At 53.5% G+C, this 110,738-nt stretch carries 90 protein-coding genes (1 of these 90 running past the window's edge); 45 read left to right on the top strand and 45 right to left on the bottom strand.

The window, feature by feature from the left end:
* Positions 1–244: 244 nt before the first annotated feature.
* Entirely contained in the window at positions 245–694 is a 450-nt protein-coding gene (locus VHE34_RS31055; RefSeq protein ID WP_325595497.1) for a hypothetical protein, read from the bottom strand.
* A gap of 81 nt (positions 695–775) precedes the next feature.
* Here VHE34_RS31055 and VHE34_RS31050 point away from each other — a divergent pair, with 81 nt between their 5' ends.
* The 6 genes from VHE34_RS31050 (at position 776) to VHE34_RS31025 (ending at position 5,471) form a co-directional block, all read left to right on the top strand.
* On the top strand, positions 776–1,252 hold the full coding sequence (locus tag VHE34_RS31050; RefSeq protein ID WP_325595495.1) for a hypothetical protein: 477 nt from the start codon (positions 776–778) through the stop codon (positions 1,250–1,252).
* A gap of 61 nt (positions 1,253–1,313) precedes the next feature.
* Positions 1,314–2,081, top strand: coding sequence for a hypothetical protein (locus VHE34_RS31045; protein WP_325595493.1), 768 nt, complete (start codon positions 1,314–1,316; stop codon positions 2,079–2,081).
* Between the two features lie 68 nt (positions 2,082–2,149).
* Complete coding sequence (locus VHE34_RS31040; RefSeq protein WP_325595491.1) at positions 2,150–2,881, top strand: hypothetical protein; 732 nt, start codon at positions 2,150–2,152, stop codon at positions 2,879–2,881.
* Positions 2,882–2,995: 114 nt separating this feature from the next.
* Positions 2,996–4,384: an IS4 family transposase gene (locus tag VHE34_RS31035; RefSeq protein ID WP_325595507.1), complete on the top strand. Its 1,389-nt coding sequence runs from the start codon at positions 2,996–2,998 to the stop codon at positions 4,382–4,384.
* Positions 4,381–4,647: a hypothetical protein gene (locus tag VHE34_RS31030; RefSeq protein WP_325595489.1), complete on the top strand. Its 267-nt coding sequence runs from the start codon at positions 4,381–4,383 to the stop codon at positions 4,645–4,647. The genes VHE34_RS31035 and VHE34_RS31030 overlap by 4 nt, the downstream gene beginning before the upstream one ends.
* A 128-nt stretch (positions 4,648–4,775) precedes the next feature.
* Positions 4,776–5,471, top strand: coding sequence for a hypothetical protein (locus VHE34_RS31025; protein WP_325595487.1), 696 nt, complete (start codon positions 4,776–4,778; stop codon positions 5,469–5,471).
* A 27-nt stretch (positions 5,472–5,498) separates the two neighbouring features.
* Here VHE34_RS31025 and VHE34_RS31020 read toward each other — a convergent pair whose 3' ends face one another.
* Positions 5,499–5,705: a hypothetical protein gene (locus VHE34_RS31020; RefSeq protein WP_325595485.1), complete on the bottom strand. Its 207-nt coding sequence runs from the start codon at positions 5,703–5,705 to the stop codon at positions 5,499–5,501.
* A gap of 1,122 nt (positions 5,706–6,827) precedes the next feature.
* Between VHE34_RS31020 and VHE34_RS31015 the strand changes: the two genes are divergently transcribed.
* On the top strand, positions 6,828–7,295 hold the full coding sequence (locus VHE34_RS31015; RefSeq protein ID WP_325595483.1) for a hypothetical protein: 468 nt from the start codon (positions 6,828–6,830) through the stop codon (positions 7,293–7,295).
* A 1-nt stretch (position 7,296) separates the two neighbouring features.
* The gene (locus tag VHE34_RS31010; protein ID WP_325595481.1) at positions 7,297–7,830 is read left to right on the top strand and encodes a permease; all 534 of its coding nucleotides are present in this window, start codon (positions 7,297–7,299) and stop codon (positions 7,828–7,830) included.
* 123 nt (positions 7,831–7,953) lie between these two features.
* Here VHE34_RS31010 and VHE34_RS31005 read toward each other — a convergent pair whose 3' ends face one another.
* From VHE34_RS31005 to VHE34_RS30985, 5 genes are all read right to left on the bottom strand, one after another.
* The gene (locus VHE34_RS31005; protein WP_325595479.1) at positions 7,954–8,208 is read right to left on the bottom strand and encodes a hypothetical protein; all 255 of its coding nucleotides are present in this window, start codon (positions 8,206–8,208) and stop codon (positions 7,954–7,956) included.
* Between the two features lie 35 nt (positions 8,209–8,243).
* Positions 8,244–9,278 carry an alpha/beta hydrolase gene (locus VHE34_RS31000; protein WP_325595476.1) on the bottom strand — a complete coding sequence of 345 codons (1,035 nt, stop codon included), beginning with the start codon at positions 9,276–9,278 and terminating at the stop codon, positions 8,244–8,246.
* Between the two features lie 179 nt (positions 9,279–9,457).
* Positions 9,458–10,843 (bottom strand): sigma-54 dependent transcriptional regulator, encoded by a 1,386-nt coding sequence (locus VHE34_RS30995; protein WP_325595474.1) that lies wholly within the window; start codon positions 10,841–10,843, stop codon positions 9,458–9,460.
* Between the two features lie 97 nt (positions 10,844–10,940).
* Positions 10,941–13,706: a sigma-54 interaction domain-containing protein gene (locus tag VHE34_RS30990; protein WP_325595472.1), complete on the bottom strand. Its 2,766-nt coding sequence runs from the start codon at positions 13,704–13,706 to the stop codon at positions 10,941–10,943.
* 155 nt (positions 13,707–13,861) lie between these two features.
* Positions 13,862–14,821 carry an MBL fold metallo-hydrolase gene (locus tag VHE34_RS30985; RefSeq protein WP_325595470.1) on the bottom strand — a complete coding sequence of 320 codons (960 nt, stop codon included), beginning with the start codon at positions 14,819–14,821 and terminating at the stop codon, positions 13,862–13,864.
* Positions 14,822–15,170: 349 nt separating this feature from the next.
* Between VHE34_RS30985 and VHE34_RS30980 the strand changes: the two genes are divergently transcribed.
* A complete protein-coding gene (locus VHE34_RS30980; RefSeq protein WP_325595468.1) occupies positions 15,171–15,941 on the top strand; it encodes an SDR family oxidoreductase in 771 nt (256 codons plus the stop codon).
* The gene (locus VHE34_RS31285; RefSeq protein WP_414709932.1) at positions 15,922–16,251 is read left to right on the top strand and encodes a putative quinol monooxygenase; all 330 of its coding nucleotides are present in this window, start codon (positions 15,922–15,924) and stop codon (positions 16,249–16,251) included. The genes VHE34_RS30980 and VHE34_RS31285 overlap by 20 nt, the downstream gene beginning before the upstream one ends.
* Positions 16,252–16,270: 19 nt before the next feature.
* Here VHE34_RS31285 and VHE34_RS30975 read toward each other — a convergent pair whose 3' ends face one another.
* A complete protein-coding gene (locus tag VHE34_RS30975) occupies positions 16,271–17,059 on the bottom strand; it encodes an alpha/beta hydrolase (protein ID WP_325595466.1) in 789 nt (262 codons plus the stop codon).
* Positions 17,060–17,363: 304 nt separating this feature from the next.
* On the opposite strand from VHE34_RS30975, the gene VHE34_RS30970 reads away from it, so the two are divergent.
* The 3 genes from VHE34_RS30970 (at position 17,364) to VHE34_RS30960 (ending at position 21,690) form a co-directional block, all read left to right on the top strand.
* Positions 17,364–18,821 (top strand): hypothetical protein, encoded by a 1,458-nt coding sequence (locus tag VHE34_RS30970; protein ID WP_325595464.1) that lies wholly within the window; start codon positions 17,364–17,366, stop codon positions 18,819–18,821.
* Between the two features lie 42 nt (positions 18,822–18,863).
* The gene (locus VHE34_RS30965; protein ID WP_325595462.1) at positions 18,864–19,295 is read left to right on the top strand and encodes a cupin domain-containing protein; all 432 of its coding nucleotides are present in this window, start codon (positions 18,864–18,866) and stop codon (positions 19,293–19,295) included.
* A gap of 100 nt (positions 19,296–19,395) precedes the next feature.
* Positions 19,396–21,690, top strand: a complete 2,295-nt coding sequence (locus tag VHE34_RS30960) for a histidine kinase dimerization/phosphoacceptor domain -containing protein (protein ID WP_325595460.1) — start codon at positions 19,396–19,398, stop codon at positions 21,688–21,690.
* 610 nt (positions 21,691–22,300) lie between these two features.
* Here VHE34_RS30960 and VHE34_RS30955 read toward each other — a convergent pair.
* Positions 22,301–23,515, bottom strand: coding sequence for an ATP-binding protein (locus tag VHE34_RS30955; RefSeq protein ID WP_325595458.1), 1,215 nt, complete (start codon positions 23,513–23,515; stop codon positions 22,301–22,303).
* A gap of 980 nt (positions 23,516–24,495) precedes the next feature.
* Here VHE34_RS30955 and VHE34_RS30950 point away from each other — a divergent pair.
* Entirely contained in the window at positions 24,496–24,756 is a 261-nt protein-coding gene (locus VHE34_RS30950; RefSeq protein WP_325595456.1) for a hypothetical protein, read from the top strand.
* A 569-nt stretch (positions 24,757–25,325) separates the two neighbouring features.
* Here VHE34_RS30950 and VHE34_RS30945 read toward each other — a convergent pair.
* On the bottom strand, positions 25,326–25,895 hold the full coding sequence (locus VHE34_RS30945) for a hypothetical protein (protein WP_325595454.1): 570 nt from the start codon (positions 25,893–25,895) through the stop codon (positions 25,326–25,328).
* Between the two features lie 423 nt (positions 25,896–26,318).
* Here VHE34_RS30945 and VHE34_RS30940 point away from each other — a divergent pair, with 423 nt between their 5' ends.
* The gene (locus VHE34_RS30940; RefSeq protein WP_325595452.1) at positions 26,319–28,769 is read left to right on the top strand and encodes an ABC transporter permease; all 2,451 of its coding nucleotides are present in this window, start codon (positions 26,319–26,321) and stop codon (positions 28,767–28,769) included.
* A 228-nt stretch (positions 28,770–28,997) separates the two neighbouring features.
* Entirely contained in the window at positions 28,998–29,201 is a 204-nt protein-coding gene (locus VHE34_RS31280) for a DUF7003 family protein (RefSeq protein ID WP_414709934.1), read from the top strand.
* A 170-nt stretch (positions 29,202–29,371) separates the two neighbouring features.
* On the opposite strand, the gene VHE34_RS30935 is transcribed toward VHE34_RS31280, so the two are convergent.
* The 9 genes from VHE34_RS30935 to VHE34_RS30895 all read right to left on the bottom strand — a co-directional run bounded on the left by VHE34_RS30935 (position 29,372) and on the right by VHE34_RS30895 (position 46,231).
* Complete coding sequence (locus VHE34_RS30935) at positions 29,372–31,189, bottom strand: hypothetical protein (RefSeq protein WP_325595450.1); 1,818 nt, start codon at positions 31,187–31,189, stop codon at positions 29,372–29,374.
* A 374-nt stretch (positions 31,190–31,563) separates the two neighbouring features.
* Positions 31,564–33,315 carry a RagB/SusD family nutrient uptake outer membrane protein gene (locus VHE34_RS30930; protein ID WP_325595448.1) on the bottom strand — a complete coding sequence of 584 codons (1,752 nt, stop codon included), beginning with the start codon at positions 33,313–33,315 and terminating at the stop codon, positions 31,564–31,566.
* 12 nt (positions 33,316–33,327) lie between these two features.
* Positions 33,328–36,339, bottom strand: a complete 3,012-nt coding sequence (locus tag VHE34_RS30925) for a SusC/RagA family TonB-linked outer membrane protein (protein WP_325595446.1) — start codon at positions 36,337–36,339, stop codon at positions 33,328–33,330.
* 87 nt (positions 36,340–36,426) lie between these two features.
* Positions 36,427–38,001: a RagB/SusD family nutrient uptake outer membrane protein gene (locus VHE34_RS30920; RefSeq protein WP_325595444.1), complete on the bottom strand. Its 1,575-nt coding sequence runs from the start codon at positions 37,999–38,001 to the stop codon at positions 36,427–36,429.
* An 11-nt stretch (positions 38,002–38,012) separates the two neighbouring features.
* Positions 38,013–41,060: a SusC/RagA family TonB-linked outer membrane protein gene (locus VHE34_RS30915; protein ID WP_325595442.1), complete on the bottom strand. Its 3,048-nt coding sequence runs from the start codon at positions 41,058–41,060 to the stop codon at positions 38,013–38,015.
* Positions 41,057–42,046 carry a FecR family protein gene (locus tag VHE34_RS30910; protein ID WP_325595440.1) on the bottom strand — a complete coding sequence of 330 codons (990 nt, stop codon included), beginning with the start codon at positions 42,044–42,046 and terminating at the stop codon, positions 41,057–41,059. Before VHE34_RS30910 ends, VHE34_RS30915 begins: the two co-directional genes overlap by 4 nt.
* A 74-nt stretch (positions 42,047–42,120) precedes the next feature.
* Positions 42,121–42,690 carry an RNA polymerase sigma-70 factor gene (locus VHE34_RS30905; RefSeq protein WP_325595438.1) on the bottom strand — a complete coding sequence of 190 codons (570 nt, stop codon included), beginning with the start codon at positions 42,688–42,690 and terminating at the stop codon, positions 42,121–42,123.
* Positions 42,691–42,750: 60 nt separating this feature from the next.
* A complete protein-coding gene (locus tag VHE34_RS30900; RefSeq protein ID WP_325595436.1) occupies positions 42,751–45,222 on the bottom strand; it encodes an ABC transporter permease in 2,472 nt (823 codons plus the stop codon).
* Between the two features lie 91 nt (positions 45,223–45,313).
* Entirely contained in the window at positions 45,314–46,231 is a 918-nt protein-coding gene (locus VHE34_RS30895; protein WP_325595434.1) for an NAD(P)/FAD-dependent oxidoreductase, read from the bottom strand.
* 190 nt (positions 46,232–46,421) lie between these two features.
* Here VHE34_RS30895 and VHE34_RS30890 point away from each other — a divergent pair, with 190 nt between their 5' ends.
* The 6 genes from VHE34_RS30890 (at position 46,422) to VHE34_RS30865 (ending at position 50,370) form a co-directional block, all read left to right on the top strand.
* Positions 46,422–47,267, top strand: a complete 846-nt coding sequence (locus VHE34_RS30890) for an alpha/beta hydrolase (RefSeq protein WP_325595432.1) — start codon at positions 46,422–46,424, stop codon at positions 47,265–47,267.
* Between the two features lie 87 nt (positions 47,268–47,354).
* Positions 47,355–47,660: a metalloregulator ArsR/SmtB family transcription factor gene (locus tag VHE34_RS30885; protein WP_325595430.1), complete on the top strand. Its 306-nt coding sequence runs from the start codon at positions 47,355–47,357 to the stop codon at positions 47,658–47,660.
* A 12-nt stretch (positions 47,661–47,672) separates the two neighbouring features.
* Positions 47,673–48,185 (top strand): SRPBCC family protein, encoded by a 513-nt coding sequence (locus VHE34_RS30880; protein ID WP_325595428.1) that lies wholly within the window; start codon positions 47,673–47,675, stop codon positions 48,183–48,185.
* A gap of 63 nt (positions 48,186–48,248) precedes the next feature.
* Positions 48,249–49,661, top strand: coding sequence for an amidohydrolase family protein (locus VHE34_RS30875; protein WP_325595426.1), 1,413 nt, complete (start codon positions 48,249–48,251; stop codon positions 49,659–49,661).
* Between the two features lie 211 nt (positions 49,662–49,872).
* Entirely contained in the window at positions 49,873–50,118 is a 246-nt protein-coding gene (locus VHE34_RS30870; protein ID WP_325595424.1) for a short-chain dehydrogenase, read from the top strand.
* Between the two features lie 3 nt (positions 50,119–50,121).
* The gene (locus VHE34_RS30865; protein ID WP_325595423.1) at positions 50,122–50,370 is read left to right on the top strand and encodes an RNA-binding protein; all 249 of its coding nucleotides are present in this window, start codon (positions 50,122–50,124) and stop codon (positions 50,368–50,370) included.
* Positions 50,371–50,374: 4 nt separating this feature from the next.
* On the opposite strand, the gene VHE34_RS30860 is transcribed toward VHE34_RS30865, so the two are convergent.
* The 6 genes from VHE34_RS30860 to VHE34_RS30835 form a co-directional block, all read right to left on the bottom strand.
* Positions 50,375–51,451, bottom strand: coding sequence for a ketoacyl-ACP synthase III (locus tag VHE34_RS30860; protein WP_325595421.1), 1,077 nt, complete (start codon positions 51,449–51,451; stop codon positions 50,375–50,377).
* A 15-nt stretch (positions 51,452–51,466) separates the two neighbouring features.
* Positions 51,467–51,913 carry a cold shock domain-containing protein gene (locus tag VHE34_RS30855; protein WP_325595418.1) on the bottom strand — a complete coding sequence of 149 codons (447 nt, stop codon included), beginning with the start codon at positions 51,911–51,913 and terminating at the stop codon, positions 51,467–51,469.
* 29 nt (positions 51,914–51,942) lie between these two features.
* Entirely contained in the window at positions 51,943–52,239 is a 297-nt protein-coding gene (locus tag VHE34_RS30850) for an RNA-binding protein (protein WP_325595416.1), read from the bottom strand.
* Between the two features lie 113 nt (positions 52,240–52,352).
* Positions 52,353–54,506: a sensor histidine kinase gene (locus VHE34_RS30845; protein WP_325595414.1), complete on the bottom strand. Its 2,154-nt coding sequence runs from the start codon at positions 54,504–54,506 to the stop codon at positions 52,353–52,355.
* Positions 54,442–54,639 (bottom strand): hypothetical protein, encoded by a 198-nt coding sequence (locus VHE34_RS30840; RefSeq protein ID WP_325595412.1) that lies wholly within the window; start codon positions 54,637–54,639, stop codon positions 54,442–54,444. The genes VHE34_RS30845 and VHE34_RS30840 overlap by 65 nt, the downstream gene beginning before the upstream one ends.
* A gap of 30 nt (positions 54,640–54,669) precedes the next feature.
* Positions 54,670–56,046 (bottom strand): sigma-54 dependent transcriptional regulator, encoded by a 1,377-nt coding sequence (locus VHE34_RS30835; RefSeq protein ID WP_325595410.1) that lies wholly within the window; start codon positions 56,044–56,046, stop codon positions 54,670–54,672.
* Positions 56,047–56,282: 236 nt separating this feature from the next.
* Between VHE34_RS30835 and VHE34_RS30830 the strand changes: the two genes are divergently transcribed.
* The 7 genes from VHE34_RS30830 to VHE34_RS30800 all read left to right on the top strand — a co-directional run bounded on the left by VHE34_RS30830 (position 56,283) and on the right by VHE34_RS30800 (position 64,635).
* Positions 56,283–57,038, top strand: coding sequence for an SDR family oxidoreductase (locus VHE34_RS30830; RefSeq protein ID WP_325595408.1), 756 nt, complete (start codon positions 56,283–56,285; stop codon positions 57,036–57,038).
* Positions 57,039–57,273: 235 nt separating this feature from the next.
* On the top strand, positions 57,274–57,465 hold the full coding sequence (locus VHE34_RS30825) for a hypothetical protein (protein ID WP_325595406.1): 192 nt from the start codon (positions 57,274–57,276) through the stop codon (positions 57,463–57,465).
* 35 nt (positions 57,466–57,500) lie between these two features.
* Positions 57,501–58,268, top strand: coding sequence for an alpha/beta hydrolase (locus VHE34_RS30820; RefSeq protein WP_325595404.1), 768 nt, complete (start codon positions 57,501–57,503; stop codon positions 58,266–58,268).
* 202 nt (positions 58,269–58,470) lie between these two features.
* The gene (locus tag VHE34_RS30815; protein ID WP_325595402.1) at positions 58,471–59,037 is read left to right on the top strand and encodes a dihydrofolate reductase family protein; all 567 of its coding nucleotides are present in this window, start codon (positions 58,471–58,473) and stop codon (positions 59,035–59,037) included.
* Positions 59,038–59,181: 144 nt separating this feature from the next.
* Positions 59,182–59,511, top strand: a complete 330-nt coding sequence (locus tag VHE34_RS30810; RefSeq protein ID WP_325595511.1) for an ABC transporter permease — start codon at positions 59,182–59,184, stop codon at positions 59,509–59,511.
* On the top strand, positions 59,393–61,321 hold the full coding sequence (locus VHE34_RS30805; protein ID WP_325595399.1) for an FtsX-like permease family protein: 1,929 nt from the start codon (positions 59,393–59,395) through the stop codon (positions 61,319–61,321). The genes VHE34_RS30810 and VHE34_RS30805 overlap by 119 nt, the downstream gene beginning before the upstream one ends.
* 77 nt (positions 61,322–61,398) lie before the next feature.
* Positions 61,399–64,635: a S41 family peptidase gene (locus VHE34_RS30800; protein WP_325595397.1), complete on the top strand. Its 3,237-nt coding sequence runs from the start codon at positions 61,399–61,401 to the stop codon at positions 64,633–64,635.
* A gap of 45 nt (positions 64,636–64,680) precedes the next feature.
* On the opposite strand, the gene VHE34_RS30795 is transcribed toward VHE34_RS30800, so the two are convergent.
* The 3 genes from VHE34_RS30795 to VHE34_RS30785 all read right to left on the bottom strand — a co-directional run bounded on the left by VHE34_RS30795 (position 64,681) and on the right by VHE34_RS30785 (position 67,421).
* Positions 64,681–65,718: a fatty acid desaturase gene (locus VHE34_RS30795; protein ID WP_325595395.1), complete on the bottom strand. Its 1,038-nt coding sequence runs from the start codon at positions 65,716–65,718 to the stop codon at positions 64,681–64,683.
* 278 nt (positions 65,719–65,996) lie between these two features.
* A complete protein-coding gene (locus VHE34_RS30790; protein WP_325595393.1) occupies positions 65,997–66,653 on the bottom strand; it encodes an NAD(P)-dependent oxidoreductase in 657 nt (218 codons plus the stop codon).
* A 153-nt stretch (positions 66,654–66,806) separates the two neighbouring features.
* The gene (locus tag VHE34_RS30785) at positions 66,807–67,421 is read right to left on the bottom strand and encodes an IPT/TIG domain-containing protein (RefSeq protein ID WP_325595391.1); all 615 of its coding nucleotides are present in this window, start codon (positions 67,419–67,421) and stop codon (positions 66,807–66,809) included.
* 185 nt (positions 67,422–67,606) lie between these two features.
* Here VHE34_RS30785 and VHE34_RS30780 point away from each other — a divergent pair, with 185 nt between their 5' ends.
* From VHE34_RS30780 to VHE34_RS30765, 4 genes are all read left to right on the top strand, one after another.
* A complete protein-coding gene (locus VHE34_RS30780; protein WP_325595389.1) occupies positions 67,607–69,652 on the top strand; it encodes a sensor histidine kinase in 2,046 nt (681 codons plus the stop codon).
* Positions 69,653–69,843: 191 nt separating this feature from the next.
* Positions 69,844–71,133, top strand: a complete 1,290-nt coding sequence (locus tag VHE34_RS30775) for an epoxide hydrolase (protein WP_325595387.1) — start codon at positions 69,844–69,846, stop codon at positions 71,131–71,133.
* Between the two features lie 11 nt (positions 71,134–71,144).
* The gene (locus VHE34_RS30770) at positions 71,145–72,236 is read left to right on the top strand and encodes a thioredoxin family protein (protein ID WP_325595385.1); all 1,092 of its coding nucleotides are present in this window, start codon (positions 71,145–71,147) and stop codon (positions 72,234–72,236) included.
* Entirely contained in the window at positions 72,236–72,625 is a 390-nt protein-coding gene (locus VHE34_RS30765) for a cupin domain-containing protein (RefSeq protein ID WP_325595383.1), read from the top strand. Before VHE34_RS30770 ends, VHE34_RS30765 begins: the two co-directional genes overlap by 1 nt.
* A gap of 49 nt (positions 72,626–72,674) precedes the next feature.
* Here the strand turns inward: VHE34_RS30765 and VHE34_RS30760 are convergent, their stop codons facing one another.
* A complete protein-coding gene (locus tag VHE34_RS30760; RefSeq protein WP_325595381.1) occupies positions 72,675–73,490 on the bottom strand; it encodes a class I SAM-dependent methyltransferase in 816 nt (271 codons plus the stop codon).
* Positions 73,491–73,613: 123 nt separating this feature from the next.
* Here VHE34_RS30760 and VHE34_RS30755 point away from each other — a divergent pair, with 123 nt between their 5' ends.
* Positions 73,614–74,495 (top strand): AraC family transcriptional regulator, encoded by an 882-nt coding sequence (locus VHE34_RS30755; RefSeq protein WP_325595379.1) that lies wholly within the window; start codon positions 73,614–73,616, stop codon positions 74,493–74,495.
* A 17-nt stretch (positions 74,496–74,512) separates the two neighbouring features.
* Here VHE34_RS30755 and VHE34_RS30750 read toward each other — a convergent pair whose 3' ends face one another.
* Positions 74,513–78,637, bottom strand: a complete 4,125-nt coding sequence (locus VHE34_RS30750; protein ID WP_325595377.1) for a T9SS-dependent choice-of-anchor J family protein — start codon at positions 78,635–78,637, stop codon at positions 74,513–74,515.
* 225 nt (positions 78,638–78,862) lie between these two features.
* Here VHE34_RS30750 and VHE34_RS30745 point away from each other — a divergent pair, with 225 nt between their 5' ends.
* Together VHE34_RS30745 and VHE34_RS30740 are read left to right on the top strand one after the other, a co-directional pair.
* Positions 78,863–79,876, top strand: coding sequence for a quinone oxidoreductase family protein (locus VHE34_RS30745; protein ID WP_325595375.1), 1,014 nt, complete (start codon positions 78,863–78,865; stop codon positions 79,874–79,876).
* 45 nt (positions 79,877–79,921) lie between these two features.
* On the top strand, positions 79,922–80,836 hold the full coding sequence (locus tag VHE34_RS30740) for a cysteine synthase family protein (RefSeq protein WP_325595373.1): 915 nt from the start codon (positions 79,922–79,924) through the stop codon (positions 80,834–80,836).
* 37 nt (positions 80,837–80,873) lie between these two features.
* Here the strand turns inward: VHE34_RS30740 and VHE34_RS30735 are convergent, their stop codons facing one another.
* Positions 80,874–81,653, bottom strand: coding sequence for a haloacid dehalogenase type II (locus tag VHE34_RS30735; protein WP_325595371.1), 780 nt, complete (start codon positions 81,651–81,653; stop codon positions 80,874–80,876).
* A 77-nt stretch (positions 81,654–81,730) separates the two neighbouring features.
* On the opposite strand from VHE34_RS30735, the gene VHE34_RS30730 reads away from it, so the two are divergent.
* From VHE34_RS30730 to VHE34_RS30715, 4 genes are all read left to right on the top strand, one after another.
* Positions 81,731–82,597: a LysR substrate-binding domain-containing protein gene (locus VHE34_RS30730; RefSeq protein WP_325595369.1), complete on the top strand. Its 867-nt coding sequence runs from the start codon at positions 81,731–81,733 to the stop codon at positions 82,595–82,597.
* A 26-nt stretch (positions 82,598–82,623) separates the two neighbouring features.
* On the top strand, positions 82,624–83,052 hold the full coding sequence (locus VHE34_RS30725; RefSeq protein ID WP_325595367.1) for an AraC family transcriptional regulator: 429 nt from the start codon (positions 82,624–82,626) through the stop codon (positions 83,050–83,052).
* A gap of 62 nt (positions 83,053–83,114) precedes the next feature.
* A complete protein-coding gene (locus VHE34_RS30720) occupies positions 83,115–83,522 on the top strand; it encodes a VOC family protein (protein ID WP_325595365.1) in 408 nt (135 codons plus the stop codon).
* Positions 83,523–83,532: 10 nt separating this feature from the next.
* Entirely contained in the window at positions 83,533–83,862 is a 330-nt protein-coding gene (locus VHE34_RS30715; RefSeq protein ID WP_325595363.1) for a hypothetical protein, read from the top strand.
* On the opposite strand, the gene VHE34_RS30710 is transcribed toward VHE34_RS30715, so the two are convergent.
* Positions 83,859–84,719, bottom strand: a complete 861-nt coding sequence (locus VHE34_RS30710) for a hypothetical protein (protein ID WP_325595359.1) — start codon at positions 84,717–84,719, stop codon at positions 83,859–83,861. The two genes, VHE34_RS30715 and VHE34_RS30710, sit on opposite strands and share 4 nt — an antisense overlap.
* Positions 84,720–84,905: 186 nt before the next feature.
* On the bottom strand, positions 84,906–87,353 hold the full coding sequence (locus VHE34_RS30705) for an ABC transporter permease (protein WP_325595357.1): 2,448 nt from the start codon (positions 87,351–87,353) through the stop codon (positions 84,906–84,908).
* Between the two features lie 323 nt (positions 87,354–87,676).
* Here VHE34_RS30705 and VHE34_RS30700 point away from each other — a divergent pair, with 323 nt between their 5' ends.
* Entirely contained in the window at positions 87,677–88,348 is a 672-nt protein-coding gene (locus VHE34_RS30700) for a lytic transglycosylase domain-containing protein (RefSeq protein WP_325595355.1), read from the top strand.
* Positions 88,349–88,399: 51 nt separating this feature from the next.
* Here VHE34_RS30700 and VHE34_RS30695 read toward each other — a convergent pair whose 3' ends face one another.
* Together VHE34_RS30695 and VHE34_RS31275 are read right to left on the bottom strand one after the other, a co-directional pair.
* A complete protein-coding gene (locus tag VHE34_RS30695; protein WP_325595353.1) occupies positions 88,400–89,446 on the bottom strand; it encodes an NAD(P)-dependent alcohol dehydrogenase in 1,047 nt (348 codons plus the stop codon).
* 135 nt (positions 89,447–89,581) lie between these two features.
* Positions 89,582–89,884 (bottom strand): NAD(P)-binding domain-containing protein, encoded by a 303-nt coding sequence (locus VHE34_RS31275; RefSeq protein WP_414709931.1) that lies wholly within the window; start codon positions 89,882–89,884, stop codon positions 89,582–89,584.
* Here VHE34_RS31275 and VHE34_RS30690 point away from each other — a divergent pair.
* Entirely contained in the window at positions 89,839–90,717 is an 879-nt protein-coding gene (locus VHE34_RS30690; RefSeq protein WP_325595351.1) for a DMT family transporter, read from the top strand. The two genes, VHE34_RS31275 and VHE34_RS30690, sit on opposite strands and share 46 nt — an antisense overlap.
* A 35-nt stretch (positions 90,718–90,752) precedes the next feature.
* Here VHE34_RS30690 and VHE34_RS30685 read toward each other — a convergent pair whose 3' ends face one another.
* The 4 genes from VHE34_RS30685 to VHE34_RS30670 all read right to left on the bottom strand — a co-directional run bounded on the left by VHE34_RS30685 (position 90,753) and on the right by VHE34_RS30670 (position 97,696).
* On the bottom strand, positions 90,753–93,191 hold the full coding sequence (locus VHE34_RS30685) for an ABC transporter permease (RefSeq protein WP_325595349.1): 2,439 nt from the start codon (positions 93,189–93,191) through the stop codon (positions 90,753–90,755).
* Position 93,192: 1 nt separating this feature from the next.
* Complete coding sequence (locus tag VHE34_RS30680; RefSeq protein WP_325595347.1) at positions 93,193–95,334, bottom strand: M56 family metallopeptidase; 2,142 nt, start codon at positions 95,332–95,334, stop codon at positions 93,193–93,195.
* Positions 95,335–95,401: 67 nt separating this feature from the next.
* Positions 95,402–96,928 (bottom strand): DUF4832 domain-containing protein, encoded by a 1,527-nt coding sequence (locus VHE34_RS30675; RefSeq protein WP_325595345.1) that lies wholly within the window; start codon positions 96,926–96,928, stop codon positions 95,402–95,404.
* 51 nt (positions 96,929–96,979) lie between these two features.
* Positions 96,980–97,696, bottom strand: coding sequence for a DinB family protein (locus tag VHE34_RS30670; RefSeq protein ID WP_325595343.1), 717 nt, complete (start codon positions 97,694–97,696; stop codon positions 96,980–96,982).
* A gap of 80 nt (positions 97,697–97,776) precedes the next feature.
* Between VHE34_RS30670 and VHE34_RS30665 the strand changes: the two genes are divergently transcribed.
* Together VHE34_RS30665 and VHE34_RS30660 are read left to right on the top strand one after the other, a co-directional pair.
* Positions 97,777–98,199: a hypothetical protein gene (locus VHE34_RS30665; RefSeq protein WP_325595341.1), complete on the top strand. Its 423-nt coding sequence runs from the start codon at positions 97,777–97,779 to the stop codon at positions 98,197–98,199.
* An 87-nt stretch (positions 98,200–98,286) separates the two neighbouring features.
* Positions 98,287–98,520 carry a hypothetical protein gene (locus tag VHE34_RS30660; RefSeq protein ID WP_325595339.1) on the top strand — a complete coding sequence of 78 codons (234 nt, stop codon included), beginning with the start codon at positions 98,287–98,289 and terminating at the stop codon, positions 98,518–98,520.
* Between the two features lie 7 nt (positions 98,521–98,527).
* Here VHE34_RS30660 and VHE34_RS30655 read toward each other — a convergent pair whose 3' ends face one another.
* From VHE34_RS30655 to VHE34_RS30640, 4 genes are all read right to left on the bottom strand, one after another.
* Positions 98,528–99,517, bottom strand: coding sequence for an ankyrin repeat domain-containing protein (locus tag VHE34_RS30655; RefSeq protein WP_325595337.1), 990 nt, complete (start codon positions 99,515–99,517; stop codon positions 98,528–98,530).
* A 141-nt stretch (positions 99,518–99,658) separates the two neighbouring features.
* Complete coding sequence (locus tag VHE34_RS30650; protein WP_325595335.1) at positions 99,659–102,028, bottom strand: ABC transporter permease; 2,370 nt, start codon at positions 102,026–102,028, stop codon at positions 99,659–99,661.
* An 11-nt stretch (positions 102,029–102,039) separates the two neighbouring features.
* Complete coding sequence (locus tag VHE34_RS30645; RefSeq protein ID WP_325595333.1) at positions 102,040–104,436, bottom strand: ABC transporter permease; 2,397 nt, start codon at positions 104,434–104,436, stop codon at positions 102,040–102,042.
* Positions 104,437–104,510: 74 nt separating this feature from the next.
* Positions 104,511–106,919 carry an ABC transporter permease gene (locus VHE34_RS30640; protein WP_325595331.1) on the bottom strand — a complete coding sequence of 803 codons (2,409 nt, stop codon included), beginning with the start codon at positions 106,917–106,919 and terminating at the stop codon, positions 104,511–104,513.
* A 431-nt stretch (positions 106,920–107,350) separates the two neighbouring features.
* Between VHE34_RS30640 and VHE34_RS30635 the strand changes: the two genes are divergently transcribed.
* A complete protein-coding gene (locus VHE34_RS30635) occupies positions 107,351–108,202 on the top strand; it encodes a methylated-DNA--[protein]-cysteine S-methyltransferase (RefSeq protein ID WP_325595329.1) in 852 nt (283 codons plus the stop codon).
* 124 nt (positions 108,203–108,326) lie between these two features.
* On the opposite strand, the gene VHE34_RS30630 is transcribed toward VHE34_RS30635, so the two are convergent.
* The gene (locus VHE34_RS30630; protein ID WP_325595326.1) at positions 108,327–109,232 is read right to left on the bottom strand and encodes a hypothetical protein; all 906 of its coding nucleotides are present in this window, start codon (positions 109,230–109,232) and stop codon (positions 108,327–108,329) included.
* A 63-nt stretch (positions 109,233–109,295) separates the two neighbouring features.
* A protein-coding gene (locus tag VHE34_RS30625; RefSeq protein ID WP_325595323.1) for an ABC transporter permease crosses the window boundary here: on the bottom strand, positions 109,296–110,738 show its 3' portion. 924 nt of this gene lie beyond the right edge of the window; only the last 1,443 of its 2,367 coding nucleotides appear in the window; its start codon lies off the right edge, out of view; it ends in the stop codon at positions 109,296–109,298.

Raw genomic sequence — 110,738 nt, 5'->3', positions numbered from 1 at the left:
AAGGTAACAACAGCAACCTCTTCTCTTAACTCAGCCGCTAAGTTCGAGTGCTTCTCGATCTCTTCGTTCAAATCAGCAATTCGGATCAATTGCTGCTCGTACAGTTCCTTGTAATCGATATTTGACTGAGTGCCCTGCATTGCTCTCAAAGATAGACACCATAAGCCTTTCCGGGGAAGGCTATGGATAAATTGAGGATAACTCACCTGCAAAAACCGAAACCTTAAAATACCCTGTTGATAACTTAGGCAACGATCCATAGCCCATAGATGATGAGATTGGCAATATCATAGATTATCGGGGTTCCGGGTTTAACTGGTTCCACACGGGCGTAAGCTATCCAGTTGCTATTGCTACAGAACTTCGCAATAGTAGCAGCCAGCAGGACAATCAGAGCGCCTATCACCCACCTCCAGGCCAGGCTCGACCGCCAAAGTTTAATTGGTTCTGTTTCTTTCGCCAATGTCTGCCTGCATATGCTAACGATTTGTCGCACTTCCTGCAAGGATGTTTGTTCGTTGATTTTATCCAAAAGCGACTTGATTTCCATCGCAGCTTTTGCGTCCATTTTGTAAGTAATTAGATCAAAAGATAAAATTAATCGATGCCTTTTACTAGCGTGAAAACACCTATTTTTAGGGAAATAGCTGTTAGCTCCCCAATTAAACAACGGCGTTTTCATGATGTTGGGCATAAAAGGTGATTTCACGGTTGTGGGACAATGCCATTTGATGTATCTTCCCTAGCTAACGATATAAAAGTAGGGCAACATCCCATGTCCAAAGTATTCGAATGGATTCTAAACGGAATTCTCTTGGTTCTGTTTATTATAGGTATTGCTTTTACCGGCAGCGTAGTGCGTGCGCATCCTTTATTGCCAGTTGCGCTATTGTTGCTAATAGGCCTCTTAAGCTTTCTGTTTTCCCGGGTCCCCGATTACTTCGGTGATGGACATCTCCCCGCAGTATTGAAATACAGCTTCTACTTAAGCGTGGTGGCCGCCTTCATGTGTTTGATTTATTACAGTAAAGAAAAGGCTTCTGTTGAAAGGTTGCTTTACGGCGGCAAGATCAAACATGCTGATATTGAGATCGATACCGATCAAGGTCCGGGATCTGATACAATCTATTATCTTGACAATGTGCCCAAAGTTGTCGACAATGTGATTGGGTTTACTTTCTTTGCGATGATAGTTGGCGTCCCTTATCTTACCTATCGATTGTGGCAGCGGACAGCGCCAGGTTCAGGATAGCATGAAGGTCACTTTGTAAAATACACAATCTCTTTGTCACGTCTTCAAAGATCATTTTTATATGGACGACTATCTATCACAATTAGTTGCCGACCTAAAAAAGCAGTTGCAGGAGAAGCAGGAGAATCATCAAAAAGACGAAATAGATATACAGAGCTTTCAGGATCAACTGCGCTATCTTTCTGATTTTTCGTGGGATGCGGTGCAAGCTATCCGAGCTATATCCTTATATTCCACCAGGGCATCCTATATCTACGACCATTTCTTGACGATCCGGGCGTCCGATGACATAATTCAGTCAATAATTTCCCTTCGGCATCTGGTCATCAACGGTGTACACAATATGGCGAGAAGAGAAATCCGATATATCCTTGAAACTACTGTCAAATTCCTGGTCGTGGACCAGGAACAAAATGGAAAAATTCTGGCCGACAAGACGGCTTATCTCGGGACCGCCATACCCAATTCTTCTATCGAAGTTGTGGATCGGACGGTCACTCCTTTTCCGTCGGCGATAGACCAGGGATACAAAAATGAGATCAAAGACCTTTTTTACAAAGTTTGCGCCTACGTGCACCCTTCCCAACGCCAGATTGAAGAACAACTCAATAATTACGGTAAAGGTTATCACCTGGGTTTTGAGACGGTCAAGATGCTGGGAAGCATCACCACCCAATTGTTCCGGACCTACGATATCTCCTTGACTCTATTGTTCATTGGTTTTGGCCCTTCCACGTCAAAAGATCTGTTCCGGGAAATTTTCAACGACGATCCCAAATGGAAGTTTCACAAAGGCAAATATGTGAAGCAGTATGCTGTGCTTTACTAACACCTGTGATCTCATTCGGATATTTGCAGAACTCCACTTGAATCCAAAATATTTTAATTTTTACTAATATGGCCGAAATTGCCGCCGACGTTCCGCAAGAACAGAAATTCCCCGACTACCTGAACAAACTCATCGAAGGCTGCTCCACCCATACAAAAGTCAGTGTCCAAGCTTGGGTCTCTGCAGCAACATTGTCAGTGATCACTATCACCCACATAAAAGACCCTACTGGAACCATCTCACTACCCTTCAACCTGGGTACGGTTTCCGACAATGCCTTTTACCCGATTGCATTTGCGGTGATCTCGCTCCTGTTCATGTGCTTTGCCTCCGCAGTGTGTCAGGCCATCAGGAGCCGATCGCTGATCCAGCGTGCCATCCGTAATCTTGACAAAGCAATGTTTGGAAAATCCATCTATCCGCAGGATGTCGTTGACGCGGCCCTCTATCCAACCCTCAACAGGGTCGGCCCTTTGGCCCATATCCTGCATGGAAAAAAGCAATTCTTTCCCGAACTACTCGACGCGTCCCCGTTCTCCCGGATCGTTGCGGGGATATGGTATGTTCTGCTGCGTTTCGTTGCCTGCTTTTGTCTATACGGATTACCGCTCTATGCCCTTTGGACATCTTATTGTGCCATCTTCGCAGGTCCCACTCACCTGAATTTTCTTCTAAGTCTGGTTTTCTGGATTATTAGCGGTTGCGTCCTCATCATTTTCATCGAGCTAATAGTGATGGATATACTTTATACGATCCGTGGAGCTAAACGAATTAACGCCAATAATCCAAATAATTTTTGAACTTTAGCTTCACACCTATCACAGGTACGTTTCACCCATGGAACAAAAAAGACCGTTAAAACACCCATATCGTTTAGTTAAGCAAAAAAAGGTGATTTCACCCCCGTCAATTGAATCAGGTGCCGTAAATTTATTTCGGCATATAATAAGGGGGTAACCTCTCGCCGGAAAACAAATCAAGACTATCGGACAAGGATATCGAAAAAATTAATCTACCATATCAATGATGACACTGAATTCAAAGGCCGTCATACAAACGGCCGGGAAGGGGCCTTCACCAGAAATCGGCTGCTTCCATTCAGTTATCTGATAATCAGCATACTTAGAATGGGAAAGACGGGACTACAACGGGAGCTGGATAATTTCTTTCGGGAAACGGAGGACGAAGCGTTCAGCATACGACGAGTCACAAAAGGAGCCTTTAGTCAGTCGCGCAGAAAATTGGCACCTGAAGCATTCCTGGAACTCAATGAGATCATTTGGCGGGATTTTTATAAAGAAGTGGACTACCTAGGTTATCATGGCCACAAGTTGTTGGCAGTGGATGGTAGTTTCCTGAATCTGCCGGATCATCCGAGCATCCGGGAAGAATTTGGTACCAGGAGAATAGGTCGGGGAAGGCAAAGCGGAAAGGAGCAAAGCATGTGTCTGTTGTCGATGCTCTATGATCCGGTGAATTACCTGACCCTTGACGTGCAGACCGATCATATGGATGCCAGTGAACTACAGTTATTCTTACGGCATCTGGACAAGGTAGAAAAGGATGATATTGTTTTGCTGGACCGGGGTTACCTTGCGCGTTATATCTTCTCCGTCCTCCAATCGAAAGGAAGTCATTTTATCGTCCGGATGAAATCGAATTGGTTGCCGACAAAAGAATTCTTAAAGAACCGCAAGCAGGATATGACTATCATGATGGAGGTACCGGATGGCGATTTTGATCGCTACCGGCAGCAGTTCCCCCGGATGAGAAAGCAAGTGAAATGCAGGCTGGTAAAGATTAAGGATGAGCAAGGGAACATACAAGTGTTGTGTACTTCACTGCTGGATCCTGTCAAATACAAGCTGGAGGAATTAGGCGAACTATATCGGATTCGGTGGGCAATAGAAGAAGGATACAAAATGTACAAGGCGCGGGTACAGGTGGAAGCCTTCAGCGGCAAGACGGCAATCGCAGTGAAACAGGATATCTACGCCAAAGTTATGATGATGACCTTGTGCGCTGGGCTGGCCTTCCCAATAGAGGAACGGGTGATAAAAGAATATCAGGCTGACCAAAAGAAAGGATTGGTAAAGCATCCCCATAAGATCAACCGTACTTATGCCTATTGGTCTACCAAAGGTATTCTCATAGGGATGTTTATTAAAAGGCTTGTCCGATCGGCGCTGGCCGCCTTTGACAAGCAAGTGGAGGCAAATACTGAAATTGTCCGCACCGGTAAAAAGAACCCGAGACCTTGGAAACCGCCAAGACATTATTATATGAATTATAAGGACGTGTGATCGATAAAAAAGAAAAAACAATGACGCTTAATAGGGACAAGGAAATACAGGACGCCATTATAGAAGTGATGTCTAAATTATTAAAACCTGACTTGTCTGAACCGTACCAATCTATTTCTCCCGTTGGACTGCATCAAATGCTTGCAAGTATCCCCCGGAATGAATTTGTTGCCGCTCTAAAAAAAATGGATGGCGTACGGTTTTTACCTGGGGAGATACAAATCCCGTCAAAGCATTTTCAGCAAGAAGATAATCACTTGTGAGAGCAACCATTATATAGGGAGGCATCGGGTTAGGATCCATTATTCCCTCCGAAAAAAAATACCTTAACTAAACGATATGGGTTAAAACACCGTTGCCAATACGACAAAAATATTCGTAATTGCCGGCCATGGCAAATCTCTATTCCTATGTTCTTCGCTATGACAATGGCTCAGCCCCTAACCCATTCTGGGGTATTTGTACGCTTTCGATCTGCAAACCAGCCATCCGCCGAACCGCCTCGGTCGGTGATTGGGTAGTTGGTACTGGTTCAGCCAATGCTGAGTGCCATGATGGACAAATCAGAGACCTGTCGAGTCGGGTAGTTTATGCAATGAAGATCACCAAAATCATGTCTTTGGAAAAATATGACGAGTTCTGCCGGGAAAAGCTGTCGGCAAAAATCCCCGATATAAGAAATACAGATTGGCGCAGAAGAGTAGGAGACTGTATTTATGACTATAGTGGAGGCCCTATACCGTGCTTACGTCCCGGCGTTCACTTTGAAGAAAATATTGCCACGGACCTGGGCGGAAAGCGCTCCCTCTTATCCACCCATTTCTACTACTTTGGAGAACAAACCGTCGATTTACCAAACTATCTCCGCCCTATCGTTCTGGAACGTCAGAATCATCGCAAAATTAGAGATGCCAAATTAATTGCCTCCTTCGAACGCTGGATACAATCGTATTCCTTAAACTCCATTCTTGGTGAGCCTATGCTTAAACACCGCTTTGTCGGGCGGATTAGTGAGCGGGCATTTACCAATTGCGGCAGTTGTCACTTACAGGAAGATGAAAACGAGGGCGAGGAAACTATTTGTTAGTTTCCCCGCTCAGGTTGTTGAGTCAGATTATTTTCTTCGCCTGCGAAACAACATCCAGACGACTACGCCAACCATCAGGACTGCCACAACCGGTACGGAGCACCGGACTGGTATCGGATACATCAGGTAGGTCGAGACTGGCTCATGATCGACAAGGACCACCGCAAATAAGAGGAAAACATCTTTTCGCGTAATCCTCATGTCGGGCATGGGATCGTTCCTTTCTTTGCTCATCGCAAATAATTTTAATATTATTAATTCCAGCAGATTCCAAAGGAACTCTGGCACTAACGATTATTATGAAACGATTTTGGATTACGATTTTCGGGCAGGACGCCCGAATGCTACTTCTTTGGCTACGAAACAAATGTACTACAATTCCTGAAATCTGCCAAACACCCTCACTTCTTCAACCCTTCAGCCACCTTCAGCCGACCATCTGCTCCGCTTTAGCAAGCCTATATTCCATTACCTGTCGGGGAATTCGAACACTGTCGGCTTGTTCAATGTGACACGTTAATTAATCGAAGACATCATATTATTTTTTTCTCTATTGTAAACTTGTACGTTTATAACGACTTACGTACAATAAATTTTCCACAAATTTCGAAAGGTGTTCGAACCAGTTCCCCGACACGGTACCTAAGTTTATTAGCGAGCCCCAATTGTTGAAATTGGGGCTTTTTGTTGCTGTGTATCAAGAACTTCTGAGTTCGAGTCTAGAAATCATTATCAATGAGTTGCGAATTCATTTAGCAGTGAATAATTTCAAAATGGATTCCAATTAATTATCGATTAAGGTGTTGTGCGTTTTTGTAGAGTGTTCGAAGTCCTCGACGGGGGTGTCGCTCCAAATAAAGAACTATCGGTCAGGACTATACTTTTTTAGCAAAATTGAACGATTAAAGGTTGCGACGATCTTTAGAAGTTCTTCCTTTTTTCATTCACTGCCAAGTCGATTGAGTGCCAATGACTATTTCAGTAACAATCCCAGCGCGGCTATTGCTGCTGGGCAGCTAGCTGGTTCGATTTGCGATAAATCAACATGTTTTTGAAAATTTTCGAAATGTAAATGCTGAAGATTTCTGTGCTTTGCCTTAACCCATTCCCTCATAGCCATTTATGCAACGGCACACCCTTTGAATTGAGTCAGGCAAGTAAGCGCAGAAAACGCATTCTACCCCCAACTCGAAATACTTCCCTCCCCCATCGAAATTAAGGTGGTATTTCCACCCACTTTTCGAGTTAAACAGGGCCGGAAGTCCGGCAATGCAAGGCAACCGTTTCGTAGATGCAGAATATGACGCCAAGGGACTTATTATTTGAAAACAATGCCTATTTAAATTCCAAAGCCTCATGATAGTATTATTGGTCAGTTTGTCCGCGGTCTTCCTTTCTTACCTGTTTGATAAAAAGAAGACCGTTGCCGGTGTAAAAGCTGGTCTGCAAATGTTTTTACAAGTACTTCCCAGCGTCTTCTCTCTAATTTGGGTGACAGGTGCCCTGATCTATCTACTCCCGGCAGGAGTTATTGCTCATTACCTGGGAAGGGAGGCCGGATTCTCCGGCTATTTGCTCGCAGCGCTACTGGGTACCATTTCGTTAATACCAAGTTTTATTGTCTATCCTTTGGCCAATGTTCTGCTAAAGAACGGCGTTTCGATACAAGTTATCGCCGTGTTTCTGTCAACTTTGTTCATGGTCGGAGTGCCTTCCTTGCCGCTTGAAGCCCGGTATTATGGATGGAGAACCGCGATCACGAGAAACCTGGTGTATTTGGTGGGAGCGATAGTTACCGGGACTTTCATCTCCATACTCATCTAATATGCAAAAGTATTATAGCCGAAATAGAATCAGCCTGTTCTTAATCGCTGGATTCACCGTCTTTACAGCCCTATCCTATTTATATGATTTGAAGCCTGGAAAAGAGATTTTTGCAACGAGGCTTTTGCCTTTTGGCCGCGAAATGATATACTTCCTGCCAGCTACATTTATACTTATCGGGTTGGTGGATGTGTGGGTGAATAAAGAAAAGGTTGAGATGCTGATTGGCAAAGGTTCCGGCCTAAGAGGAAATCTTTTGGTCATTCTGCTTGCCATGTTCCAGGCAGGTCCTCTATATACGGCTTTTCCTACTACCTATTTGCTTTGGAAGAAAGGCGCATCAGTCAGAAATATATTTCTTTACCTTGGTGCTTTCAGCACAATTAAGTTGCCTTTATTGATTTTCGAAGTAACTTTTCTCGGTTGGAAGTTCTCGCTTATCAGGAATCTGGTAACGTTTCCCATGATCTTTGTTGTATCCTTTATCATGGAAAAAATAATCCGGAAGCAAAACTTCAAAGTACGGGACGCATAGTCCGGACCATATAGTTGCAAGCCGAAACCGAGGCGCGAAATTGAACTATAATAAACCACCGCCCTTCAATCCAGGAGAATTTCAGTGGCGGTGGCGTGGATGTTGAATGACTCGTGAATCCTACTATTCCGGATTTTCCTCTCCGTAGGTGACAATGATCCCGGTGTTCGCGGTTCCATCGCTTGCTCCAGAGATGTCACCCACAGCATTAGCTCGTACTGCGCCCGTCGCGCTTCTTCCCATGGAGGCTGCCACCAATGCGGAATACCCCCTTCCCCTTTTCACCTGCTTTGGTTCACCGGCTTTACCTTCCGTTGATTTTGCCGTTGAAGGTTCCGCGGGCAAAGCATTTTCTTTCGATTCGATTTTGTCTGACATGGTTGCACAATTTTATTTGTTAGGTAAATGGTACGTTACTTAAGGTATTTTCTCAATTCAGCCGCGGCTTGTTCAAAAAGCTCCTGGGTCTGCGGCAATTTGGCCAGGCCGGTCAGCAATCCCCAATCGTGAATCACTCCATTATACCTCACCGTGGTTACCGGTACACCCGCTTGTTCCAGCTTGCGTCCGTATGCTTCGCCGTCATCCCGCAAGATATCATTTTCCGCCACTTGAATAAGCGCCGGGGGCAATCCTTTCAGTTCCTCTGTTGTTGCACGCAAGGGCGAAGCATGAATATCGTTTCGTTTCGCTTCTTCGGGTATATACATATCATACATCCACTTCATCAATGGAGTGGTCAGGAATCGCTGATCCCCGAATTCCCGATAAGATTCCGTCTCAAAATTGTGATCGAGGATCGGCCACATCATGATTTGAACGCTGATGGCCGGCCCGTGGCTTTCTTTCGCCCGAATGGCAGTGACGGCCGTCATATTTCCGCCGACACTATTGCCTACAACCGCCAGTTTGCGCCCGTTGACTCCGATTTCTGCACCATGTGCCGCAACCCATTGGGTCGCCGCGAAAATCTGGTCGATCTGCGTAGGATAGGCCGCGTCCGGTGTAGGTGTATAGTTAACGAACACCCCCACGCACCCGGACAAAACGGCCAGGTTACGGACCATGTGCCGGTGAGTCGGAAAGTCGCCCAATACCCATCCACCACCGTGGATATAGATAAATACAGGCAAGTCTCCTTTGATCCCCTCCGGCCTTACGATATTTAGTAGAAGGTCGTGTCCATCTACCTTGATCGATTTTTCCGAAAACGTCACGCCCGACAGGTCTACCGGGTAAGCGTTTTGGACGTCCACCAGTACCTGCCTCGCCTTCACCGGTGGAAGCGTTTCCAGACCGGGACCGCCCGTGTTCAGCGTTGCAAGAAATGTCCTCACGGCAGGGCTGAGACGCTCATCTGTTGCATAATCCTTCACCTGGCCATTAACTTGCATGGAGCCTGCGACGATCAGCGGACTGAGGCAGGCGAAATACATTCCTGTTTTCATTGCTTTTGTTTAGTTTTTAATGATTGATTGATCCATTATTTTACCAACGAAATGCCATGGTGTAGACAAATGGATATCAATCCCTTAAGAACTTTCTGCACTATCGGGGGGAACGAGATTTCGTATTTTGCGACCTAATTATTGATATTTCAAAAAATGGAGCGGGTTAGGGCCGGTTGTTACTTATTCATATATCGCTTTTTGTCGATCCCTAATTTTTTCATCCGGGAATTCAAGGTAGAAACGTTAATATTCAACAGTTCGGCCGCACCGCCCTCTCCGTAGACTTTCCAATTACACTTTTTGAGAATCGAGAGGATATGGTCACGTTCATTTTCCTCCATCGTTTTGATCCTGTTTTCGTCAATCCCGGAAATGCCTCTCGTTTTGTCCTTTGGCAGGACCAGACTTGTGATCAGCGATCCTGAAGCCAGCAATACGCTTCTTTCCATCATATTTTCCAGTTCCCGCACATTCCCGGGCCAGCTATAGGCGCGGAGCATGCCGATCACTTCGTCTGAAAATCCGGTAATTTCCTTCCCCTGCTTATCGGCGTATTTCTTCAAAAAGTAACTCGCCAGAAGCAGGATGTCACTCTGCCTCTCACGCAACGGGGGAAGGGAGATAGGAAAAATATTCAAACGGTAGTAGAGATCCAGTCGAAAGCGACCCTTGCTGATCTCCTCTTCCAGGTTTTTGTTCGTGGCGGCGATGATGCGAACATCCACTTTTCGGGTGCTTCCCCCGATCCTTTCGATCTCTTTCTCCTGTAAGACGCGCAGAAACTTCACTTGCAGATCGAGCGGAAGCTCCCCTATTTCATCGAGGATAATAGTACCCCCATCGGCTTGTTCGAACTTCCCGATCCTTTTATTGAACGCACCAGTGAAGGATCCTTTTTCGTGGCCGAAGAGTTCCGATTCGATTAAATTCGCCGGAAGGGCGCCGCAATTCACCACGACAAGCGCCTTGTCTCTTCGGCTGGACAGATGATGGATAGCCTGCGCAACGAGCTCTTTGCCGGTGCCGCTTTCCCCTAATATCAAAACGGCAGTATCGGACCCGCTCACCACCTGAACATGATTAAGAATGTCAGCCATGGCGGGACTGCTTCCGACGATTTCCTTCAGGGGTCGATTGGCTGGAAGGCCTGTGCCTTTATCACCCGTGTCCATGCCTTTAGTCGATTCGCCGGCCTGTTTATGCAGGTACAAAGCTATATCGAGCATGACCAGAACATCTTTGGATCTGAAGGGTTTCACAAGAAATCCGTATGGCTTGGTCGCTTTGGCGGCGTCGAGTGTCGCTTTATTCGAATTGGCAGATAAATAAAGGAAAGCTATCTTCATCTCGCGAAGCTTCACGCCAAGATCGATTCCGGTCAGATTCCCCTGTAACTGAATATCCAGCATGACGATACCCGGACGCCGCTTTTCAATCATGTTGAGCGCCGTAGATACCGACCGGGCAATACCAGTCACTGTATATCCAGCATTTACCAGAATTTCTTCCAGGGTATTCGCTTCGATAAACTCATCTTCAACTATCAATACGCTGGTATTCACGAAGGTTGATTTTGCTGATAACTGATACCAAAAGATTGCTCCCGATAAGGTAACGAAATTTGGGGTATGTTCAAAGAAAAGACAGCTGCCCCGAAGGCTACTTCATATGTTCTTTCTTGATCCCCAGCCGCTTCATCTTCGATGTTAATGTGCTGACGGGTATTCCCAGTATCGCCGCGGCCCCATCTGATCCGGAAATTTTGCCCCGGCAGTATTTCAATATCTTTAAGATGTGATCAGCCTCGTTTTCATCTATCGTTTTTAATGAACGATCCGCAACGGCGTCACCAACACCCGTAATGACCTTATTGGGCGGCAAATGAATGTGTTTTAAGGTGGTTCCGGTTGTGAGCAGAATACTACGCTCGATCAAATGTTCAAGCTCGCGGATATTTCCCGGCCAGCTGTACTGCATCATCTCCTGAAGCGCCCTGGTTCCCAAGGTAGTGATCTGCCGTCCAGTTTTCTTGGAATAAAGATGGATGAAATGCGTGGCCAAAATCGGAATATCCTCTTTTCGATCCCGTAGGGCGGCCAGCTCGATCGGGAAGACATTCAATCGGTAATACAAGTCGCTTCGGAAACGGCCTTCATCCACCTCCTTCTCCAGGTCCCGGTTGGTTGCCGCGATGATGCGGACATCGATCCTGATCGTGCCTTTACCCCCCACCCGCTCGATCTCCTTCTCCTGCAATGCCCTTAGTAGCTTCACCTGGAGCTCCAGTGGCATCTCACCGATCTCGTCCAAAAACAGCGTTCCGTTGTTGGCCAGCTCAAACTTGCCGACCCTGCGTTCCGTCGCGCCGGTGAAACTTCCTCGCTCGTGGCCGAACAATTCACTCTCGATCAGATTGGCCGGCAGGGCCGCGCAATTGACCTTCACCATCAATTTACTTCTTCGGGGCGAATTGTTGTGAATGGCCCGTGCGATCAATTCTTTCCCCGTGCCGGTTTCACCGAGGATCAACACCGTACTTTCAGACGGAGCGACCTGTGCGACCAACCGGAACGTCTTGAGGATCGCCTGGCTCTCTCCGATGATCTCGGAATAATTCTGATTCACCTTAATCTCTTCTTTCAGATAGATGGTTTCCTCCTCGAGCTGCTGCTTGTACCGTCCAATTTCCACTAATTGTTGGATGACTTTTTCATTTGCCATAATATTTGAAACCGCGATGGATATTTGTGAACAAATGCTCTTCAGGAGGATTTCCAGCTGTTTGATCTGCCGGAAGTCGGCATGCGTAAAACTCAGAACAGCAAATCCGTCAACGCTGCGCGATATGACGATCCCCATGCGGGCGCCCCTAGACCTGGACTCGGCAATGGTGGGTAATAGTGCGATAGCACCGTCCCTGACTTCATAGAGGAACGGACCGTCGATGCTGGCAATCGTATCCATCGATCCGTCCGGTAACGTTATCAGGGAATTTTGATCTGCATCAAGCCCGGATCCAGCTCCATCTTCCCCGGAAAGGAACGGCAAATACCTATTGGCTTCCGAGCTGAAAACATCGACAACATAGTTTTCAATGCCAAACAACGCAAAGAGCTGCGTTTGCAGGATCTTGGAAAGTACCGTTTTATCCCGTACCGGAGCGATAGCATTGCTGAACTTGAGCAGGCGTCCTTTTTCATCTTCCCTGTTTTTAATCTCCTGGTTGGCGACGATGTTGGCTACCGAAATGCAAAGCTGGTGAGACAGGCTTTCGATCAGCCTTATCTTTTCTTTGGTAATGATCTTCCAATCCCTGAAATAGATGAACCAAAATCCAATCACCTCGTCACCCTTGGCGAGTCGGGTGATCAGCAGCACATTTTGTTGCAAGTCATCGTTGATTCTCACATATAGCGGCGGAGGGTCTTGCAAGGCAAGCTCCTTCAGATCGAATAATTGTGGGGTGACGGAGGTTCTCACCTGGTTCAATACGATATCATTTATCGTGTTGCAGCCGTCACGAAATGGCAGTACGGAAGAAGCCAGTTTGGCTTTGGCATCTTCGTCCAGCAGGAAGGCGTCAAGGGTAAGGCCATCTTCATTACAGACCGCGATCATGGTGTGGCTACACCCGAATAATTTTTTAAAGGTGTCTTTGATAAATTTGGCCAGTTCATCCGCACTTCTGACTGAAGCAAGACCCGTATTAATAGCTAACAACAATTCCATTTGATTTTTCCTGCGTAGGGTCTCCTCCATCCTGTTGATATTGGAAAGCCCTACCGACAATTGGGCACTAACTCCTTTCAGCAAGTTTGTTCGCAAAGAATTCGCGCCCTCTGTCAACATATGCAGCAAAAGATAACCAAGAATCTCTTCGCCAACCTTTAACGAGACGATGGCAAAATACTCCCAGCCCTTCCGGGCCCAGACACTGAAAAGATTCACCTCCGGAAACCGGTTGGCGTACAGAGCGGTGTCGAAACAAAGCGAGCCGGGACTGGTCGTCAATTCTTGCAGAATCGGCCCCAATCCGGAATGAGACAGGGCCGTTCTATGGGTCGCCAGGCGGATCTGATCCCCTGCACGGATCTTTTCAAAGGCATGAATATCGTAGGTGTCATCTTCGGCTTCGGCCAGGATAAGAGTCAGTCCTTCGAGCGTAAAGAAGGTCGCCAACTTCGAATGTACCGTCTCGAACAGATCTTCCTTGTTCCTGGCTGCGGCAATCTCGGTACTCAGATCCAGGAGAATGGCCTTCTCGTCATCGTCATGCTCCAGCGCTGCGGAAGCCAGCTGTTTGGTGATCGTTTCTTTGATTCGCTTTTCAAGGCTCTCCATGTATCCGACCCACTCCCCAAATAGCGTGGAAAGATCGCCGTTCTTGTCCGTCGTCAATCCGGCTTCATTATAAAGATCCGACATATCTCAGGAATTTGCGTTATACCCAACAAATGGAATGCCTGGCGATAGATAAATGGCTTTCAAATCATTATGGGTAGCAAAAGCCCGAGATTAGCGATATCTCAACAAAAATTCATCCTTCGTTAGTGAAATATCGCTAACTGGTATGTCCCAAATCAAACACCTCTGTATACGAGCTTTGTAAAGAAATCACCCTTTATTACATAGTTACCAAAGACTGGATCAAAGGGGGCAGTCGGCTTGGCCGCGATCACCTCGTGCAAGGACCGGCCCTGCTTTTTTAGCCGGGCAACGCTATCCCGGACGGTCGCAAGCATTTCATGGAAGCGGATCAGTTGGTCCCGGTTGCCAATTGCGCCATGTCCCGGGATCACAATGGTATGCTTCGTCGTCTGTTTGACGTTTAGATCGGCGGCGGCGATCATGCCATCGATGCTCCCCCCGGTGGCATAGTCGATGAAGGGATAATAGGCATTCCAAAAGGTATCTGCGACATGAAGGATATCTGCCTTGGGAAAGTAAATCGAAGAATCCCCATCGGTGTGTGCCGGCTTATAGGTCTTCACCTGGATTGTTTCTCCGTTAAAGTCTTTTGTGAATTCATTCTTATAGACAATGGAGGGTATCCCCCCTTTCGGCAAGGGATCGAAAGTGTAATCCCACTCCGGCTGATACACTTTCTGAGATAACCGGGCGCGGGTCACGTCTTGCGAGATAATGGTGGCGCCGGCTTCGTGCATCCACACATTCCCGCTGGTGTGATCGAAATGCCAATGGCTATTGATCAAAACTTTGATCGGCTTGTTACTGATAGAGTGCAATGCGGGTATCAGATGCGCTTTTGATACATCGATCCCTGCGTCTACCAGGAGTTTGCCGTCCGGACCGTTTAGAACGGCAATGTTCCCGCCCGATCCCTCCACCATCGAGATATTCCCTCTGAGCTTCGTGACATTGATCTTTGCCGTAGCGGCCGCCTTATTGATCTGTTGAACCGGCCCATCCCCTTTAACCTGTCCGAACAGGTTTTGTCGAAACGCGAGCGTCCCGGCCATAAGAACACCCGTGGTCATTAGAAACCGACGTCTGTTAAATTGGTTGTTGTTGGTATACATAGCTGTTTTTTTTAGCCTCTTTGCAAATCGCAGGCACTTGTGCTAAGGGCAATATTGTGCCAGGACATAACTTGTTGTTTACAGGGCTCCTATGTGTGAAATCCAGCTTTCTCCTACGCCGATATATCGGAAATTCTAACCGCAACATTGAAATAGCAATGACGACCCTATCGATGAATTGATCTTCATTCATCGGCAAAAGCCCGCTTATGCCATTGTCGGCATTTCGACAACCGGGCGGGCATTCGCGACATATCGGCGCTGCTAAACGCGAGAAGCTGGCTTACCGGACTGTCCATCAGTCAATTGATTTCTGGTATGATCCTTTGAACACAAAAAAATAAACATCATGACAACCGAAGTAAAACCAGCAGGCAGACTACAGGGTAAGATCGCATTGATAACCGGGGGAAACAGCGGGATTGGCCTGGCCAGTGCCAGGCGCTTTGTGGCAGAGGGTGCTTTTGTTTATATCACCGGCAGGCGGCAGGGGCAGTTGGACGAAGCCGTCGCTTCCATTGGACGCAATGTGACCGCCATCCGGGGTGACGTCAGTAACCTGGCAGACCTTGACCATATCTATTCGGTGATTTCCGCCCGACACAAGGGTCTGGACATCGTCTTCGCCAATGCCGGCCTGGGCACCCTCGAGGCGCTTGGCCATATCACCGAAGAGGGGTTCGATCTGGCGTTCAATGTCAATGTAAAGGGGACCCTCTTTACCGTTCAAAAGGCCCTGCCCCTGCTTTCACCCGGAGCATCGATCATCCTCACCGGATCTTCCACCGGCTCGAAGGGCACCGCCGCCTTCAGTGTGTACAGCGCCACAAAAGCGGCGATCAGAAATTTTGCCCGAAGCTGGGCATTGGACTTGCACGGGACGGCTATCCGGGTAAATGTGTTGTCTCCCGGCGCGACCACCACACCGGGTTTATTGAATTTGCTGGATGCCACCGGCGCCCAACAACAGGCCTTGCAGAGCTTCTGCGACCAGTCGCCCTTATCCCGCGTTGGCGATCCGGAAGAAATAGCATCGGTGGCGGTTTTCCTGGCGTCTGATGATAGTACCTATATGACGGGAAGCGAAATTTTTGTAGACGGTGGACAAGCGCAGGTGTAAACTGGCGTGCTTTGTTGCCTATGCAAGGTACACGGTTCATCCCGGCGACAAACAACGGTTCGCCGAGGCGATAAACTTATATCGTGTCCACGCAAAAGCCTCAGCCGGAAACCTCTACTTTTATTGTTCCTGGGGCGTGGCAGATGCAAACACCTGCATCATTTCGGAAGGGTGGATTGGCGAGGCCGCGATGGACCGGCACCTGGGAATCGAACCCGTTCAAAACGGCCTAAAAACGATCATCGAATGTCTTAGGATAACCGGCGGGCGAACTACGTTCTTTCTGGTGAGTAAAGGAGGGCCGAGTTGATCGGCCCTCTTTATTTCGATCACTTGCTTACTTTCGTCGCCGCTGCCATGATCACCGCGGCCACTTCTTTGGGGTGAGTCATGAAAACGACGTGACTTCCCTCCATCCGGGTAATGATACTCTTCGATCTTTTATAGCCGTTGAGTGTGATGACGGGATTGATACTCTTGTCCCCGTTTGATGATATGCCGAAGGTGGGCTTGCTTTTCCAGGCTGCCTCCGTCACAGGCGTTTCAAATGCTTCCACCGGGATATATCCGGATGATGCATACATAAAGTCGGCCATCTGGCGGCTGACATCGGCGCAAAAGCCTGCGTGGAATTTGGCTTTGTCATAAAAGATATTTCCCTTCTCATCCGGCGGGAGTAGTCCATTTTCAGGTTTAGGCGGTGCACTCGACGCGAGTTTGACCGTGTTCTCGCCAACTTCCGGTTGAAAGCCGTTCACATAAACCAACGCAGCAACTTTTGGATGAACGCCCGCCTGCGTGATAACGGTACCGCCCCAGGAGTGGCCAACCAGGATCGCCGGACCGTCCACTTTATCCAGCGCGATGTTGGTTGCGTCCACGTCAGCCTTCAGCGATTTACAGGGGTTTTGAACAAGAGTGACGACAAAGCCATGTTTAGTCAACTCCGCATATACTGCTTGCCAACCGGAGGCATCGGCAAAAGCCCCATGGACGATGACAATGTTCTTTACGATGGCTGCCTGCGCTGTCGTGATGATGGAACTGCACATATTCCATACAAAAACACCCAAAAGGATGAACTTCGATGACCACCTTGACAATTTTTTGTTTTTCATCTTACAATATTTTTACTGTGTTAGTCCAAAGCAATACCAATTGCTAAGCCATTTAGGCTCAGGCTACCGGGTGAACCCCAAGCGTTATCGGCCAGCGATATTCAGCGTTTTTTGGGGGAGATTAACGATATGTCATCTGCCACCACTCATTAATGATATTCCAATGGGGGGATCCAAAAATATCGGCATTTCGGTACGCCAACATCGCCAATGCGAGTCTAATTCTTTAACTGTTACTGAATTATAGGCTGGCACCCTTTTCTAATAGAAATCAGGCATCGCAAAACATCCAAACTCTACTTGTATGAGTCTTTCAAAAAATCAGCTCGGAACTTTCCTGGCGACTCTGATGTTCTTGTTCACCAGCACGACCTACGGTCAAGGTGGCTCACCCTCTTACCAGGATGGCATGACCGTGAAATTGGACAGCACCGGAAAAAAGTACATCCGTTTTTTGATCTGGAGTGATTTTATGGCCCGTTATACTCGCCTCAACCCCGGTACTGCGGTCAACGGTATCGCCAAGGACAATATGCTTGACTTCAGTATAAGACAGTTCCGCTTTGCCGTCTACACGCAGCTTAGTCCCCGCTATCTTATTTTGGCCACAGTCGGAATGGATAACCAAACCTTTTCGAGTGGCGGTACCGCTGGAGGGGGAAACACCGGGAACGGAGGCGCTACCTTCGCGGGAACATTGGGAAAGAAGCCGGATATTTATGTACACGAATTATGGAACGAATTTACGCTTGTCCCGGATAATGACTTCAAGACGAAAAAGCCGAACTTTGCTTCTTTGTATATAGGAACAGGATTACATTACTGGGTGGGCATCAGCCGACTGAGTTCGCTCAGTTCGTTTAACTTCCTGGCGGTGGATGCGCCACTCTACAACTGGCCACTGATAGACAATTCGGACCAATTGGGCCGCCAGGTGGGGGTGTACGTCAAAGGCAAGATTGGCCCGGTGCCGTATCGCTGGGCAATTAACAAGCCCTTCACTGTTATCAATCCGCCCGTGGCGTACGCTCCTAATGCGCCCGAGCTGAACTATGCGGTCGACAACAACGCCGAAGGGAAATTGTCGACTACCGGCTATGCTTCCTGGGATATCTTTGAGCAGGAGAACAGTCTGGTCCCCTATACTACCGGAACCTATGTGGGCACCAAGAAAGTACTGAATATCGGAGCCGGCTACTATTACTCCGCCGATGGGACATCGACGCAAGCAAACAACACCAGTACATCGCCGCTGATTAAACACGATATTGCCATATGGGCGGCCGATGTCTTCGCAGATCTTCCCTTCGGCGGCCCCCGGGAAAACTGGGCCGTTACTGCTTACAGTGTTTATTACCATGATGATTTCGGACCCAATTACTTAAGAAATGGATCGATTATCAACCAAAATGTCGGCCCCGCCAAAAACTATAGTGGCACGGTTTCCCAGGCAGGTTTTGGTAATCTCGCACCAATTATCGGCACCGGGTCGTCCTGGTTTACGCAGGCGGGTCTGTTGCTCCCCAAAACCCTGTTCCATAGTGATCTTATACGCGTGCAGCCTTTTGCCGAATATAGTCTTCAGCAGTTTGAGCGGTACGGAAGTTCCAAATTTACCTGGTGGAGCGCCGGGGGAAATGTTTACCTGGATGGTCATCATGCCAGAATTTCTTTTAAATATCAGACAAGGCCTATCGTGGTCGATAACCGGCAGAGTTCTTCCAAAGGAACATTCGTTCTGTCTACGCAGGTATTCCTGTGACGATCATTCGCCCTTTTTCACTGTCAAAAACTTCAACTAAATATGATCCGCAAATCTTCGTCCACTCCAACATGCCTCTTTTGCAAATTTGTAGCCGCTGCCCTTTCTTTTACTCCGTTGGCGGCCCCAGCTCAGGGAAACGCCAACCCGGTCGCCAAACAGCGTACTGACTTGCAACGACATGACATTAGTGTGGATGGAAGGGAAATGATTCAGGTTCGGGTAGATTTCCCATCCGGTGCGTTTGCCACAAACCACCGGCATCCCGGTGAGGAGATCATCTACGTCCTGGGGGGAACCCTAGAATATACGCTGGAAGGACAACCCCCGATCACGTTGACAAAGGGTGGTGTCCTGTTTGTCCCTACTGGCGTTATCCACTCGGCAATAAATGTTGGCAAATCGCCGGCGAGCGAATTGGCGACATACATCGTTGAAAAGGGAAAGCCATTGGTAGAAAATGTGGGTATGTAAGGAAGGCCAATCGGGAATCAAATCCTGGGAGCGCCTCTTAGGCCCGCTACGGCTTACAAAACCATGAAAAAGCCGTAACTTGACTGCTAAACACTGGCTGATGAGAAAGAAACAACCGTCCGATCCATGGCTGTCGGCAATGATCATGCTTCTTTTGATCACCACCACATTTGGGACAACACCCGTCTTTGCCCAGTATTATCCCGCACCGGAACTTGTATCGCCAAATAAGGAACCGTCACTCCTCCTGCAGCTTCGCACGGGCAATCGGGCGGCAGAAAAAATCGATGCCCTGCTGGGGCTTGCCAATATTCATTACAACAAACCGATCAAGACCTTACAGGATTTTCCGCTTGCCACCCAGTATACCCGGGAAGCACTTGGTTTGAGCCGTCAATTACAAGACGAAAAAAGAATAACCGAATCGATTTATGCCTTGGCCTCTATCTACCTACTGGAAGATAGCGTATCGGAAGTTGAGAACCTCTTGCCGGCAATAAATAACGATACGGTTAAGAATAACGTGCAGGTCGGCCTGGCATTCACCTATGTATTTTGTCCGCAACGACCACTTAGGGATGCCTTGGGTAAAGGAAAGTTTTATGCTGAGCAAGGACAGCAATCGAGCACGAAACTCCGATTAAAGAAGAATGAGCTGCTCACCAGGCAATATCTCGCATTCATCCACCAGCTGGAGGGAGACGAAAAAAAGGGCACCCAGGAGATAAATGATATCATTCAACAATACAAACAATTGAAGATAGAAGGCGTCCAATATCCATATCTGATCCTGGCGGAGATGCATTGGATGCAAGGTAAATTTACCGACGCTTTGAATGACTATTACATAACAACGAGTGCCTTCGAGCAAAGCCCGGACAAAACCGCACTTAGTCATCTCTATTACTTAGCTTCAACGTTGTATGGGCGAATGAGTGAGCATAAAAAGGAAGACGATGCTTTACGTATGGGTTTAGAACAGTGCAAGAGCGCCATTGGCCGATACAGCGCAAATGTTTTTATCGGTGAAATGGTGAGAAGGCTGATTAGGAGCGGTCAAAGTAAAAAAGCACTTTCGTTTGTCGATTCGCTAACCCGCATTTTTACGCCCGTTACGTTCGATCAGCAAATAACAACAGTTGACACCTACGCAAGAGCGTATTTGGCGACGGGTCAATATCAACAGGCGGAAAGATACTTTGTAAAGTCTTTTACAATGACAAAAGCCGCCGGATGGGCGACCGGAGCGGACTATGGCGCCCTCGGGTATTTTTATGTTGAACATAAGGAATATGTCAAAGCACGGCCCTACCTTTTAAAGGCGCTGGCCATGCAGGACAATATGACGTCGGTGTATGAAAAGCGGCAACTGACCTACATGCTCTTCCTGGTCGACTCCGCGACTCAACACTACACCTCTGCCATCCGATACTCACAACAAAATCATGCACTTGATGACAGCCTTGAATTAGCAAAGCGGCATGCCGATGTTCAAAAGTTGATGATTCAATATGAGACGGAGAAAAAAGATGCAGCGATAAAAGCGCTCGAACAGAAAGAGCAGCTTGTTCGGGCAAGGCAGGAGCGGGCTGATTTTGTGAGGAACGTGGTAATTGGGTTCGCCATCCTATTCCTGATTGCCGCCGGCATCTTTTATCGTCAATACCGTGGTAAAAAAGAGCTTAGCGAGATCATTACACAGAAGAACCAAAAACAACAACTGCTGCTACAGCAACTTAATCGTTCTTTGTCCGAAAAGGAATGGCTTCTGAAAGAAGTGCATCATCGCGTGAAGAATAACCTCCATACCGTCATGTGCTTGCTGGAATCTCAATCACTCAACCTGGAAAGTGAGGCGTTAAAAGCGATCGATGACAGCAAACATCGCATATACGCCATGTCGTTAATTCATCAACAACTCTATGAGACCGAGGATCTGACTACCGTCGATCTGGAAGCGTATATCAGACAGTTCATCGGATATTTGAAAGATAGTTTTTCAATCGGGCCACGGGTACACTTTCAATTGGACATCCAGCCCATACAAATTGAAGTACCGGTTGCCATACCCCTTGCATTGATCATCAATGAGGCGGTGACGAACTCTATTAAACACGCGTTCCGCGGTATCGACCATCCAACAATAGCGATAACCCTTCATAGCCATGATGACACGTTAACCCTTATCATCAAGGACAATGGCATTGGGATCGCCAATGTTGAAAAAATCCTGGAAAAACGGTCCCTCGGCATGAAACTGATTCACGGGCTCTCGGGGGATCTTAACGGAAAACTCAAATTGGAAACGAGCGGTGGATTGCAGATAAGTATAGAGTGCAGCACCAAACCCTTTGTGGAAGTAGTATATGGGGAGGAAGAGGTAGGCGTCGTCTAGGCTCAATTCTTTCAAGTAAGTAAGTACCCCACGAACAAAATCTTCTTGGTACGAATAGGAATAGTTTTGGCGGGTTCGGCATTCTTTAACCTGAATCTGTATAATGAGTTCCTCCATGGGTTTTTGAGGATAAAAGGCTTACGCGCCGATGCGGCGAGCTGCCGTGAAAAAGGCAAAATAAATCGAAAATGGATTTCCCCTCAATACTCCCTTCTTTCAAGGACGGTCAAAGACACCGTTCAGGAGCTGAGGATAACTCTTTAGACATACTCCCTGTCGGGGAATTCGAACGCCTTTCAGGGTTGTCGTGTAGCACCAAAATTCAGTGGGCAATTCAAATATTAGTTTTGCGCTATGTCAAACCGGTTAATTTATATCGTTCTATGAAGAGCAAACTTTCAACAAATTTTGAAAGGTGTTCGAACCCCTTCCCCTACGCGGTACACAGCTTTTATGGCACAAAGGCCCTGACTTTAAGTTGGGGCTTTTTCTTTTTAACTTCGCTTGTACAAAAGAACTGCCGGACTACCCAACAGCCCATATATGGGCGGCTTAAAACATCCTTGCAAATCGAACATTTCACGCTACAATTGCGAGGATAATCTTTTGTTCACTCACCCGTCATCCACTTCCAGGCAGCTTTCACCGCCACATGAATTCCTTTGATATCCATCTCCTCTTCTTCGTCGGCAGTTATTATCCAGCCCTCCTTAGCCTGGCAATATTGACAAGCCTTTATCAATCCCTTCAACCCTTTTTCCCGGGTTTGAACGTCCGCAATCGACCAACAAACCTGAACCGGTAATGGGGTCTTCCCTTCAGCATATACTACAAAATCACACTCCCATGAAGTATCTGCGGAGTAATAGATATTTTGATTATAAATGTTCCCATACCGCCGGTATAGTTCCCGGAAAACTGCATTCTCCAGGAGTAGCCCTTTATTACCGGCATATTGAGCCGTATTGGCATTCAGCACACCATTATCTACCCAATATATTTTCTTATCCGATTTCTCCCGTTTACTATCCGAATGGTCGAATTTGCTTACCCGCTTGAACAAATAAGCGTTCTCTGCCATATCCATCGCCTCATAGACGGTATTTATGCCGACACTATACTGATGTGCTTTCAAGTGATTATGCAAACGTCGAACGCTGATCGTCTTCCCAATAGTGGTGGCTGCCTGTCGGTAAAGATTGCGCAGGTAGGCATAGTTTGATAACTGATTGTATTCAATGATATCCCTCAAAAGCATGGAATTATAGTACTCCTGGAGATATGCCGTTTGAATCGTTTCTGAGGTCAGGTTGACTGTTTCCGGATACCCGCCCCAGAGAAGATACCGCTGGAAGGCTGCGATAGTCTTGCTCTTTCCTGCCCCATACGCAGACGGCTTCACGTCTTTAAAGTCGCAATATTCCCGGAAAGCCAACGGCAGCAATTCCACTGCTATGCTGCGACCCCTCATGACAGACTTAACCTGTGTATGTAATATGGAACTATTGCTGCCGGTAAAGAATATTTTCTTGGATAAAGTCTCATTGATTCGGTTTAGAAACCGTTCCCACCCAGGAGCCGCCTGCACTTCATCAAAGAAAAACCAAGCCTGTTCTAAATCTCTGCCTGGATGAAGTTTCCTCCACGCCTGCAGTAACAGATCCAACTGCTGAGGTTCAAATTGCACCCGCTCGTCTTCAAAATTGAAATAAAGGATTTCAGAAGTCGCGTCCCGCTTTTTTAAGTCTTCCATCGCCAATAACATGGCAGAAGTCTTCCCTACCCGCCTGGGACCAATAATAGCCTGTATCTTATCCAGTTCCAAGGATATTCCAGTCTTCCTAGGTCTTAGGTCTGCCGGAAGCCTCCTTTCCTGGTTACTTATAAGAATGTCCTTTATTATTTCTTTCATAGAGCGACATATATACTATTTCTGTCACTACAAGAAAGACATTCATTATGATATTGTCGTCCAAATAACGACAATGCTAGGCCCATTCCTTGCAAATCGAATACTCAATATTACAATTACAAGGAGAATGCGCTTGAACGCCTTTAGAAATCCAATCCCGGGAGGGCGCACTGCAATCTACGATCCTCATCGTATGTGTGCCACAATGTGGTAAGCTCTGTTTATCTTTCAAATAGATAAACAACAGAATATCATCAAATTATAAAGGCTCTTATATAGAGAATTTGTTACACGAAACACTCAAAATGTTCGAACCAGTTTCCCGACACGGTAAGGGCCCCAATCTTCGATCGGGGCTTTTTGCGTTTGGTTGCGGGGTGAACGCGGATGCGTTCGCCAAAGCGGACAATTCGCCTCTGGCGAAGCATCGAGGCAACTGAAAAGACATTATGGACGAGATAAATTCAAAAAGCACAGCGCTTCCAGCGCTGTGGGGCCCTTGGGTTTAACGCCCGAAGAGTCGTCGGGCACCCCTTGCACTCCTACTTCTGTCAGGTGCGATCATCCTGGCGTTTGTGAGTCTGAAACTATACGACGAGCCGGTAAGAAATTGGCTTAGAAAGAAATGGAAATAGTTGGGATAGACTACTCTTTTATCTATATCATATTGATAATCATACCAAAATGCCAATGAAGAAATCAGATTTAAGTCTTAACTTTAAGAAGCAAAGGTGTCCTGACTCATGAGAAATCTTTTACTACTGCTTATTTTGTTTTCAGGATTGTGCGTTTCGTGCGAGAAAAACAGGATGGGAGGTTTTTCAAGCGCATAGGCTACTTCATCGGTTCCTGGCAACGATCTGAATCCGACGTACATTCATTTCTACAACATCGTGATCGACAGCGCGAACGGCTATAGTTTCGATCTGCCCGATCTTACGGAAGGGATTATCGACAGTGGAACCGTAACCATTAGTATCCGGTCGTCGTTACCTTATCTTACGGCCTGGTATCCCTTTCCCAGCTATGTCTTTCCGGACGGTTCCACCGTAACGCTGAGAAGGGTGTCGGAGCAGCCGGGAAAGATCGTCCTCGCCTCCGTGGGTGCTACGACGCCGCCGATGAATTATTTTATTTCCCTTTCAGTAAAATAAATATCTCCGTAATCAGCCCGCATTGATTTTACTGGGTCGGCCAATGATGCCTTCATCGCCTGGAAATCCGCCACTAACAGGGCAGCCGTTCCAGGCGGCTCTGTAGCAATGAAAGCGATACTCGGCATTCCGATATTGGAAATAAATGAACTGAGGGAAAACATGAAAGTTATTCTTCTTTGCCAGGAAACGGCTAATTGAGTGTCCGGGCGTCAAATTGACAAGATGCTGAAAGCCAATAAATCAATCATGATTTGGTTAGATAATTTTCCCCGTAGGGGTACGAATTCTCATTAAAAGCCAAAATCGTTGATTTTGGCTTTTAAATTTACTACGGACTAGCGTATTAGGGTGTTCGAACACTCCGGCAGGGGGTACACCATTTTTCTTCGCTGACGGTATTCTTGTAAGGCATATTCCCAATTTTTCATCGTTGAGAACTTTATTAAGAAAGAGGCAACTCCTGAATGTTTCTTGCGGAAAACCCTTAACTTCCTAAGTAACCATCCTATATGCTGAAAAATTATCTCACTGCCGCCTTTCGCAATCTCTGGCGGAACAAAACCGTTTCAGTGATTCATATCGCCGGATTGAGCATCGGCCTTAGTTGCTGTGTTGTTCAGATAGGCAACGGGGACCTCGACCCAGGTTCGACCGGCGATCGGGGTGATGCTGATCCTGCGGCCGGTTTGCCCATCGAGAATCTCGAGGGTCAGCCAGCCATCGAAGGTGTTCAGCGAATCCAGGGCGAGAACGGTGCTGGCAGGATTGGGGTAGTATTTTATCTTTCCCGAGTCTGCCGCGGGAGGTGTCCTCGTGGAAGCCGGCTTTGTATAGTTGACGGCATCGCTGATGGCGTGACAGGTGGATTTAGCCGCGTCCACGCGGTAGCTGGCGCTCTGCGAGAGGGTAACCGTCGTCGCCGACCCTATCGATTGCCATGCGTTCGTGGCCGAATCGAGGCGTTGCCAGGTGAAGGCTGCGGCGGTGTCCAAATTTGCGAGTTGAAGGATATTTCCGGTCTTTACAATCAGCGGTTTCGCCAGACGAGTAACGATGGTCGAGACGGTATCGCTGAATGCGCCGATCGTGCAGGATATGGTTCCGGCGGGCAGCTGGTGGACGCGGATGTCTGTCAATTACTTCTGTGTTCGAGTCTGTTAAACGTTATCAAAGAGTTGCGACTTCGTTGGGTTTAACCTAAAGCGAAAAGAAATAGTATTTTCTCGCTTCTTAAAATTTTATGTGCTCTCGTAAAGTGTTCGAACTCTCCGAAAGGATTCAGCTCCGACAAAATGACTACCGGTCAGGCTTATCTTTTTTTACAAATTTGGGAAAATTAAACAAGCGATAGCAATATCAGGGACGGCACGACTGTGATCGGCATACGGGTCAAATGATGCACGAATCCGTATGCCTGAGTATCATAATCGAACATAATGAATGAGAAGTATGCACGAAAGTTGGTGATATCCAACCAATTGCCTGATTGGCATTGAATTGGCAGCCAAGTTCCCGGTCCTACGATCTTCACCACAAGAAAGTACTCAAAACCGCGGTTTATGTTCAAAAGCCATCTTACTCTCTCAATTCGTAATCTGAAAAAGCAAAAGACCTTTGTCTTTATCAATGTCGCAGGTCTCGCCGTTGGCATTGCGTGTTTCAGTCTGCTGATCCTTTTTGTGTCCAACGAGCGGAGCTTCGACCGTTTTAATACCAAAGCCGATCGAATATACAGACTCTATGCGAAATGGGATCCCTCGCTGGTGGCGGACGACCCCCACACCGTCTACACCGAGTATGACAATCTTGCCGGTGACCCACTCGGCGCGGCGATGAAAAGGAGTCTGCCGGATATCGAGCAGACCGCTCAACTGCAACTGCCCTGGGGTGACAACCTGGTGCGCGCCGGGAACCAGATATCGCGGGCAGAAGTTGGTTTCTCGCAAGGCAGCCTATTCTACATCTTCGATTTTCCGTTGAAATATGGGACAAAAGCACAAGCCCTGCAAGGACTGAACAATATCGTTCTCACCGAGAGCCGCGCAAGAGAATTGTTCGGCGGCAACGACAACGTAACGGGTCGAGTAATCACCATCAAATTGGGTCCAAACTGGTATCCCTTTACCATCGGCGGCGTCGCTTACGATCCTCCGCCGAATTCGACGATTCGCTTTGATGTGCTGGCGAACATCGAGTTCTATCGGACAAAGGGAGAGCATGCCTTTGATATCGGAAAGAACTGGCATCCGACCGTCAACCAGACCTATGTGCTTCTACGGCCAGGCAGCGACCTGGCCGATCATCACGAAGTGCTGGATCGCTTTATCCGGAATTATTCCCCGATGGATAATTTCGGGGATCTTGCCAAGACCTGGAAGAAGACGGAGTATCCGGTGGCGGTCCGTTTTCAGCCGTTGCTTTCCATTCACACGGATAGCTGGTTTCATGGGTACGCTTTTACCGACTACGAAAAGATCGATCCCGCTACTCTTTGGATATTACTGGCCATCGCTACCGGTATCCTACTGATAGCCTGCATCAATTTTACCACGCTGGCAGTCGGCCGGTCGGCAGCTCGCAGCAAGGAGGTCGGACTGAGAAAGGTAGTTGGAGCAGAGAAGCGGCAGATCATCGGACAATTCCTTACAGAATCGGTGGTGCTATCGCTCGTGTCAGCAGTGCTTGGGCTATGGCTGGCCCACCTGGCCCTGCCCTGGTTCAATCAATTGTCCGGCCGTGATCTGCATTTTTCGTTCAGGGCCGTTCCAATCGAACTTTTGCTAATATTCGTGGTCGCACTGATCGCCGGGATGCTGGCGGGAAGTTATCCGGCCTTCATCCTTTCCCGATTCAAGGCAGCGGAAGTATTTAAAGCGAACATTCGCCTGGGTGGGTCGAATTTCTTCACCAAGTCGATGGTAACGTTCCAGTTTGTCCTTTCCATAGTACTGATCGTTTGTACGATCGTGATCATGCAGCAGTCTTCCTATTTGATCAACAAAAGTCCGGGGTTTGACAAAGAAAATGTGCTGGTGATCGACGCGGCCCAGACTGATCCCGCCAGACTGTTCCCTTTGTTCAGACAAACCTTGCAAAGCCAACCGGAAATTGTGGGGGTGACCAGCTCAGCTGCTGGAATGGGTGCCGGCAAAAATTTTCTTTCTTATCGGGACAAGGGTTTTGCGGCCGATATCAATATTATCGATACCGGTTACCTCCGCGTCATGGGCTTGCGACTACTGGCCGGAAATAACCTTAACCCGGCAATGGTTGGTGACAGCATCAAAAGCATGCTGATCAACGAGACAACGATGCGTTCGCTGGGATGGAACCTGCGTAACGCGATTGGCAAGCGGATCGTTCCGTTTCAGGGCGGAATTGGCGTCATCACTGGCGTAGTGCAGAACTTTCACTACCGGCCTCTCGGGGAGTCTGTACGCAATCAAGCCTTTATCGGCTCGGCCGATAAAGGGTATGTCAATTTCTATGTCCGCCTTCGCCCGGGTAACCCTCACCGCGCCCTCGCCGGGATCGAGAAAGCCTGGCATGCGCTGGTTCCGGATGTGCCGCTGCGATACAGTTTCCTGGATGATGATATCAACGGCTTCTACCGATCGGAAAGCAATTGGAGCCGCATCGTTGCGTGGGCCGGCGGAATTTCGATATTTCTAGCCTGTCTAGGACTTCTGGGGCTTGCTTCACTGGCAGCAGCCAACCGTACAAAGGAGATAGGTATCCGTAAAGTGCTCGGTGCTACAGAAGCAAGCATCGTGGTGCTGATGGCGAAAGGCTTTATTCAACTGGTGGCCCTGGCCTTTGTGATCGCGACGCCGGTCGCATGGTTGCTTATGCACCGATGGCTAGCAGACTACGCCGACCGAATTCAAATAAGCTGGGTGATCTTTGCGGCTGTCGGCCTTTGCACGGCGCTGCTGGCGATGGCGGCTATTGGCCATCGGGCGATTCGGACGGCTCTGATCAATCCTGTAAACGCACTTCGATCGGAGTAAACGTTTGTTTTAACCTTCGCCACAATGCCCGAATTATAGAAATCATTGGACCGGCCGCTGTGTTCCCGCAAAGGAAACTTTCGACCCAATTCCCCTACGCGGCAAAGAACCGGGCAATTGCCCGGTTCTTGATTTTTGCGAACCGCAAATCAGGCCTATCACGCCTTCATGAATTGGCAACGAGCTGCCAATGAGATAGTCGTAGTCAATTTGTAAGCCCATGCGGATATTTGCCTTCCGAAACGCTACGATCCGATTTTCGTCATAATGGAATCGTTTCATTCCGATCTGGCAGCAGAACAAAAACACAGCGAATACGAAAAATTTCAACTGATTGCCAAGATCCTTAAAACAGGAACTATAAACTGGTATCGTCCTACCCTGCTGCCCACCAATGACTGGGAAAACTGGCCCGACGGTGGGGCGTCGTAGTATACCTGGAACTTCACACGTTCGTGACAGGATAAATATACCTGGGATGCGGAGTCGATCATTTTCATTTGCGCCCAGCATGGAGTACGCCAGGCCGAAATGAAGGGTCAGGGTAGCCAGGAAGGATTTTCGAACCAATTCCCCGACAGGGTACAAGGGCCTGCTGCTGTTTACTTTTTCATTGGCATCCAGGTTGGGGTTGCCTCTTCAAATTGATTATCGGTCAATACCCTTTTATCCGAGCCATCCGCACGCATTACGCATATTTCGCCATATGGTTGTGGATTGAGGGGATGTAATGCTGCTTCGTCTTTAAATCCACCAGACCCACTGGCGAAAGCAATCCATTTACCATCGGGCGACCAGGCACTGTGAGCATCATTCGCCTGGTCTGTCGTAAGCCTTCTTAAACCGGTGCCATCGGGTTTAATCGTGTAGATATCATAATTATTTTCCCTCTTACTGGTAAAGGCTATCAGGTCGCCATCTGGCGACCAACCGGGAAAGTTATCATGGCTATCCCTGGTAAGGGTTGTGATCTTGCCTGTTTCCACATCAACGATAAGAAGGCCCTTCACACTATCCGTAGAAGCACGGTAAACAATTTTCCTGCCATCAGGCGACCAGGAGGGGAAACCATAATTGCCTTTGCCATCTGTAAGAATCTTAAAGCCGCTTCCATCACTGTTAACGACAGCAATATCAGCAATTGCCGGCCCCATATGCGCTTGAAAGAAATGGCCAAAGCCAAAGGCAATTTTATCTCCTTTTGGGGAGTAAGCAGGCGCAAGTGCGCTTTTTACAGAATCGCCAAATAATATAGAACGGTGAGTGCCATCGCTTGCATTCATCAGCATGATCTTATTCACCATAATACCGGCAGTCTTGTCATTACAAATAAGTCGTGAGCCATCACTGGAAAAAGAAGGGAATATACCTGAGCGAATCAATTGAAAGCGTTTATCCCGGCTATACAATCTTGCAAATGGAGGTTTCTCAAAATTCTGTTCACGATGAAAAAGCATTCTCCTTCCATCGGAAGACCATGACGGACACTGAAATTCGCCGCGTTTGCCTGCCGGCCCAGTCAAGAATTCAATACCACCGTTGGGCCCGCCAGTACAATAAGCAATCCGGTCAGCAGAAACCCAATGAGGCGACCATTTCTGTCCCGGTGTTGACGTTACAACCGTGCTTGCATTGGCTTTTAAATCTATGATGGCGAGCTGCGTGTTTCCTTTCAGATCAACCGGAGCGGTGATCTTGTTCACTTCAGCAACCTCCGCCTCATATATAACTATCTTACTTCCATCCGGGCTCCAGGAAGGGCTGCCCGCAAATGCCTGGTTGCGCGTAATCCGCCGCAATCCTTTTCCGTTGGTCTGAATGATAAAGATCTCTGTGGAGTGGGCTGTTTCGAACCCCACGAACCCTTTGGGTTTGTTAGATTCCCGGTCGGAGGAAAAGGCAATCCATTTTCCATCGGGAGACCATGCCGGGCGGAAATCCCCCGCGGGATCATTGGTAATATTTGTAATTTTCCGGGAAGCAATGTCAAGAATATAAATATCCGCCTGCCCGTTTCTACTTGATACAAACGCTATCTTTTTCCCATCGGGTGAAAATGCAGCCTGGTCATCAAATGCCGGATCATTGGTTAATTGTTCCAGCCCTGTTCCATCCGGATGTGCACGGAAAATATCCGCTGAACCATTTCGTTCGGATGTAAATACGATCCAGTTTCCATCCCTCGAAAATGAAGCGTTATAATCAAGTGCGGAATCAGGGAGAAATGGCCTTGCATTGCTGCCATCCGCATCAGCAATAAAAATATCCGTATTTATTGGACCGAAGTTGGCAAAGGCAAGATGATATATTGGGCCGGAATCGGATCTATTCGGGGGGATACCTGGTTTCACCCAGGCAAAAGAAAGGAGCGTGACCAAAAACGAAAACAGTACTATCGCAATTAGATGTTGCTTTGCCATTTTCCTTGCATTAATGAAGAGTAGAAACTTAAATTAAACCAACCGCTGCTCCGTTCAAGTTACGCACTTTTTCGTGAATTCCGCCGTGTTACAAATGTATCCCGTCCAAGGCTTTCGTGTCCATGATCGCCTGGCTTTCCCGAGGCCGAATCAGGGAGGGTCCCTGACAATGCGGATGATCCACCCTATTACATCATGCCAAAGCCGGGGGTAAGGCCGGCGAAGAATTGTACGCTTACCTGCAAGAAAAGGGGCTGAAAGAAGACCGGGTAAAGATCCGATGAATTTAGATAGAAAAAACGAAAGGCGCCAGAGCGAAAAAGGCCGCCTCAAATCACGTTTGAGACGGCCTCCCGAAGACTGGTTACAGAGGTCTATTTTGTATAGCCGTCATTCTGCTGAAATAATTTCGAAGCATCCATTGTAGACTGGGGGATAGGGTAAATGCGGCGGAAAGGCTGAGATACAGGCTTTGTCGTGCCCGCTGCTTCGAAGGTGCCAAAGCGGATCGACGCTTTTCTCCTGTACATTTCCCAATACATTTCGAAGCCCGTCTCATTGTACAGCGTGGGCATGTCAATGGAGGTGAGGGCTTTTCCGGGAGCGTTGGCGTAGAGCGCCTCGCGTGTTCTGCTTGTACGCAGCAGGTTTATGTCTGCCAATGCCTCGGTGGCCATGCCTTTGCGCAGATAAGCTTCTGCCCGCATACAATACATACCGCCAAGCCGGTACATCGGGATATCACAGTTGCTCCTACTGTTAAGACCTGCCGGATCGAATTCATATTTGAATGGCCGGACTCCCTGGTTGATCTCCAACTGGGTGAATACACCCTGGTTCGGATCATCAAAATTAAGGGCAGGCGTAAAGTCCATCAATTGGGTGGGTGCTTTTTCGCAATACAGCTTATTTACCTTGATACGCCCGTCGGGTGTACGTTGATAATCAGTGCCCGAGAGGCTTGGTCCATACTGCTGGCCAACCTGCATGCCCCGGTTGAAGTGGAACCATGGCAGGGTTGAACCTGCCACGAGGCTGGTAGCGGGTACGCTCACATCGGTGCCGTCGTTCATGAACCAGGTGCCGTCGGCGTACTGATAGTGTCTTTGAAAGCGCGGATCATCGTGATTGTTATCCCAGGTTGCATAAAACTCGGGGGTGATGCAAGAAGCATTCGTACCCCGATCGACCGGAGAAGGTTTCTGATTCCTCTCCATCGGCATATAAGCAAAATTATTGCTGCTGTTGGTCACGGTGTTGACATACTGGGTTATCACAAAGATCAGCTCGGTTCCGTTTGCGTTGTCGATGTCAAAATTGTGGAAAAAGTTGCTTTCGAGCTTAAATTGTCCCGATCCGATCAACTGGGAAGTATAGCTGATGACTTTGTCCATGTCGGTTCCGTTATTATCAACCGCCGCTTCGTTGAAATTAAAAGTGGCGGCATAACGATCTTTAAACACAGCACGGTTAAGATACATATCCGCCAGCAGGGCATATGCAGCCTGCTTTGTGAAGCGCCCTTTGCCGGTATTATTCTGTCCTATGCTCGCCAGGGCGGGTATCAAGGATTCCACGTCTTTGATCAGGCTGTCGATGCCTGTTGCCGCTTTTCTCACCTGCACCTGGCCATTGACCGCGCTGGGGTCGCGGTAAGGCGCCTGGCCGAATAGATCCAATGCATGAAAAGTGTATAAGTCCAGTAAGGCTTTGGCTTCCGCCAGCAGTTGAGCCTTGTTGGGGTCATTCGAGCTGGTAATGCTGGAGATGGCCGTCAGCGATTCGGTAATACCGAGATTGAGGCTGTTCCAGGTGTTGGTGATCATAGAATTATCGGCGCCCCAGGTGAATTCATGAATTGCGCGATAGATCCCGCCGTCACCCCAGTCGCTGCCACGCGTCGGCAATATCGCTTCGTTTGTCGAATATTCCTGCAGGGCAAATACCTGGGCATGGTTTACAAAAGTACCATTGTCCATTTGTCCGTATGCCGAAGCCAGTGCATTTTGAGGACTTGCACTACTGGAACCCAGTACTTCGTCAATTACCTTTTCTTTCAATTTGGTACAGCCTGCGATAGTCATTATCAGAAGAACACAGGCTATTTTAAATGATTTCTTGTTCATATTCCAAAAGATTTAAAATTTGATCGTTGCGCCCAAGAGGAATGTCTTTGCCGCGGGATAGGTAGCGTAGTCGATGCCCAGCGACTGGTTACCGCTCACATTTTTGGTGGTATTCACCAACGGATCGTAGCCGGAGTAATTCGTGATGGTAAACAGATTCTGAGCACTTACGTATAAGGTGAACGATTGCATCCAGGGCAGTTGCCGGAAACTAAAAGTATTTCCCAAACGCAGATTGGCGAGACGGAGGAAATCCGATTTCTCCCTGTACAGAGACGAAACGGTTACCTGGTTGCCAGGGTTTGCGTTGGCGTCGACAAATTTTTTCAGCACGTTGCGGTCTGCGGCCAGGTTGTTGATGCCGAGCTCGAGCGCGGTGTTGTTAAACAGGTACCCACCGGTTTGTCCGATGAGGGAGACCCCCAGGTCGAGGGTCTTATACCGCAACTGGCTATTGAAGCCGAAGTTGAATTTGGGAATGGCCCCCGAGAAGATCTCCCGGTCATCCGCATTGATAATGCCATCCTTGTTTTTATCTTCAAAGATATCCTTCCCCTGTTTATCGTAGCCCAGGTGCTTTAAGATAAAGAAGGAGCCGGCCGCATAGCCATTCGTATAGATGTTGGCATTCACACCGGAAAGTCCCGGACCTGAGATGCTCCCGGAAAATAATTGGGAGATCGGAAGGCCTTTGAGGGTGTTTTTCAGTGTAGACCCGTTGACATCAACCGTCCATGACAGGTCCTTCGTGTTGATCAGCTGCGATCCCAGGGTAAACTCAAAACCCTTGTTAACGATCTGGCCGGCCACATTCTTCCATACGGTACTGGTGGGGCTTAATGGTTCCGAAGGAATGTTCAGGATCGGGTCTTTTGTGGTTTTGTCGTAATACTCCAATGAGCCGTACAGTTTGTTCCTGAAAAGCTCGAAGTCGACACCGATATTGTATTGTTCCACCAGCTCCCATTTCAAATCCGGGTTGGCGGTACGGTTCACGGTAACGCCATTTACCAGGTTCGTGCCATCCAGGTAATATCCGGAGGCCGCCGATAAGGTATAGCTGGCCTGGGTAATTTTGTTGGGTACTTCCTGGTTGCCCGTTTGACCCCAGCTGGCGCGCAGCTTCAGGTTCCTGATCGCCGGGATATTTTTAATAAAAGACTCGTGGGTGAGGTTCCAACCTGCTGCAAATGACGGGAAGTAACCATATTTGTTATTTGCGCCAAAACGGGTAGACCCGTCAGCGCGAAGGGACGCGGTAAACAGAAACCGGTTGTCGTAGCTGTAGTTCACGCGTCCGAAGTAAGACTGGAGTTCGTTCTCCTGGGCATAACCGCTGGGGCTGGTGGGCGTACCGGAATAGCCCGGGTTATACATCGGTGGTACACCCGTATTTTGGGCAGCAATGTTCTGCATGCCGAAAGCGGTACCGGCGAAATTGAACTTTTGATAGGAAAAGCCACCCAAGAGATCCACCTGGTGCTGTTGAATGGAGAGATTATAGGTGAGGTAATGTTCCAGCAATGTAGTCAATGACTTCAGATCGTTTTGGACGTAGGCGCCCTGGGGGGTACGGTCGGTAACGTTCGGGTACATGGTGGTATTACGCTCCGAAGTCGTTTTGTCGAGTCCCAGGTTAAAACGGTAGTTCAATCCCGGCAACAAGCGCAAACTAGCTTCCACATTGCCCAATACCCGGAAAGTATTTGTCCTGTCATCATATACGCTAAGTACATAGAGCGGATTGAACAGCTGGATCATCTTGAAATTGGTATAGTTGTGGGCAGAGTCGAAGATGGTCCTGGTGGGATTGGCCATCAGGGCATACATCATGAACTGGCCATCCGAACCGGCCGTATTCCCGTTAGGGATACCCGTTTCATCGATATTGCTGGCGGTGAGGTTCATTTTAACGACCAACCGTTTGTTATCGAAGAAGGACTCTTCGGCATTCAACCTGGCCGTAGTCCTGTTGAAGTCGCTTTTCTTTATAATGCCATTTTGATCGAGGCGGGAAAGCGACGCCGTAAAGCTGCCGGTGGCCGTATTCTTCGAGAACGACAGGTTGTGGTTTTGAATGAAGCCGTTGCGGAAGATCGCGTCCTGCCAATCGGTATTTCCGCCATGGTCAAACGCCGGGCTTTGAATGGCCTTCCGGTACTCCGATGCAGAAAGGATATCCATCTTTTTGATAACCCTGGACGTACCAACATACGTATCATAGGATAAGGAGGGATCCCCCTTTTTACCATGTTTGGTTGTAATGAGCACTACCCCGTTGGAACCCCGGGCGCCATAGATGGCTGCCGCAGAAGCATCCTTCAGTACGGTGATGGTCTCGATATCACTGGTATTCAGAAAATTCAACGGATTCTTTGCGTCCGTGCTACCCAACCCCAGGTCAGGGCTGCTTGCGCTGACGTTATCGTTGCTGAGGGGCACGCCGTCTACCACAAACAAGGGTGTGCTGCCGCTACGGATAGAGCCTACCCCACGGATGAAGACATCCACACCTGCACCGGGTTCGCCGCTCGACTGCATGATGCGGACACCCGACACTTTGCCCTGGAGCATATTGTCCGCGGAAATGGTAACTCCTTGTCTTATATTATCCGCCTTTAATTGTGTCAATGCGCCGGTGACGTCGGCTTTGGTGCGACTACCATACCCCACGACCACCACTTCGCCCAATTGACTGTTGCCAATGGCCATGGTCACCCGTAAGGACGTGCCGCTTACCGTTACTTCCTGATCGCTGTAACCGACAACGGTGATCATGAGTTTCTCGCCGTCGGCCGCCGGCAGCGTAAATTCTCCTTTTTCATTTGTTGTCGTCGTCTTTTTTGTAGAAAGCGACTTAACTGTGGCGCCGGAAATCGGCGTGCCATCGGGTCCAACCACGGTTCCTTTGACCGGCTCGAGTGAGGCGGCCCGGTGATGCGCGTAGTGGTTGGGTGTATCAGCCCGGGAATAGCCAATACACGACAACCAAACTCCTACCATAAATAGAAATCGAATGCTCATAAGTTAACTGTTTTAAGTTTCTATATGCGCATACACAAAATGGCAGGGGAACCCCTAGTGAGTAACAATTTGGTAATACAGGGACTATCAGTAGCCGGGATTCTGGATGAGGCCCGGGTTCAGGACCCGTTCGCCGGATGGAATGGGGAAGATGCGTTTGTTGGGATCGGCATCCGTCTTGTATCCCCAGGAGCCCTCAAATTTTCCAAACCGGATGAGATCGATGCGGCGGGTATTTTCCCAGTTAAGCTCCAGGGCCCGCTCCTTCAGCATGGCGTCGAGATCCAGCGTGGCCAGGGGTGTTGCCTTGCGGGCTGTTCGCAGCTGGTTGACGATCGAAAGTGCGGTTGTGTTATCGGTGGGCGTGGCGCCGCGGAGAATGGCCTCGGCCTTCATCAATAAGATGTCCGCATACCGGAATACGGGGACATCATTACTCTGATTGCGATCGGTGGCCGTGACATCCGGATAGTATTTGATGTTCCGGATGCCTTTGGCTTTGCCGAGCTCATCACCGCCTACTTCGAACTTGTCGACATCGCGGAGTGTAACGTCGGGTGTAAAAGTAAGCTGATAATCCACCGGCGTGCCGGCGTCGGAGCCGGTGTAGGTGTTGTCGAGACCGACCTTGGTGGTGTTGATGACGATCGGGTTGCCGGAAAAATCGTATTGTTTGCCGGTGAGCCAGAGGGTGGTCCGTACGTCGGCGGAATCACTGAACTGGGCGTAGTAGGACGGGATGGTGCTGACGGGGTTGCTCAGGCGGTAAGACAGGCCGTATTTTTTTTGGAGGGCAGGGTGCAGGGAATACCAGTTGAACTGTTCGCCCTGAGCGCTGGCATGATCGTAGGGAATGGCGAGAATGAACTCGGTCATCTGCGGACCATTGTCGGGGTAGAACATCTTTGCGTAATCGGTGGCCAGACTGTACTTGCCGGACCGGATGACGCTATCGCAGTAGGTCACCACGTCCTTGTACCGGGGCTTGCCGGTGTAGACTTCGGCATTGAGATACAATCTGGCCAGCAGGGCATAGGCGGTGTACGCGTTGGGCCGGCCGTATTGGGTCGCATCGGTAGCGGCGCCCAGCAGGGGCAGAACGGATTTAACCTCTGATTCGATAAAGTTGAATACTTCCGACCGGGTTTTCTGCACGGGTTTTGCCGTATCGCCGAATGTGGTGGGGACTGGGATGTTCCCATAGGCGTCCATCATAAAATAGAATAGCAAGGCCCGCAGGGTCCGGATCTCGGCGGCGGCGCGAGTCCGGGCGGGGCTGTCCTTGGAAGAGGCGAAGAGGGCCAGTACCTGGTTACAGGTACTGATCGTGGAAAAACCCCAGGTCCAGGTATCCCCCACGATGGGATTATCGGGCGTCCAGCTGTGATAGTGCATCTGCTGGTAGCGGCCGCCGTCATACCAGCCACCCGCGCGACTGGGGAGGATCGCTTCATCGGTGCTCAGCGTTTGTGACTGCCAGTAGGCCAGGCAATAGCTGCCGCGGAAGCCCACGTAGGCCGGACCGGCGGCGAGGATGAATTGCTCGTCGGTGGTGGGGAAGGTTGCGGGCGTCAGCTGATTTTCGACGGGTACGTCTGTTTTGGTGCAGGCGCCCAGGAGAAGAATGCCCGCCAGCCTGGTGATGTATTTTGATAGTTTCATTTGTGCGTTGTTTAAAAGTCAAGGTCCAGGCCGACCAGGAAGGCCCGGGTGCGGGGATAATAATCCTTGTTGTCGACGCCCGGCGTAAGGCCGGCGGGTGGGGTAAGGCCGCTGAGCGATACCTCGGGGTCGATGCCGCGATACCTGGTAATAATGGCCAGGTTGTTACCGGCTACATAGAGGCGCAGGCTGCGCATCCCTTTAAAAAAGGACGAGAAGGTATATCCCAGCGTTATATTGTCGAGACGCCAATAGGAGGCGTTTTCCACGTAGCGGTTGGAATAGATATAGGCGCTGATGTCCCTGGACGATTCGTTGGCAGAGAACACCGGCAGATTGTAGTTGGTGACCTCGTCGGGGCGATTGAGATCGGCCAGGGTGGCATTCATGACCCTGGCTCCGAGGAAGGCCCTTACGAAGATGTTGCAATCAAAGCCTTTCCAGGCGAGGTTGTTGCCCCAACTGAGCTGTACTTTCGGCTGTGCATTGCCAGCATAGTGGTAGTCCACGAAATTCCTGGGTGCGAGGGTGATCTTGCCGGTCGCATCGTAGAATTGGGAGACACCGGCCGCATTCTTGCCGGCATAGCTGAAGGTGAAGAACTGCCCCACGGGTTTGCCGGACTTGATGATCTGTACATAGGAACCTGTCTGACCCTGACCGCCGGGAGAAGCCTCGAAGATGGAGTCGAGCTTGAAGATGTTGTTGGACAGGGAGACCAATTTGTTGTCATTATGCGCGAGGCTGAGAAAGGTCGCCCACTGGAAGGACGCGCCTTTGACCGGTGTGGCGTCGACGGTGAGTTCGAACCCTTTATTGGAAATGGAACCGACATTGGCGGTATAGGTGGACACAAAATACCGGATCGTAGAAACGGGGTAATACCAGATGAGATTGCTGGTGAGTTTGTTATAGTATTCAATGCCGGCTTTGATCCGGCCTTTTAGCAGGGCGAGTTCGACACCGGTGTTGAACATGGCCGTCTTTTCCCATTTGAGATCGGGGTTGGCATTTTGAGAGGGGCCGATGGCGTTGACGAAGTTTCCGTTGTAATAGAACGCCCCGACGGAGCTGTATTGAACTTTCGAGATGAGCGGATCGAAGCCGAGGGAGTTCCCGGTGACCCCATAGCTGATGCGTGCTTTCAGGTCGCTGAACAGGGATTGGTATTTGAGGAAGGATTCGTCGATGGCGCGCCAGGCGAAGGAGGCGGCGGGGAAGGTAGCCCAGCGATTGTTGACGCCGAAGGCGGAGGAAGCGTCGCGGCGCAGCGAGAGCTGCAGCAGGTATCGGTCCTTGTAGCTGTACTTTGCGCGGGTGTAGAAGGAGATCAGCCGGAGTTTCTGATATTGATTGACACCCCAGTCGTTGCGGTAATTGCCGGCGGGGCTGCCGAGGCCGATGTTGGTGTAGCCGAGGGCGTCGGTAGGGAAGTCCTGGTTGCTTGCCTGGAAGCCATCGCCGGTCACGTCTTCCTGCCAGCTGTACCCCCCCAGTACGTTGACGTCGTGGTCGCCTCTTCGCCTGGCAAAGGTGAGGAAGGTCTCGATCATTTTCTTCGAGCTCTCATAGGAAGATCGATAGGCCTGGCCGTTTGTGCCTGTCTTGAGGGCATACTGGCTGGTGTAGTAGGTTCCGCTATTGTCCTGCCCGACCTGGGAGGTGAGGTTGACATCGTATTTGAAGCCGAGGGGGAGGATGAGCCGGGCCGTTCCGTTGAGGAGCGTGGTCTTATTCTTCAAATTCTGCCAGGCGTTGTTCTGTAGCGAAACGGGGTTGTAGTATTGCACCCGCTGGAGATTTTCCGTGTATGTTCCGTCCGCCTTATATACGGGCACGGTCGGAAGATAGCGGAGCATATTGTATAGAATGATGGGCTGGTCAGGCAGCAGATAGGAATTGGTGGCGGCCGTGCTGACGGATATCCCCAGCTTCAGATGGTTGTTTAGGACACGTTGTTCGACGCCGGCGCGGCCGATAAGCCGGTTGAGACCGGTATTGCGCAGTATCCCCTTGCTGTCGAAGTAATTGACCGAGGCATTGTAGGTGAGGTTGTTCGAGCCGCCGCTGAGGGAAACGTGTTGATTATGGGACAGGGCGGTTTGGGTGACGGCTTGCTGCCAGTCGGTATTGGCGCCCTGGTCGTCGGAGGGATCGAGGGCGAGGCTGTTCCTTGCGAGGTAGGCTTTGAGTTGGCCGGCAGTCATCATACGGATCTTTCGGGCCACCTTTTCCACCGAGGCATAGTTGTTGACGCTGACCAGGGTCTGCGCCTGGCGGGCCTTTTTTGTCGTGATCATGATCACCCCATTGGAGGCCCTTGTGCCATAGATCGCGGTCGCCGAAGCGTCTTTCAGTACTTCGATGGCGGAGATGTCGTCCGGCGATACCAGGCGGATATCAGCGCCGGGTACTTCGTCGATGACATAGAAGGGTTCCTGTGCAGGGCCGGGGCGCAGGGTGGAGGGGCCACGAAGGATTATCGACGGGGCGCCGTTTGGGTCACCCGAGCGGGCAATGGTGAGACCTGCCACTTTGCCCTGGAGCAGTTGTGCGGGGCTGTTGAAATTGCCCTTGTTGAACTCCGAACTTTGGACGGTGCTGATTGCGCTGGTGAGCAGCTTGCGTGACTGGCGGCCATAGCCGACGACGACGACTTCGCCCAGGTCGGCCCCGGCCTTGTACAGGGTATCGGTGATGGTGTCTGCGGGTGTTTCGGCAACTGCGTGAGAGCTGCCGGGTTTCTTTTGATAGTTGGGATCGGCGGTAAGCACGACCAGGTTTCCTTTGAACGACCAGTTCAATGGGCTGTTGGCGAATATCTTGTCGAGGACCTGGCTGGCCGTGACGTCTTTTAGCTGGAAATCGATCTCTTTACCATACAGCGCGAGATTGTTCTCGTTGTAGGAGAAATACAGGCCATAGGTTTTTTCGAGTTGGGCAAAGGCCTGACGGAGATTGGCGTGCCGGAAACGGACGGTTGCTTTTTTGCCGCTATCCTGGGCATAGAGACCCTGGTTTGCGGCTAACACAATCCATATGAAGAGCCATTTTTTCATTTTATGAGGATGCGGTTAGGCCCGGGGGTGAAGTGAACGCCTGCCGTGAGGGCGAGGATGTCGAGGGCATCGGTAAGGTTTTTGTTGGCGAGCTGGGTGGTGATGAGGATGTTCTCTTCGGACGGGTTGCTGTATCGGAACCGGACTCCATAGTAGCGTTCCAATTCTTCGGTTACTTCTTTGAGGGGTTGCCGGTGGAAGGTGAGGATGCCATTGCGCCAGGCGCCGATGGATGAGGGGTCGAGGTCGGTTATCGCGGAGTTTCGGGTTAGGGTGTCGTATTGGAGGATCTGGCCGGGGGCGAGGGATGTGGCGGGTGTCGTTGCGTTCAGCACCTGGACTTTGCCGCTGGCTACTGCTATTGCGATGGTCGCCTCACCGGGGTAGTAGCGAACATTGAACTCGGTGCCGATATCCCGGGTGGAAAGAGCGCCGGTAACGACGGTAAATGGCCGGCGCTGATCGTGTCTCACGACGAAGTAGGCTTCTCCTTCGAGTTGAACGAGGCGGTCGTGGCCGTCCTTCCGGTCATAGCGGAGTGTACCGGCAGGTCCCAGGTAGACGCGGGTGCTGTCGGGCAGGGCGATCTCGCGGCGATGACCGGGATCGTTGTGCCAGGAAAGCCATTGGGTAGCGGCGCTACGGTCCTGCGGGCCGGAGAGCCGGGGAAGAAGCAGCCGGAGGCTGATCGCAGCCAATAGGATGACCGCGGCAGTGGCTGTCATCCGGCGGATGATGCGTGGGGGCGTCCTGTGTTTGGGTGTACTATAGGCAGCGCGAAATTTCCTGTACCGGCCTTCCATGCCGGGAAGCGGTGGGAACTGCCGGCCGTCCAGGGTCTCCCATTCCTCCTGCATGAATTTATCCAGGCTATCTCTATAGGCTTCATCGTGGAGGAATTCCCTTATCTGCAGCAACTGGTTCCGGGAACAGTTTCCTTCCAGGTAATCGAGTAATAATTGCCGATCGACTTCTTTCGGGGCCATAGATATGCTTTTCTATATGTTCATACACGGCTTGGCGGCCAAACCCCCAGTGGTAACATTTATTTAATACGGAGCTACAGGATAATTGAGGTAAGGTATTGAAGCATCGCTACCCGGAGCTGTTTCAGCGCGGCCCCGATATGGTTCTCCACTGTCTTGGGGGAGATGTCGAGTTTCCGGGCGATCTCTTTGTAGCTGAGGTGTTCATTACGGTGGAGCAAAAAGATGAGGCGGCGTTGGGGCGGCAGCTCGGAGACGCTGTTGTGATAGACGGTCTCCAACTCTTTGGAAAGAACGGGGTCATACTGAGAGGAGGCGTCTTTGCTTTTGCTATCTGCGACACCGGCCGGCAGGGTTTCCAGGGAAAGCAGGCCGTCGATCTTCCGCTGCCAGCGATTGACAAGGTGGTTGCGGGTTGCTGTAAAGAGGTAATTCTCAAATGTTTCAGCGGCGGTAATAGCCGACTTCTTCTCCCAGATGCGGGCCAATACATCCATGGCCAGTTCTTCTGCCCAGAATTCATCTTTTATATAGCGGAGTGCGTAGCGAAAGAGCCGGGGGTAATAGTAATGAAATACCTTTTCGAATGCCTTTTCGTCGTTTTGCAGCCAGCAGTTGATCTGGTTCTGAATATCCATCTTCATTTATCACGGATTTCGGCGTGCAAAATAGGCAGGATATGTGAACTGAATATTACCATCGCGTCATTCGGTACGCAATGACTTCACCGGATCGGCCAGGGCGGCTTTCATCGCCTGGAAGCCGACCGTGAGAAGCGCTATCCCGATGGCTGCGGCGCCCGCCGCGACAAACGACAAGGCGCTGAGGGGCGTCCGGTAGGCGAAGCTTTGGAGCCAGCCGTGCATAAAGTACGCCGCCAGGGGCGTGGCGATCAACAGGGCGAGGAGGATGAGCCAAACGATCTCTTTGCATAAAAGGAGCATGATGCCGGAAACGGTGGCGCCCAGTACCTTGCGGATGCCGATCTCGCGGGTGCGCCGTTCCGTGGAGAAAATGGCCAGGCCGAGGAGGCCGAGGCAGGAGATGAAAACGGTGATGGCCATCGCGGTATTGGTCAAACGTAGGGTCCGAAGGTCGTCCGCATACATATTGGCGATGCTGTCGTCGAGGAAAGAATAGTCAAACGGCGCCCGGGGGAAGACGGTCTTCCAGTCCTTTTCGATGACGGAGATGAGGTTCTTCAGGTCGCCGGCGGTTATGCCCTTTGTGGCGATCCTGACGGCGATGGCGGTCTCTCTGGCGGGATCGTGTTGGATCACGACCGGCGAGGTCGCGCGATGAAAAGAGTTTTCGTAAAAATCGGCCACCACTCCCACTACGGGGTACGAATCGAACGGACTGACCATCACTTCCCGGCCAATGACCTTGCTCACATCGGCAAAACCCAATGCACGGGCACAGGTCTCCGTGATCAGCAGTTCCCTGGTACTATCGCCCGGAAGGAAATTTCGCCCGGCGACCAGCTTCATCCCATAAAAAGGGACGTAATCTTCGCCCCCGAAATGGAAGGATATTTCGGTTGGCTGCTCATGGCTGTTCTTCAGCCCGCCGCCGCCAAAACTCGAATGCATCAGGCCAATGGGCGGCCTGAACTCCCTGATCACCTGTCTTACGCCTGCCAGTTGCCGGATCTTGTCCGCCATTACCGCTATGTTGCCCGTCTCTACCACGGCCTGTTGCCGGCCCCTATCCTTGTCCGAATGGAAAGCCATGATGGCCGGCCTGTTGTCACGCGGAGGGCTGAGCGTGAGGACGGCATCGGTGTTGAAACCCAGTTTCGCATGCAGGGCGTATCGCAGCTGCGAACCGATGACGAGGGACGATATGATAAACAACAGCGAGATGGTAAATTGGAAGACGATAAGTCCCTTGCGCAATGCGCCTTTTCCGCCGCCCGGCAAGGCAGTAATCCCCTTCAGGGTAACGGTGGGCTGATAGTTGCCCAGCAGCTTTGCGGGATAGAAGCCAGCAAGAAAGGTGGTCGCCGTGATCACCAACAATAAAAATACCAGCGTCGCACCATTCAACCGAAAATGAACTCCCGATGGGATCAGATCGGCGAACAGCCCAAACACGGGCCTTACCATCAGTGCGGCAAGAGCGACTGCGGCTACCGTCACGAGGAGGGTCTCGGTAAAAAATTGCACGGCGATGCCGGCCCTGCTGCTCCCCATCACCTTTCGGACACCGATCTCCCGCGCTCTTTGCATGGATTGCGCCGTCGACAAATTGACAAAATTGATAATGGCAAGCATGAGGATAAAGCCTGCCACGGCCATGAGGGTGTATAAGACCGGCAGGCTGGCCTTTCTGCCTGTACCGCCATATTCCTGATGAAAATGAATGCCCGACAGCGGTTGCAACCGGGCGGTGAATGCCGGGAGGGTGCCGGCGTGCCGCTTGATAAAGGAGGTAAATTGCGCATCGATCTGCGAAGGCCTGACCCCCTTTGCAAGTTTGATCATAACCTGGCTGGAACGATTCATTTCGTTCCACTTGTCCAGGGGTATCTCATTCTTCAGGAAACTTACAGGGATCGTTGTATAGGAGATCCATTGCTTAAAATTAAAATCGCTGTTGCCCGGCCAATCGGCGACGATCCCTGTTACCGTGGTCACCAGCGAATCCCTGTAAACGATGGTCCGGCCGATGATGCTATCCGGGTCCTGATCGTCAAAGTATTCCCTGGCCTTTCTTGCGGTCAGCACGACCGAATTGGGCATGGCCAGGGAGGTCGCGGCATTCCCGCTCAACCAGCGGTAGCGGAAGATGTCGAAATATTGTGGCTCCGCGATCGCGAGGCTGGCGTCGTCGGCGAAGCTCTTCGGGCGTTCGTTGTGGTCGCCGGGTATCGTCACGCCGGCGGCATAGGTCTGGAAGGCGGCCACGGTCTGAAAGCCGGTCATTTCCCGGCGCATGGCGTCCGGCATAGGACCGGGTACGCAATTCCAATGGAAGCTGCGCATCCCCGCATCCACGCAAAAGATGCGGTCCCGGTCGGGATGAAAGGTATCAAAACTAAGTTCGTAGCCGGCGATCAAATAAATGACCAAACAAACACAAATGCCCAAGGCCAATCCGAGGACATTGACCAGGGTGTATAGCTTGTTGCGGACCAGGGTGCGCCAAGCCAGCGTCCAATAGCTTTTAAACATAATACCGTATTAAATGGAGGTGATGTGATCCCATGTGATCACAACGCGGGGCGAATCCATAATTAATTTACCGGTATTTTATGAGATCGGCCTATTTTCCGAAGCGCTCATTCACCAACTCTGCATTGATCATGGCGCCGGCCCGATTGCCCGCGGCAACGGCATTGGCGACCGACCGCAAGGGGGAGGAATTGTCCCCGCCCGCAAAGACGCCGGGGATGGTCGTCTTTTGCATTTCGTCGATCTTAATGTGGCCGGTTGCGGTCATTTCGCAACCCAGGGATGCGGGGATGGGGCAATGTTGTTCGAAGGGGATGGCGGCATACATCACGTCCAGGTTCAATGTCGTTCCATCGGCAAATAATACCCTGTCGATCACGCCGTTCCGATGCACTATCTCCGAGAGCGTTCGGTCCATTATGGGGATACCCGCATGCCGCAATTTGTCCGATTGGTCTTTTGTAAAAGCCGGCTCACCGTTGGTCAGGATCGTTCGATGGCCGTTGGTGAGATTGCTGATGAGACCGGCCAGGTGGAAGGCCCTGTCGCCGTTTGCCAATATAGCCGTGTTCTTACCGCGATATTCGTAACCATGGCAATAGGGGCAATGGATGACCGACTTGCCCCAGCAGTCGGCGAAGCCTTTGACCGGCGGGAAGAGGTCCTTGAGGCCTGTTGCGATCATCAGTTTTGTGGCCTGGTATCGTTCGCCGGTTTGCAATAGTATTTCGAAGCCGTCTTCGACGTTTTGCGCAGCGGTCGCCAGGCCATTGACGAACTGTACGGTGTCGTAACGCATCACCTGATCCTTGCCGAGGGCCGCGATGCCGGCCGGAACGGCGCCGTCCTGGGTAAGAAAGTTTTGGGAATGGGGGGTATAGCGGTTGCAAGGCAGGCCGCTATCGATCACCAATACTTTGCGCAGCGAGCGGCCGAGCGCCATCGCGGCGGACAGTCCCGCGTAGCTTCCGCCGATGATAATTACTTCGAAAGAACTTCCTGATGTCATTTGAAATGCTTTTTTAATGGATGATCCGGGTACAAAAGTAGGGATTTATTTGCAACCTTGTTGCATTTATGGTTTTCTCACTTTGTCGTGATCCTCCCGTTGCATTGTCGCTTTTACACAGCATGAAATCCTGAACTATTTTTTTTCTTTGTACGGTCATTAAAATTCTAACCGACCTAAACAACGTTTTATGAAAAGAGTATTATTCATCGTCCTGGTGCTTTTTACCGTTTCCCAGTCGTACGGACAGCAGAGTCAGGCCAGAGAGAGTGGGTATATACCTGTCAACGGCATCAACTTGTATTACGAAGTATATGGCCAGGGGAGGCCGCTTGTCTTACTTCATGGGGCTTTTATGTCCATTGCCATGAACTGGGGGCAATTGATCCCTGAATTGTCAAAAACACGAAAGGTAATTGCCATTGAGATGCAGGGGCATGGCCACACCGCCTATTCGGACAGAAAATTTGACCTGGCTACTTTCGCCAGCGATGTGGAGGGAGTGATGGATCATTTAAAGGTCGACAGCGCGGATGTCGTTGGATACAGCATGGGGGGATCCGTGGCGTATCAGCTGGCCATACGGAGCCCCAAAAGGATAACCAAACTGGTGATCATTTCTTCTACCTACAAAAGTACCGGCTGGACGGCCCAGACAAGGGATGCGTTTAAAGGTATGAAGACGGAATTTTTGGTGAATTCTCCTTTGAAAGAGGCCTACGAAGCCGCAGCGCCTGACAAAACGAAATGGACAAAATTCCTGGAGCAGATGATTGCTTTTATCAAGGAGCCATTCGATATGGGCGATGCCAACGTTGCGAAGATCACTGCGCCGGTATTACTTATTTCCGGCGACAATGACGGACTGGATAAGATCGAGCTGGCAAAAACCTATCAGCTGCTGGGGGGTGGTATCTCTGCCGATCTGGCGCCGATGCCGAAATCACAATTAGCTATTGTTCCTTCGCAGAGCCATGTGAGCGTGATGATGCAGACGGATGTGATATTGGGTTATCTGAACGGCTTTTTAAAGTAATCGGCGGCTGCGGGGCAGAAAACTTGGAAAAAACTTGCGCAAGTGGATACTTGCGCATATATTTGCAAGCAAATAATTGCAGATTATATGCGTCGCGACATTTTCCACGCCATAGCAGACCCTACGCGCAGGAGCATTCTCATTCTGCTGGCTTCGCAGGCGATGACTCCCAATGCCATCGCCGAGCACTTCAAAACGACCCGCCAGGCTGTTTCGCAACATATACAGGTCCTCGCCGAATGCGAGGCCGTCCAGCAGCGGCGCGACGGCCGGGAGATCTATTATCACTTCAATCCAACAAAAATGAAAGAGGTGGATCAATGGTTGGAACAGATACGCCAACAGTTTGAGCAAAGCTTCAGCCAATTGGACGATCTATTGCCCGATCTATAAAATTAACTAATTATGAAACAAGCCATTATGAAGCACGAAGCCGAAATTACCAAGGACCTGTCCGGAAAAAAGATCGTCGTCACCCGCGCGTTCGATGCGCCGCTGGAGAAGATCTGGCGGGCCTTCACCCAGCGGGAGATACTGGACAAATGGTGGGCGCCCAAACCCTGGGGAATCGAGACGAAGACCCTCGACTTCAAACCCGGCGGCATTTGGCATTTTTTCATGTTCGACCAGGCCGGTACGCGGTATTGGTGGAGGGTGGACTATCTAACGATCGACCCGCAGCGCGCCATTACTACCACCGGCGGGCCCAGCGATGAAAATGCCCAATTTACGGGCGGCCTCCCTTCTATGCAGAGACTTACAGAATTCGCGGTCAGCGCGACGGGTACAGTGGTCAGTATAACGATAAAATTCGAGAACGAAAGCGATCTCGAAAAGATGGCCGGATCGGGAATGCTCGAGGGTACCGCGGCGGTGTTCAACAACCTCGAAGAGCTGCTTGCGGCCAATGCCATCTGATGACACCCGCCTCCTTGCGTCTTTGCTACCTGCCTAAATGCCTTCTCGATAAAACACTCTATTATGAAACGATTGCTTCTTTGTATCGGTCTGTACCTGCCCCTGGCGGGTCTTGCCCAGCCGGCCTCTTCGCCGCTCCGCCCGTTTATTGCTTTTGGCGACTCGGTGATCGCGCTGACGCATTGTACGCTCGCCGACGTCATCGCGGTGAAGGCGGTGCCGGATCAGACCGTCATCCTCCGCGGCGGGGTCATCACCGCAATCGGGGCCTCAGCCGGCACTACTATCCCGGAGGGAGCCCGGGTGGTGGATTGCACGGGTAAATCGCTGCTGCCCGGCCTGGTGCTGATGCACGAACACATGTATTACCCGGCGTATAGCATGGACCCATTCTATGTCCATTTCAAGCAGTTGCCCGTCACGTTTCCCAAGCTGTACCTGGCCTGCGGGGCGACGACAGTGCGTACCGCGGGAAGCATCGAACCCTTTTCCGATCTGGCGCTGAAGCGGGATATCGATGGGGGAAGGATCGCCGGTCCCTCAATGGATATCACGGCGCCCTATATGGAAAACAAAGGAGGTTTTGCGCCGCAGATCCATGAACTCAGCGGACCGGAAGAGGCGAAGGCTTTTGTCAACTTCTGGGCGGACGAGGGCTTCACGTCGTTCAAGGCGTATATGATGCTCGACAAACCGACGCTCAAGGCGGCCATCGATGCCGCACATGCCCGCGGGCTGAAAGTCACCGGCCATCTTTGTGCCGTCACCTACCGCGAGGCCGCCGAGCTGGGCATCGACCAGTTGGAGCATGGCTTCTTCGCCGCTACCGACTTCGTTCCGGGAAAAAAGGAGAACCAATGTCCGGCCGCCGCGGACCTGCTGGCAACGGTGGGCGCCGATTCACCGGCCGTGAAGCAGCTTATCGCCTACCTGGTCAGCCATAAGATCATCGTCACCTCTACACTGGCCGTTTTTCAATCGTATATGCCCGGCGATACGCTTTACCGGCCGGAGGTATTGGAGGCGATGGCGCCGGATACGCGCGAGATGTTCCTGAAATATTATACCAAAATGAGGAGTCCGGGCGGTGAGGGACAGATGGAAAAGGAAATGCGGATGGAAAAGCAATTTTCCGATGCGGGCGGTCTGCTGACCGCGGGTACGGACCCGACCGGCAACGGCGGCGTGTTGGCGGGCTATGGCAGCCAGACGACCATCGAGCTGCTGGTAAAAGCCGGTTTCACCCCTCTGCAGGCGATCCGGATCGCGACCTATAATGGAGCCAAGGCGCTGGGGATGGAAAACACGATCGGGTCGGTGCAGGTGGGAAAACGAGCAGATCTGGTCGTCGTCGACGGGGATATTTCCAGGGATATCACGAATATCCGCCGGGTCCAATGGGTGTTCAAGAAAGGGGTCGCTTTTGATTCGAAGAAACTTTTCGATAACGTGAAGGGGCAGGTAGGGAAATTCTGATTATCTTCTTCGTCTATTTACTGACAATCCGGTTGCCGCAGGGTTCTATGAGCAGCTGGGATTTCAGCGCATGCAGGGTCATAAAGTGAGTCATGTGCTTGGCCTGGGAGCGGGAGATGGCAAAATATAAAATTAATATTCGCCAATAAAGCGTACATTACAGGGTTATTTTCTTGCCTTCGCAACATTTTTATCTATTATTTATTTTCTTATGACCATCGAGCAGATAGAGCGATTCATTGGCAACCACCCGGAGTATTCCTCGAAGATCACGCTCAAGGCGAGAACGGTAGAGGGCCTGTTTATCCGGGCGCCGGATTTTTTGGAATTGAAGAAAAAGAATTTCTGGCGTATCGTTTCGGTGAACAAAATGCAGGAATACCGGCAATCGAAGGATGTCAACCTATCCCGCATCTTCAATGGCCAGGAATTCGTCAAGATTGCCTCTAATGGTTAAGAAATGACTATCAAGGTCTCCAATATCAGCCTGAATACGACCGACTCGGAACTAAGGAGATTGTTCTTTCAATATGGCAATGTCGATTATGCAAAGGTGCATAGAAACTCATTGAATGGCCGATCGTTAAAGAGTGGAGAGGTATGCATGCCGGTATTGGCGCAAGCCAGGCAGGCGATAGTTTCTCTTGACCAGACGGTCCTCGATGGAAAGATCATTTCTGTAAGCGAGCTTCCCTCGGGTCTTTTTTGAGGATTTAGCGGTAGCCGTAACATACGGCGTTAATGTTCATGCCGGCGCCAACCGAAGCAAATAGAATGAGATCGCCTTTTTTCAACTCACATCCGGGCAGGGCTGATTTCCTTACGAGGTCGAATAATGTCGGGATAGTGGCGACCGAACTATTGCCTAACCACTGAATGCACATGGGCATGACATTTTGAGGCGGCTCGACAATACCATATAGGCCGTAGAACGCTTTCACTATCGCTTCGTCCATTTTTTCATTTGCCTGGTGAATAAATATGGCTTTAAGGCTTTCGATAGGATGACCAGACTTGTCCAGGCAGTCTTTCATAGCCGTGGGAACGTGGCGTAATGCGTATTCATATACTTTACGTCCTTTCATTTTCAGATACCGGGCGTGTGGAAATTTTTCGGGATGCAGCGGATTCCCCATGTGTATATAATCCGTTTCCTCTCCGCAGTCGGAGCGAACGTTCATCGACAAAAGGCCAAGAGCCCCGTCGTTCACTTCTTCATAGCTGAGCACGATAGCCCCCGCGCCATCTGAAAAGATCATACTGTCCCGATCGTTGGGATCGAGGACGCGGGAAAGGGTATCGGCGCCGATGATCAATGCCGTTCTCGCCATTCCCGCTTTGAAGAAGGCGTCCGCGTGTATCATACCCTGCAGCCAGCCGGGACAGCCAAATACCAGGTCATAGGGAACACAGGAGGGATTGGATATCCCCAATTGTCTTTTTACTCTCGATGCGAGGGATGGGACTAATTCAGGAGATGCCGAACCGCGTTTCATGTCGCCGAAGTTATGGGCGACGATGATCTGGTCAAGTTTTTCCTTATCAATGCCGCTGTCAGAAATGGCCTTTTCGGCTGCTTTTGCGGCCAGGTGCGATGCTGAGAGCCCGACGGGGGCATATCGCCGCTCGAAGATACCCGTGATCTTTGCGAATTTCTCTATGATCCTGGCAGATGTGTTCTCTTCCGGCGCTCCGTTCGGGGAATAAAATTCGTGAGACAGGAAATCGCTGTTATGGATTATGTGTTCGGGGATATAAGCGCCGGAACCCGTTATGATTGAACGATACATAGTTATTCATTCGAGTCAGGGTATCTTGGTAACGCCAACGGCGTTCCAGCCCTTCGGACCTCTTTCCACGGTGAAATTAACCCGATCACCTTCCTCAGGGCGATAGGTAGCCTGGTTGATATGAAAGAAGACCTTTTCACCATTGTCCTGAAGGATAAAGCCGAAGCCCTTGCTCCCGTCAAAATAGTCGATCTTGCCTTCTTTCAGCGGATCCTCCGATGTGTCCCTTTTTGGCACGCCGATGTCGATATCTTCCGCGTTTACCGGTTTTCTCTTTCCAGGATCAGGTGGAGTAGAGGTAATGTTGCCGTTCTCGTCGACATAGGCCAGCATCTCGTCCAAAGGCTTCCCTTTGGACTGGTTGGCCCGACGTTCTTCCATTTTTTCGCGTTTTTCGCGTTTTTCCTTTTGACGCTGCTTTTCCTTTTCCCGCTTACCGGATGTTCCTTTGGGTCTCGCCATAGATTTCAGTATGATTGACTTGTGGCCTTCTACCACCTGTTGTTCCTGGATCCGCCGCCGCTATTTCCGCGGGAGGGTCTTTCTTCCCTGGGCCTCGCCTCGACCACTTTTATATTGCGCCCCTCGACCGTAGCGTCGTTCAGCTCCGCCATCGCCTTCTTTGCGGCCGCCTCGTCCTTCATTTCGACGAAACCAAATCCGCGGGACTGTCCGGTAGCCTTGTCGGTGATGATCCTGGCGGAGGCGACTTCACCGTATGGCGTAAAAAATTCCCTCAGGTCGTCATCCTGAACATTGAAACCAAGATTGGAAACATACAAATTCATGCAGTAATTATTAAAAATGATAAGAAAATTGCAAATATCAGGACGGAAAGGTACCCTTTAATTTCGGCATTATAGCCAATATTTTGATAAAACAGAATGAACTGCCGATCCTGTCACCGATTTACTGCGAAGATCACCTTTATCCGGGTTCCGTTCTTTGTTTCGATACTGAAGGTACCGCCCAGGTCGTCCGTGAGGCCCTGCAATAGCTCCATCCCCATCGTGGCACCGATCCCGGACTCGAAATCGGTGGGGAGGCCGCGGCCATTGTCGGCGATGCTCAGCAGGATCTGGGAATCGGAAATATGCGAAAGGGAGACGGATATCTGTCCCTCTGAGGAATCTGAAAATGCATATTTGATGGAATTGGTGATCGCCTCGTTCAGAATAAGGCCTAATGTAATGGCGGAGGCGTGATCGAGTGCGATGTGTTCAATCTGCAGCGAGAACGTGATATTTCCCCGGATCCCATAGCTTTCCCGGAGATATTCCACCAGCTCGTAGATGTATTCGGGCATATGAATGGTGGAGAGGGTGTCGGACTGGTACAACTTCTGGTGAATGATCGACATGGAATGGATCCGGTGCTGGCTTTCCTTTATGGCAGACAATGCATCCTTGCTTTTCAGGTAGCTGGACTGGATCTCGAGCAGGCTGGCTACGGTGTGAAAGTTGTTCTTCACCCGGTGATGGATCTCTTTGACGAGCCATTCCTTGTCCCTGACCAACTGCTCCAGCGCGAGGTTCTTTTCATTGATCTCCCTGTTCGCCTTTTGCTTGTTCCGGTATTGAAAATAGACCAGCCCGGTAATGATCACCATGGCAAGAATGCCGGCGAGGGTGACCTCTTTTGTGATCTCCGACTGACGCAAGGTGGCCTGCTGCACCTTGTCCTTCTGCTCCAGGAGCTGGATATTCTTGTTTTTCGCCTCCGTTTCGTATTGAATCTGCAGTTCGGTATATTGGTTGATCTTTTGAAGGTTGAACATGCTGTCGTCCACCAATTCCGCTAATTTATACTCGCGCATCGCACTGCGATGATCGCCTTCGCTCGAATCGATCCTGGATAGCATCAGATGGATCCGGCCTGCATGAAAGATATTGGTCGAGTCCGTATATATCTTTGCCCTTTTAAAGTACTTTTTTGCCCGATCGGGGTGGCCCAGGTCCATATAGAAGGTGGCCATGTCCATATTGGACGTAAATAACTTGTCGTCCCCCTCCTTATCGTGCCGGATGGAATCCATCAGGGGAAGCATGATCGCATAATATTTCGCGGCAGAGTCGTTTTGGTTCAGCCGGTGATACGTATATCCCAGGAAATAAGCGATATGAAATCTGTTGTCCGCCGAAACGGGCGGATAATCATGAATCGTTGATAAAACCGCGTCAAGCGCCTGTTGCGGATGGCCAAATTTTGAAAGATTCAGGCATACCGCGCTCAATTGATGATACCAAAGCCTTTTCTCTTTATTTTCCGGCTCCTGCCGGAGGGCTTTGAGCAGCCATTCCAACGCCTTGGGGTAGTTATCAAACCGGGCATAGATATTTGCCATCCCTCCATAGATAAAATTTGAAAAGGCGAGGTCGTGGTTTGCCTCCATTGTGGCGATGGCCGCTCTGAGATCCGCAAATACACTCGCATAGTCCCCCGTCGTATAGTCCAAATAGGCGAGAACGTCATAATTATAGTGAAGGTGCCTGAAGCCGATCCGCTTTTCCAACTCCGTGACCTGAAGCAATTGCTTCTTCACGGTATCGAACTTCCTGAATACGAAGTCTATTTCATAGATGCGCGTCATCATCTCGATCTCCCCTACCGTGTCGCGCAGCTGCCGGGACAGTTGCAGGGCCTCGTGAAGATCGCTTTCTTTATCCGCATCCCTGTAGCCGGCGTAGGTGCCGCGATTCGCCAATGCCCGGAACAATAGAGCGCGATCATTCGTCTTCCGGGCAAGTTCCACGGCTTCGGTAAAACATCGTTCGCTGTTTGGGGCGTCGTTGCTTTGCAAGTAGTATCTGCCCAGGGCTGCCAGCGCTGCGTGCCGGTAGTAGCTATCTTTTGCCGCTTCCGCCTCCCGCCGGGCTGCTTGTAAGAGACCAAAGGCGCTGTCGAGATCTTTTTTGCCGGCGCCCGACCGGAATAAGAAATAACTCCCTTTTTGCAGCAGCTGTTTTATGTTGCCCGTGGGCCCTTTTACATTAGTCCTCGTCGTAATAGAGTGAATAGGGCAAGTGTTCGGCTTCGCTGACCATAATGGCGGCACTGTCCATGTCGAGCTGCCCTTGCATGCTGAAGAACAAAAAGGAGGTGGTCAGTTTTAGCTGGAGGCGTTGACGCGGATCGTCCTGGCCAAAGGAAGGTACAACTGCCGCGATGTGCACTACGAAAGCGATCAAAAGCGGATATTTTGCCTTCATTTGACCTCCTTAAGTAAAGTTGACCCTCCGCTCTATTCCCAACTTCTTCATTCTTGAATTCAGGGTGCTGACATTGATATCGAGAATTTCAGCCGCACCGCCCTTTCCCGATACCTTCCAATTACAGCTTTCCAAAACGGCCAGGATGTGGTCCCGCTCATTCTCCATCATCGTCTTAAACCCATCCTTGCCGCCCGTGGGGGATGCCAGTCCTTTTGGGATCTCGATGGACTCGATGACGGCCGTCTTTGCCATGACCAGGTTACGCTGAATGGTATTCTCCAATTCGCGGATATTCCCCGGCCAGTGATACTGCATCAATGTATCCAGCGCTCCCGGCGAAAGTACCGGGGTCGGTCTTTCCTGCTCGTTGCCGTACTTTCTCAGGAAATAATTGGCCAATAGCGGGATGTCCTCTTTTCTTTCCCGCAGGGACGGCAGGGTTAATGGGAAGACGTTCAGCCGGTAGTACAAATCGATGCGAAACCGGCCGGCCGCGACTTCCTCCTCCAGATCTTTATTGGTGGCGGCCAAAATCCGGACGTTGATCGTTTTGGGTTTTCCGCCGATGGGTTCGATTTCCCGTTCCTGCAGGACGCGCAGGAATTTTACCTGCAATTCGAGGGGCAGTTCGCCGACCTCATCGAGGAAGATGGTGCCTCCATCTGCCAGCTCAAATTTTCCTTCGCGCTTTGCGGTGGCCCCTGTAAAGGAACCTTTTTCATGGCCGAACAGATCGGACTCGATCAGATTGGCCGGGAGCGTGCCGCAGTTGACGACGACAAACGGCCTATGGCGCCGCGCAGAGAGTTTATGGATGGCCTGGGCGATGACCTCTTTTCCCGTACCGCTTTCGCCCAGTATCAGCACCGAGGTGTCCTGGGGGCCGACCATTTGAGCCTGCTGCAGTGCGGCCATAAATTTTGGGCTCTTGCCGACCATGTTACTAAATTCCGGAGCCAGGGCAACCGGTCCCGGCTTTTGTGATGGGTCGTCCCCGGTTTTCTTTGGGAAACGCTGGTCATGGAGATACAAGGCTACGTCCAGCATTATCAGAACATCCTTTGCGCGAAATGGTTTCACCATAAAGCCATAGGGCTTTGTGGGCTTTGCCTGTTCCAGTATCTGCCGGTTCGAATTCGCTGACAGGTAGACGAAAGCCAGATTTCTTTCGCTTAGTATGCGACCCAGATGGATGCCGGTGCCTTCGCCCTGGAGAAAAATATCCACCAATACCAGGTCGGGCTTTTCCTGTTCGATGATGGACAATGCGGCGTTGACCGAGCGCGCGATGGAACAAACCGCATATCCCGCGCTGGTGAGAATGACATTAAGGCTTTTTGCCTCAATAAATTGATCTTCTACTATGAGAATTTTCGCTTTCACTTCGAAGTGAGTTTGTATTGGGTTTCATTTCGCGATAACCGCCATTAAAAATACTACACATTCGCTGAGAAACCATAAAACACTCCTACACAAATCTTTAGTGACGAAATCATTTCAATAATTGTTGCTATATCGACAATTGTCCGTTGCTTTTGAAAACTAAAATGCTGCAAACGAATCATCTAATAATCCGGCATGCGGGTTGTGATTGTCCTACACACACTAAAAAATAAATTATGAAGATCGTAGTCATTGGAGGATCCGGGCTTATCGGAACGAAGGTAGTCGCACAGCTCAGGAATCGCGGTCACGAGGTCATTGTCGGTTCGCCGAACACCGGCATCAATAGTATTACCGGGGAAGGATTGGCGGAAGCCATGAATAAAACGGATGTTGTCATCGACCTGGCGAACTCGCCGTCCTGGGAGGACAAGGCCGTACTGGATTTTTTTCAGACGTCAGGGCGTAATCTTCTGGCCGCCGAGGCGAACGCGGGGGTGAAGCACCATGTGGCGCTGTCTATCGTCGGGGTCGACCTCATGCAAAATATCGGGTATATGCGGGCGAAGAAAGCACAGGAAGACGTGATAACCTCCTCCGGAAGGCCGTATACGATAATCCGGAGCACGCAATTCTTCGAATTCCTTGGCGGCATTGCCGACCAGGCGACGGCCGAAAAGGAAGTGCATCTTTCCGATGTAGACTTTCAACCGATCGCTTCCGACGACGTGGCGTCCTTTGTGGCTAGTTTTTCCCTGGCTGCGCCGGTCAATGGCCGGGTGGAGATCGCCGGTCCTGAACGATTCAAGATGTATGAGATCGTGACGCGTTATCTGCAACGGTTAGGCGATCCCCGCCGGGTGATCGCGAACGGCAGGCCCCAGTACTATGGCGGAGAGATCAGCCATTCGGCGCTGGTTCCGGCGGGACATGCGGAGCTGGGCGCTATCGACTTTGAAAAATGGATGGCCGGCCAAATGAAAAAAGCCTAACGGCAAAGGGCCTGCTATCTGTCGAAACGAAGATGACGGGTGTCAGTTTGCCGAGGCTGTTGTAACGGGACTGCACTTTCCACCTGTTCGTGCACAAGGATATCCCTACGCCGGCGTACCATCCATACGAAAACCGGTCAACAACACGGTAAGTCAACATGATAGCGGGTCTATTTTTGTCGCGGTTCAACCTTTGTCGCGGTTCAAGTTTTATCACTGTTCAACTCCACATATCATGCACTTTACTTTCCTACATCCTTTTAAGCTCAAAATGACCGAGGAACAACCGATGACGGTGATCCATGAGGTTCCGGATGCTTCCTGCGAAGGGGGCGAATTCCTGGATGACGCCATCCGGATGGACGATCTGTCGGCCGCGCGCTCGGAAGAATGCGTTGCCGCCGGCAGCCCTTCCGACCTGCTGTAGACAAATCCATTTGCTAACACACAAAATTACATTGTATGAAACACTATCTGATTGCTTTTGCAGTGGCCTACCTGGCGTTCGTGCTGTTCTCTTTTTCTACGAGATCACAAACACCGGCCAAAGGAGTAAAAAATATCGTATTGGTGCATGGCGCCTTTGCCGATGGTTCCAGCTGGGCGAGGGTCATCCCTTTGCTGCAGGCAAAGGGGTACCAAGTCATCGCTGTACAAAATCCACTGACCTCGTTGGAAGACGATGTGGCGGCTACGAGGCGGGCGATAGCCTCAATGGATGGACCGGTTCTGCTGGCCGCGCATTCCTATGGAGGGGTGGTGATCACGGAGGCCGGAAACGATCCCAAAGTCTCCGGGTTGCTCTATGTCGACGCGTTGATCCCTGATGACGGGCAATCGGCGGCCGATGTCATCAAACCTTATCCCCCTTCTCCTGGCAATAAGGAGTTCCGGCAGGATGCTTCGGGGTTTCTTAGTTTGTCGTTAAAGGGAATCAATGAGTACTTTGCTCAAGACCTGAGTCCTGAGGACCGGAAGGTGCTTTATGCGACGCAGATTCCCTGGGCGGCCAGGGGAACGGTCACCAGGATCGGCAAGGCGGCCTGGAAGAATAAGCCTTCGTGGTGTATCATTGGCCTGAATGATGAAACGGTTCCTTCTCCCCTGACCAGGGCCGAGGCGAAAATGATCCATGCGACTACGCTTGAGCTGCGGTCCAGCCATGTTCCGATGCTGTCTCAACCGAATAAGGTGGCCGCGTTTATTGTTGGGGCGGCGCAGAAATTGTGAGGTTGGGGTGATAGGGGTGTTCAAGGGGCGAAATCTTAGGATGCCGATCTCCCTGGGTCGCTGGTGGGCCACGTCGGCAGTCGCCGTATGGTCCGGGATGGTTCCGAGATTCCGGATCGACGGCGCATTCGCCCCTATTGAATGTCCTATTCTCCACCCGGCGGGACGAACGGGGTTGCCTACTTTTACAAAAAAAAGGATCATGCGAAAAATTATCGTTACCGAATTCATCACGCTCGATGGGGTCGTCGAGGCGCCCGGCGGCAATGAGACCCCGCATCCGCACGGCGGCTGGCAGTCCAAATACAGCGCGCCGGAGACGGGACAGTACAAGGTGAAGGAGCTCGCCAACGTGGATGCCTTATTGTTAGGAAAGAACACCTATGATTTGTTCGCGGGGTACTGGCCGGGACAGACCGGCGAGGGGTTCGCCGACCCTATCAACCGCCTGCCGAAATATGTGGTATCCCGGAGTCTGGCAAAGGTGGAGTGGAACAATAGTCATCTGCTCCGCGATGTGGCGCGAGACGTCGCCGAACTGAAGAAGGCGGATGGAGGTCCTATTCTTGTCTATGGGAGCGCCACCCTGGTCAAGGGCTTGCTTCACCATGACCTGGTTGATGAGTTGCACCTGCAGCTGTACCCGGTGGCGATCGGCGGCGGACTGAGGTTGTTTGATGATAACCGGGAGTTGAATAAGTTCGAGCTTACGCACTCGCGGGCGATGGGAACCGGGGCGTTGATACTGGAGTACCGGGTGGTGCGATGATCGCCTGGGCGGGGGCGACGGATTATCGGCTCATTACCGGCCGGCCGGTGTTCATATCCGGACAGGTTTGCCTTTTGGCAAATTCACAATTATTTGAGGATTAGTTGCTTGGCCGGTTGGCATTTTCTTCGCTCGCCTGCCGGTATGTTCAAGCACTATTTCGTCGGCGCCTGGCGCAACCTGACCCGGCATAAATTGTATTCTGCGATCAATATCCTCGGGCTTGCCACGGGGATGGCCGCCTGTATCGTGATCGTGCTGTTCGTGTATTACGAACAGAGTTTCGACAGCATACCGGCAGACGGCACTGCAAAAGCCGAACAGCATCGTTCTGACGCAATCGGCGGCGAGAACGTTGTTTGGCACCGGGGATCCGCTTGGCAAGACCGTCGCGCATTTTGGGACGGATACCGTGCTTTTTACGGTGACGGGTGTCCTAAAAGAGGTGCCCGCGAATTCAGAATTCCAGTTTGACGCGCTGCAGTCGTTCAACACCATCTACAAACCGGGCTGGATGGACCGGGGGGACCATGGAGTATATACGTACCTGGAGCTCGCGCCCAATACCAATATGGCCGCCCTGGAAAAGAAGTTCCCCGCATACCTGAAAAAGCACCGCATCGGGGACCAACACGTACAATATGACCTCTTCCTCCTACCGTTAAAGGATGTCCATGCCAATGCGACCGATATCCTCTATGACGATGTCAATTCGCAGAAATTCGACAAGCGGTATACCCATATCTTCCTGGCTGTCGGTCTGTTGGTGCTGCTCATCGCTTCCATCAATTTCGTTAACCTGGCTACGGCCCAATCGGCGGAAAGAGCCAAAGAGGTGGGCGTGCGTAAAGTGAGCGGCGCTATGCGCTCGCAGTTGGGCATCCAGTTTGTCAGTGAGACCATCCTGCTATCCCTGATCTCGCTGGTCATTGCGCTGGGGCTGGTAAGCCTTGTACTGCCATATATTGATAAACTCAGCGGCAGGAGCCTGAGCCCGCTTTTCGGGCTGCATCCGGAACTATTGGCGGCGGTGTTCGCCGGGACGATCGTGCTGGGGGTGCTATCGGGGTTGTACCCTGCCTTTTACCTGTCCGCCTTCCAGCCGGTAAGGGTTTTGAAAGGCGGGGATGATACGGGCAAGAACAAGGGCCGATTCCGGAGTGTTCTTGTGGTAGGGCAGTTCACCAGCGCTATCTTCCTGGTGATTGCCACCATTCTGGTCTTTCGCCAGCTGAATTTCATGGAGAAGCAGAACCCGGGGTTTGACCGCGACCAGGTGATCACCATCCCGTTGCATGGGATCACCTCCGGCAAATATGCCTTACTGAAAGAAGAATTGTCCGCCAGTCCGCTGGTGACCGGAGTCACTGGGGCGCAGGACCATTTGGGCGGTCCATTGGCAACGATGGGATTTGGGTTCTGGCCGGGCAATGCGCCGATGCGCGTACTGTTTACCCCCGGGATCTTTGTGGACCCCGACTATCTTACTGTTTACAAGATCCCACTGGTGGCGGGACGGAGCTTTTCCAGGGACCGATCCGCATTTAACAAGGAATTTATCATCAACGAGACGCTGGCGAAGCAGCTGCTCAAGGATCAACCCCGGACGCCGTTGTCGTGGCTGATCGGCAAACACCTGGGGGATGATACTTTGTGCCGCATCGTGGGCATCGCCAAAGACTTCCATTTTAATTCTCTCCATTATAAGATAGAGCCCCTGTTCCTGCTTGATCAGGGTGCACGAAGTTTCAACAGGATGTCGGTGAAGATCAACGGCCGTCAGGCCAGGCAGGCGATGGCTTTCATCCAGGCCAGCTGGAGAAAAGTTTTGCCGGAGTATCCATTCAGCTACCAATTCCTGGACGATGTCTTCAGGGAATTGTACCGGACGGATACGCAGATGTCCCAAATGGTAGCGATGATGGCGGGTCTGGCGATAGTTATCTCCTGCCTGGGGTTGTTTGGACTGGCCGCCTTTTCTGCTTCGAAGCGGACCAAGGAGATCGGCATCCGCAAGATCCTTGGGGCCTCGGTGAACGATGTTGTCTTCCTGCTTACGAAGCATTTTATCGGACTGGTGCTGATCGCCAACCTGATCGCTTGTCCGCTGGCCTGGTGGGCGCTTCATCGGTGGATACAGGATTATGCCTACCGGGTTGCCATCCCCTGGTGGGTGTTCGCGGGAGCCGGCGTGGCGGCGGTGCTGATCGCGCTGGGGACGGTTAGCTTTCTGGCGGTCAGGGCGGCGAGGAATAACCCGGTCAAGAGTCTGAGGACCGAGTGATGGGCATTTGCCCTTGCGGGCATTGGGTTTATCCCTGTAAATTAAGTTATATTTATAGGGCACTAAACCCTCCAACAATGATCAGGAATCTTTTTCTATTGCGGATGGCGATATTCGTGGGACTGGTTGTCCCGCTGGGCGGAAACGCACAGGCTCAGGGAACGCGGCTGCTGCGGCAACCGACGCTGAGCGCTTCGCTTGTCGCCTTTGTATATGGCGGCGATATCTGGGTCGCCGATAAGAATGGCGGCGAGGCCCGCCGGATCACGAGTACGGCGGCAACGGAAAGCGATCCGCATTTTTCACCCGATGGAAAATCGATCGCCTTTACTTCCAACCGCAGCGGCACTACAGCTGTCTATGTTGTTTCCTCCGAGGGTGGCATCCCTACGCGGCTGACCTGGTATCCGGCGGCCACTTTTGCGCGGGGTTGGACGCCGGATGGGAAACGGGTGGTGTATGCCTGTTCCCGGGAGACGGCGCCTGTAGGCTACAATCGTCTCTGGAGTGTTCCCGTCGAGGGAGGAGTCTCTACCCTGTTGCCTGCGCCGTGGGGGTTTGACGGAAGTTTGTCTCCCGATGGTAAGAAGATGGTGGTGGATCGGGTGAGCCGATGGGATGTGGAGTTCCGGCATTATCGGGGCGGGCAGAATACGCCGCTGACGGTGCTTGATCTTGAAACATTGAAGGAAACGGGGATACCGGGCGAGCGGACGATGGATATCCACCCGGTGTGGCAGGGGGATGACATTTTCTTTCTGTCCGACCGGGACTTTATCATGAATGTCTGGGCTTATTCGGTGGGCAAGGGATCGTTGCGGCAGGTGACGCATCTGAAAGAGGGCGATATCAAATGGCTGAGTGGAAACGGAAAGGAGCTGGCGTACGAGCATGGGGGTTATCTTTTCGTGCTGGACCCTGCTTCAGGGGCCAGCCGGCAGCTGGATATCCGGGTGCATGGCGATTTCCCGTGGGCGGAGCCGCATTGGGAGAACGTGACATCGAGAGCGACATCGGCGACGTTATCGCCGACGGGTAAGCGCATCCTGGTGGAGGCGAGGGGGGATATTTTCACAGTTCCGATCGAGAATGGAAATGCGCGGAACCTGACGCATAGCAGCGATGTGGCCGACAGGGCGCCTTCCTGGTCGCCGGACGGCAAATGGATCGCCTGGTTCTCGGATAAAGGGGGTGAAGGGTATGCACTGTATCTCACCGACCAGGAGGGGAAGGGGGAGCCGCGGAAAATCTCAATCGGCGAGTCGAAGCTGGCCTGGGAGCCGTGTTGGTCGCCGGACAGCAAATACATTGCTTTTGAAGATAACAAGGTGCGGATAAAGGTCATCGACGCCGCTACGGGAAAGATCACCAACGTCGATGCGGGCGGCGCCAATATCGAACGCGGGAATATGGGGTTGGTGTGGTCGCCGGATTCGAAGTGGCTGGCGTATGCAAAGACGGGACTGAATAATTTCCGGCGCGTAATGGTGTGGTCGCTGGCTACGGGGAAAACGGCGCCGTTGAGCGATCCGCTTGCCGATGCGACGCAGCCGGCCTGGGACCGGGACGCCAGGCATCTGTACTTCCTGGCGAGTACGGATGCGGCGCTGGGTTCCGGCTGGGCGAATACGAGCTCGATCCTGGCGAGGCCGAGTTTTGCGGCGTATGTGGTAGTGCTGAGAAAGGAGGATGGGCCGCCCTTCCCGCTTAAGAGTGATGATGAGGAGAAGAAGGATTCCGCGGCGGGTGGACCCAAAAAAGACAGTGTGAAGAAAGACTCGGCGGCGGGAGGTGTGAGGATCGACTTTGAGAACCTGGACCGGAGAACGGTGGCGTTGCCGATCGCGGTTGCGAATTACCGGGGGATGGTCGCCGGGCCAAAGGGGTCGGTGTTCATCCTGTCGGGCGAGGGCACGTTGAGCCGGTTCGTACTGGACACGAAAAAATTTGACGAATATGGGCAACATGTGAACGAGGTGGATGTCTCGGCGAATGGCGAGAAACTGCTGATGCGGAGCGGTGGAACCTTCCGTGTGGTGGCGACAGGGAAGCCGCCTGCGCCGGCAGAAGGAACGGTGGCGGTCAACCTGCGGATGAACCTGGATCGTCTTGCAGAGTGGAAACAAATATTTACCGAAGGATGGCGGTACGAGCGGGATTATTTCTATGACCCGGCGCTGCATGGCCGTGACTGGCAGGAGGTGTGGGCCTACTATTCGCCGATGATCCCGTATATCCGGCACCGGAGCGATCTGACCTACCTGTTGGATCAGTTGGGTGGGGAGCTAAGCGTGGGTCATAGCTTTGTATTTGGCGGGGATTTCCCTTCCGTCGATACCCTGCGAGTGGGACTGTTGGGTGCGGACCTGGTTGCATCGCAGGGCCGCTGGCAGATAAAAAGGGTCTACACGGCCGAGAGCTGGAACCCGGAGCTGAAGGCGCCGTTGGCGCAGCCGGGGTTGAAGGTTGCGGAGGGGGATTATATCCTGGCGGTGGACGGGGTGTCGCTGAGCGGCGAGGTTGACCCCTACCAGCTGCTGGATGGGAAAGCGGGGCAGCAGACGACGCTGCTTGTGAACAACAAGCCTTCGCCGGAGGGGGCCTGGTCGATACGTGTCGAGCCGGTGGCGTCAGAGTCCGCGCTGCGGCAGCGGGCCTGGGTGGAAGACAACCGCCGTAAGGTGAACGAGCTGTCGGGCGGTAAGCTGGGTTATGTCTGGGTGCCGAATACGGGCGGGCCGGGATTCGTCTCCTTCAACCGTTACTTCTTTGCGCAACAGGATAAATATGGCGCCGTGATCGACGAGCGATTCAACGGCGGGGGTAATCTTGACGACTATATGGTCGATCTGATGATCCGGCGGCAACGGGCGGCTATCACCAACGAGGTACCGGATGGCGCCGCTTTCCGGCTGCCGGCGGGTATCCTTGGACCCAAGGTCTTGCTGATAAATGAACTGGCGGGATCGGGTGGCGATTTCTTCCCGTGGGTATTCCGTCATCAGAAGGTAGGTCCGCTGATCGGGACGAGGACCTGGGGCGGGCTCGTGAAATCATCGGTTCACTATCCCTTTGTCGATGGCGGGGCGATGACGGCGCCGGATAATGCGGTGTTCGATCCGGAGTCGCATCAGTGGATCGCGGAGAACCAGGGGGTGGCGCCGGACATCGAGGTGAAGGTGGAAGCGGGGGCGGTGTCGAAGGGACATGATCTGCAGTTGGAGCGGGCGGTGCAGGAGTGTTTGAGACTGCTGGAGAAGGAGCCGAGGGGGCCGACGGAGCATCCGGCGTATTCGAAGCCGGCGAAACCCTGATGAAACTTTCATAAAATTAAAAGGCGTCCCGGGGGACGCCTTTCTTTATATTGCGACTTTTTGAATCGCGACGTATTTTTTCAGGAACTCCTTTTTCGAATCCTTGTACCAGGCGACCATCCTGAGCTTACGCAGGGTGTAGATGTACACCCAGGCGAGATCGAGCTGGCCGGGAAGGAAACCGCAGCGGGCGCTTCCGGGAAAGAGGTGGTGGTTGTTATGCCATTCCCCGGCCAGCAAACCTGGTCGGGTCTGGTTGATGGACAGGTTACTGCGATCGAAGTCCACGCCTTCCCGATGCTTTTCCTTTCCGCCGCCATGCCCGCTATAATTAAATGCGCGGATGAACGTGAACCAAAGAAAGGCGGCCGTGAAGATCGCGCTGGTCAAGGCGATCCCGCCGATGAGGGTCAACACGGTAAACCAAAAGGCCCAATTGAGCAACCAGATGGCGATGGTATAGACCGGGCTAGACAGTGAGCCCAATTTCCGGTATCGCTCGTAAGAGTTCAGTGCTACACCCGTATGGTCCATAAAATGCAGGGCCTTTTTGTGCTCTTCTTCGGTGAGATCGATCGAAACGCGTTGATGGTTGTACTCGGCCAGCATACAATACCAAAATCCCGCTTGTGCATTATAGGGATCCCCCGGCTCATCCGACTTGCAATGGTGGACGTGATGCGAGACAACATAGATCTCTTCGGGCACGGTCTTGATCACGAGGTTCTGGGTGATGATCCGCCAGAGGGGGTGGCTGAAGCCATAGGACTTATGCGTGCAATACCGGTGAAACCAGATGGTCCCATGGGTACCCATGATCACCATGGCATACACGACTACGGCGATGAGCAATTGCCAGGAGAAGTACCTGAACAGGAACAGGTAAAAGAAGGGAAGCATCCCTGCGAGCATCAGGAAGCTCACAAAAGAGATCCAGTTCTTCCGCGTCTTGAAGACATTGATGCGGGAGAAGGCTTCCGACCAAAGCTGCTTGTTTGTGGGGATGACGAGCGCGTCATTCTGGTCTTTCCAGCCATAAGAAGGGGCGTACAGAAGATTGTCAATAAAGGAGCCTTTTAACATTAGGGGTCATTTTAGAATATTGGACAAAGAACCGGTGCTACTGGCCGGCAAAGACGCATTTCTATAACGCTACCACCGGTTTTTGTTGTATCCGCGACCCGCTGAAGATATACCTTTATTTCTATAGTGTAGCCAATATTTTGGTAAAATAAGTATTATCAACCAGCGCCTTTTACCCTTTTTATGTACTGAGCTGTCTGATGAGTCTTTCCCCCTCGTATACCTGTGCTTCAGGGTATCTTCATCAAAATGGCCTTTTCCTTCGGGATGCCCCTTTCTTAAACGGGCTTGTTGGCCAGGAAGGGCGCCTGCCGGACATAGGCTTTGTCTTCCACCTGGCTGATGAGGAATCGGGCGAGGTCTGCTCCGTGGATGCCGGTTCCCGGGCAGTCTTCGAGGCTTGTCGCGATGGCTTCGCTATCCGCTGCGAGCCCGATCAGCGGCAACCTGACGAGCGTCCAGTCGACATTGGCGGCGACGAGCAATTGATACTCCAGCTGTTTGTCCGCCGTTGTTTCCCGATAGTGATCTTTCATCCAGTTGGTGCCTGCTTGTGTGACGGGCCCTTTTTTGTCCTGCGGGGTGTCGACGTTGAGGCCCGTGGTGAGAATATATCTTTTTATTCTCTTCTTTTTCATGGCGGCGAGGACGTTGCGCGTTGCCTGGCTGAAGATGGGCGGCTCGCCTTTGGGTTGGCCCAGGGTGCTGATGATGGCTGTGCAACCTTCTATGAGGCGCATGATGGCGCTTGCGTCTCGTGCATCGCCATGGACGATCTGGCTTATTCGGCCGATTTGCCCGGCCGGATCTTCGGCCGGTGGGCTGACTCGTACCAACATTCGAAAGGGAATCTTTTGCCGGATCAGTTCGCGGACTACGAATCTTCCGGATTTACCGGCGCCGCCGATGACGGCGATCATTGTATCGGATAGCATAAAACTCTTTTATAAGATAAAATAATGGTTGGGTTTCCCCAAATGGGGAAACTGGCGAGAGATGAACTTTATCTTATCAAGAGATTTTAATACCACAATATAGGGAATCTATTGTAAACTGGCTATCTCGCCGGACGATGGCCTTTTTTGCGGCTATTCCAGTTTCCGGATGCGATAGTTGCCGGCGTCGGCGACATAGATATTGCCTGCGCGATCGATGGCGATGCCGGCGGGATAATTGAACCGGGTGTTTGTGCCGACGCCGTCCTTATATCCGGCGACGCCATCGCCGGCGATGGTGGTGACATAAACATTTCCGGCGCCGTCGACCCCTACCCCATTGGGTGCATTGAATTCCGCGATATTCCCGGCACCGTCCTTAAATCCGTATTGACCGTCCCCGGCGAGGGTGGAGACCGTGTACAAATATTGGAAGATGGTGGAGGCGCTGGCTTCCTGGCCGCCGGCCTGCACGTGCAGGATGCCGATGCCGGCATGCGGCGGCACTTTCACGGTGAGCTCGTTACTTTGCGCCGACAGAACGGTGGCGGGGAGGTTGTTGATGGTGACGGTGTTGCCGCCTGGGGCTGTGCTGAAATTCGTGCCGATGATCGTGATGACCGAATCTTTTGCGGCGCTCGTGGGTGAATAGGAAATGATCTGGAGCGTGCCTGGCGGGGCGTCGGGTTGCGGGGCGTGATCTTTTTTGCAGGACGAAAAGGTCCACAAGAGAGTTGACAGGATGAGGAGAGGTTCGGTCAGGTTCATGGATGAGTTGTTTGGATGTTCCTGACAAGGGGAAAGCGGTATTCGTTGCCGGGTTTGGGGGGAAATCCAATTAACGGCGGGTTTGGGGTGATGAACGGCGGGGTGCTTCGTTGCTGCCGGACGGACGTATAGATAGCAATTCTGTTGCTATATTTGCTAAAATAAAAACACCAAAACGCCTGTCCATGATCCAAAGGCTCGCCTGGCTTTTGCTGCTTTGTCTTTGCGGCCCGAGGGCGTTGACGCAGGGAGACCCGGCGCAAGAGGGAAAGGCGTTGCTCGAGCAGTCCAAGCTATTGCGGAAACAGCAAAAGCCCATCGAGGCGATGACGGCCGCAAGGTCGGCGCTGGCCCTATTGAAAAAGACGGGCTCTCCCGCCCTTGTCGGCCAGGCCTGGTTCAACCTATCCGAACAATATGGTGGAAATTTTACCGACACGGCGATCCGCATTCGTCATGCCTACCTGGATTCGGCGACCGGCCCTTTGAAGGTTGCAGGCAACATCGAGCTGCTGGCGGAAAGCTACCGGTTGATGGCGGACCTGGATCACCTGGTAAGCAAGATGGACACGGCCCTGGGGGAGGCGAATATCGCGCTCCGTTATTATGAATCGATCCACTACCCCCAGATGCAGGGCATCTATGTGCTTTTTGCCAAGCTCCACTATATCAGAGGCGATTACCAGCAGTCCCTGCAATATGGGTTGAAGGCGCTGAAAAGCGCCGAAGCCACGAAAGACAGCAGCATGCGGCTTTGCGAGATCACCAATACGATCGGCTTCACGTATTTCAAACTGAACGAGATCGACAATGCCCGAAAATATTTCGATCTGTCGATCGGCGTTGCCGAGCGGGAAAAGGACAGTCTTACGGTGCGGATGCTGGCCTCCAATATCGTCGAGTGTTATCTGAAGCTCGGTCAGCCGCAACGAGCGCGGGACTTCTTTACGACGATCACCAATCATTACGCCGTTGCTGAGAACAAATATGAAATGGGCAGCTACGCATCGGACAAGGCCTGGTTCAAGATCTATATGGACCTGAGGGACTATGACCGGGCGGGGACCTATGTGCAGAAGCTGCTTGCGATCACGAGCCGGAATTTGAACAAACTGATCCTTAGCAATTGTTATGAGAACGCCATCCGATATTACACGGAGACCCATCGCTTTGACGCCGCCGAGCTGTATCTCGAGAAGAATGAAAAGCTGTTGGATTCGTTGCAGGACCTGGTCGGCATGACCCGGAACTACGATGAGTGGTTCACGCTGGATACGATGAAGGGTGATTTTCGTTCGGCGGCTTTGCATTCCAACCGGTTCAATAAGATCAAGGACGAGATATTCAGCCAGGAGAAGAACAAGGCGCTTGCGCAACTGCAGGTGGAATATGAGACCGAAAAGAAGGAGAAGGAGATACAGATGGAGCGGGCCAGTCTCCGGCAGTCGAACCTGATGCGGGACATTTCGATCGCGGGAGCGGGCATCCTCGCGCTGGCGGGCGCGCTGCTGTACCGGCAATACCGGCAAAAGCGCCGGGCTTATCGGGCGGAAGAGCAGAGTAATAACAAGCTGCGGCATCTGCTCTCGGAGAAGGAATGGCTGCTGAAGGAGATCCATCACCGCGTGAAGAACAACCTGCAGATCGTTCTGAGCCTGTTGAATTCGCAGTCGGCGTATATCGACAACGAATATGCGCTTACAGCGATCAGGGACAGCCAGCACCGGGTGTACGCGATGTCGCTGATACACCAAAAGCTATACGGTACGGAGAATGTCTCTTCCATCGATATGGCGCGGTATATCGGCGAGCTGGTGTCCTACCTGGCTGAGAGCTACGATACCTGGCGGCGGATCCGGTTCGACCTGGACATCGAGCCGTTGGAACTGGACGTGAGCCAGGCCGTGCCCCTTGGCCTGGTGTTGAACGAGGTGATCACGAACTCCATCAAATATGCCTTCCCCGAGGAGAGGAACGGGGTGATCTCCATCTCCCTGTCTACGGCCGTGCTGCATCGCTGTGTGCTTACCATTGCGGATGACGGGATCGGCATCCCACCGCATTACCAGGAGAAGCGGGCCGGATCCCTGGGCATGAGCCTGATCCATGCGTTGACGGGTAACCTGGATGGCTCGCTGTCGATCGGGAATGATCATGGGACGACCGTGACCATCTCCTTTGTGCGGGAGCCGTTGGTCAAGCGGACTCACCCTCTTGTTCATCCCAACTGAGCCACAGGCGGCGTTCCCTTTGCCGCGCCGACGAAATCCGAAACTGCCTGTTTGACGATATTTCGACATTTTACGAAAGGGGCTGCGTGGCTTGTCCCGCTATTCTGCTAATAATCAGTTCCCTAATTTTGGTATCAAATTAGATTCCCTTCCACCTGCAATCAATCATCACGTTTAAAAAACACCAGCAAATGAAAAAGTCGAAGACGATGATCGCCGGCGCGATGGTGGCAGGCGCCATGTCGCTACAGAGTACCTTAAGTAATGCACAGCCGATGGCGGGGGACGACCCGGCATCGACGGAGATCCGCCAATTTCATATCCAGATCCCCGCAGCGCAGATCGCGGACCTGCGTAAACGAATTTTGGCAACGAACTGGCCCGAACGGGAAACGGTCAATGACGCCTCACAGGGAGTGACCCTTGCGACGATGCAAAAGCTTGCGCAGTATTGGGCGACGAGCTATGATTGGAAAAAATGCGAGGCGAAGCTGAACGCGGTGCCGATGTTCATCACGAATATCGACGGGGTGGATATCCATTTCATCCATGTCAGGTCGAAGCATAAGAACGCCTTACCTATTATCATCACCCACGGGTGGCCGGGGTCGTTTATCGAGCAGATGAAGGTGATCGGGCCGCTGACCGATCCGACGGCTTATGGGGGAAAAGAGGAAGATGCATTCGATGTCGTTATCCCGTCGCTACCGGGTTATGGATTTTCGGGTAAGCCTACGACAGCCGGCTGGGACGGTGACCGGATCGCCAAGGCGTGGATCGTGCTGATGGAGCGGCTGGGGTATAAAAAATATGTGGCGGCCGGCGGCGACTGGGGCGATAATGTGACCGAGAATATGGCGGTGATGGCGCCGGCGGGATTGCTTGCCATTCACACGAATATGCCTGCAACGCTTTCACCCGAGATCTCCAAGCCGCTGAACATCGGCGGACCCGAACCTGCGGGCCTTGGTCCCGATGAGAAGCATGCCTGGGATCAGCTGACCTATTTCTGGGCCCACCGGCTGGGCTATGCGATCGAGATGGCCAACCGGCCGCAGACCTTATATGGCATTATGGACTCGCCTGTAGGGCTGGCTGCCTGGATGATCGACCATGATACCAAGAGCGAGGAGCTGATCGAACGCGTCTTTAATGGCGCCTCCGAGGGTCTCACGAAGGACGATATCCTCGATAATATCACGATGTACTGGTTCTCCAAAACGGTGATCTCGTCGGCCCGGCTTTATTACGAGGATAAAAGGGCCTTCTTCGATATCCGGGGTATCCAGATCCCGGTGGCTGTAAGCGCTTTCCCGGATGAGATCTACCAGGCGCCGCGCAGTTGGGCGGAAAAGGCATTCCCCAAACTGATCCATTATAACCGGCTCGAGAAAGGCGGACACTTTGCGGCATGGGAACAGCCGAAAGTATATTCGGAGGAGATCCGTGCTTCGTTCCGGCCGGTGAGGAATATGGAATAAAACAGAGCTTTATGTTGAAAAAAATCGGGTATTATATGATCTTTCCTGCACTACTTGCCGGCATCATGGGGGCCGCGGTCGAGCCGCCCCGGGACAAGCGGGGAACCAAACAACTGAAACCTATGGCGATCCCAACACCCAGGGAGGGCAGACTCCCTTCCTTCAGCGGCGCGACGCTTTGGCTCAACTCACAACCTCTAACGGCGGCCGATGTGCGCGGAAAGGTTGTCCTTGTCGAGTTCTGGACCTATACCTGTATCAACTGGCGGCGCACCCTACCCTACGTGCGCACCTGGGCCGATAGATACAAGGACAAGGGATTGGTGGTGATCGGAGTGCATACGCCGGAGTTTGGTTTTGAAAAGAATGCGGACAATGTGCGGTGGGCGATAAAGGACATGGACATCGATTTCCCGGTCGCCATGGATAATAACTATACGATCTGGCGGGCCTTCAACAACCAATACTGGCCGGCCTTGTATTTCATCGACGCCAGGGGCGATATCCGGCACCACCAGTTCGGCGAGGGCAGCTATGAGCAGTCGGAGAAGGTGATCCAGCAATTGCTGAGGGAGGCCGGGGCGTCGGGAGTAAGCGAATTGCCGACCCCTGTAGAGACCGTCGGAGCAGAAGTCGCCGCCGATTGGGGTCATCTTGGATCGGGTGAGAACTACCTGGGTTTTGAGCGGACCTCGAATTTTGCCTCGCCGGGTGGCGCCGAGCCCAACAGGCGGCAGGTGTATGTCGCGCCTGCGCGGCTCCGGCTCAACGAATGGGCGCTTGCGGGCGATTGGAGCATGGGAACCGAATCGGATGTGCTAAATGGAAAAACCGGGCGGGTGGTGTATCGATTTCATGCGCGGGATGTGAATCTTATCATGGGGCCGGCGGCGAAGGGGCATTCCGTTGGATACCGGGTGCTGATAGATGGGAAGGAGCCGGGCGATGCCCATGGCGTGGATGTGGATGCCCGGGGAAATGGGAAGGTGACCGGTCAGCGGATGTATCAATTGATCCGGCAGCGGGAGGCCATTGCCGACCGGGAGTTTGCGATCGAGTTTTTGGGGCCCGGGGTTGAGGTTTTTGACTTTACTTTTGGATAATGAATATTCTATCGTTCTTTTTAGGGAGTGGCCTGGCTTTGTTTGCCGGGACGGCGGCGGCGCAGGGGCCTTCCGGGGTCAGGCGTACCGATCTTCAGCGACATGATCTAAGTGTTCCGGGGCGGGAGGCGATCCAGGTGCGGGTCGATATCGATCCCGGTGCGGTGGCGCCGATGCATAAGCATCCGGGGGAGGAGATCATCTATGTTCTGCAGGGAGAGTTGGAGTACGACCTGGAAGGGAGGGCCCCGGTGACGTTAAAAGCCGGCGGGGTGTTGTTCGTCCCCGCCGGGGTGTTTCACTCTGCAAAAAATGTCGGCAGCGGCGTCGCGAGTGAGCTGGCCACTTATGTGGTGGAGAAGGGAAAGCCGCTGGTCGTAACGAAATAGCGCGCATGGCCGGCGCGAGCTTCGGGCGGCACCGACGGGCCGCCGGAGGCTATTTTCGATGGACCGTCACTTTCAGGTAGGTGGCGGGGATCGACGTGGTCATACTGCTTTTGCTTTCGTTCCGACTGTTGAACAGGGCAGCCAGTTCGTGTTGAAGATCGGCTGCTACGCCGTTCTTTTCGGCCGCCTCGTAGGCGTTCATGGTGGGACCATAGTAGAGTCTGAACCGGTTGAGAAACTCAACCGGTGAGTAGTCGGCCCGGAATGTGAAGGTCTCTCTTTCGAAGGTGATATCTTCTTTTGGGATGCCTGCGGCGCCAAAGCGTTCGATGACATTGCTTTCCACTCCCCATAACATCGGGCTGACGAACCCTTCGGGTGGCGGCGGGGTATAGGCCGAGCAGACCTTCAGGATCTGTGCGACGAGGGTGGGATCGCCGGGTATCCAGTTACCCATGACGATCCTGCCGCCGGGACGGGTGACGCGAACCATTTCTTTTGCCACATCCATCGGTTTTGGAGCGAACATCGCTCCGAAGATGCTGACCACGAGATCGAATGCCTTTTCCTCCAGATCGCGCAGGTCGGTTGCGTCCCCTTCCTGGAAGCTGATGTTGGTGAGACCTGCCGCTTCGGCCCTTTTATTTCCCGCTTTAACCAAATTTTCTGCGATGTCGACGCCGAGAACGATGGCGTCCAGCTTTGCCTCGGGGATGGCCGTGGTGCCGTCCCCACAGCCCAGGTCGAGGACCTTCATACCTTTGGAAATACCCAATCGGGCCACGAGTTCGGTTCCGCTCTCGCGCATCGTGTCGGCGATCTTTGTGAAATCGCCCTTCTCCCATAGTGCTTTGTTAGGATTCATACTGCTTTTATTGAAGTTAAGGATGCAATGTTCGGCATTGGCAGGCTTTTGGCTATGACCGAAAAGTTCAAATCCATGACTATAAAGCCCAGCTTCCGTGGAATTTCATAAATTTAATGGACTATGGATAATTTCCTCGACCGCGTATTGCAAAATCCCAGAAACTACCGGCAATTCCAATGCGGCCACTCGCTGATCACGGCGTTTACCTGCCCGATGGAGGCGCGGATGATGAAGACGCAGTTTGCGGACCTTTGGACCCGGTACAATTATCTCTTTTATGTCATCGACGGGCAAAAGACCTGGCACACGGCGAAGGGATCGTACCATCTTCAGAAGGACAGCTGCGTATTTGTCCGAAAGGGCGGGTTCATTCTCGAGCAGATAGCGGATATCGGCTTTTGTGTGATGCTGTTCTTTATCCCCGATGAATTTATCTGTGAGACCCTTCAAACGAGGACGAGGCCGCTGGTGAATTACGAGCAGCACTTCGAGCCCGTCATGATGCTGGAGTCGAGCGAAACGCTGAAGGGTTTCTTCCTTTCGATGTATACGTATTATACCGAATCGAAGGAGCCCGATCCGGCGTTGCTGGCGATCAAATTCAGGGAGTTGGTCCTGAATGTAGCGGACAATTCGGCCAACCGGGAGCTGTTGTCCTATTTCTGCTCCCTGTTGCATGAGCCGCAGGCGGTGCAGCTGAAGCGGGTGATGGAAGATAATTTTTGTTACAATTTGCGGCTGGAGGCATATGCCGAGCTTTGTAACCGCAGCCTTTCCGCCTTCAAGCGGGATTTTGAACGATCGTTCGGGACGAGTCCGGGGAAGTGGCTGCTCGAGCGAAGACTGGAGCATGCGCTGGAGCTTTTGAGCAACCGGAACAAAGGTGTGAGCGAAGCGGCTTTTGAGAGTGGTTTCGAGAGCAGCTCGCATTTCAGCCGGGCTTTCAAGAAAAGGTTTGGGAAGGGGCCGATGGAGATAAGAAAAGAGAAAGGCCACCTGTAGGTGGCCCTTCTCTTTATCTAGAGGACGAGCAGCTTGGTCGTTGCGATCGAGGTGGCGGTGGTGACCTTTACGGTGTAGACACCGCGGAGGCCGGCCAGGCCGATGGTGAGGAGCGGGGTGCTGGGCAGACCGCTTTGTTGCTTGACCACATCCCCATTTGAATTCAGGATCTGGACAATATAGGGACCATCCGCGTGGGCCACGATCAGCTCGGTGAAGCCGATGGCGGGGTTGGGGATGGCCGTCACTGTCATGGGCGGGGTGAAGGTCAGGCTCACGGTGTTGGAGAGCGTGGAATTGCCGAGCGAGACGACTTGTTTCAGCCGGTAGTAGTTCGTGCCGGGCAGCGGCAGCGGATCGGTGAAGTTGTAGTCGGTGCTGGGATCCGTGCTGTTGCCGCTCTTCGCCTGAACCAGGCCGATCGGCAGGAAGAGGCGGCCGTCGAGGCTTTTCTGCACTTCGAAGACCTTTGTTTGGTTCTCGGGCGTGGTGGTCCATCTCAGCAGGGCCTTGTTGCCTTGCTTCACCGCGGTGAAGGTCAGCGGCGGCAGGATCGCGCCGGTGTCCGGTTGGGTGAACGTGTACTGGGTGAACACGGGGTAGTGATCCGTGGTGGTGGTCCCGTACTTGTCGACGAGGGTGGCGACATCGGAGCGGACGGTCGCCGAGTTGGGCAGATAGAACCGGCTCATGGTATCGCTGACGATAACGTTATCGATCACGCTGCTGAAGCTGACATCCGAATGCTGACCCGAGGGGCTCAGCGGCTGGGTCGGGAACTTATACAGGGCCGAGTCGTCGATGGTGAACGAGTTCCACGACGTTACCGGCGGATTGACGCCTGCCGTGATGGTGGTATTGAGATCGTCATTGAAGTCGCCGAGGATGACGACGTTGTCGTTCGGGTATTGCGCCTTCAGCAGTGAGTCAAGGGCGTGGGCGCCGTCCTTGCGGCGGGCATAGGCCGTCAGCACCGGCGAGGTGTTGGCCTTTGCGTGGACGTTGATGAAGTGGATGGTCTGCGTATTCGTGCCGCCGTGGTTATCGCTGAGCGTCACGTTGGCCGTCAGCATGTAGGGGAACCTGCCGCTTGCCCAGTCATTATAGTAGATCGTGGCGGGATCGAGCGGATTGGCGGTGCCGAGGGTCAGCAGGGAATCCGTGCGGAGCATCGTGATCTTGGCGGTGTTGTATACGAAGGCCAGCTTCTGAACCTGGTTGATCGGATCGGGACCGCCGGGGATCGTCGGGTTGGAGAACGAGCCATATTGTCCTACCACGACGGCATAGCCCGGCATGGTGGCCACGATGGAATCCAGGGCTGCCTCATCGCATACTTCTTCGAGAGCGTAGAGGTCGGCGTGGAGGCTGGGAAGGACGACACCCACATTGGCTTTCTGCAGCGCCTTGTCGGTGGGGCCGAGAGTCGGGTCGGGAGTGCCGAACCAGTTGAGGTTCCAATCGATGACGCTGAGGGTGGAAGCCGGGTCGATGCTGTTGCCCTTGACGTTGACGATGGCCGTCGAGTCGGAGATGGTGACGGCGACGGAGTCTATGAACTGGCGGTTGCCGGCCGGCGGCGTGAAGCGGATCCACACCGGGAGTGTTTTGTTGTTGGCGGTCGTGGCGGTAAAGGCCACCGAGTCGCTGAAGTGCGTGCTGTCGGTGGATAACTGGAAGCTGCCGGATGAAGTGATCGTGATGTTCGAGGTCAGATCGTTACCGGTAACGAGGAGTTTTTGGGTAGCGCTGTTGTGAGCGGCCACGAAGCTGAATTCAACGTTATTTGTGCTTAGCGAGAGGCTCGGCGGCGGCGGGGTCAGCGAGTTGACCAGGCTGATATCGTCGACCGTCCAGCGCGAGCCGTCCTGGGTGCTGGAGGTGTATACGAAAGCGATATAAACGGTGGAGTCTTTGAAGTTTGCGAGGTTGATGTCAGACGAAAGGGTCCACACATCGGAGGCCTGGCTGGGGAATTTGCCATTCAGGTCGGTCCAGTGGGCCAGGGTGGGATCGCCCGAGCCGGTGTAGTCAGTAGACAGTTTCAGGGTCAGCGGGGCGCCGGCGAAGGCGTTGCGGCTCCAGAAGCTCAGCAGCGGGAAGGCGGCGCCGGCGAGGTTGAATCGGGGCGTGATGAGCCAGTCCTGGTTGGCGTTGTTGACGCCGGCTGCGAAACCGTTGATCTGGACGGCATGGCCGAAGGGCGAAGTTCCGGCGGGCGCGGAGCTGTCTCTGCCGAAGGCCGTGCAATCCCATACCTGGGCGCCCGTTACGCTGAAGGCGGTGAAGCCGTTCGGCAGCTGGCCGCTTCCGAGGCAGCTATCGAAGCTGGTGACGAAGGGCAGGCCCTGGGCGATGGTGTTGTTATAGGTGGTGAAGTTCCAGCTGCTGTTGGTGGTGAGACCGGCGAAGGCATTGCCGAAGATGTCGACGAAGGCGCCTGCGTCGATGCGGATCGAGTAGCTGTTACCGCCGGCGAGGGGCAGGTGGAGAATCACTGAGTCGTTGCTGACGGCGATGCGGGGATCGGTGACGGGGATGGGAGTACCATCGACGCCGTTGGTCACGAGGATAATATTGCCGGTGGCTTTGCTGACCGGTTTGGTAAATACAAGGACCGGGATGGTGCTTGCCGGGATCTGTACGGCGCCGTTAGCGGGAAGGAGCAGTTGCACCATGGGGGGGGCCGTGGTGTAGGTGCTGTTGTGCGGGTTGGGTGTGCCGGCTACGAAATCGGCGGAGTTGTTTTGAGTGTCGTGGCCATCGGGGTTGCGTTCGTCCGCGGTGGAATTGGTCAACACCGGTGCAGGCGCGGCTTCGAAGCCGGTAGCCGTGGGGCCATAGCCGACGATGTCGATGACGGTGGAGCCGCTGGGGTTGGCGCCCGTTTGTGCGACAGCAGAATTGCTGAGCAGGACCTTGCCGCTGGTAGCGCTCATAGCGATGGCGCCGGTGACGTCCGGTGTCGGCAGGGGGGTGTTGGGGCTGGCGCCGACGGCTTCCTGCACGAGGAAATAGCCATGCGGGGGGATGACGCCGCTGAGCGGTGTCACCTGCCAGGAACCGGTGCCTGCGGCGGAGTTATATTGAACGGACCAGCCGGCGAGGTTGACGGCGGTGTCGTCATCGTTAAAGAGTTCGATGAAGTCGTTGGAGAAGACGGAGCCGGAGTTACCGCCGCCGCCGTATACCTGGTTGACAACGACCTTTGCGGTGGGTGCGGCTACGGCACCCGTGAGGGTTACTATTTGCGAGTCTGCGCCTGCCGAGCGAAGGACGATGTTGCCGTTGAGCGATCCCGAGGGGTTGCCAGCGGCGATGCGCACGAAGACGGATGTATTGGCTACGGCGCCGCTTTGCTGTGTCAGGCTTAGCGCCGGGGTATAGGTGGCGCCGTCCGTCGAGAGTTCGAAACCGGTGGAGGCGTTGGCCGTGATATTTGCGGTGAGATTGGCGCCGCCGACGGTGACCGTTTGAGCCGGCGAGGCGCTGCCTGCTACTGCGGTGAAGGCAGGCAGGGAGGAGGGGCTGACCGTTATCGTCGGCACCGGTACGGTGCCTGCCGTGACGGCTGTGACGCTGAGGTCATCGATGCGCCAGTTGGCGGTGTTCTTCGAGGCATTGCCCGTACCATTGTAGGCGTAGATGCGAATGGTGATCGGTTGGCCCTGGCTTCCGGGAATGGAAACCGCGTTGCCGATCAGGGCCCAGGCGCTGTTGTTGACCAGGGTGCCGGTGGCGGCGGGGGCGGCGAAGTTGTCGAGGCTGGTACGAATGTCGTATGCCTGCGGTCCCGTGCCGGTGGAGCGGCTGCCGAAGTTGATCTGGCTGACGGTGACGGATACCGTCGCAGCCGGTGTCAGGGTCCATTCGAAATAGGTTGTCGTATCGGGCCGGAAGGCGCCGGTGTTGGCTGCGGCGCCGGCGTTGTTGCTACCGGTGGCGCCGGTGTAACCCGATGAGGCGGAGGTGGTTGTCAGCAGCGTGGTCGTACCGTTGTTGTTGCCTTGCGAGACGGCGGAGACTGTGACGCCGGCGGGGATACCTGTTGTCGGCGTTGCGGTGGAGAAGTCCCAGATGATCTGGGCGTTGGTAAGGACGGGCAACAGGAAGGCGAGGAGTAATAGGTAAAGTTTCCCCATAGAGTGTAGTTTGATTTTTATTGGCGGACAAATCTAGACGGAAAATGAAGATCACCGTTTTTTTGCGTTTGAAGAAATTATTAAGAAATAGGTACGGGTTTCCGGGTATTCCGGCCTTCTGTCCATGCCTTGACGGGTAGCGGAGATAAGCGACGACGATGCTTTCTTAACAAATGTTATCGTCCGGGGACGGGTGCGGGTCTACCTTTGGAAAAACGTTTCAGTATGAAAGCAGCAGTGATCATTGCGCCGGGGGAGATGCCCCGGTATACCGATATTGCGGAGCCTGTAGCCCAAGACGGAGAGATACTTGTTTCGGTGAAAGCCGTGGCCCTGAAGCATCTTGACAGGAGCCGCTCCAACGGAACCCATTATTCAAGCGAAGGGAATTTTACGGGTGCCCGGGTCGCCGGCGGTGACGGCATCTGTTTGTTGCCCGATGGGACGCGGGTGTATGCCATCGGCGCCAGCGGGATGATGGCGGAGAAGGCGACCGTAGAGCGCGACAGGATCGTGCCGGTGCCGGAGGGGCTGGATGATATCACTGCAGCGGCTTTGCCGAATGGGGTGTTCGGATCGGCGATGGCTTTGCGGTTCCGGGCGGGGATAGCGCCGGGGGATACCGTGCTTGTCAACGGGGCAACGGGATTCACGGGAAGGATGGCGGTGCAGCTGGCGCGGTATTATGGAGCGGGCAGGGTCATCGCGACGGGACGAAATGTGGCGGCGCTGGAGGAACTGCGCGGGCTTGGCGTGGACGAGACGTTGTCGACGCGGCTGAGCGATGAGGAATTCGTGGCTCAGTTCCGGCGTATGCATCGTAGCACACCGGTGCAAGTGATCATCGACTACCTGTGGGGGCATACGGCCGAGTTGCTGCTGACGGCGTTGAACGGGGATGGCAGCTTTTCACCGCGAACCCGGTTCGTGTCCGTGGGTGCGATGACGGGTGATACGATCCGGTTGTCCTCGGCGCTGCTTCGCAGCGTGGATCTGCAGTTGTCTGGATCGGGCTTGGGGAGCTGGACGAGGGGGCAAGTGCGGACGCTGCTTTCGGAGATGCTGCCGGAGATGTTCCAGCTCGCGGCGGATGGGAAGCTGAGGGTGGGGACGACGGTAGTGCCGCTGGCCGAGATTGCAAATCTATGGGATATGGATATTTCCGATGGGAAGCGGCTGGTCGTGCGGATCGCCGACCAGGTTTTGGCGGCGGGTGCTTCGGCGAGAAATTTCCGATAGATGGTGGCCATAAAAGGGGTATTTTTAAAATAAAAACATCGTTTTATGCCTGCTATTGGAAATACCCCGCTGGTGAAACTGGAGCGATTGTCGGAGCCGGGATGCGCCGAGATCTATGTAAAATACGAGGGGGCCAACCCGACGGGGAGCATGAAGGACCGGATGGCGCTGGCGATGATCGAGGGCGCGGAACGCCGGGGACAGCTGAAGCGGGGCGGCAAGGTGGTGGAATATACCGGGGGCAGCACGGGCAGTTCGCTGGCGATGGTTTGCGCGACGAAGGGATACCGCGCCCATTTTGTGTCCTCGGATGCCTTTTCGCAGGAGAAGCTGCAGACGATGCGGGCCTTTGGCGCGGAGCTCGAGCTGTTTCCGAGCGAGGGTGGTAAGATCACTGCCAAATTGATCGATGCGATGATCGTGCGGGCGCGGGAGTTGAGTGGGGAGCCGAATGTGTTCTGGACAGATCAGTTCAAGAATGTCGATAACCGGAATGCCTATCATACGATGGCGAGGGAAGTCATCGCGGTGCTGGGTACGGATATTGCCGAGTTCCTGCAAGGGGTGGGAACGGGCGGCTGCTGGTCGGGGAATGCGGAAGTGTTCAAGGAAGAGGTTCCGGGCGTCCGCTGTATCCCGATCGAGCCTGCGGGAGTACGCGCGCTTTCGGGTGGTGATATCTCGGGGACGCATCGGCTCGAGGGCATCGGCACCGGTTTTGTCCCGGCGATCTGCCGGTTGGACCTGGCCGATGAGATCATCGCGGTAACGGATGCCGATGCCTATGCCACGGCTCGCCGGCTTGCGCGGGAGGAGGGCATTTTCGGCGGTATCACGTCGGGTGCGAATGTCTGGGCGGCGATGCAACGGGCACGGGTGATCGGTGCTGGGAAGAAGATCGTTACGATCGTTTGTGATTCGGGGTTGAAATATCTTAATGGTGATCTTTATAAACAATGATGGAAGATCTATCCGGATCGTGACCTATGGCCTTTGTTCAGCGGAGATGGGAGGATTTGAGCCAATCCATGAGCTGGTTCAGGTTTCGACCTTCTCCATCGGGCTCGATGCCAAGGCGGTCGGTTGGCGTTCCCAGTCGATTGACCCAAAAGGTCAGGTAACCAAAGCTTTTTGCCCCGGCCGCATCCCAGCCGGCGAAGGGCACGAATAAGATCTCTTCTTTTGGCAGCCGGAATTCCTCCATGGCAAGCTGATATGCCCTGGCGGCGGGTTTATATGTTCTCACCGTATCTACGCTTAGCAGGTGTTCGAAGTGATGGCTCAGCCGGGCATATTGTACATTATTTCGAAGCATACCGGGGGTGAAGTTGGAAAGCATGCCGAGGCGATACCCATCCGCATTTAGCTGACCAAGGATTGCGGGCACTTCCGGCCAGGCCGGCAATTCGTTGTAGGCGTCGACAAGCTGACGATGTTGTTGCGCTGATACATCCATGTTCAGCGAGGCCGCTGAATAATCGAGGGCATCGGCTGTGACCGAAAGAAAGTCCAGGTATCTGCCGGTGAGGCTGCGCAGCCAGGTATATTCGAATTGTTTTGTCCGCCAGATGTTGAGGAGACTGGCGGAGTGTTCCGGAAAGAGCTGCGCGGCCAGGCCCGCTACCGGCGCGGGGTCGAATATGGGAAAGGCGTCGAAGAGAATGGCCTTTATGGAATGCGGTCTTGCGGAAGGCTGCTTCCCGAAAGACTGCGGGACAGGCAGCATGGAGGATACGGCGAGGCCGCCGCCGATGGTCAGAAAGTTGCGTCTGTTCATTTTCTCATAAAAATACGGCTCTGCCATACTTCACAGAAATTGATATATTTGATATTTTCATTCAATATTATTGAAGTATGGAACACCTTAGCCTGGATGTACTGCGAACCTTTATTACTATCGTCGAGCTCAAGGGATTCAATCTTGCGGCGGAGAAAGTCCACTTATCCCAGTCCGCCATCAGCATGCAAATAAAGAAGCTGGAAGACCTGACAGGGCAGGTATTGCTTGAGCGAAGGGGTAGGCAATGGTTGCTGACGCACCAGGGGGAAATACTGCTGAGCTATGCACGCAAGATGCTGGATCTTAACGATGAGGTATTGCTGGCGCTGCGGGAGACCCGCCTGAAAGGGAAGATGCGGATCGGAGTTCAGGGCGATCTGATGGCGTCGCGTGTTCCGGCTGCCGTCTATCGCTTTGTAAAAAATCACCCGGAAATCCTGGTCGATTGGAAGGTGGATTCCAGTGATGCTTTGCAGAGTCTGCTTTTGGCGCGCAAGCTGGATCTGGCGATGTACCTGGCCAATGAGGCAAATCCCCGGCTGGATGCGGAGCGTCTGGGAAGTTTTCCCCTGCACTGGATTGCGCCGGCATCAGACGAAGGGGCAATTGTGCACCGGTCGCCGCTGCCGCTGGTGGTGCTTGGTCCCGAGTGTAAGATGCGGCAGGCTGCCTCGGAGGCATTGACGCAGGCCGGCATTCCCTGGCGGATCGTGTTCGGCAGCAATCATCTTCCTGCGATGTTTGGCGCAGTGTTCGCAGGTATCGGCATCAGTGCCCGTACGAAAGTCGGACTGCCTGAAGGGGTCAGGGTCCTGCCGAAGACAGTGCAGCTGCCGCCACTTCCTTCGGTACATGCATTCCTCTGCAGTGCGCCGGGGGAAGACCGGCGGGCGGTACTGGGACTTAAGCAGTTTTTGCAGGCGGAGGTCAGTCTGATTTAGTATGCATTTCATCCGTATCTTGTAGTATGAAAGGGCAGCCCTACCCCAGGATGTATCTGTACCGGCGGCTGGTGCAGGCGAAGCTTTTTATCGACACGCATTATGCCGAACCGATAGACCTCGGGGCGATCGCCGATGAAGCCTTTTTTTCCAAATTCCATTTCATCAAACAGTTTAAGAGTATCTACCGGCAAACGCCGCATCAATACCTGATCTCGCTCCGGATCGAAAAGGCCCGGCTATTATTGAAAGCCGGGCTGCCGGTGTCGGATGTGTGCTACCGGGTGGGATTCGAGAGCCTGCCTTCGTTCAGCGGATTGTTCAAGCGGATGACCGGGATGACCCCGTCGGCCTATCTTGCCGAGCAGCAGGATCTGAAGGCACAGATCGCCGCAGCGCCGCTGACCTATATCCCGGGTTGCTTTGCGCACAAGAACGGCTGGCTTAAAAAATAACAATTTTCGATAACCGCGGCCGCCATTTATTATCGTGCTTTGGGGTACAAAATACCGACAACATGATAACCAGAATGACGCATTCCACCGTGTACGTGCTCGACCAGGACAGCGCCTTTGATTTCTACACCAACAAGCTGGGTTTTAAGGTGGTGACCGATGTGCCGATGGGCAATGACGGCCGCTGGCTGACCGTGGCCCCGCCGCAGATGCCGGAGCTGGAAATGGTGCTGGCGCCTGTGACCCGGAGTATGTTCTCCAAAGAAGTCTCGGAGACGCTAAAGGACCTCGTCAAAAAAGGAACGTTCGGGGTTGCCGTGCTTACCTGCGACGACATTTATGCCACGTATGAGGAGCTGAAGGCCAAGGGTGTGGAGTTTACCAAGGCGCCGACGAAAGAGTTCTATGGCACTGAAGCCATTTTCAAGGACGATTCGGGGAACTGGTATTCGCTTGCACAACTCAAATAAGGACATAACCATGAAAACAGTCTATGATAAGGAGGTGCGGGATGAGCTTATCGCCCGTATCCGGATGGTGAACGAGAAGAGCCGGTCGCTGTGGGGAAAGATGACGGTCTTCCAGATGGTGAAGCATTGTGCGCTTTGGGAGGATATGGTGTTGCACGGGGAAGAGTACCGGCGGGTGTTTGTCGGGTGGCTTTTTGGGAAGATCGCGCTGATCGAGGAACATGGCCGGCGATTCAACGCCGGGTTTGTGCATCCTTTCTTTGGGCGGATGACGCAGGAGGAGACCGGAGTGCTTGCGTACAAGCACTCCGATCATCATCTCCGGCAGTTTGGTTGTTAAAGTGCGGAGGTGTTGTTGTTGATGACCTTCCAGATACCGGCCCCGGGTGTGGGCACGCTTACGCCTTTTGTGGCGCCTTTGACCGAGTTGTCCTGGCCGAAGAAGTAGAGGGGGCGGCCTTTACAGGTCAGCTGGGTCTTCCCGAAGACGGTGATGGTGGAGAACTGATCCTTGTTCAGCACGCTGGGGATGCTGCTGATGCCGGAGACCTGATCGATGGGCCATATTGCGTCGTTGCTGAAGTCGGATTTTGTAAAGTTGTTGCGATTGGCCGAGTCCTTACTGAAGAGATAAAGGGTTTTCCCGGTGGGATCGGTGAGGTACATGGAAGCGCCGTTGGCAGCAACGCCCTGGTCGTTGTAATCAGCACCATCCTGACCTACCAGTTGTGCGTTGGCGACCATGACGGTGTAGTCGGCCTTTGCGACGGCCCAGAGATTTCCGACCTTGTCGCCATTGACGTCACCGGGTTTTGCGTCATTCTGGAAATAATAAAGGGGCCAACCTTTGAAAGTGGATTGTTTTACGCCGTCGGTGCGGGTGATGACCCCGAAGTCCGAGGCGTTGAGGCCGGCGCCGATGCTGAGGTTATCTTCATAGAACGAGGGCCAGGCGACGAGGCAGTCGCCCGTACAGGCGGAGCCGGACGCCGCGTCATTAAAAAAGAAGTAGAGGGTCCTTCCTTTGTTATCGGTGATGATATTTCCGAATGTTGAATTGCTTGCGAGGACGACGCCGGTCGGGTTGGAGGGGGGATTGGAGTTGTTGCCGTTGTTGGAGCTTTTCTTGCAGGAGGCGCCGATGATCATGATGCCTGTTGCTATCGTCAACAGGTAAACGAAATTGGGGGATTTCATGTGTTTGCTTTTATTTTCGAATTACAAACCGCTTCCGATGTGTTCCCGGTTGCCTCTTGCGGAGGAATATTTTCCCAGGCAACCGATGGATCGCCGCGCGCGTTCTTTCCGGACGGGTGTTTACGAGACCTTTACCCGGGTGAAAGCCGGGAATTGCAGGAGACTTTGGCTCGCTGAACTACGGTTCTATTCGCTCCGCAGCGCCTTTACGGGATTTGTGAATGCCGTGCGTATGGCCTGGTAGCTGACGGTGAGCCAGGCGATGCCGATGGCGATGAGGCCGGACAGGGGAAAGAGCCACCAGCCGATCGTGATCCTATAGGCAAAGCCCTGGAGCCATTGGTTCATCCCATACCAGGCGAGCGGCGAGGCGATGAGGATAGCGATGCAGACGAGACCGAGGAAATCGCGGGACAGCAGCAGGGTGATATTCGACACGGAGGCGCCCAACACCTTGCGGATGCCGATTTCCCGGGTACGTTGTTCGGCGGAGAAGACGGATAATCCGAACAGGCCGAGGCAGGCGATGAGGATGGTGACGACGGTGAAATAGCGAATGATCCCGGAGGTCCGCTGATCTTTCTCGTAGTTGTATTGAAAATCCTTGTCGAGGAAGGAATAGGAAAAGGGCAGGCCGGGGTTGACCTTTTTCCATACGTCCGCTATTTTTTGGATGATGCCGGCATAGTCGCTTGCGGCCAGGTTGGCAATGGCATAGCTGTATTTGTTGCCGACGGAGGTGGTGAAGGCATAGGGTTTTATCGGATTGTAGAGGCTCTGGAAATTAAAATCCTTTACCACCCCGATGATCTCCATGCTGCTGTAAATGCCGGGGATACCCTGGAAGTCGCAGTGGATCTTCCGGCCGATGGCGGTTTTGGGATCGTAGCCCAGATCCCGGAGGGCAGTCTCGTTCAGAATGATGTGTGTCGAATCCGCCTGCTGGTTCTTTGAAAATTCCCGGCCTTCGACCAGGGTAAGACCCAGGGTCTTGAAATAATCGCTTTCCACCGCGTTAAGGTTAAAGTCCATCCCATCGCGGGCGGTCTTGCCTTCCGCGTAAAACAGCAAGTCGTTGACGCTGGCGATCCCGGGATAGTTGTCTCCGGATGTGACGGACCGGATGCCGGGGATGGACAAGAGCCCGTGCTTCAATGCGGTATAATTTGCCGAAGCCTCTTTGTTATGCATGGGCAGAACGATCTGCTGGTCTTTATTAAAACCCAGTGGCTGGTCGTTCAGGTAGCTTAACTGACGGGCGATGATGATGGCGCCGGACACAAGGCAAATGGAGATGGTGAACTGGAAGACGATCAATCCCTTGCGGATGCCGATTGCGGAGAAGCTGGTCTGGAGTTTTCCTTTCAGGACCATAATGGGCCGGAAGGCGGACAAATAGAAGGCAGGATACAGCCCCGACATGATGCCGGTCAGAAGGGTTAGCCCGGCTATGCACATCCAGACGCCGGGTTCATCGAACAGCTGCAGCTGCCGTTGAACGACGGTGTTGAAAAGCGGAAGGAGTAGCTGCGCGAGGCCCAATGCAAGCACCAGGGCAAGAATGCTCATTCCAACCGATTCGCCCATGAACTGGTAGATGAGTGACCGTCTTTCCGCACCCATGACCTTACGAACACCGACCTCTTTTGCCCTTTTTCCCGAGCGGGCGGTGGAAAGGTTCATAAAGTTGATGCAGGCGATGAGCAGGATGAAAGCGGCGATGCTGCCCAGGATATAAAGCGTGTTTGCATTCCCGTTGGGGCCGATCTCGTTCTCGATATTCGAATGCAAATAGATATCCGTGAGAGGTTGGAGAAATAACCGGCTCGAGATGCCCAGACGCTTCAGATCGGCGCCGCCCCGTTTGTCGATGTCGGCGGCGACTTTCTTTTCGAAGGCCACTGGGTCGACTTTTTTCTTCAACCGGATATAGGTATGAAAGATATTGCCGGAGGCGAAGCTGGTCTCGTTATCCACCCATCTGCCGCCGACATCGCCATTGTGTATGGACAGGAAGAAATGGGCAGGGATATGGGTCTTGAGGTCTTTATCGCGGAAGACTCCTCTTACGGTATATTCAAAATTGCCAAAGGGCATGCCGATGGTGATCGGCCGGCCTACCGGGTTCTCGTCGCCAAAGAGTCGATGGGCTACTTCCGCGGAGAGGACTGCACTGTTCGGCACGTCGAGTGAGGTGGGCGCGTTACCATAAATAAAATCATAGGTAAAGACGCGGAAGAAGGTGGAATCGACATAATAGCCATTTGTCTCATAGAACTGCTTGCGGCTGTTACCCTGTTTGGCGGTGAGCAGCATTTTGTCCATCCCGGGGAATTTCATCAACCGGGTAGATGCGGCCACTTCCGGCAGATCGGCCTTCAGCGCCCAGGCGACCGGTGCAGAAGTGGCGGCCCAGGCGCGTTGCTTTTGTCCGGCGATCTTTATGGCTGAGGCGGTGCGATAAATGAGATCGGCGTCCTTGTTCTGGCGGTCGTAGCCGGATTCACTAACGATATATAAAAGGATCAATAGACAGGTGGTGAGGCCGATCGCCAGGCCAAAAATATTGATGATACTAAAAACTTTGTTGCGGGAGAGGTTGCGGAAGGCGACCTTGAAATAATTTTTTAGCATCCTTTGTGTGGACCAAAAATATGCCAGTGGTGTAAGCCATTGGGAGTCAGCGCCTTGGTCGGGGGTCGCCTTGGAGGAGCGTACGGATGTGATACAGCGATTGTCCGATGTGGTGGTTTTACTTCGTAAAAGTACCTATGAGGCCGGGCGGCTGGGTATTATCTTTATGGCTTGTTGTTATCGTCCCCGTGAATGAAAAACCTGTTTCACCGTACCCACGGCGGGCTTTTGACCTCTCCACTATTCTATTCTTAACCCTCTTTCAACAGAGTTACCAGCGATCCATACCTCGGAGCGGCATTGTTTTACTCAAACTTAAAACGATGTTGAACTCAAATGTACCCTTTGTATGCAGCCTTTTGCTGGCGCTTGTCGTGCCTTCGGCTGCCAATTCCGGTCTGGCTCCTCTCGCCAAGACGAGAATGAACATGGAGACCGGTTCTTCCCCGATCGAAAAGACTGTATCTTTTGCGCTACCCGGACAGGACGAGATGCCCTATGTGCATTCGTATATCCAGGAGAACGATGAGTCGTTGCTGGCTGTCAAGCAACGGAGTAAACGCTATTTTAAAATGATCGAGACTGTCCTGCAGCGATTCGGGCTGCCGGCCGAGCTGAAATACCTGGCTGTCATCGAGTCGGACCTGAAGAGCACGGCGACGTCCAGGGTGGGCGCCCGGGGTCCCTGGCAGTTGATGGCGTCTACGGCCCAGGATCTGGGGCTGAAGGTGGACAGCGCGCAGGACGAACGGACGAACTTCTATAAGAGTACCCGTGCTGCGGCGCTGTACCTGCGCGATCTGCATCGGACCTTCAAGGACTGGAGGCTGGTGCTGGCTGCTTACAATGCCGGGCCGTTGCCGGTGTTTCGCGCGATGCAGCGCTCCAAGAGCACGGATTTCCGGGTGTTGGAGCGGTACCTGCCCAGCGAGTCGCGGACGCATGTGAAGCGGTTCATGGCGACGGCGTATTATTTTGATGCACTCTCTGCATAAAATAAAAATGGGGCTGCCTTTGTGGCGGCCCCATTTTATCCTGCTGCGTTGTTATTTGAGTGTCGCGATATCGATGACGAAGCGATAGCGGACATCTCCTTTCAGCATCCGCTCATAGGACTTTGTGATGTCCTTGATATCGATCAACTCGATGTCAGAGACGATATTGTTGGCGGCACAGAAGTCGAGCATCTCCTGTGTTTCCTTCAACCCACCGATGCTGGACCCTGCGAAGCTTTTGCGGCCGCCGACGACCGTGAAGGGCGCGATGGGTATGGCAGACGACGGCAACCCCACGATGCAATGGGTCCCGTCGGTTTTCAACATGGACATATACATATTTATATCGTGCCCGGCGGAGACGGTATCGAGAATGAAATCGAAGCTACCCGCCGCGGCTTTCACCTGTTCGGGGTTCGAAGTAACGAGGAAGTGGTGGGCGCCCAGTTTTTTGGCGTCCTTTTCCTTGGAGGGCGAGGTGCTCATGACGGTGACGTCAGCGCCGAAAGCGACGGCGAATTTCACACCCATGTGACCGAGACCACCGAGGCCGACGATAGCCACTTTGTGGCCCTTGCCGATGTTCCAATGGCGAAGGGGGGAGTAGGTGGTGATGCCGGCGCAGAGCAGGGGTGCGGTAGCGGCGAGGTCGAGCTTATCGGAGATGTGGAGAACGAAATCCTCGTGGACTACGATGGTGTTGGAATAGCCGCCGTAGGTGGGCGTCTTATGATCCTGCTCGGTGCTGTTGTAAGTATAGGACCCGCCGTTGAGGCAGTATTGTTCGAGGTCGGCCTTGCAGTTGTCGCAATGGCGGCAGGAGTCAACCAGGCAGCCGGTGCCGGCCAGATCGCCGACCTTGAATTTCTTTACTTCGCTTCCCACCCTGACCACTTTCCCGACGATCTCATGGCCGGGCACCATCGGGAAGATGCCGGGGAACCAGTCGTTCTTGATCTGGTGGAGGTCGGAGTGGCATACTCCGCAGAACTGAATATCGAATTGTACGTCATGTGGGCCTACTTCGCGACGCTCGAAACTCCAGGGAGCGAGGTCGGTTGTCGGGCTCTGTGCGGCATAGCCTTTTACCGGTATCATATTTCCTTTTTGATTTTGCGGAAAGTTAGACAAATTGGCGGATAAGAAGTTCAACTTTGCGATAACTCATCTTTTTCTTGGTGGCAAAAACAGGTATATTGGATTTTTGCGGCAGTGCCGATCCTGCGGCGGGATTTATGGTGAGACTTTTTGGACGGCGATGTGTTTCTGTCCTGAACTGGCTGCTATGGATGGTCGCACCGGAAAGGTTTCTTCCCCTTTCAGGTCTATCTGTTTGGGTGTATTATATCTTCCGGTGGCCATGACCAGGTATTTCGACCTGTATTCACCGTTGTTGGTGACCGTGTGCCAATGATCTTTTTGCCGGGTGGTTTCGAGGGCTTCCTTGTGGAAGGTACAAAAGTTATACCTTCGCCCCCAAAAATCAGGCGTTGCAAAAAGGTTTCCGGCCGCTGGTTGCGGGTCTTTTCTTCTCATTCCTCTGGTCATCCGCGGCGACTGCAACCAAGATCGGGTTGCAGGCGGTTCAGCCCTTCACTATCTGTGTGGTACGATTCTTTTCGGCGGGGACGATCATGATCCTCCTCAGCCGTTTCGTGTTGCGGCAGCGATTGCCACGCGGCAGGGAATGGCGGGCGATAGCGTTGTATGGGGTGCTTTCCAATTCGGTCTACCTTGGGCTGTATGTGTTGGCGATGCGGCAGGTGTCGGCGGGATTGGGTTCCCTGTCGGTGGCGATGAATCCCTTACTGATCAATTTAATGACGGCGCTCCTGCTGCGGCGGCGGCTCCCGGTGCTAACGCTGGTCTGCCTGGTGATCTGTATGGCGGGCGTGATGCTGGCCGCCTGGCCCTTGCTGCAGAACAGTACGGCGACGCCGGCGGGATTGCTGATCCTGCTGTCGGGGTTGGTTGCTTATTCGGCGGGGGTGGTGTATTTCTCGCGGGTGGAGTGGAACGGGTTGCCCTTGCTGGCGATCAACGGATGGCAGGTGCTGTTGGGTGGGGTGTTCCTGTTGCCGCTGGCGGCGGCGGTGTATCGCCCTTCTTTGAACCATTGGGGCATGAAGGCGCTGGGGGCTATCGGCTGGCTGGCCATTCCGGTGTCCATCGGGGCGGTGCAGCTTTGGCTTTATCTTTTGAAGCGGGACGCGGCGAGGTCATCGTTCTGGCTTTTTCTTACGCCGGTGTTTGGGTTTGTTATTTCGAATGTGTTTACGGGGGAGCCGATCACGGGGTATACGATCGTGGGGATGCTGTTGGTGATCGGGGGCATCTATTGGCCAAACCGATCGGTCGCCGGGAGATGAGAATGCGGCCCGGCCTTTGGCCGGGCCTTGTAATATTATTCGCTTCGTAGCGCCTTTACCGGGTTTGCGAGCGCGGCGCGAATCGCGTGGAAGCTGACGGTGAGCAGGGCGATGGCGATGGCGCCGAATCCGGCGAGGGCGAATATCCACCAGCCTAGGCTTGCCCGATACGTGTAATCCTCCAACCATCTATGCATGAAATACCAGGCGACGGGCGATGAGATGACCAGCGCGAGGAGGACGAGCAACACGAAGTCGCGGCTGAGCATCGTCGTGATATCGGCGACGCGGGCGCCAAGGACCTTGCGGATGCCGATCTCACGGGTGCGTTGTTCGGCGGTGAGGGCGGCGAGGCCGAAGAGACCCATGCAGGAGATAAAGATGGTGATCGCCATGGCGAGGTTGATCAGCTGGGCCATCTTGCGATCGTTGTCATAGAATTTTGCGATGTTGTCGTCGAGGAAGGCGTAGTTGAATATCTCGTCCGGGAAGACGGCTTTATAGGCCTGTTCGATGCGTTTCAGCGTCCCGGGGATATCGCCGGCGGCGGCACTCAACTTTACGCTGTAATTGCTTTGAGAACCGCCGTCCTGGGTAATGATCGTCGGCTCGATAGCGAAGCGCAGGGACCGCTGGTTGAAGTCGGCGACGACTCCCACGATGGGAATCTGGCGGTCCCACAACGGCAGGATCTGCCCGATGGCCTGTTGAGGCTTGCTGAAACCCAGCAGCTGGGCGTAGCTGTTATTGATAACCACTTCATAAGTCGTATCGGAGGGCCGGAGATTGCGCCCCGCCAGCAGTTGCAACTGGTAGAGAGGGATATAATTGGTGTCGCCGGTGCGGACATTGATGTTGGACTTGTAGGGATGCGCCCCTTTATAGTCGATGGTGGTCTTCCACCAGCCGTTGATGGCGGGTGGGCTATTGTCGAGGCTGACCCTGGCGACGCCCGGCAGGAGCGCGAGCCGGTCGCGGAGCAGATAACGGAGATTGAGGCTATCCTTGCGATTCGCGCCGAACCGGATGATGGCGTTGTGCGCGAAACCCATGTCTTTGTTGAGGAGGAACCGCATCTGGTGGCCGACGGCAATCGTGCAGATGATGAAGACGATGGAGATCGTGAACTGGAAAACGACCAATCCCTTGCCGAGCCGGTTCCGTGAGCTTCCTTTCTGCGCGCCCTGACCTTTGAGCGTCCTCACCGGGTTAAAGGAGGACAGGATCCATGCGGGATACAATCCGGAAAGAAGAGAGGTGAGGAGCAGGATGCCGGCGCCGATGGCGATGGTGGCGGGGGTGAAGATATGGGATTTGACGCCTGCCGGCACGAAGTCCGGAAACGCATTGAGCACCGGATAGAGCATTGCCAGGGAGAGAACCAGCGAGATAAAGACCAGCAGGGTGGTTTCGCCGAGGAACTGGGTGATGAGGCCGGCGCGGCGGCTTCCCATGACCTTGCGGATGCCGATCTCTTTCGCCCGCCGCAGCGATTGGGCCGTCGACAGGTTGATAAAATTGATGGAGGCGAGGATGAGGATGAAAAGGGCGATGGCCATGAGTCCGTAAAGGGTAGGAAGATTGGCTTCGGTGCCATAATCCTTTCCGTAGACGGTGTCGAAATGAAGGGCGGTAAAAGGTTGGAGCCGGACGCGAAAGCTATCCTTTTTCTCGAAGCCGGTGAAATATTTTGCGGAGAAGGGAACCAGTTCGGCCTCTATGCGTTGGGGAGTGACCCCCTTTGCGAGCTTTACGAAGGCTTGCGAGCTGGAATTGAAGCTGCCCCAGTTATCCTCCCCCAATTCCTGTTTCAGCCCAGTGGCATTTATGGTCGCATAGGAGATGATATCGGTGAAGGTAAAGTCGGTGATCTTGTTCCAGTCCTTTATGATCCCGGCGACGGTGACGTGGAGGGTGTCGTCATAGATGAGGGTGCGGCCCATGGCGGAGAGATAGTCTTTCGTGCCGAAATAGCGTTCGATGGCGCTGGTGGAAAGAACGATGTGGAAGGGTTGTTCGAGCGCGGAGGGGTTACCGGCGACCCAATCGTATTTAAAGATGTCGAAATAATGGGGTTCGGCAAAGATGAGGGTGTTGTTGTTCTCACCGCCCTGGGATCTTGGGAATTTCTTTTGTTGGCCGTGATCGCCGGGGACGGTGACGGCCGCGTTATAGTTATGGAACTGGGCGACGGTCTCGAGGCCGGTGATCTCCTTGCGGATCTGTGGTGCGGCGGGTTCGCACAGGTTTGGCCAATGGGCGTCGTCGCTGCCGAGTTGTTTATGAGTGTTGACGAGGCGATAGACACGGTCGCGATCGGCGTGGAACGTGTCGAAGCTCAGCTGGTAGTGAACAATAGTGCCGATGGCGAGGCATGCGCCGATTCCGACGGCGAGGCCGATGACGTTGATGGCCGTGTAGAGTTTGTGGCGCGTCATGTTGCGCCAGGCGATGATAAGGTAGTTCTTCCACATATTAGTAGGTATATACGATGTTCCAGTCGCTGGTTGGAGTATGCACATCGCAATGGGATCCGCTGCCTTGCGGGGTATAGTATTGCGAATAGTTGAAGCGATCGGCGGGGCTTTGGATATACTTTGCCTTGAATTGCCGGAAGACCTGGTCCGGCTGTTGAATGCCATTGATGGTCAGGCCCGTGGCGGTGAGATTGAATCGGTATTTGTTGACATCGGTGATCAAACCCTGCTTTACCATGTCTGTTGCGATGTGGAGGATATCTATGTTCGGCTGCCCGGTGAATACGAGGGGGTAGTCTTTTGTGGGCTGGTTCTCTTTGGAGATAAGGACAGAGGCGGGTCTGCCGGGTGTGCCCGGGGTGCCTGGTGTTCCGGGGGTGCCGGGTGTGCCTGGTGTTCCGGGAGTGCCGGGGGTGCCGGGGGTTCCCGGTGTCCCCGGGTGGCCGGGGGTTCCGGGTGTTCCGGGGGTTCCCGGTGTGCCCGGCGTGCCGGGTGTACCGGGGGTGCCAGGTGTGCCGGGAGTGCCGGGGGTGCCTGGTGTCCCGGGGGAGCTGTATTCATGCGCCTTGAATTCGGCGATGATCCGGAGATAATGAGGATATTCTTCGCTTGGGATGGGTCTGCCGTCGACCTTGAAGTCGAGGATATCGTCGTTATGCAAGCTGATCTCGTAATGATGGCCGTCGGTTGCGATGCCGTCTCCCCTGAAGGTATGGTCGTCGTTGTTTGTGCTGTTCGAACTGTTCAGGGTGGTGAAATAGAATCTTCGTGGCGTGGTGTCGGGGAAGGCGACCGGGGCTGGGGGGAACAGGTGCGGCTTGATGGCGGGGAAGATTGGCGGGACGGGCGGCGGGGGTGCGATGGCTTGAATAGGTGCTATGGCTTGTACCGGTGCGATGGCCTGTATGGCTGCGATGGCTTGTGGGCCTGCAATAGGCGGTGTGGCTGCGATGGGCGGTATAACGGCGATGGCTGGGGTTGCGGCTATTGCCGGAGTGGCGGCGATGGCTGCGATATGGGGGAGCTTTGCGCGATCGATGGCGCGACGTGCCTCCCCGGAGCCGGCGGGCATGGGTTTTATAAGGCTGAAGGAGACCAATGCGAAGAGGGCGATGGAGAGGATGGTCTTTTCCAGCAGGTGGAGGCGTTTGTTCTCTTTTTCGAGCATGCGCCGGATGCGCCAGAAAAGATCGTTCTTACGACTGCCGCCGAGTTGGAGTGCATAGGTGTTTTTGGCGATGTTCTGGTCATCGATGGTCAGTTGTGTGAAGGCTACGAGGGCTTCGAAGTAGTTATTGCGATCGCTTGTACCGGCCAGGACCATATCATCACAGCAGGCTTCGCGTTCGCGGCGGATGAGGGTGGCGATCCACCGGATGCCGGGGTTGAAGAAGAAGATGGCTTCGGTGAGGTGTAATAAAATATTTGCGAAATAGTCGTTGCGGTGGATATGCGCGAGTTCGTGCAGGAGGATGGTCTCGACCTGGTGGGCGGGTAGCTGGGCCAGGAAGCCGAGGGGCACGAGGATGGCGGGTTTCAGGAAGCCGAAGGCGGCCGGCGCTTTTACCGCGCCGGACTGGAGGAGGGTAACCGGGCGCCGGATGCGGAGGCGACGGGCCAGAACGGCCAGTTCGGCCGCCCAGTACTCTGTTGCGGGCGTACTGTCGCGACGGAGGCGGTGGATGTTATAGAGGCCGCCGGCGAGACGAAGTAGCTGCAGGCCGAGACAGGCCAGCCATATCAGCGTGATGAGGGTGGCGTGGGTATTGAGATAGTTGATGGTCTGTTGCCAGATGGAAATCGATATCGAGGCGGGTGTTGTTGGTGTTACCGGGAGGTTTTGAATTTGCGGCTGATGCGTCGTTACAACGGGGGTGAACGTGGGTATGTTTATGGGGGGTGTCCCGGGAGTAGTGGAATTGAGCTGTAAGCTGAAGGTGATGGACACGCCGAGGATAAACGTGGCGACCAGGGTGGAAAGGAGGGCGTAGCGAAGGGTGGCGGAGCGTTTACGGGTAGTGAGGATGATGGCGCCGGCGATGAGGGCGGCGAGGGTGCCTTGCCAGAGGGAGTGGACGAGAGTCCAGCAAACGGCCCGGGCGGCTTCATCGGATAAGAGAATGTCGATTTGGGATGGCATAACGGACGATTGTTGTCCTAAGGTAGGAAATATTTCCTAGCCACCAAACATTTCTAGGAAATTTTTCCTAGTGTACGGAAACGGACACCCCGAGGCGGTTGTAGCCGGTGGTGGGTTCCCAGGTGTGCTGGTTGGCGAGTCGGATGTGGTACTCGGGGTTGGCGGCGAGGGAAGCGTATTTGTCGGGCAGGGAAAGAAAGAGCTCGTAGATGCCGGGAGGAGTGTCGGGCGGAAGGGTGACGGCACCGACGAATTTTATGGGGCCGGTGAACCAGGTCTGGGGGCGGCCAGCGGTGGGCACTGCTATTTCGCGGCCGGTGGACTTGTTGCGGAACACCAGGAGGACGGGACGCGGATTGAACGGCGAGGCATAGCCGGTGTTTTCGAGGTTGATCGTAAATTCGAAGGGTCTGCCTGGGGCAGTGGTGGTGGGGAAGTGGGCGGTCCTGAGCACGAAGCGATAGCCGAGGCGTCGGCGAATGCTGCTCATGCATCCGAGGGAATCCCAGTCGTTGTTGACATCATTGTTGTACGCCGAGTTGAGAAAGCTATAGTGCATTGCGGCCATTTCCTGCTCGGCATGGCCGGCGGGGGCGCAATCGTTTTGCGGGCTGAATGCGTCGTCGCAGGTCTCGCCACCGACGGCGACATAGCGGCTGTCCTGTTGGAGATACTCCCGGAGCGGGCCGTTGGCTTCCTTTTGTGGCATGTTGCTGCTGCCATAGTCATAGTACGTGCCATAGTCGTCGGGGCTGGCGAGGAAGCAATCGTTGTGAAACCCGATGCGGGCGGCGGGGTTTTCGTGGTATGCTTCGCTTTGCGTCAGCGGCTTTGTGTCGATGGGGGCTTCGGGGCCGTCGATAGCTTTTTGTTTTATCTGCGGGGTACGGACCTGGATCATGCGATCGGCGGGCAGGGCGTGTAAGAGGGCTGTGAGGACCTCGTTGCGATCGCGCCAGCTGCTGTCCATGATGCGGCCGGGGCCGTTCTTCCCGGGGTCGCCGAAATAATCGGTGTAGAAATTCTCGCCCCAGATGCCGATGAATCCTTCTTGCAGGACTGCGATGACGTCCGCGTTGGCCTTGAGGATGGGTTCGAGCTGGGTGATGTGTTTTAGGACGATCGCCTTTGGGGCGTCGCCGTAGGGTGGACATATTTTGTAGATGTCGGGGCAGTCGCCGGTCTTTGTTTTGTCGTTGTAGGCGAAGCGGAGGATGGCTTTTATCCCTGTTTTTCGGATGGCTTGCAGATCGTGTTCGAGTTGGTCGAGGAAGGTTTGGCTGAGTGGTTGGGACCTGAAGGTGTCGAGGGTGTATTCGCGCAGGATCAGGGTGGAGTGGATGGTATAGCGGGCCTTACCCTGGCGGTGTTCAGTGTGGAACAGCGGTGCCAGGGTTGCGGCTTCGAGGGGTTTGAAGTGGCCTGCGCTGGTGGCGATGGGGATGTAGAAGCCCCGTTCGGGGTTGGGGATGTCTGCGGTGTCTTCCTGGTAGTGGATAGTGGTTGTGGTGGCGGCCTTTGTGGTGGATGGCTTTTGGGCGACCGTCGGGCGGGCGGCCAGGAGCATGATCAGAGCGAAACCGATATTGCGCATGGGCTCGGGGTTTAGGAAGCGGGAACGGTGTTGAAGCGGGCGACCTCGTGTTCAAGTGCCTTGGGCACCGGGCAGCCGGCTTTTCAGCAGGTTGATCTGCCCGAGGTGATGAGATTCGTGTTCGGTGACGTGGAACCATTTGCAATAATTGTTGGTAGGTCCCCAATACCATTTTTCGTCTACGGCGAGGAGCCATTTGTCGTCGCGTTTTTTGAACTCGGCGAGGGTGCTTTCGCGCGTCTGCTGCAGGATATTGATATAGAAATCGGCGTTGTTGCCCTTTATCTTTTTGCGGCCTGCGTCGCCGAGCTCCATGGCTGCGCCGAATTTGTCTTCGACTGCTTTGTCCCATTTTCCCCATTCGATGCCTTTGAAGGTATGCTCATGGTAGAACGCGTCGGTGGCGGCGAGGTGAAAGGCGAGCGCGCCGATGGTGTTGGCCTTGTCGTCGAGGAGGAAGTCGAGCTGTTCGACGGAGAGGCTTTTTATGGAATTGATCACCTGCGGGCGAAGCCAGGCCATCATCGAGACGAGGGTGCCGATCTGCGGGCTGTAGCCTTCTTTGGGGCCGATGATATTTTGGTCGTTTGCGAAGGGTGCGGGGGTTTTGATACCGGGAGCGTTGGCGCCGGGGGCGTTTGTTGCGGGGGCGCTCTCCAAGGAATTACCCCAGCTGATATTGGGTAATAAGGAGAGACCGACCATTGCGCTGGTGAGTGTGGTGGCCGAGCGGATGAAATGGCGGCGGCCGGTGGGTATTTTCTTCATGGTTAGTTGTTTAATGCCTTTTTAATGGTGGAGGGGAAGTTACGGCAGAATTACCGGGAGGCCATAAGATTCTTACCGGAATGTGGTATTTTTGCGTCCGTGGTCCCGTGGCCCGGCATCCAAGCATGTATACGACAAAGTTCAAATATCTGCGTGCGTTCCTTAAGTGCCTGCTGGTGGCGAGTTCCCTGGTGTTGTTCGGGAACAGGCTCACGGACCGGTTCCATCTCTGCACGAGCTTTTACGGCGGGTTATACCGGGTGCAGCACAATGGGCAGCACTGGTATCGGGGGCATACCGATCTCGGGGTACAATTTGGGAAGGTTTTGTCGTCTGTGTCCAAGCGCTATCATTCGCCCGTAGGTCTTGTCACTGTTGCGCCCAGCCTTTGCATCCGCCCTGTTGCAGTACCGGCCGTTCGTGCGGGTTATGTCCTGCCTATGCGGCCGGATGATTCCGGGATCTCCTGTCCTTTCCTCCGCGGTCCGCCTTCCTGCAGTTAGGGGTTTTCCCTTCTTGTTTGTTTATTCCTAATTTTTCAAGCCAATCGGGTCGGGCTCCTTGACGGCCGGATGACTTATTTTAATGGTATGGATAATCTGGATCGAATCAAGCAGATAGTCGACAGTGTGCATCATACCTGTCCTGTTTGCGGATCTGCTTTATACGTAACGGATCTTGGGAAGAATACGTTAACCTTTCATTGTGCGTCGGAGAAGGCGAAGTTCTGGACGTTCAAGAAGGGGTCCAAGGCGTTGGTGGAGGCCAAGGGGCATTGGGACGCGTCGATACGGCACGTGTCCGTGGATAAGATCCCGGAGTAAGACCTCTCTAAAGAGGGATGGGTTCGCGGTGGCGGTCGTAGAAGACGCAGACCTTGTCGACAAGCTCGTCGTAGAGGGCGTCGGGGGGTGTGGGGTTAGTCGGTTTGATGAGGCGTTGGGTGTGAGTGCGGATGCGGTCGCTTTCGGTGGGATCGAAGAGGCCGGAAGCGAGGAGGGTATCGCGAACGAAGAGGGCTTGTCTTTTGTTGGCCTTGCGGTGGGAGTTTTGGGGACGGCGGCCGCCGGCTTGCTGGTGGGCCTCGTCACGGAGGTGTTCGACGGCGCGCAGGAGTTCGCCCTGCACGGTTTGGGCGGTGCCGCCGGCGGAGGGCACATACTGATCCCAGATCTCGCGCACCAGCTCGGGGTAGCGGAGATTGGTGGGGAATACGGGTTGTACGGTGGTGACGGGATGCACGGCGGGTTTGCCGGCCTCCCAGCGGGCGACGAGGTCTTTTACGTCGGCGGAGGAGGCTTCGAGCCAGCGGCGGGTGTTCATGCCATATCGATTGACCTGATCGAGGTCGGCGCCCAGGTTGAGCATTTTCTCCAACACGCGGAGATACGCCGCCCGATCGGCGCCGTCGCGGCGGAGAAGCCAGCCCTGAACCACCCAATAAACGATGTTGGACCCATCGGAGTCGCCAATGTTGACATCGGCGTTGTAGTCGAGCATGAGATCGAGCGCGTAGATGTATCGATCCTGCTGGGCGGCAATATGCAGACAGTTGTACCCGCGGGCGCAGATGATGTTGGGATTGGCGCCTTTTTCCAAAAGATATTTTAACAGGGGGAGACGGTCGTGCTCGGTGGGAAAACCATAGGAGAGCAGGGCTTCCATCAGGATGGGCATCCAGGAGTTGGAGTCGACGCAGGCGTTGGGGTCGAGCTGCTGTTGTTCGACAATTTCCCGTACCCGGTTGGTCTCGCCGCGCGCGATGGCGAGGGAGAGGGAGTTCCACGCGGTAGCGGGAACCAGTTTTGGCAAGGCAATCATTTCAGGAGATTTTACCTCTATAAGATACAAAAAGTTGCCCGGGATTCCCAATGCTTTTTTTTGGGGGGCTTTACCGGATCTTTGCATTTCGCTCTGCGAGCTTCTTTTTGGTGTCGGCGAATTATTCGCTGTTGATGGGGTTTATTCGCTGCGCAAACTTTTTGTCGGGTTGGCGATTGCAGCCCTTATCGCCTGGTAGCCGACGGTGAGGAGGGCGATGGCGACGGCGAGCGTTCCCGAAGCAACGAATATCCAGCCGGTGATGGCGATGCGATAGGTGAAACTTTCGAGCCACACATGCATGGCGTATCCCGCGATGGGGGTAGCGATGACCACGGCGATGAGCACGAGCTTTATAAAATCCATGGAAATGAGTGCGGTGATCCCGGTCACGGATGCGCCGAGGACCTTGCGGATGCCGATCTCCTTGCGGCGGTTCTCGGCCATGTAAGTCGCGAGGCCGAAGAGGCCGAGGCAGGAGATGAAGATGGCCAGGCCGGCGAAGAGAGTACCGAGGGTCCCTTCCTGTTGTTGGGCCCGAAACTTACTGTTGTAGGATTCGTCGACGAAATAATATTCGAAGGGATATTGGGGGTTGTGCTCTTTGAACACTTTTTCGGCCTTTCCGAGAGCGGCGGCAACTGTGAGCGCGGGGTTAAGCCGGTAGTGGATGACGGGATAGGTGGACTGGAGACCCTGGATGAGCATGGGGGCGATGGGATCGTATGGGGATTCGAGAATAAAATCCTTTACCACGCCGACGATATGATATTGCCCGCCGCCCTGGTCGGTGACGATCTTGCCGATGGGGTCGGTGAGGCGCATGGTTTTTACCGCAGATTCGTTGAGCAGCAGGGCGGTGCTGTCGGTGGGATAGGTTTTGAGATCGAGATCACGGCCTTCGAGGATCTTTGTGCCGGTGGTTTTGGTGAAATCCGCGTCGGCTTCGAACTGAACGAAGCTGCGCTTTTTGTCATCGGGCGTGCTGCCTGGCCAGGAGAAGTTTGTTACTGAGCCCCAGGCGCGGGTCATGGGTGAGTATGTACGGGTGACGGAGACGGCGGCGCCGCTTGCGAGAAGGTCGCGCTTTATGCTTTCATATTGTGTCCAGTTGCCGCCCTGGCTGAAGGTGAAGACGAGACGGCTGCGATCATAGCCGGTATCGCGGTCGCGGGCATAGCGGAGCTGTTGCCGGATGACGAGAGTACCGGTAATGAGAACGACGGCAAAGGTGAATTGGAGTATGACGAGGACCTTTCGCGGGTTCAGGCGGCTTCGGGCCGCGCTTGTCGCGCCTTTGAGGACTTTAATGGGTCTTGCGGCCGACAGGAAGAAGGCCGGATAGCTGCCGGCGACGATTCCGGTGAACAGGATAAAGACGGCGGCTGCGATCCAGAAGCGGGGATCGCCGTAGTGAATTTCCAGCGGCGTATTGATGATGTTGTCGAAGCCCTTGATGCTTAGCTGGACGATGCCGAGAGCGAGGATGAAGGCCAGCGTCGCGAGAAGGATGCTTTCCCCGATGAACTGGGCGATGAGCGATGTTTTGCGAGCGCCGACGACCTTGCGGATGCCTACTTCCTTTGCGCGCTTTTCGCTGCGGGCGGTAGACAGGTTCATAAAATTAACGCAGGCGATGAGCAGGATGAAAACACCGATGACGATAAAAAGGCGGACAGTAGTGATCTGGCCGGTGACGAACTGTCCGTTCACATCCTTGCTATAGAGATGGACGCGGCTGATCGGATGGGTGAAGGTTTCGCGGGTGAGTCCCCTACCCTCCGTGACATGTTTTGCAGTGATATGTTTTATCTTTTCGTCAAAGGCCTGCTGACGGGCCCCTGGTCTGAGCAGGACATAGGTGGGCGCCGGGGTATTGTTCCAATTGGGGGAATCCCATTTCAGGCGATCCAGGTAGTTCCAGGGAAGGAGATATTCGAAGGTGAATTGGGTGTTGGCCGGGAGGTCCTTGAGGACACCGGTGACCTTGAAGATATCGTTGCTGTCGATGCGGACCAGCTTGCCCATCGGGTCTTCGCCGCCGAAGAGGTTTTTTGCGAGTTTGGCGGTGAGGACGATGCCCTGATCGGTTTTCAGGGCCGTGTTGGGGTTACCCTCGAGCATCGGAAAGGAAAAAATCTTCAGAAAGCCGGAGTCGGCAAAGGCACCGCCGGGGTTGAAGTGTTTGTCGTCGTGTGTGACGAGAAAGTAGACGTTGCGGAAGCGGGCGGCGTCCTCTACTTCGGCGTAGTTGTGCTTCAAATCGGCGGCCATCAACGAGGACGTACGCGGCCATACCTGAAGGCTGCCGTCGTAGTCTTCGCGGGTGCAGAGCAGATAGGTGCGATCGGTATTGGTGTACCAGCGATCGTAGCTAAGCTCGTTGTTGACCCAGAGGCCGATGAGCATGGCGGCGGCCATGCCGATGGCGAGGCCGAGGATATTGATGGCAGAGAAGTCTTTGCGACGCCAGAGGGTGCGGAGGGTGATCTTGAAGAAATTCTTTAGCATATGTTGTGCGGTTATTCTGTTCTCAAACTGTTTACGGGGTTGGCGCCGGCGGCTTTGAGCGCCAGGAAGCCGACGATGAGTACCGCGATGCCGGCGGCGAGGACACCGGCGAGGGCGAACATCCACCATTGAACCGTTACGCGATAGGCAAAGCCCTGTAACCAACTGTTGGCGATGATCCAGGCGATGGGAGCCGCGACGAGGAAGGCGACGCCGATGAGTGCGAAGAAGCTGCTGCTCAGGTTTGCGATGACGTTACCGATGGAGGCCCCGAGGACCTTTCGGATGCTGATCTCCTTTGTGCGTTTGGCCATGATGAATGCGGCCAGACCGAACAGGCCGAGAGCGGCGATGAGGATGGCGAGGGCGCCGATGACGGCGATCATGGTCTGGGCCTGCCGATCGGCCTTATAGGTCTGCCGGAAGTGTTCGTCGAGGAACTGGCCGGTGAGCCTGTTGTCCTCGATGGACAGGGATTGGAGGGTTGCATTGATGGCTTTGAGCGTTTGCGGGAGATGGCCGGTGGCGACCTTTATATACAATTCCCGCTGCCATAAGGGAACGTAGTCGGTGCAGCCGATGAGCAGGGGTTCGATCTTTTGATGCAGGGTGCTGAAGTTGAAGTCCTTTACCACGCCGACGATGACGCCGGGGTCGAATGAGGTGACGCCGATGGTCTTTCCAATGGGGTCGGCGAAACCGAGGTGTTTGGCCAGGGTCTCATTGATGATGTATTCGTTATGGGGTTTGACGGGTGTGAATTCCCGGCCGGCGAGGAGCCGGATGCCAAAGAACTTTATATAGTTGGGAGTGCCGTTCTCATAATTAAATACTTCGTGTTTCTTTTCGCCGTTGGGGGCAATGTAGTCCACGCCGAAGGTGCCGCCTGTGACGCCCAATTCGATTAGGCCGCTTGCGACGTCCCTGACGCCGGGGAGCTTTGCGATCTCGTTTCTGAAAAGGGAAGCTTTTTGCTGGTCGCGGCCTTCGAGACGGACGTGGAAGAGTTGTTCATGGGTGTAGCCCAGGTCTTTGTTCTGCATGTAATCGAGCTGCCGGGTAAAGACGACGAGGCAGACAATGAAGACGATGGCGATGGCAAACTGGCCGGTGACGAGGATGTTGCGCAGGGCGGTTCGGGAGCCGCCGATAAGAACTTTGCTTCTCAGGGCTTGTTGGGCTTTTGCCGAAGAGATAAGGATGGCAGGATAGAGCCCGGCGAAAAGGGTCGCCGCGATGAGGATCGCGGCATAGATGCCGGGGATGGGCCATTTTTCAAGGCTGTCCAGTCGCAGTTCACGGCCCAATAGGTGATTCAACGAGGGTAGGAAGAGAGTGACGAGGCCTATCGAAAGGACGATGGCAATTGCGGTGGACAGGAAGGCTTCGGCGAGCACCTGCAACATCAGCTGGAGGCGGCGGGCGCCCATGATCTTTTTTACGGCAACCTCTTTTCCACGCCAGGCGGCGAGGGCGATGGTGAGGTTGACGAAGTTGCAGCAGGCGATGACGAAGATGGATAACCCGATGATGACAAAGACCCGAAGGTATTTCCCGTCTATTTTTTGAAAGTTGAAGGGATCGATCTGGATGTCCATGGAACCGGCGTGGATATCGGCCAGGGGCTGGAGCCGAATGTCGATCCCCTTGTTACCTTTGTGGACGGTGGTGGTCAATTGTGCTTCGAGCTTTTTGGGATCGACGCCAGGTTTGATCCGGGCGTAGACGGCGGCGGGGAACATCCCCCAGTTTTTGCCTGCCCAGCCGGTGTCCCAGCTTTTTGGGATGGGCATCATGGCTTCGGCCTGGAAGTGGGAGGTGGCGGGGAGGTCTTCGATGACGCCGCTGACGGCGACGGGAAAGTGGGTGGAGTCGTCGGTCTTCAGGGTGAGTGTCCTGTTGAGGGCGCTTTCGTTACCGAAGAGGCGGCGCGCCAGGGATTTGGTGAGGACGATAGTGTTGATGGTGCGGACGTAACCGGCTTTTTCTCCCTCCAGGAATTTCAAGCCAAACAGCCCCGCGAAGCCGGTGTCGGTGCAGACGAGCTGGCTTGTCTTTATGCTGTTGCCGGCGTTCACGAGGGTGGTCGAGGGATATATCCAGGAGGAGGGGATGACACGGGCGAACCGTTGGATCTCCGGGTGATCGGCGGCGAGGAAGGGGGCGATGGGGGCGCCGATATTGCCGGCGATGTAGGGCGGGGTGCCGGGATAATGGGCGTATTCATTGATCCGGTAGACGTGGGCTCTATCGGGGATGAAGGTGTCGAAGCTGCGCTCGTAGGAGACCGAGAGGCTGATGAGGATGCAGGCCGCTATGCCGATGGCGAGGCCGATCGTGTTGATGAGAGTGAAGTTGCGGTGGCTTTTCAAGTGGCGCCACGCGGGGCGGAGATAGTTTGTTAGCATGCGGTTGGCTTTTTGCTACGATGGTTTGGTTTACTGGCCGATTCGCTTCGCAGGGCAGAAGCCGCGCAGCGGATCTATTCACTACGCAAAGATTTTACGGGGTTGGCCAGTGCGGCTTTGACGGCCTGAACGCTGATAGTGCATATGGCGATCAGCATGGCTCCGGCGCCGGCCAGGGCGAACATCCACCAGGACAAGGTAACTCGAAAAGTAAACTCCTGCAACCATTTGTTCATTGCCCACCAGGCGATGGGGGTTGCGATGCAAAAGGCGATGGCGACGAGGCGGATAAAGTCGCGGGTGAGCAGGCGTACGAGACCCGTGGTATTGGCGCCCAGCACCTTGCGGACGCCGATCTCCTTCCGCCGTTGTTCGGCGCTAAAAGCGGCCAGCCCGAAGAGCCCGAGGCTGGAGATGAGAATGGCCATGAGGGTAAAGGAGTTAATGATCTGCGAGAGGATGATGTCGGCGGTGTAGAATTTTCCCACTTCTTCGTCGAGGAAGCTATAGGCGAAGGGTGTGGAGGGCAGCACTTTTTTCCAGATCGTTTCCATTTGGCTCAATAAGCCGGCGTAGTCGGTGGTGTTTGCATTGACGATGAGGTGGCTGATGTCGCCATTGTTGGGATTATAGATGATCATAAAAGGATGGATGGGCTCCTTCAACGACCTATAATTAAAGTCCTTCATTACGCCGACGATGGTCAATGAGCCGGATGGTGTATACAGTTTTGTGCCGGGGGCTATGGCAGGGTCCAGGCCGAGGCGGCGGGCAAGGGTTTCGTTGATGAGTGTCGCGCCGGAATCCTGGTAATGGAAGTCGCGACCGCTTACCAGTCCGATGCCCAGGGCTTTGAGGCTGTACTCGTCGGAGGAAAAGTTCTGCTGATCGACTGCGGTGGCTTCATTGCCGCCGCTGAGGTATACCCCCCAATCGTTATACGGCAGCTGACCGGGATAGTTGGTTGCCAGGCTGACGGCCCTCACGTTTGGCATACGGCGGAACTCCTGCGCCAGCAGCGGCATTTTGGCTTTTGTTTCATCGAGATGAAAGTCGAAGACGAGCTGTTGATTGGTACTGAATCCAAGGTCCTTATTCTTTATATAATTGAGTTGACTGTGAATGACAATAATCCCGCTGATGAGTACGATGGAGAGTATGAATTGGAATACGACGAGGGAGCGGCGCAGTCCTGCGGCGGAGATCTGGTTGGTGAAATTTCCTTTGATGACCTTTATAGCCTGGAAGGCGGAGAGGTAAAAGGCTGGATAGCTGCCCGCGAAGAGGCCGGTAAGGGCGACGATGCCGGTGAGGAGAAGCCAGACGTTGGCGCCCCTAAGCAGGGACAAGGTAACGGTGGCGTGGGTGAGGTGATTCAGCCCGGGCAAAAAGAGGATCAGGAGGGGTATGGCGATGGCGACCCCGATGAGGGTCAGGAGGAACGATTCGCCAAGGAATTGCAGGACCAGGCTTTTGCGCCCGGCGCCGACGATCTTGCGGACACCGACCTCCTTTGCCCGATTAGAGGCACGGGCGGTGGAGAGGTTCATGAAGTTGATGCACGCGATGAGCTGGATCAAGGCCGCGATGAGCATTAGGATATCGAGAAACGTCCTGTCCGTGGTGGGGGCGCTCTCGGCATTGAAGCCTGCCGTTGTGTGGATCGAGCCGATGGGTTGGAGATGAAGGCTCTTTGTCATGCCGGATGTCCGCAGTTGTTCGGCGCCGTATTTCTGCAGGAAGGAGGGGAGCTTGCGTTCGAGATCGGCGGGGTTGGAATGCGGCCGCAGCTTCACATAGGCATTTGCAAAGTTATTGCCGGCCCAATGATCGTTGGTCAGGATGCTGCTGCCAAAACCGCCCGGGCTCATCCTGATGTAGATATTTCCCTGGAGATGAGATTTGCCCAGGCTTTCATCCACGACACCGGTGACAGTGAGGTTATTTTTTCCGTAGGCGTCGCTGATGACGATGGTCTTGCCGATGGGGTCTTCGCTGCCGAACAGTTTGTCGGCTACCGGCTTTTTAAGGACGATGGAGTTGGGTGCTGAAAGAACGTGGGCGGGACGGCCGTTGGTGAAATGATAGGTAAAGACATCGAAGAAAGTGGAATCGACCTCGAGGGCGTTCGTCTCATAAAAGGACTTTTCTTTGTAGGTAAGGAGATGCTCCGTAACACCGATAGTCGGGATCGCCCGGGTGAATTCGACTACTTCCGGAAAATCTTTCTTCATGGCCGGGGCGATGGGAGGTGAGCAGGTAGCCATGGCAATGTTGTCTCCGGTCTGGCTGATAGCGGTAGTAACCCGATAGATATCTTCGGCGTGATCGTGATGTTTGTCGTAGCTGTACTGGTCGACGACATAAAGGACGATATAGAGGCAGCAGAGGGTGCCGGCGGCCAGGCCGATGAGATTGACTGCGCTGAAGGTCTTGTTCTTGAGCAGGAAGCGGAGGGCAGTCTTCCAATAGCTTTTGAGCATGGGTATGTGTTTGGCTGTTGGGAGGATCGGAACCAAGAGGGTGCCAATATTGTATTTCCTTGGGCGCGAGGGGGTTAAGACTGGTTTGCGGGATCCAGGTGTTCGGTTTTGATACGACAGGTGTCCGCCAGGACATCGCCGCGCCCGCGCGGCTCAGCAGGGCTTATGATTAGCCTTCGGCCGAGCGGCTTCCAGCCGCTCTGGTCCCCTGTCGGTTGGATAGCGGCGGATTCCACCAAAAGGATGATCGTCTTTTGAGGGACAAGGGTTGCGGCGATAGCGCGTTAGGGCATGGGGCTTTGCGGCGTGGGGGCTTTGCAGCTGAAAAATTGGTAATTTCAACGGATTCCTTGGGACGGCAAGTGCGCAAGAACCGGGTTTCCCGGGCGGCGGAGGCCCGGTACTTTTGGGTTGTAAATAAGAAATCAATCATGGAAACACAAGCAGCGATCAATTATAACCGGATAGCCGACGCTATCGCGTTTTACAAGGCAAATTTCAAGGACCAGCCTTCGCTGGAGCGGGTGGCGGAGCATGTGCATCTCAGCCCCTTCCATTTTCAGCGGATGTTCAAGGAATGGGCGGGTGTAACGCCGAAGCAGTTCCTGCAATACCTGACGTTGGAGCATGCCAAGCAGGTGTTGGGTTCGGGGGCGACGCTGTCGGACGCGGCCTTTGAGGCGGGATTGTCGGGCACGGGGAGGTTGCACGATCTGTTCATCAAGATCGAGGGAATGACGCCGGGGGAATATAAGAACGGCGGGGAGGAGCTGCCGATAAATTACCGTTTCGCGGATAGTCCCTTTGGTCCGTTGCTGATCGCGTCAACGCATAAGGGCGTCTGTTACCTGGCGTTTGCGGATGAGGACCAGGCGGCGGCGCTGGACCTGCTGAAGGAGCAGTTCCCGAACGCGCGGTATCATGCGGCGACGGACGCGTGGCAGGAGGAGGCGTTGGCCATCTTCTCACAGGACTGGAGCCGGCCGAGGGAGATCAAGCTGCATCTGAAGGGGACTCCCTTCCAGATCAAAGTATGGGAGACTTTGTTAAAAGTGCCGATGGGCGGGCTGACGACTTACTCGGAGGTGGCGGGTAATATCCATCATCCGACTGCGGTGCGGGCGGTAGGGTCGGCGGTGGGTGCGAACCCGGTAGCCTTTTTGATCCCTTGTCACCGGGTGATCCGGAGCGACGGCCAGTCGGGGCAATACCATTGGGGTGCGACGCGGAAGCAGGCCATCATTGGATGGGAGGCCGCGCGGGCGGAGACGCGGGTGGCTTAGCCGGGGGCGGGTTTTCCGCCCGCTTTGGCCGAGACGCGGGTGGCGTAGGAACCGCGTTAGGGATCGGCAGGAGCGCCATGCGCGACAGAGAGCCCGGCCCCGGCATCCGGGGCAACGCCCAACATCAGAGAGACGGCAAACTGTCGCGGATCCTTTTCCGGGTGACGGTGTCTTTTGTCCGAATCGCTTGCCAATAGGGGGCGATCACGGTGTTGGTGCGGGAATCGGGGAAGGAGTCGCGGATGATCTGATAAGCGGTGTCGAAGAAGGGGGTGATCCTGTCCGCGCTGTCATAGTCGGTGACGGGGGTGTTATCCATGCCGGCAACCATCGCATACAGGCACAGGTTGTAATTGCTTTTGGCCCACTCGAGGTAGATGTGGTGGGGATTGCGGGCCATGAAGCGTTCCCACCAGACGGTGCGTGCGGCGAGCTGCCGGGGTTGCATCGTGAGGCCGGCGTCGTTTTGAAATCCTTCCTTGTCCTCTTTTGCGCTTTGGGCGATGACTTCGTTCATCGTTGGAGTGATATATGATGCGAAACAGGGGGGCATCAGCCGCCAGCCGGGTACGAGGTAGCCCATTCCTTCGTCTTCATGAACGATGAAAAAATTGTCCGCCAGGGTCTGGCGGGCTTTTTTATGCCTCGCGGATAAGGGTTCGTTCATTTCTTCTGCGGCGGCGAGGGTATCGAGCGGATACGAGCCTACTAATTTTTGGACGGCTGCGGTGTCGGTGTTGAGATGACGGAGGAAGGTATAGAACAGGATGAAGCCGGTGTCGCCGACTGCGGCGGGCTGGCCGGTGAAGAGGCGTTTGAATTCGCGGTAGGCCGGTTGGGGAGTCGAGAGATCGGTCGTGTCGAGGGCCGTAAGATAGCGGCTGTACGCCCGGACGGCGGGACTGCCTTGCGGGTAGCCTTCGAGGTGATTTTTTTGGGTTTTCTGGCTGGGCTGATCCGGTTTTGGGGCGCTGTGGCAGGCGGCGAGGGTTGCGATTGTTGCGAGCAGGGCCAGGGTACGGGATCTCATGCCAACAAAATAATTCTTTTTCGTTGATGGTGCAAGGGGTGCCGACGCTCTACTTATCCCTACTTATTCACTGCGCAGCGCTTTGACCGGGTTGGCGAGCGCGGCGCGGATCGCCTGGTAACTGACGGTGGCAACGGCAATGACCAGCGCGAGGCCGCCGGAAAGGGCGAATATGTCCCAGCCCATCCCGACGCGATAGTTGAAGCCGGTGAGCCAGTCGTGCATGATCCACCACGAAATGGGCGCTGAAACGACAAAGGCGATGAGGACCAGCCACACGAAATCCTTTGCCAGCATGGTGGTGATGCCGGTGACGCTCGCGCCGAGGACCTTGCGGACGCCAATCTCGCGGATGCGGTTCTCGGCCATATACGCCGCCAGGGCGAACAGCCCGAGACAGGAAATAAAAATGGTGAGTCCGGCGAAGAGGGCTGCCAGGGTGCCGACTTGTTGTTCAGCCTTGAATTTACCGGCATAGGCTTCATCGACGAAGATAAAGGGTGCGGGATATTGCGGGTTGTACTGTTTGAACACCTTCTCGAGCTGTGCCTTGTTGGCGGCAACCGGCCAGGCGGGGTTCAGCTTCATGTGGATGACCTGGAAGAAGCCGCCGACAGCGAAGATCATCATCGGGGCGATGTTGTCATAAGGGGATTCGAGGATGAAATCCTTAACAACGCCGATAACATGAAAACTGCCGCGCCCGTCGTCGGATCGTATGGTCATGCCGACCGGGTTTTTCACCCGCATCGTCCGGACCGCCGACTCATTCAGGATGACGGCATTGGAGTCGGTGGGATATTTGTAGATATCGATGTCGCGGCCGGCGGCGAGGCTGGCGCCCATAGTCTTCAGAAAATCGACATCGCTGCTGAGGCTGATGAAGTCGATCCGTTTGTCGGCCGGTGTGCAACCGTCCCAGGAATAGCCCCAGCTATCGGACCAGTGCTGGGTGATGGGGTTGAGAGATCTGTTAATGCTGAGGACAGCTCCGCTGGCGAGAAGATCGTGTTTGATCGCCTCATAGTGATTTGGTATTTCCCCCTGGTTAAAGGTATAGACGAGCTGGTTACGGTTGTAGCCGGCGTTGCGATCCTGCGCATGCCGGATCTGCCGCCAGACGGTCAAGGTGGCGATGATCAGGATCGTGGCAAAGCTGAACTGCAGGATGACGAGTATCCTGCGCGTGGAAATGAGGGCGTTGACCTTGCGGTAAGTTCCTTTGAGCACTTTTACGGGTTGGAAGGCGGAGAGATAGAATGCCGGGTAGCTGCCGGCAAGGAGGCCCGTGAAGACGACGAAGCCGATGGCGAAGGCCCACCAAACAGGGTTGTCAAACTCGACGACGAGCCTGGTCCCCACCAATTGATTGAATGCATCCAGGGTTAGATGGGTCAGCAACAGGGCAAGTATGAAGGAAAGAGCGGCAATGAGGATGCTTTCTCCGATGAACTGCCCGATGAGGTAGCCGCGAAACGCCCCGACGACCTTGCGGATACCGACCTC

It is taken from the genome of Puia sp. (genome assembly GCF_035546395.1).
In the GTDB taxonomy this organism is placed as follows: domain Bacteria; phylum Bacteroidota; class Bacteroidia; order Chitinophagales; family Chitinophagaceae; genus Puia.
This window is presented reverse-complemented; position numbering and strand designations above follow the sequence as displayed.

Coding starts and splice junctions, on each gene's coding strand:
- VHE34_RS30815 (WP_325595402.1), top strand. CDS start 58,471: ATGCGAAAAATTATCGTTACCGAATTCATCACGCTCGATGGGGTCGTC.
- VHE34_RS30940 (WP_325595452.1), top strand. CDS start 26,319: ATGTTCAAAAGCCATCTTACTCTCTCAATTCGTAATCTGAAAAAGCAA.
- VHE34_RS30865 (WP_325595423.1), top strand. CDS start 50,122: ATGACTATCAAGGTCTCCAATATCAGCCTGAATACGACCGACTCGGAA.
- VHE34_RS31015 (WP_325595483.1), top strand. CDS start 6,828: ATGATAGTATTATTGGTCAGTTTGTCCGCGGTCTTCCTTTCTTACCTG.
- VHE34_RS31045 (WP_325595493.1), top strand. CDS start 1,314: ATGGACGACTATCTATCACAATTAGTTGCCGACCTAAAAAAGCAGTTG.
- VHE34_RS30965 (WP_325595462.1), top strand. CDS start 18,864: ATGATCCGCAAATCTTCGTCCACTCCAACATGCCTCTTTTGCAAATTT.
- VHE34_RS31020 (WP_325595485.1), bottom strand. CDS start 5,705: ATGAGCAAAGAAAGGAACGATCCCATGCCCGACATGAGGATTACGCGA.
- VHE34_RS30885 (WP_325595430.1), top strand. CDS start 47,355: ATGCGTCGCGACATTTTCCACGCCATAGCAGACCCTACGCGCAGGAGC.
- VHE34_RS30655 (WP_325595337.1), bottom strand. CDS start 99,517: ATGATTGCCTTGCCAAAACTGGTTCCCGCTACCGCGTGGAACTCCCTC.
- VHE34_RS30720 (WP_325595365.1), top strand. CDS start 83,115: ATGATAACCAGAATGACGCATTCCACCGTGTACGTGCTCGACCAGGAC.
- VHE34_RS30770 (WP_325595385.1), top strand. CDS start 71,145: ATGTTGAAAAAAATCGGGTATTATATGATCTTTCCTGCACTACTTGCC.
- VHE34_RS30635 (WP_325595329.1), top strand. CDS start 107,351: ATGGAAACACAAGCAGCGATCAATTATAACCGGATAGCCGACGCTATC.
- VHE34_RS30745 (WP_325595375.1), top strand. CDS start 78,863: ATGAAAGCAGCAGTGATCATTGCGCCGGGGGAGATGCCCCGGTATACC.
- VHE34_RS30785 (WP_325595391.1), bottom strand. CDS start 67,421: ATGAACCTGACCGAACCTCTCCTCATCCTGTCAACTCTCTTGTGGACC.
- VHE34_RS30820 (WP_325595404.1), top strand. CDS start 57,501: ATGAAACACTATCTGATTGCTTTTGCAGTGGCCTACCTGGCGTTCGTG.
- VHE34_RS30880 (WP_325595428.1), top strand. CDS start 47,673: ATGAAACAAGCCATTATGAAGCACGAAGCCGAAATTACCAAGGACCTG.
- VHE34_RS30910 (WP_325595440.1), bottom strand. CDS start 42,046: ATGGCCCCGAAAGAAGTCGATCGGCAATTATTACTCGATTACCTGGAA.
- VHE34_RS30715 (WP_325595363.1), top strand. CDS start 83,533: ATGAAAACAGTCTATGATAAGGAGGTGCGGGATGAGCTTATCGCCCGT.
- VHE34_RS31275 (WP_414709931.1), bottom strand. CDS start 89,884: ATGAGAAGAAAAGACCCGCAACCAGCGGCCGGAAACCTTTTTGCAACG.
- VHE34_RS30725 (WP_325595367.1), top strand. CDS start 82,624: ATGAAAGGGCAGCCCTACCCCAGGATGTATCTGTACCGGCGGCTGGTG.
- VHE34_RS30970 (WP_325595464.1), top strand. CDS start 17,364: ATGAGTCTTTCAAAAAATCAGCTCGGAACTTTCCTGGCGACTCTGATG.
- VHE34_RS30795 (WP_325595395.1), bottom strand. CDS start 65,718: ATGTTAAAAGGCTCCTTTATTGACAATCTTCTGTACGCCCCTTCTTAT.
- VHE34_RS30765 (WP_325595383.1), top strand. CDS start 72,236: ATGAATATTCTATCGTTCTTTTTAGGGAGTGGCCTGGCTTTGTTTGCC.
- VHE34_RS30985 (WP_325595470.1), bottom strand. CDS start 14,821: ATGTATACCAACAACAACCAATTTAACAGACGTCGGTTTCTAATGACC.
- VHE34_RS30675 (WP_325595345.1), bottom strand. CDS start 96,928: ATGCGCAATATCGGTTTCGCTCTGATCATGCTCCTGGCCGCCCGCCCG.
- VHE34_RS30710 (WP_325595359.1), bottom strand. CDS start 84,719: ATGAAATCCCCCAATTTCGTTTACCTGTTGACGATAGCAACAGGCATC.
- VHE34_RS30705 (WP_325595357.1), bottom strand. CDS start 87,353: ATGCTAAAAAATTATTTCAAGGTCGCCTTCCGCAACCTCTCCCGCAAC.
- VHE34_RS30915 (WP_325595442.1), bottom strand. CDS start 41,060: ATGAAAAAATGGCTCTTCATATGGATTGTGTTAGCCGCAAACCAGGGT.
- VHE34_RS30700 (WP_325595355.1), top strand. CDS start 87,677: ATGTTGAACTCAAATGTACCCTTTGTATGCAGCCTTTTGCTGGCGCTT.
- VHE34_RS30830 (WP_325595408.1), top strand. CDS start 56,283: ATGAAGATCGTAGTCATTGGAGGATCCGGGCTTATCGGAACGAAGGTA.
- VHE34_RS31000 (WP_325595476.1), bottom strand. CDS start 9,278: ATGAAAACAGGAATGTATTTCGCCTGCCTCAGTCCGCTGATCGTCGCA.
- VHE34_RS30960 (WP_325595460.1), top strand. CDS start 19,396: ATGAGAAAGAAACAACCGTCCGATCCATGGCTGTCGGCAATGATCATG.
- VHE34_RS30990 (WP_325595472.1), bottom strand. CDS start 13,706: ATGTCGGATCTTTATAATGAAGCCGGATTGACGACGGACAAGAACGGC.
- VHE34_RS30660 (WP_325595339.1), top strand. CDS start 98,287: ATGGATAATCTGGATCGAATCAAGCAGATAGTCGACAGTGTGCATCAT.
- VHE34_RS30875 (WP_325595426.1), top strand. CDS start 48,249: ATGAAACGATTGCTTCTTTGTATCGGTCTGTACCTGCCCCTGGCGGGT.
- VHE34_RS30645 (WP_325595333.1), bottom strand. CDS start 104,436: ATGCTAACAAACTATCTCCGCCCCGCGTGGCGCCACTTGAAAAGCCAC.
- VHE34_RS30665 (WP_325595341.1), top strand. CDS start 97,777: ATGTGGTATTTTTGCGTCCGTGGTCCCGTGGCCCGGCATCCAAGCATG.
- VHE34_RS30775 (WP_325595387.1), top strand. CDS start 69,844: ATGAAAAAGTCGAAGACGATGATCGCCGGCGCGATGGTGGCAGGCGCC.
- VHE34_RS30850 (WP_325595416.1), bottom strand. CDS start 52,239: ATGAATTTGTATGTTTCCAATCTTGGTTTCAATGTTCAGGATGACGAC.
- VHE34_RS30790 (WP_325595393.1), bottom strand. CDS start 66,653: ATGCTATCCGATACAATGATCGCCGTCATCGGCGGCGCCGGTAAATCC.
- VHE34_RS30980 (WP_325595468.1), top strand. CDS start 15,171: ATGACAACCGAAGTAAAACCAGCAGGCAGACTACAGGGTAAGATCGCA.
- VHE34_RS30925 (WP_325595446.1), bottom strand. CDS start 36,339: ATGAGCATTCGATTTCTATTTATGGTAGGAGTTTGGTTGTCGTGTATT.
- VHE34_RS30780 (WP_325595389.1), top strand. CDS start 67,607: ATGATCCAAAGGCTCGCCTGGCTTTTGCTGCTTTGTCTTTGCGGCCCG.
- VHE34_RS31040 (WP_325595491.1), top strand. CDS start 2,150: ATGGCCGAAATTGCCGCCGACGTTCCGCAAGAACAGAAATTCCCCGAC.
- VHE34_RS31010 (WP_325595481.1), top strand. CDS start 7,297: ATGCAAAAGTATTATAGCCGAAATAGAATCAGCCTGTTCTTAATCGCT.
- VHE34_RS30860 (WP_325595421.1), bottom strand. CDS start 51,451: ATGTATCGTTCAATCATAACGGGTTCCGGCGCTTATATCCCCGAACAC.
- VHE34_RS30870 (WP_325595424.1), top strand. CDS start 49,873: ATGACCATCGAGCAGATAGAGCGATTCATTGGCAACCACCCGGAGTAT.
- VHE34_RS30760 (WP_325595381.1), bottom strand. CDS start 73,490: ATGAATCCTAACAAAGCACTATGGGAGAAGGGCGATTTCACAAAGATC.
- VHE34_RS30640 (WP_325595331.1), bottom strand. CDS start 106,919: ATGCTCAAAAGCTATTGGAAGACTGCCCTCCGCTTCCTGCTCAAGAAC.
- VHE34_RS30650 (WP_325595335.1), bottom strand. CDS start 102,028: ATGCTAAAGAATTTCTTCAAGATCACCCTCCGCACCCTCTGGCGTCGC.
- VHE34_RS30740 (WP_325595373.1), top strand. CDS start 79,922: ATGCCTGCTATTGGAAATACCCCGCTGGTGAAACTGGAGCGATTGTCG.
- VHE34_RS30890 (WP_325595432.1), top strand. CDS start 46,422: ATGAAAAGAGTATTATTCATCGTCCTGGTGCTTTTTACCGTTTCCCAG.
- VHE34_RS30810 (WP_325595511.1), top strand. CDS start 59,182: ATGTTCAAGCACTATTTCGTCGGCGCCTGGCGCAACCTGACCCGGCAT.
- VHE34_RS30755 (WP_325595379.1), top strand. CDS start 73,614: ATGGATAATTTCCTCGACCGCGTATTGCAAAATCCCAGAAACTACCGG.
- VHE34_RS30630 (WP_325595326.1), bottom strand. CDS start 109,232: ATGAGATCCCGTACCCTGGCCCTGCTCGCAACAATCGCAACCCTCGCC.
- VHE34_RS31055 (WP_325595497.1), bottom strand. CDS start 694: ATGCCCAACATCATGAAAACGCCGTTGTTTAATTGGGGAGCTAACAGC.
- VHE34_RS30800 (WP_325595397.1), top strand. CDS start 61,399: ATGATCAGGAATCTTTTTCTATTGCGGATGGCGATATTCGTGGGACTG.
- VHE34_RS30935 (WP_325595450.1), bottom strand. CDS start 31,189: ATGGCAAAGCAACATCTAATTGCGATAGTACTGTTTTCGTTTTTGGTC.
- VHE34_RS30975 (WP_325595466.1), bottom strand. CDS start 17,059: ATGAAAAACAAAAAATTGTCAAGGTGGTCATCGAAGTTCATCCTTTTG.
- VHE34_RS30920 (WP_325595444.1), bottom strand. CDS start 38,001: ATGAAACTATCAAAATACATCACCAGGCTGGCGGGCATTCTTCTCCTG.
- VHE34_RS30680 (WP_325595347.1), bottom strand. CDS start 95,334: ATGCCATCCCAAATCGACATTCTCTTATCCGATGAAGCCGCCCGGGCC.
- VHE34_RS30900 (WP_325595436.1), bottom strand. CDS start 45,222: ATGTTTAAAAGCTATTGGACGCTGGCTTGGCGCACCCTGGTCCGCAAC.
- VHE34_RS30930 (WP_325595448.1), bottom strand. CDS start 33,315: ATGAACAAGAAATCATTTAAAATAGCCTGTGTTCTTCTGATAATGACT.
- VHE34_RS30730 (WP_325595369.1), top strand. CDS start 81,731: ATGGAACACCTTAGCCTGGATGTACTGCGAACCTTTATTACTATCGTC.
- VHE34_RS30685 (WP_325595349.1), bottom strand. CDS start 93,191: ATGTGGAAGAACTACCTTATCATCGCCTGGCGCAACATGACGCGCCAC.
- VHE34_RS31005 (WP_325595479.1), bottom strand. CDS start 8,208: ATGTCAGACAAAATCGAATCGAAAGAAAATGCTTTGCCCGCGGAACCT.
- VHE34_RS30855 (WP_325595418.1), bottom strand. CDS start 51,913: ATGGCGAGACCCAAAGGAACATCCGGTAAGCGGGAAAAGGAAAAGCAG.
- VHE34_RS30895 (WP_325595434.1), bottom strand. CDS start 46,231: ATGACATCAGGAAGTTCTTTCGAAGTAATTATCATCGGCGGAAGCTAC.
- VHE34_RS31050 (WP_325595495.1), top strand. CDS start 776: ATGTCCAAAGTATTCGAATGGATTCTAAACGGAATTCTCTTGGTTCTG.
- VHE34_RS31025 (WP_325595487.1), top strand. CDS start 4,776: ATGGCAAATCTCTATTCCTATGTTCTTCGCTATGACAATGGCTCAGCC.
- VHE34_RS30670 (WP_325595343.1), bottom strand. CDS start 97,696: ATGAAGAAAATACCCACCGGCCGCCGCCATTTCATCCGCTCGGCCACC.
- VHE34_RS30695 (WP_325595353.1), bottom strand. CDS start 89,446: ATGATACCGGTAAAAGGCTATGCCGCACAGAGCCCGACAACCGACCTC.
- VHE34_RS30825 (WP_325595406.1), top strand. CDS start 57,274: ATGCACTTTACTTTCCTACATCCTTTTAAGCTCAAAATGACCGAGGAA.
- VHE34_RS30905 (WP_325595438.1), bottom strand. CDS start 42,690: ATGAAGATGGATATTCAGAACCAGATCAACTGCTGGCTGCAAAACGAC.
- VHE34_RS30750 (WP_325595377.1), bottom strand. CDS start 78,637: ATGGGGAAACTTTACCTATTACTCCTCGCCTTCCTGTTGCCCGTCCTT.
- VHE34_RS30735 (WP_325595371.1), bottom strand. CDS start 81,653: ATGAACAGACGCAACTTTCTGACCATCGGCGGCGGCCTCGCCGTATCC.